This window comes from Pseudomonas frederiksbergensis (assembly GCF_003732275.1).
GTDB lineage: Bacteria > Pseudomonadota > Gammaproteobacteria > Pseudomonadales > Pseudomonadaceae > Aquipseudomonas > Aquipseudomonas frederiksbergensis_H.
In genome coordinates, this window is sequence record NZ_MOBM01000039.1 from 890,021 (window position 1) to 1,005,363 (window position 115,343).

Sequence of the window (115,343 nt, forward strand, 5' to 3'; positions counted from 1 at the left end):
TCCACAGAAGTTGTATCAAGAAGGGAGCGTAGTCTACCGGAAAGCCCCTTTCAGCTCAAACCTTGATCTTCAATCGGCGGCTGCCAATGCAAATACCAGCCACCTTGCTCACCGCCATTTAGCCCCCGCAGGTTCGCCACCGCCAGCAATTGCGGGCCTCTGTAGACCAGCGGCAATCTGCCACGGACAAAGCTCGGGATGCCGCTTTCGTTGAGCAAACGCTTCAGGTCACGGTGGCCGCGATCGGGCAGGTTCATCACCTCGCCCCCCTCACGATAGCGGATCTGCAGCGGGCCAACGGGGATCTGACCGGTGAACGTGAGTACGCCATTATCCGGCAACGCCAGCGATACCGAAGGATCAGCCCAAGATGCCGGCGATGGCGGAGTGTGCAGCCAGCCACCAGACAACCACCAGAGACGCCCGCCCGCACGATGCAATTCCCCCGCCGCCAGCCGCCAGACCGGACGCGCATCGCCGGTCGCATCGCGCAAACTTTCCCAACCCGACCAATGGTCACTGTCCGGCAAAGTCGTCAACGGTTTGAGCCAGTGACTTAGCGCGTTGCGCTGGCGCGCATCAGACAGTTTTTCCAGTGGCGCCAGCTCCAGCGACGGCAACCCCAGCCAATCGAAATCACTGACCGTCGTGGCGTGGGCCAGATCGATTTGCGCCAATTCGTCGAGCAGTCCCTGCGCTTCGCTCAGATGCGCTGCGCTGCGGGCCATGGTCGCCACCGCTTGCGGCCAGCGCGCGGTCAACACCGGGAACACCTGATGTCGCAGATAATTGCGCGAGAACTGGCGGTCCTGGTTCGACGGATCCTCGATCCAGCTCAACTGATATTCCGTCGCGTAGGCCTCAAGCTCGGCGCGAGTGACGTCGAGCAACGGTCGCAGCAGATGCCCCCGGCCCAATGGACGCTCACTCGGCATTCCCGACAAGCCCCTCACCCCTGCCCCACGCATCAGCCGAAACAACAGGGTTTCCGCCTGATCGTCGCGGTGCTGGCCAGTGAGCAGCGCGTCACCAGCATGCGTCGCCGCGTTGAAGGCGCCATAACGCGCATCCCGCGCCGCACGCTCAAGGCTGGCGCCCGATTCAACCTGGACGCGCACGACCTCTAGCGGCACTCCCAGCGCATTACAGACCGACTGACAATGTTCCGGCCACGCATCAGCCGCAGCCTGAAGGCCGTGGTGGACATGGATGGCGCTCAGCGCCGGCAGGGATTGGGTTTTTGCAAGATGGACGAGTAGGTGCAGCAGGACAGTGGAGTCGAGACCACCGGAGAAGGCGATGCGCCAGGTTGTAGCGGCGCGCCAAGGTGTGAGGTTGCGCAGGAGTCTGGTAGACAGATCAATCTTCGAAGGATTCATAGACGTCGGCACTTCACATAGACCCAATGTGGGAGCGAGCCTGCTCGCGAAGGCTGCTTAACATTCAACAAATTCGTTGTCTGTTATACCGCTATCGCGAGCAGGCTCGCTCCCACATTGGTTTTGCGTCGTTTGCCCAAGCAGCGTCAGATCAGAGACCGTAGCTCATCAGACGCTCGTAACGACGGGCCAACAGCGCCTCGTTATCGAACTTCTTCAGCATCGCCAGTTGCGAGCTCAGCTCTGCGCGGATCGAGGCAGCCGCAGCGGCCGGATCACGATGAGCGCCGCCCAATGGCTCGCCGATCACTTTATCGACAATGCCCAGGCCCTTCAGACGCTCGGCAGTAATGCCCATGGCTTCAGCAGCATCCGGGGCTTTCTCGGAAGTTTTCCACAGAATCGAAGCGCAACCTTCCGGCGAAATCACCGCGTAGGTCGAGTACTGCAGCATGTTCAGCTGATCGCAGACACCGATCGCCAATGCACCGCCGGAACCACCCTCACCGATCACGGTGGCGATAATTGGGGTTTTCAGACGAGCCATGACACGCAGGTTCCAGGCAATTGCTTCGCTCTGGTTGCGCTCTTCGGCGTCGATGCCTGGGTAAGCGCCCGGGGTGTCGATGAAGGTCAGGATCGGCATTTTGAAACGCTCGGCCATTTCCATCAGACGGCACGCCTTGCGATAGCCTTCCGGACGCGGCATACCGAAGTTGCGGCGAACCTTCTCGCGCACTTCGCGACCTTTCTGGTGACCGATGATCATCACCGGCTGGTCGTCCAGACGGGCAACACCGCCAACGATGGCTGCGTCGTCGGAGAAGTGACGGTCGCCGTGCAGTTCGTCGAACTCGGTGAAGATGTGTTCGATGTAGTCCAGGGTATACGGACGTTTCGGGTGACGCGCCAGACGTGCGATCTGCCAGCTGGTCAGCTTGCCGAAGATGTCTTCGGTCAGCGTGCTGCTCTTGTCCTGCAGGCGGGAGATCTCATCGCCGATATTCAGCGAATTGTCATTACCGACCAAGCGCAACTCTTCGATCTTGGCTTGCAGGTCGGCGATCGGCTGTTCGAAATCTAGAAAATTCGGGTTCATAGGCGTCCGTCTTGGGTCGACCTCCAAGAGAGCTTGGGCCGGCCGGTTGTCTATTCGCGCCCTACCATAAGGGACAGGCGCGTTCAGGTCGAGATTAAAAGTTCGGGTCGGGATCAGGCGCGTTCCAATGGTAAAGAATGCCACCTGACCGTCAACGGTATTGGAGGAAGACGTTGTCTCGCCCGAACTGGTCACGCAGGGCTTGAATCAAGGCATCCGCCGGATCGATCCGCCAGGTCTCGCCGAACTGCACCAAGGCCTTCGCATCGGGACTGGTGTACTCCATGGTGATCGGGCACGCGCCGCGGTGGCGCTTGAACAGCTCACCCAGCCAGCGTAGCTGATCGCCCTTCAAATCCCTGGTGTGCAGTTTCAGGCGCAGGCTTTCGGCCAGGTTGGTGCGCGCGTCTTCCATGCTCATCACCCGCTTGACCCGCAACCGCAGGCCACCAGAGAAGTCGTCGTTGCTGACTTCGCCTTCGACCACCACCATCGCGTCGGTCTGCAACAGCGACTGCGCGGAGTGGAAGGCGTCGGCGAACAACGAGGCTTCGATCCGCCCGGAGCGGTCGTCGAGGGTGATGAACCCCATTTTGTCGCCCTTTTTGTTCTTCATCACTCGCAGGGCGATGATCATGCCCGCGACCGTCTGGGTATCGCGAGCCGGCTTCAGGTCGATGATGCGCTGACGGGCGAAACGACGGATTTCGCCTTCGTATTCGTCGATCGGGTGACCGGTCAGGTACAGGCCCAGGGTGTCTTTCTCCCCTTTCAGGCGTTCCTTGAGGGTCAGTTCCTTGGCCTTGCGATGATTGGCGTAGACGTCGGCGTCTTCCTCGACGAACAGGCCGCCAAACAGATCGGCGTGGCCACTGTCGTGGGTGCGAGCGGTTTGTTCGGCAGCCTTGATCGCCCCTTCCATCGCGTTCAACAAGACCGCGCGGTTCTGGTCGATGCTGGCTTGATAGGCTTTGGGTTCGTCATGGAAATACGGGCCCAGACGATCCAGCGCGCCGCTGCGGATCAAACCGTCCAGGGTGCGCTTGTTGATCCGTTTGAGATCGACACGGGCGCAGAAATCGAACAGATCCTTGAACGGTCCGTCCTGACGCGCCTCAGTGATCGCTTCAACCGGCCCTTCGCCCACACCCTTGATTGCGCCGAGGCCATAAATAATGCGGCCTTCGTCATTCACCGTGAACTTGAACTCCGAAGTATTCACATCCGGCGCGTCGAGACGCAGCTTCATGGTGCGAATTTCTTCGATCAAGGTCACGACCTTGTCGGTGTTGTGCATATCCGCCGACAGTACCGCGGCCATGAACGGCGCCGGGTAGTGGGTTTTCAGCCACGCGGTCTGGTACGACACCAGGCCGTAAGCGGCGGAGTGGGATTTGTTGAAGCCGTAACCGGCGAACTTTTCTACCAGGTCAAAGATGTTACCGGCCAGGTCGGCGTCGATGTTGTTGGTGGCGCAACCTTCAATGAAACCGCCACGTTGCTTGGCCATTTCTTCGGGTTTTTTCTTACCCATGGCTCGACGCAGCATGTCTGCACCGCCAAGGGTGTAACCGGCCATGACCTGGGCAATCTGCATCACCTGTTCCTGATACAGGATGATGCCGTAAGTCGGCGCCAGGACTGGCTTGAGGCCTTCGTACTGGTAATCCGAGTGCGGGTACGCGAGTTCCGCGCGACCGTGCTTACGGTTGATAAAGTCGTCAACCATGCCTGATTGCAACGGGCCCGGACGGAACAGGGCCACCAGTGCGATCAAGTCTTCCAGGCAGTCGGGCTTGAGCTTTTTGATCAGCTCTTTCATGCCGCGCGACTCGAGCTGGAACACTGCAGTGGTTTCAGCTTTTTGCAGCAGCGTGTAAGTCGGTTTGTCGTCCAGCGGGATAAAGGCGATATCCAGCGGCGGCTCGTTGACCTTGGCGCGATCGCGGTTGATGGTTTTCAGCGCCCAGTCGATGACCGTCAGGGTTCGCAACCCCAGGAAGTCGAACTTCACCAGACCGGCAGCCTCGACGTCGTCCTTGTCGAACTGGGTAACCAGACCATCGCCCGCTTCGTCGCAATAGATCGGCGAGAAGTCGGTCAGCTTGGTCGGCGCGATTACCACACCACCGGCGTGCTTGCCGACGTTACGCACAACACCTTCAAGCTTGCGCGCCATCTCCCAGATTTCCGCAGCCTCTTCATCGACCTTGATGAAGTCGCGCAGAATTTCTTCCTGCTCGTAGGCCTTTTCCAGGGTCATGCCGACTTCGAACGGAATCATCTTCGACAGACGATCCGCCAGGCCGTAGGACTTGCCCTGCACCCGCGCCACGTCACGGACCACGGCTTTCGCCGCCATGGAACCAAAGGTGATGATCTGGCTAACCGCGTTACGGCCGTATTTCTCGGCCACGTAATCGATCACCCGGTCACGACCGTCCATGCAGAAGTCGACGTCGAAGTCGGGCATGGAAACCCGTTCCGGGTTAAGGAAACGTTCGAACAGCAGGTCATATTCCAGCGGGTCGAGGTCGGTGATCTTCTGCACATAGGCCACCAGCGACCCGGCACCCGACCCACGCCCCGGACCTACCGGCACGCCGTTGCTCTTGGCCCACTGGATAAAGTCCATCACGATCAGGAAGTAACCGGGAAAGCCCATCTGGATGATGATATCCAGCTCGAAATTCAACCGGTCGACGTAGACCTGGCGCTTGGCTTCGTAGTCTTCGGTGGTGTCCTTGGGCAGCAGAACAGAGAGGCGCTCTTCCAGACCGTCGAAGGAAACCTTGCGGAAGTACTCGTCGATGGTCATGCCATCGGGAATCGGGAAGTTGGGCAGGAAGTGCTTGCCCAGTTTCACGTCGATGTTGCAGCGCTTGGCGATCTCGACGGTGTTTTCCAGCGCCTCGGGCAAGTCGCTGAACAGCTCGGCCATTTCCTCGGCGCTTTTGAGGTATTGCTGATCGCTGTAATTCTTCGAACGCCGCGGATCGTCGAGGGCGCGGCCCTCACCGATGCACACGCGGGTTTCGTGGGCTTCGAAGTCTTCCTGCTTGATGAAGCGCACATCGTTGGTCGCCACCAGCGGCGCGCCGATTTTCGCCGCCAGCGCTACGGCGCCGTGCAGTTGCTCTTCGTCATTGGGGCGGCTGGTGCGCTGGACTTCCAGATAGAAACGATCCGGGAACACCGCCATCCACTCGCGTGCCAGGGTTTCGGCTTCGTCCGGGTTGCCGCTGAGCATGGCCAGACCGATCTCGCCCTCTTTCGCCGCCGACAGCATGATCAAGCCTTCGCTGGCTTCGGCCACCCACTCACGCTCGATGATGACCGAGCCATTGCGCTGGCCGTCGATGAAGCCGCGAGAGATCAGTTCGGTGAGGTTGCGATAGCCCACGGCGTTCATCGCCAGCAGGCTGATCCGGCTCAAGGAGTTGTCCGGATCCTTGTTCGACAGCCACAGGTCGGCGCCGCAGATCGGCTTGATCCCCGCACCCATGGCAGCTTTATAGAATTTGACCAGGGAACACATGTTGTTCTGGTCAGTGACCGCCACGGCAGGCATGTTCATGCCGACCAGAGTCTTGACCAGCGGTTTGATCCGCACCAGACCGTCGACCAGGGAATATTCAGTGTGCAGGCGTAGATGAACGAATGAAGCCGGCATAGTGATCCTGTCTAGAAACTAGAAACGTGAAGACAACAAGGCCCGGATTGTACCGGGCCTTGAGTAAAACATCAGCCTTGCGACTAACTACCGATCAGGTTTTCCCGCGCCTCATACGCCAAGCGTACCGGGGCGAACGAGCGGCGATGAATTGGTGTCGGCCCCAAGCGGGCCAGCGCTTCCAGATGAACGGGCGTCGGGTAACCTTTATGGCCTCCGATCCCGTAACCCGGATAAATCAATTCGAACGCCGCCATTTCTCGATCACGGCTGACCTTGGCCAGAATCGATGCCGCGGCAATGGCTGGCACCTTGCCGTCGCCCTGAATTACCGCTTCGGCGCGCATAGAGAGTTTCGGGCAACGGTTGCCGTCGATCATCGCCAGTTTCGGCTGAATGTGCAGCCCCTCGACGGCACGCTGCATGGCCAGCATGGTGGCGTGAAGAATGTTCAGTTCGTCGATTTCTTCTACTTCAGCGCGCGCGACATACCAGCTCAGGGCCTTTTCGCAGATTTCGTCGTAAAGCGCATCACGGCGAGCTTCGGTAAGCTTCTTCGAGTCGTTGAGGCCCAAGATGGGGCGGCTCGGATCGAGGATCACTGCCGCCGTCACCACCGCGCCACACAGCGGGCCGCGACCGACTTCATCGACACCCGCCACCAGATCTTCAAGTTCATCGACTAGCATAAAATCCAGGCCCAGCTGCTTACTTGCTTTGCTCATTATGCTCTGCCAATCAGGTTCAGTACCGCGTCCGCTGCCTGATTGGAGGCGTCCAAGCGCAGGGTTCGGTGGATTTCGTCAAAGCCTCGGGTCTGCTCCTGGCCACCTTCGATCAGTGGCGACAGGGTCTGGGCCAAGGCCTCTACCGTCGCATCGTCCTGCAACAACTCCGGCACCAGCAGGCGCTGGGCCAGCAGATTCGGCAAGGAGACGTAAGGACTCTTCACCATCCGTTTGAGAATCCAGAACGTCAGCGGCGCCAAACGATAAGCCACCACCATCGGCCGCTTGTACAACAAGGCTTCCAGCGTAGCCGTGCCCGAAGCGATCAACACCGCGTCGCAAGCAGCCAGGGCCAGATGGGATTTGCCGTCGAGCAAGGTCAGCGGCAGATCGCGACCGGCCAGCAGCTCTTCAAGCTGGGCCCGGCGCTGCGGGCTCGCGCATGGCATGACGAACCGTACGCCTGGGCGCATGGCGCGCAAGCGCTGTGCGGTGTCGAGGAACAACGCACCAAGGCGCCCGACCTCACCACCCCGGCTACCCGGCATCAGGGCGACCAGCGGTCCATCCGGCAAGCCAAGTTCGGCCCGCGCTGCGGCGCGATCAGCCTCAAGCGGAATCGCGTCGGCCAGGGAATGGCCGACAAACCGCACAGGCACGCCCTTCTCTTCATAAAATTTAGCTTCGAACGGGAACAGCGTCAGCATCAGGTCGCAACCTTCGCGAATCTTCAGCACCCGCTTCTGCCGCCAGGCCCAGACCGACGGGCTGACGTAATGCACGGTCTTGATCCCGGCCTGACGCAGCTTGAGTTCGATATTGAGGTTGAAGTCCGGGGCATCGATACCGATGAACACGTCCGGCTTCTCGGCGATCAGGTCCGCGACCAGTTTCTTGCGACGTGCCAACAGCTCGCGCAAACGGCCCAGCACTTCCACCAAGCCCATGACAGAAAGGCGTTCCATCGGGAAATACGACGTCAGGCCTTCAGCCTGCATCAGCGGACCGCCGACACCGATGAACTCGACTGCCGGATGACGAGCCTTGAGCGCGCGCATGAGGCCCGCACCCAGAATGTCACCGGAAGCCTCTCCCGCCACCAGCGCAATACGCAAATTGGTCATGGTTAACGGGTAATGCCGCGGGTCGAAGACTGGATGGAGTCACGGAATACCGCAACTTCCGGGAACTGAAGCGAGGGTTCGGCCAACTCGGCAAGCGCCTGTTCGACCGTCAGGCCCTGGCGGTAAACCACCTTGTAGGCACGACGTAGCGCGTGGATCGCATCTTCGCTGAAACCGCGACGGCGCAAGCCTTCGAAGTTCATGCTGCGGGCTTCGGCCGGGTTGCCGAATACCGTGACGTAGGCTGGAACGTCCTTGCCAATGGCAGTGCCCATGCCGGAAAAGCTGTGGGCACCAATGTGGCAATACTGGTGAACCAGGGTAAAACCGGACAGGATCGCCCAGTCTTCAACATGCACATGGCCCGCCAACGCGGTGTTGTTGACCAGAATGCAGTGGTTACCGATAACGCTGTCGTGACCGATGTGGGCATAGGCCATGATCAGGTTGTGATCACCCAGGGTCGTTTCCGAACGGTCCTGAATGGTCCCGCGGTGAATCGTCACGCCTTCGCGAATGACGTTATGGTCACCGATGACCAGACGGGTTTCTTCGCCCTTGTATTTCAAATCGGGCGTGTCCTCGCCTACCGAAGAAAACTGGTAGATGCGGTTGTGCTTACCGATTCGGGTCGGGCCCTTGAGAATCACATGCGGCCCGATCACTGTCCCCTCGCCGATTTCCACACCTGCGCCGATGATCGACCAAGGGCCGACTTCGACGTCGTCGGCCAGGATGGCCGTCGGATCGATGATTGCGCGAGGGTCAATCAAACTCATAGTTTGCGTTCCGCGCAGATGATTTCAGCGGAGCAGACTGGCTTGCCGTCGACCGAAGCCTGGCATTCGAACTTCCAGATCTGACGCTTGCAACTGATGAACTTGGCTTCCAGGATCAGTTGATCACCCGGCAGCACGGGCTGGCGGAAACGCAGTTTGTCGGAGCCGACGAAGTAGTAAAGCGTGCCGTCTGCAGGTTTCACATCCAGCATTTTGAAACCAAGGATCCCGGCAGCCTGAGCCATCGCTTCGATGATCAGTACGCCCGGCATGATTGGATGCGCAGGGAAGTGACCATTGAAGAACGGTTCGTTGATGCTGACATTCTTGTAGGCGCGAATGCGCTTGCCTTCCACATCCAGATCCACGACCCGGTCCACCAGCAGGAACGGGTAACGGTGAGGCAGGTATTCGCGAATCTCGTTGATGTCCATCATTTCGGGGGGAAGCCTATGTAAAGATTGGGAGCGCGCGACTGACGCGCACTCCTCTAGCAAATCAAGGAGGCAGTCTAGCGGCTGTGCACACTTGATATGGAAATGGTATCAGCCATCTGATGAAGCATTACCGTCAGGGGTCACGTCCCCTACACGCTTTTCCAGCTGTCGCAGACGTCGCGCGATGTCATCGAGCTGACGGATACGTGCCGCGCTTTTGCGCCATTCGGCTGCCGGTTGCATCGCCGTACCGGAAGAATAGGAACCTGGCTCGGTAATCGAGTGGGTCACCATGGTCATCCCGGTCAGGAAAACGTTGTCGCAAATCTCGATATGCCCCACCAGCCCTACGCCACCGGCGAGCATGCAATGCTTGCCGATTTTGGTGCTGCCGGAGATCCCCACACACGCGGCCATGGCGGTGTGGTCACCAACCTGAACGTTGTGAGCGATCTGAATCTGGTTGTCGAGCTTCACACCATTGCCGATAACGGTATCGGCCAGTGCGCCGCGATCGATAGCGGTATTTACGCCTATTTCCACGTCATCGCCGATCGAGACACCACCGATCTGCGCAATTTTCTGCCAGACACCTTTCTCGTTGGCAAAACCGAAGCCTTCACCGCCGAGCACGGCACCGGATTGAATCACCACCCGTTTGCCGATGCGCACGTCGTGATACAGCGTAACGCGCGGGGCCAGCCAACCGCCCTCGCCGATTTCGCTGCGCGCACCGATGAAGCAATGAGCCCCAACGGTCACACCGGCGCCAATACGCGCGGCACTTTCGATCACCGCAAAAGCACCGATGCTCGCCGCCGGGTCGACCACTGCATCCGCTGCCACCACCGCTGTCGGATGAATACCGGCAGGCGCTTTGGGCTTTGGATCGAACAGGTGGGAAACGCGCGCGTAGGCCAGATACGGATCCGGTACCACCAGTGCATCACCGGCAAAACCTTCAGCGTCAGCGGCCTTCAGCAAAACAGCTGCGGCCTGACTGTCAGCCAGGTATTTACGGTATTGAGGATTTGCCAGAAAGCTCAACTGAGCTGGGCCAGCCTCTTGCAAAGTGGCTAGCCCAGTAATTTCCTTCTTCGGGTCGCCACGTAAGGTGGCGCCGAGGAACTCGGCCAACTGGCCGAGCTTTATAGTCGCTGTCATGGGTTACTTCAGCTGATTCATGCGCTCGATAACCTGGCGAGTGATGTCGTACTGAGGCTTGACATCAATCACTGCGCCACGCTCGAAGACCAGGTCAAAAGCACCTTTCTTGATGACTTCTTCCACAGCGCTGTCCAGTTTCGGCTTGAGCTGTTTCAGCATTTCACGGTCGGCAACGGCCTTGGCTTCGTTCAGTTCCTTGGACTGGAACTGGAAATCACGGGCCTTTTGCTTGAACTCGAGCTCCAGACGTTCACGCTCGCCTTGCTGCATTTTGTCGCCGCCGGCCATCAGACGGTCCTGGATACCCTTGGCGCTGCTTTCCAGGCTCTTGAGCTTGGTCAGTTGCGGGCCGAACTTCTTCTCGGCATCCACGGCGTATTTTTTCGCCGCGTCGGATTCCAGCAGTGCCATCTGATAGTTCAGAACGGCGATTTTCATGTCGGCAAAAGCCGGACCTGCTACCAGTACGGTCGCCAGGAGAACCAATTGAGTCAACTTACGCACGATGCACTCCTACAAAATCCATTGTCGTTATCTTGGGTCAGACGCTTAGAACGTCTGGCCGAGGGAGAATTGGAACACTTGAGTCTCAGCGTCATCCGGTTTCTTGACCGGCATTGCCAGTGCGAAGCTCAAAGGACCGAGTGCGGTGACCCAGGTCACGCCTATACCCACGGAACTTGCCAGGTTGTTCAGGCTGATGTCATTGCACTCTGTTTGAGAGGTTGAACCGACGTTTGCGTTCGTCGTTTTTTCGCACTTGGAGTCGAATACGTTACCCACATCCCAGAATACCGAAGTACGCAGGGAACGCTGATCCTTGACAAATGGCAGCGGGAACAGCACCTCGACACCACCCTGGATAAGCACGTTACCACCGAATGGCAGCGGATCCTGGTCTGGGTCGCGGAGGGTACCGGCGTTACCCGTTGCATCCGCGCCGAGGCTAGGGGTACTGCGAGGACCAAGGGTGCTGTCCTTGAAACCACGCACCGAGTTGAAACCACCAGCATAGTAGTTTTCATAGAACGGCAAGCCATCGGTCGAACCGTAACCATCGCCATAGCCCAGCTCTGTGTGCAGGCGCATGGTGTAGTTTTCGGTCAATGGCTGGAACAACTGGCCACGGTAATCAAGTTTGAAGAACGACAGGTCACTACCCGGGGTGGTGGTTTCCAGAGTCAGGCTCTGGGAATGGCCACGGGTCGCCAAGACACCTTTGTTCAGCGTGGACTCGGACCAACCGGCCGAAGCCTTGAAGTTCAGGTAGTTGTCGCCCTCGCGTTCAACGAAGTCGAAAATCTCGTCAACGGTGTACCGACCTGTCTTGATCTTGTCCTGTTGCGCGGTCAGCCCGAAGGTCAGACGCGAAGTCTCGCTGATCGGGTAGCCGACGCTCACGCCCGCACCCAGGCTGTCTACGGCATAGCTGGCCACGTCGACGTCGAGCTCGTCATAGTCGGTGGTGCGGTAGAACGCGTTGTAGCCCAGGCTCACACCGTCAGCAGTCCAGTAGGGGTCGACATAACCGAAGTTATAGCGGCTCTGGTATTCACTGCGAGTCAAACCAATGCTGACCTTGTTACCAGTACCCAGAAAGTTGTTCTGGGTGATCGAACCACCGAGGATCAGACCGGCACTCTGGGCGAAACCGACGCTGGCGGTAATCGAACCGGAGGCCTGCTCTTCAACGCTGTAATTCACGTCAACCTGGTCATCGACACCGGGTACAGCCGGCGTCTCGACGTTGACTTCCTTGAAGAAGCCCAGACGTTCCAGGCGCGTCTTGGATTGATCGATCAGGTAAGTCGAAGCCCAGCCGCCTTCCATCTGACGCATTTCACGGCGCAGCACTTCGTCTTCGGACTTGGTGTTGCCACGGAAGTTGATGCGGTTCACGTAAGCACGCTTGCCCGGATCGACGGCGAAGGTGATGTCGACGGTGTGGTCGTCATCGTGAGGCTGAGGCACGCCGTTGACGTTGGCGAAGGTGTAACCCTCGTTACCCAGGCGACGGGTGATCAGTTCGGACGTGGTGGTCATCAGCTTGCGCGAGAACACCTGGCCTTTCTGAACCAGGAGCAGGGACTTGACCTGGTCTTCAGGCACTTTCAGGTCGCCGCTGAGCTTGACGTCACGAACGGTGTACTTCTCGCCTTCGTTGACATTGACGGTGATATAGACGTGTTTCTTGTCCGGGGTGATGGACACCTGGGTCGAAGCGATATCCATGTTGATATAGCCGCGATCCAGATAGTAGGAACGCAGACGCTCCAGGTCACCGGAGAGCTTTTCACGAGCGTACTTGTCATCGTTCTTGAAGAACGACAGCCAGTTGCTGGTCTTGAGTTCGAACAGGTCGATCAGGTCTTCATCAGGAAAAACCGTGTTACCCACCACGTTGATGTGCTGGATAGCTGCAACGGTGCCTTCGTTGATGTTGACCTTCAGGCCCACGCGGTTACGCGGCTGTGGCACCACTTCGGTATCGACGGTGGCCGAGTAACGGCCCTGAGCGACGTATTGACGCTGCAGCTCGTTACGCACACCTTCAAGGGTGGCGCGCTGGAAGATCTCGCCTTCGGCCAGACCGGATTGTTTGAGGCCCTTCATCAGGTCTTCAGTGGAGATCGCCTTGTTGCCTTCGATCTCGATACTGGCGACCGACGGACGCTCGACTACAGTGATGACGAGGACGTTGCCATCGCGACCCAGTTGGATATCTTGAAAGAACCCGGTTTTGAACAACGCACGAGTGGATTCCACCAGGCGACGATCATCCGCCTGTTCGCCGACGTTCAACGGCAAGGCACCAAAGACGCTACCCGCGGAGACCCGCTGGAGGCCATTGACGCGAATATCAGAGATAGTGAAGGACTCGGCGTGAACTTCGGCGATCATCAATACGGTGAGAACCGCAGTTAGCAGCAGACGTTTCATGAAGTCCTTTCTTATTCCAACTGGCAATAAAAACTGCCGCAAAATGCGGCAGATTCGCAATTCAGCGAAGCGTTACAGTCGACCCAGATCATTGACCAGAGCAAGTAACATCACCCCGACCACCAAACTGATACCGATCTGTATCCCCCAACCTTGCACCCGATCCGACAAGGGACGACCACGCGCCCACTCGATCAGATAAAACAACAAATGTCCCCCATCCAGTACAGGAATGGGCAACAAATTCAGAACCCCCAAGCTAATACTCAGATAAGCAAGGAAATTCAGGAAATCAGCGACGCCCGACTGGGCAGAAGCGCCCGCCACTTTAGCAATGGTTATCGGTCCACTCAAGTTTTTTACCGAGAGCTCACCGAACAACATTTTCTTGAGCGAATCGAGGGTCAGTACGCTCATGGTCCAGGTGCGTCGGGCACCCTCGCCAATCGCAGCCACCGGACCGTAACTGACTTCGCGAATCATCTCTGGTGGCCAATCGACCGCTTTCACCCCGGCCCCCAGGTAACCACTGGGTGACTTGCTCTCGCCGCGAGCGGCCAACGTCACAGGGACGTCGATTTGAGCACCATCGCGCTCGACGCGCAGCATGATTTTGGTATCCGGATGCATACGGACGATGTCGACTACCTGTTGCCAGTCGTCCAACGCCTTGCCATCAAGGGCCAACAAGCGGTCACCGGCCTTCAGGCCCGCAGCCTTCGCCGGCCCTTTCGGATCAAACTCGGCCAGCACTGGTGGCAACGCCGGACGCCAAGGGCGAATACCCAGCGAGCGAATCGGATCTGGCTCATCAGCCCCCTTGAGCCACTTGTCCAATACCAGCTCACGGGGCGAGTCCACCGTGGCGCCCTGTTCGCGGACCAGCAATTGAAGGGAACCGCTCTCACCCAGGCGACGGATCAGCTGCAGGTTCACCGCGGCCCAGCCGGAGGTTGGCTCACCATCGATGGCCATAATTTCCTGGCCCGGGCTCAAACCTGCCTTGGAGGCAATACTGCCGGACTCGACCGCGCCGATAACCGGTCGCACCTGCTCGCTGCCCAGCATTGCCAATGCCCAGAAAAACACCATTGCCAATAGAAAGTTGGCGATCGGGCCGGCCGCGACGATGGCGATACGCTGACGGACAGATTTGCGATTGAAGGATTGATCGACCTGATCGGCCGGAACCTCGCCTTCGCGCTCGTCGAGCATTTTCACGTAGCCACCCAACGGGATGGCGGCGATCACGAATTCAGTGCCTTTGCTGTCGTGCCAGCGCAGCAGCGGCATGCCGAAGCCCACGGAGAAACGCAGCACTTTGACCCCACAGCGACGCGCGACCCAGAAATGGCCGAATTCGTGGAAGGTAACCAGCACACCCAGCGCAACCAGGGTGCCGACAATCATATAGAGCGCGCTCATGTATTTTCTCCGCAACTATCAGTGCTGCATGGGGCAACGTATTGCAGCACTTATCGCCCGTGACGGCTCAACCATTGCCCGGCCAGTACCCGTGCTTTCGCATCAGCCGTAAACACTGCCTCGAGATCATCTACCGCAACCACAGGCTCGAGGTTCAACACTTCCTCGATAATACTCGCGATTTCCAGGTAGCGAACCCGTCCGTCGAGAAAGGCCGCCACAGCCACTTCATTCGCGGCATTGAGCATGGCCGGCGCGCTGTTGCCAGCCTCGGCGGCTTGTCGTGCAAGTCGCAGGCAAGGGAAACGCTCTTCATCGGGCGCCTGGAAATCCAGGCGAGCGATGGCAAACAGGTCCAGCGGCGCAACACCCGAATCGATTCGCTCTGGCCAGGCCAGGGCGTTGGCAATCGGCGTACGCATGTCCGGATTGCCCAACTGCGCCAATACCGAACCATCGATGTAGTCGACCAGCGAATGAATCACGCTCTGCGGGTGAATCACCACTTCGACCTGGGAAGGCGTGGCGTCGAACAGCCAGCAGGCCTCGATCAGCTCGAGCCCTTTGTTCATCATGCTGGCCGAATCCACCGAAATCTTGCGCCCCATGGACCAATTCGGGTGCGCACACGCTTGCTCGGGGGAAACATGCGCCAGTTCAGCCAGGGGTGTCTGCCGGAACGGGCCGCCAGAGGCTGTGAGCAAAATCCGACGTACACCGACCGCGCCAAGCCCACGTGCGAAATCCTGCGGCATGCACTGGAAAATCGCATTGTGTTCGCTGTCGATCGGCAGTAGCACTGAACCGCTTTTGCGCACAGCCTGCATAAACAGCGCACCGGACATCACCAGTGCTTCTTTATTGGCCAGAAGAATCTTCTTGCCGGCCTCGACCGCCGCCAGGGTCGGACGCAAGCCCGCCGCACCGACAATGGCCGCCATCACCGCATCGACTTCCGGATCGGAGGCGACCTGACACAGGCCCTCCTCCCCCACCAGAACGCGGGTCGACAGACCGGCCGCGCGCAACTCGTCCTGCAACCCCGGGGCAGCGCCAGCTTCCGGCACGACGGCGAAGCGCGGCGAATGACGCACACACAATGCCAGCAACTCACTCAAGCGAGTGAAACCGCTCAAGGCGAAAACCTGATAACGCTCGGGATGACGGGCAATGACGTCAAGGGTACTCAGACCAATCGAACCGGTCGCTCCCAGCACGGTAATCTGTTGTGGGCGGCTCACGGCGCAGCCATCCACAGCAGCACGGCGAATACCGGAATCGCCGCCGTCAGGCTATCGATGCGATCCAGCACGCCGCCGTGACCGGGCAGCAGATTACTGCTGTCCTTGATCCCCGACTGGCGCTTGAACATGCTTTCGGTGAGGTCGCCGACCACTGAAATGAATACGATTATTGCGGCACCGAACAGCCCCATCAGCATCTGAACGAAACTCCAGTCCCGCACAAAACCGACGATGGCTGTAATCACCAGACTCATCAGCAAGCCGCCGTACACGCCTTCCCAGCTCTTGCCAGGACTGACCTGTGGCGCCAGCTTGCGCTTGCCGAAGGCCCGACCGGAAAAGTACGCACCGATATCGGCCCCCCAGACCAGCACCATCACCGCCATGATCAGCCAATTGCCCAAGGGCTCCTGCTTGATCAACACCAGGCCTTGCCAGGCCGGTAACAGAATCAACAAACCGATCACCAGTTTGCAGGCTGCACTGGCCCAGTGTTCGCTGGACTGTGGAAAGGTCAATACCAGATAGGTAGCCACGCCCCACCAGATCACTGAGGCACCCAACACCCAAGGCGCGAGCCCCGGCACGATATGCATGACAAACAGCACCAACGCGACCACAGCCGCATAGGCAACGCGAATCGATTGAGCAGCGAAACCTGCCAGACGCGCCCACTCCCACGCTCCGAGCGTCACCACCAACCCGATGAACAGCGCAAAACCGGACCCTTCGAGCAGGAAAAACCCGCACAGGGCAATCGGCAGCAGAATCAGCGCCGTGATGATTCGTTGTTTAAGCATTAAACCCGGGCTCCAGCCTCGACCTGCTCGCTCGTTTTACCGAAGCGACGCTGGCGAGAAGCGAAATCGGCCAGCGCTTTGCGCATGGCGTCGTGTTTGAAGTCCGGCCAGAACAGGTCGGAGAAGTACAGCTCGGCGTAAGCCAGCTGCCACAGCAGGAAGTTGCTGATGCGATGCTCGCCACCGGTACGGATGCACAAGTCCGGCAACGGCAGATCACCGGTGGCCAGACACGTTTGCAACAGCTCGGGAGTAATGTCTTCCGGACGCAGATGCCCGGCCTGAACTTCCCGTGCCAGACGCTGCGCGGCTTGCGCAATGTCCCATTGACCGCCGTAGTTGGCGGCGATCTGCAGGACAAAGCGGTTGGCACCGACAGTCATCGCCTCGGCTTCGCGCATGGCGGCCTGAAGCTCCGGGTGAAAACGCGAACGATCGCCAATAATGCGCAAACTGATGTTGTTGTCGTTGAGGCGCTTGGCCTCGCGACGCAACGCCCTGAAGAACAAATCCATCAAGGCACTGACCTCATCGGCCGGGCGCTGCCAGTTCTCGCTGGAGAAGGCGAACAAGGTCAGTACTTCGACCTTGGCCTCGGCACACACCTCGATTACTGCACGAACCGCATCCACACCCGCTTTATGCCCGGCGACACCCGGCATAAAGCGTTTTTTCGCCCAGCGATTATTCCCATCCATGATGATCGCGACATGGCGCGGCACCGCGGGCGGTGCAGTCTGCTTTGTCTTATCCATTAAAACGTGACCCTTATACGGCCATCAGGTCTTTTTCTTTCTGCGCCAAATTCGCGTCGATTTCAGCCACGTACTTTTTGGTCAGATCATCAATTTCGCCAGTAGCGCGACGTTCTTCGTCTTCGCTGATTTCCTTTTCCTTGACCAGATCCTTGAGCTGGCTGTTCGCGTCACGACGGATGTTGCGCACCGCAACACGGGCATCTTCAGCGACATCACGAGCCTGCTTGGTGAAACCCTTGCGGGTTTCTTCGGTCAGGGCCGGCATGGAGATCAGCAGCAATTCACCGAGGTTGGTCGGGTTGAGGTTCAGACCCGCGCTACCGATGGCTTTGTCGACGGCACCCAGCATGTTGCGCTCAAAGGCAACCACTTGCAGGGTACGGGCGTCTTTAACGGTGATATTCGCCACTTGCTTGATCGGCGTGTCGGAACCGTAATACGGCACCATCACGCCTTCAAGAATGCTTGGGTGCGCCTGGCCCGTACGAATACGACCGAAGTTGTGCGCCAGCGACTCGACGGATTTTTTCATGCGCTCTTGAGCGTCTTTTTTGATTTCGTTGATCATTGTTGGCCTTCCTCGATCAGGGTCCCTTCAGCGCCGCCATGCACGATGTTCAGCAAGGCGCCGGGCTTGTTCATGTTAAATACGCGCAGCGGCATCTTGTGGTCGCGGCACAGGCAAATGGCCGTCAGATCCATCACGCCCAGCTTGCGATCCAGTACTTCATCGTAGGTCAGATGATCGAACTTCTCGGCATGCGGGTCTTTGAATGGATCAGCCGTGTAAACGCCATCGACCTTGGTTGCCTTGAGCACGACGTCAGCGTCGATTTCGATTGCACGCAAGCAGGCTGCCGAATCCGTGGTGAAGAACGGATTACCGGTACCGGCCGCAAAAATCACGACTTCCTTGGCATTCAGGTGGCGCATGGCTTTGCGGCGATCGTAGTGATCGGTCACGCCCACCATGGAAATGGCCGACATCACGATGGCCGAGATATTGGCACGTTCCAGCGCATCGCGCATCGCCAAGGCGTTCATCACAGTGGCCAGCATGCCCATATGGTCGCCAGTCACCCGATCCATGCCCGCCGCGCTGAGCGCCGCGCCGCGGAACAGGTTGCCGCCACCGATCACCAGACCGACCTGAACACCGATGCCGACCAGTTGGCCAACTTCCAGCGCCATGCGATCCAGAACTTTGGGGTCGATCCCGAACTCTTCCGAGCCCATCAGGGCCTCGCCGCTAAGCTTGAGTAGAATGCGTTTATAGCGAGCCTGATAACCACTGCCCTGCTGAGCCATTGCGAATCTCTCCTGCGGCGTATTTTAAAAATTCTTTGCGAGCTGTTTACAGCTGGCGTTCACTCTAGCTTGGCACTGCTTCAGCGCCATCGGAACATGGCTTTGTAAGCCAGTTCCAAAAGGAAACCAATTAAAATTGGCAACCCCATCTGAAAAGAGGCTGCGCGCGTGAGCGGGCAGCCTCTTCAGGGCGACAGTTAAAAAACCGTCTTATTGCTTGGCGGCAGCCAGCTGGGCAGCAACTTCTTCAGCGAAGTTGTCGACCGGCTTCTCGATGCCTTCGCCTACTTTGAAGTAGGTGAAAGAAACGATTTCAGCACCGGCTTTCTTGGCCAGTTCGCCGACCTTGATTTCAGGGTTCTTGACGAACGCCTGCTCAACCAGGCTCGCTTCAGCCAGGAACTTGCTGATACGGCCTTTGACCATGTTTTCAACGATGTTTTCTGGCTTGCCAGCGATCTTGTCAGCGTTGAGGGTCAGGAACACGCCTTTCTCGCGCTCGACCGCTTCAGCGGAAACTTCCGATGGCAGCAGGAATTCAGGGTTGGTGGCCGCTACGTGCATAGCGATGTCCTTGGCCAGCTCAACGTTGCCGCCTTTAAGAACAACCGCGACACCGATCTTGTTGCCGTGCAGGTAACCGCCAACAACATCACCTTCAACGCGAGCCAGGCGACGGATGTTGACGTTTTCGCCAACCTTGCCGACCAGAACCAGACGATCGGCTTCTTGAGCTTCGATCAGCGGAGCGACGTCAGTCAGCTTGTCAGCGAACGCTTTTTCTACGCTGCCAGCAACAAATGCCTTGAAGTCGTCTTGCAGGGCCAGGAAGTCAGTCTGCGAGTTCACTTCCAGCAGAACGGCGGATTTACCGTCTTCTTTAAGAGCGATCGCGCCTTCAGCGGCAACGTTGCCAGCTTTTTTGGCAGCCTTGATGGCGCCCGAAGCACGCATGTCATCAATGGCTTTTTCGATGTCGCCGCCGGCCTTGGTCAAGGCCTTTTTGCAATCCATCATGCCTTCGCCGGTACGCTCGCGCAGTTCTTTGACCAACGCTGCAGTAATCTCTGCCATTTTCAAATTCCTCTTGGATAGGTTTTCAACCATTCCACCCGATCGAACGGGCGTTCAATTCTTCCCGAACTACCCTTGTTAGCTGCTGCACGTTACAGATGCTGTAGCTGCGCTGCTCACAAATGGTTTTCGAGGTGGCAAAAAGGGGGCCAAGCCCCCTTTTTGCTTACTGAGTCAACGCCAGGGCGTCAATTACTCAGCTGCAGCTGCCGGAGCTTCTTCAACGAACTGCTCGGTGCCGCCAGCAACGTGGTTGCGACCGCGGATTACAGCGTCAGCCATCGAACCCATGTACAGCTGGATAGCGCGGATTGCGTCATCGTTGCCTGGGATGATGTAGTCAACGCCTTCCGGGCTGCTGTTGGTATCGACTACGCCGATAACCGGGATGCCCAGCTTGTTGGCTTCGGTGATCGCGATGCGCTCGTGATCAACGTCGATAACGAACAGAGCGTCTGGCAGACCGCCCATGTCCTTGATACCACCCAGGGAACGATCCAGCTTCTCAAGATCGCGAGTGCGCATCAGCGCTTCTTTCTTGGTCAGCTTGGCGAAAGTACCGTCTTCGGCTTGGACTTCAAGGTCACGCAGACGCTTGATGGAAGCACGGATGGTTTTGAAGTTGGTCAGCATGCCGCCCAACCAGCGGTGATCGACGTACGGCGAACCGCAACGTGCTGCTTCTTCAGCAACGATCTTGCCAGCGGAACGCTTGGTGCCTACGAACAGAATCTTGTTTTTGCCCTGGGCCAGACGCTCTACGAAAGTCAGAGCTTCGTTGAACATTGGCAGGGTTTTTTCAAGGTTGATAATGTGGATCTTGTTACGCGCGCCGAAAATGTATTTACCCATTTTCGGGTTCCAGTAACGGGTCTGGTGACCGAAGTGCACACCGGCCTTCAGCATATCGCGCATGTTGACTTGGGACATGATAGTTCCTTAATAAGTCGGGTTTGGCCTCCACGTATCCCAATGACCAACCAGCAGCATCAGCTGAAGGCACCCAGGTCATCGTGTCGACACGTGTGTGGATTTAAGCTTTCCAGGGTATCCCCGGAAAGCGGCGCATTTTATATCACAAGGCAGAAAAAAACGGAACCCGGATTCTGAAAACCTGGGGAATGCTTTTGGCCCCCGCCTTGGAATCCCCCCAGAATGCGCCATCCTATAGAGAGAAGCGATGCACAGAGGCTCAGATTTGCGCTGATCGTCTGATAGAATCGTGTTTTTCAGGGCCGCGACAATTATTCGCGCAATGCCCATTTCGTTTTAGAAGGCGCCATTGAGCGCAGAGAGAGCCTGTATGACCGTCACCCTCAAAACCCCAGAGGACATCGCAAAAATGCGGATCGCCGGCAAATTGGCCGCCGATGTGCTGGAAATGATTGCCGATTATGTCAAACCGGGTGTCACCACCGAAGAGCTGGACCGCATCTGCCACGACTATATCGTCAATGAGCAGAAAGCCATCCCTGCCCCGCTCAACTACAAGGGCTTCCCGAAGTCGATCTGCACCTCGATCAACCACGTGGTTTGCCACGGCATCCCGAACGAGAAACCGTTGAAGGATGGCGACACGCTGAACATCGACGTCACCGTGATCAAGGACGGTTACCACGGCGACACCAGCCGCATGTTCCACGTCGGTTCCGTGCCGGTCTGGGCCGAGCGCCTGTCCCAGGTGACTCAGGAATGCATGTACAAGGCCATCGAACTGGTCAAGCCCGGCTGCCGCCTGGGCGATATCGGTGAAGTGATCCAGAAGCACGCGGAAAAGAACGGCTTCTCGGTGGTTCGTGAGTTCTGCGGCCACGGCATCGGCAAAGTGTTCCACGAAGAACCGCAGATCCTGCACTACGGTCGCGCCGGCACCGGCATGGAACTGAAAGCCGGCATGACCTTCACCATCGAGCCGATGATCAACCAGGGCAAGGCCGACACCAAGGTGCTGGGCGACGGCTGGACCGCCATTACCAAGGACCGCAAGCTGTCGGCACAGTGGGAACACACCCTGCTGGTGACCGAAACCGGTTACGAGATCTTCACTTTGCGCAGCGACGATACCATCCCGCGCGTTTCGGCCTGATCTCGCCCGCTCCGTTCCCAGCCTTATAGAAAGGAAAGCCAATCGATGCCGCAGGTGGATCCCGAACTCTTCGACCGCGGCCAGTTCCAGGCTGAACTGGCCCTGAAGGCAAGCCCTATTGCTGCTTTCAAGAAGGCGATCCGCCAGGCCCGCGAGGTGCTCGACGAGCGGTTCCGCAGTGGCCGGGATATTCGCCGGCTGATCGAGGATCGCGCCTGGTTTATCGATAACATCCTGCAACAGGCCTGGGAACAGTTTAACTGGAGCGAAGACGCCGATATCGCCCTGGTGGCGGTCGGCGGCTACGGTCGCGGCGAGTTGCACCCCTACTCCGACATCGATCTGCTGATTTTACTGGACAGCGCCGATCACGAAATTTTTCGGGATTCCATCGAACGCTTTCTGACGTTGCTGTGGGACATCGGCCTGGAAGTCGGCCAGAGCGTTCGCTCGGTGGACGAATGCGCCGTCGAGGCCCGTGCCGACCTGACGGTCGTCACCAACCTGATGGAAAGCCGCACCATTTGCGGCCCCGAGCGGTTGCGCCAGCGCATGCTGGATGTCACCAGCACCGCGCACATGTGGCCGAGCAAGGACTTCTTCCTGGCCAAGCGCGCCGAGCAAAAGGCCCGTCACCACAAATACAACGACACTGAATACAACCTGGAACCCAACGTCAAAGGCTCGCCCGGCGGACTGCGGGATATTCAGACGATTCTGTGGGTGGCCCGTCGCGAATACGGCACCCTGAACCTGCGGGCCCTGGCGGGCGAAGGCTTCCTGGTGGAGAGCGAAAACGCCCTGCTGGCTTCCTCTCAGGAATTTCTGTGGAAGGTACGTTACGCATTGCATATGCTCGCCGGCCGCTCCGAAGACCGCTTGCTGTTCGATCACCAGCGCTCGATTGCGGGGCTGCTGGGTTTCGAAGGCAATGACGCCAAACAAGCCATCGAAAACTTCATGCAGCAGTACTACCGGGTGGTCATGAGCATTGCCCAGCTCAGCGACCTGATCATCCAGCACTTCGAAGAAGTGATCCTGGCCCCCGAAGACGAAGCACCACCACAACCGATCAACTCGCGGTTCCAGCTGCACGACGGCTACATCGAGGCGCGTAGCGATAACGTGTTCCGCCGTACGCCATTCGCCATGCTCGAGATCTTTGTGCTGATGGCCCAGCAACCGGAGATCAAAGGCGTACGCGCCGATACCATCCGCCTGCTGCGCGAGAACCGTCATTTGATCGATGACGACTTCCGCAACGATATTCGTAATACCAGCCTGTTCATCGAGCTGTTCAAGTGCAAGATCGGCATCCACCGTAATCTGCGGCGGATGAACCGTTACGGCATCCTCGGGCGTTATCTGCCGGAGTTCGGTTTCATTGTCGGGCAAATGCAACATGACCTGTTTCACATCTATACGGTCGACGCGCATACCCTGAACCTGATCAAGCACCTGCGTAAGTTGCAGTACACCCAGGTGTCGGAAAAATTCCCGCTGGCCAGCAAGCTCATGGCCAAACTGCCCAAACCCGAACTGATTTACCTGGCGGGCCTGTACCACGACATCGGCAAGGGCCGGCATGGCGATCACTCGGAAATCGGCGCCGTGGATGCCGAAGCCTTTTGCCAGCGCCACCAGCTGCCGATCTGGGACAGCCGCCTGATCGTGTGGCTGGTGCAGAACCATCTGGTGATGTCGACCACAGCCCAGCGCAAGGACCTGTCCGACCCGCACGTGATCCACGATTTCGCACAGACCGTCGGCGATGAAACCCGCCTCGATTATCTGTATGTGCTGACCGTTGCGGACATCAACGCAACCAACCCGACGCTGTGGAACTCCTGGCGCGCGAGCCTGTTGCGCCAGCTCTACACCGAGACCAAGCGCGCCTTGCGTCGTGGCCTGGAAAACCCGGTGGATCGCGAAGAGCAGATCCGCCAGACCCAGAGCGCGGCGCTGGACATCCTGGTACGCGGCGGCAACGATCCGGACGATGTCGAGCAACTCTGGGCGCAATTGGGCGATGACTATTTCCTGCGCCACACCGCCGGCGACGTGGCCTGGCACACTGATGCGATCCTGCAGCAGCCGGCCGATGGCGGCCCGCTGGTACTGATCAAGGAAACCACCCAGCGCGAGTTCGAGGGCGGTACGCAGATTTTCATCTATGCACCGGACCAGCACGACTTCTTCGCCGTGACCGTGGCGGCGATGGACCAGCTCAATCTGAACATTCACGACGCCCGGGTCATCACCTCCAGCAGCCAGTTCACCCTCGATACTTACATCGTGCTCGACACCGATGGCGACTCGATCGGCGACAACCCGGCACGGGTCAAGCAGATCCGCGAAGGCCTGACCGAAGCCCTGCGCAACCCGGACAACTACCCGACCATCATCCAGCGTCGGGTGCCGCGCCAGCTCAAGCATTTCGCGTTTGCGCCACAGGTGACGATCCACAACGACGCCCAGCGTCCGGTGACGGTACTGGAGCTAAGCGCCCCGGACCGCCCCGGCCTGTTGGCGCGGATCGGCACGATCTTCCTCGAGTTCGACCTGTCGCTGCAGAACGCCAAGATCGCCACCCTGGGCGAGCGCGTGGAAGACGTGTTCTTCATCACCGACGCCAACAATCAGCCGCTGTCCGACCCGTTGCTGTGCAGCCGTTTGCAGGATGCAATCGTCGAGCAGCTGAGCGTCAGCCAGGAACCCGATATCAAACTGTCACGCATCAGTTTCTGAACCAACAATTTTCCCCTGTGGGAGCGGGCTTGTGTGGCGAGGGAGCTTGCTCCCGTTCGACTGCGCAGCAGTCGCAAAGCTTTTGGGGCCGCTTCGCGACCCAGCGGGAGCAAGCTCCCTCGCCACACAAGCCCGCTCCCACATTTATAGAGGCCCCCATGAACAACGCTCTGAACCAGTTGCAGCCCTACCCGTTCGAAAAGCTCCGCGCCCTGCTCGGCAGCGTCACGCCAAACCCGGATAAACGCGCCATTGCGCTGTCCATCGGCGAGCCGAAACACCGTTCGCCGAGCTTCGTCGCCGAAGCACTGGCAAGCAATCTGGATCAGATGGCCGTGTACCCGACCACCCTCGGCATCCCGGCGCTGCGTGAAGCCATTGCCGCTTGGTGCGAACGCCGCTTCAGCGTCCCGAATGGCTGGCTCGACCCGGCGCGTAATGTGCTGCCGGTCAACGGCACCCGCGAAGCGCTGTTCGCCTTCACCCAGACCGTCGTCAACCGTGGCGATGATGCGCTGGTGGTCAGTCCGAACCCGTTCTATCAGATCTATGAAGGTGCAGCGTTCCTCGCCGGCGCCAAGCCGCATTACCTGCCGTGCCTGGACGAGAACGGCTTCAACCCGGATTTCGATGCCGTTTCGCCAGACATCTGGAAGCGCTGCCAGATCCTGTTCCTGTGCTCGCCGGGCAACCCGACCGGTGCGTTGATTCCGGTCGAAACCCTGAAGAAACTGATTGCCCTGGCTGACGAATACGACTTCGTGATCGCCGCTGACGAGTGCTACAGCGAACTGTACTTCGATGAACAAACCCCGCCGGCCGGCCTGCTCAGCGCCTGCGTGGAACTGGGGCGCAAGGACTTCAAACGCTGCGTGGTGTTCCACAGCCTGTCCAAGCGCTCCAACCTGCCAGGCCTGCGTTCGGGCTTTGTGGCCGGTGATGCGGATATCCTCAAGGGTTTCCTGCTGTATCGCACCTACCACGGCTGCGCGATGCCGGTTCAGACCCAACTGGCCAGCGTTGCCGCATGGAATGATGAAGTGCATGTGCGCGCCAACCGTGCGCTATATCGTGAGAAATACGATGCGGTGCTGGAGATTCTCAGCCCGGTGATGGATGTGCAGCGTCCAGACGGTGGTTTCTACCTGTGGCCGAATGTGAATGGCGATGATGCGGCGTTCTGCCGGGATCTGTTCGAGCAAGAACACGTGACCGTCGTGCCGGGCTCCTATTTGTCCCGCGAAGTCGATGGCGTCAACCCTGGCGCCGGCCGTGTGCGCATGGCGCTGGTCGCGCCGCTGGCGGAGTGCGTGGAAGCCGCCGAGCGAATTCGTCATTTCATTAAAACCCGCAACAATTAAGCCCCCCACGCCTGCACCGCGCAACGCGGTGCAAGGCAACTAAAAAAACCAGCCTAACTATTTTAACTTATTCCAGCGACCCGCCTATTACTTCAAGTATAACCAGTGCAACAACTCGAAAAAACAAGCAACTGGACGAACCCACCTTACTTTAAATATCTTCAGGACTCACCAATAACTTATATACTCAATCACATGAACCAAATTAAATATTGTAAAACCACTCCAATCACCGACCCAATCGCATCGTACAATTCAGCAATAAACGAGCGACCCAGTAACGACAATAATATCAGCGGCAATCGAAAAAAACGCAGCATTGGCGAACACACTAAGTATTGGCAGGTAGGAAAAACACTAAAAATTCTCGTTTTTAGCTATAACGAAGAGTCATTTGAAGCGATCAAAAAAGGCGCGAGCAAATGGCTTCCCTATGTCAATCTAAAATTCGATTTTATTGAAATGGATGAAGAAGATATCTATCAATCAGATCAATTTCTAGGCGACATCCGAGTCGACTTCCAGCCATACATGAACGGTAGCGGAGGTTCACGTATAGGTACCGACACAATCACGGGGAATCCTCAAGCCTCCTCAATGACTTTGGGGACAGACTTTTCTTCACCTCGTTACGAGTATGCCGTCACTCATGAGTTCGGACATGCTCTAGGCCTGCTACATGAACATCAACACCCTGAAACTGAGGTGCCTTGGGATCTAGATAAAACGTATACTTATTACGCATCGCTTGGCTTCTCTCGAACCGAAGTTGACCATAACGTGCTACCACTTGAACGTATTCCCGGTCGAACTTACGCACCCTACGACCGACATTCAATAATGCATTATGAGGTATCCAACGACATCACCACGGGTGACTGGCATCAAGCTGAGAACCACCAGATCAGCCAAGGTGACATCGCGTTCATGCGCAGGACTTATCCAGAAAGTTAAAATCAATCGTCACTTTCCTATCAAAGAAACAAGACCAAGACCTACGCTTATCCACACTTATTTTGCCTGACTCAAGTTAGCTTCATTCAAATCCAGCTTCGCCAACACCTCACGTAGTACGTCATCACCAATCTGGTGATGACGACTGAGCTTATACCGCTTCAGTCGTTGCGCCCGTAGCGCCTTCAAGCGTAACCGCCGCTCCAGCAAATCCAAGGCGGTACACGCGGCGATCAGTGAAAACAGAATCACCCCGACAATCGACAGCGTTGAAGTGCCATATTAGCCACTTAGACTGTCGGCTCGCCGTTACACCAATGTCGCAGGCAACGGCTACCCATCACGACAAACGGACAAACCCGACCACAGCCGACGCGAAACCGTCCGGTCATGGCATAATCCGTCACCTTTTTTTTTCAGCACCTGCAAAGGGGGCAATTCCTTGACCGTTTCAAGCAAAATGTTGCACCTTTTCGGCATCAAAGCCTGCGACACCATGAAAAAGGCGCGCACCTGGCTCGATGAACACGCTGTCAGCTATGACTTCCATGATTACAAAACGGTCGGCATCGACCGTGAACACCTGAACCAATGGTGCGACGAGCACGGCTGGCAAGTGGTGTTGAACCGTGCAGGCACGACCTTTCGCAAGCTCGACGACGAACGTAAAGCCGATCTCGACCAGCCGAAAGCCATCGAACTGATGCTCGCGCAACCTTCGATGATCAAGCGCCCGGTGCTCGATCTCGGTGACCGAACCCTGATTGGCTTCAAGCCAGATATCTACGCGGCCGCACTCAAGTAAGGCAGCCCGTTCCATTTTGTTAGAGGTATCAACATGTCCACTACCCTGTTCAGTCTGGCCTTTGGTGTCGGCACTCAAAACCGTCAAGGCGCATGGCTGGAAGTGTTTTACGCGCAGCCACTGCTCAACCCGTCGGCCGAACTGGTCGCTGCCATTGCGCCGGTTCTGGGTTACACCGACGGCAATCAGGCCATCGCTTTCAGCACCGCTCAAGCTTCGCAATTGGCCGAAGCGCTGAAAAGCGTCGACGCTGCACAAGCGGCACTGCTGACCCGTCTGGCCGAGAGCCACAAGCCACTGGTCGCGACTATTTTGGCCGAAGACGCTCAGCTGACCTCCACGCCTGAGGCTTACCTCAAGCTGCATTTGCTGTCCCATCGCCTGGTCAAGCCGCATGGCCTGAACCTGGCCGGCGTGTTCCCGCTGTTGCCGAACGTGGCCTGGACCAGCCAGGGCGCCATTGATCTGGCCGAACTGGCCGAGCATCAACTGGAAGCCCGCCTGCGCGGTGAGCTGCTGGAAGTGTTCTCGGTGGACAAATTCCCTAAAATGACCGACTACGTGGTACCGGCCGGCGTGCGTATCGCTGACGCGGCGCGTATTCGTCTGGGCGCTTACGTGGGCGAAGGCACCACCGTGATGCACGAAGGTTTCGTCAACTTCAACGCCGGTACCGAAGGCCCGGGCATGATCGAAGGCCGGGTGTCGGCGGGCGTGTTCGTTGGCAAGGGTTCGGACCTGGGCGGCGGTTGCTCGACCATGGGCACCCTGTCGGGCGGCGGCAACATCGTGATCAAGGTCGGCGAAGGCTGCCTGATCGGCGCCAACGCCGGTATCGGTATCCCGTTGGGCGACCGCAACACTGTAGAGTCGGGCCTGTACGTGACAGCCGGCACCAAGGTTGCGCTGCTGGACGAGCACAACAAACTGGTCAAGGTCGTTAAAGCCCGTGAGCTGGCCGGTCAACCTGACCTGCTGTTCCGCCGCAATTCGGAGACCGGTGCCGTGGAGTGCAAAACCCACAAATCGGCCATCGAACTGAACGAAGCGCTGCACGCTCACAACTAAGCAGAGCGTTACACGATCACCTGTGTAGGAGCGAGGCTTGCCCGCGAAGGCGTTGTACCTGATACAACGCTTTCGCGGGCAAGCCTCGCGCCTACAAATCAGGCGTTCCCCCCGCCCATGTTCACCAGGGCCCCATAGCATGATGATTCCCTCTCCCTGGCGTGCCGATTTTCCGGCCATCGCCGCATTGCAACGGCAAGACCAGACTTATCTGGACAACGCCGCCACCACGCAAAAACCTCAAGCCTTGCTGGATGCCCTGGCGCATTACTACGCCAACGGCGCGGCCAACGTGCATCGGGCGCAACACTTGCCCGGCGCCCATGCCACACAGGCGTTCGAGGACAGCCGCAGCAAAGTTGCGCAATGGCTCAATACCGGCGATTGCGGGCAGATCATCTTTACTCACGGCGCGACGTCCGCGCTGAACCTCCTGGCCTATGGCCTGGAACACGTATTCAATCCAGGCGATGAAATTGTCATCAGCGCTCTGGAACACCACGCCAACCTGTTGCCGTGGCAGCAACTGGCCCACCGTCGCGATGTGCAACTGGTGATCCTGCCGCTGAATGCCGACGGTTTGATTGACCTTGAAGCCGCTGCTCGCCTGATCGGCCCGCGTACCCGCCTGCTGGCGGTCAGTCAGCTGTCCAACGTGCTCGGCGCCTGGCAGCCGTTGCCCGCGCTACTGGCAATGGCCAAGGCGCACAACGCGCTGACCGTGGTCGACGGTGCTCAAGGCGTGGTCCATGGCCGGCATGACGTGCAGGCGCTGGGTTGCGACTTCTATGTGTTTTCCAGCCACAAGCTCTACGGCCCGGATGGCCTGGGTGCGCTGTTCGGTCGTCATGAAGCGCTCGAGCAGCTGCGTCCGTGGCAGTTCGGCGGCGAAATGGTGCTGGATGCCAACTACCACGACGCACGCTTTCGTCCTGCGCCACTGGGGTTCGAGGCGGGTACGCCGCCGATTTCCAGCGTGATTGGCCTGGGGGCGACCCTGGACTATTTGGCCGGGCTGGATCAGGACGCCGTGTCCGCCCACGAAGCGGCGCTGCATGACTATTTGCTTAAAGGCCTTGAAGCGCGCAACGGCATTCGTCTGCTGGGCAAGCCGCAACTGGCACTGGCCAGTTTTGTCGTCGAGGGTGTGCATAACTCTGATCTGGCGCATTTGCTGACCGAACAGGGAATCGCCGTGCGCGCTGGTCATCATTGCGCCATGCCGCTGCTCAAAAGCTTTGAACTGGCCGGGGCGATTCGGGTGTCGTTGGCGTTGTACAACGATTCAGAAGACCTTGAGCGCTTTTTTGAAGCGCTGGATCAGGCCCTGGAGTTGTTGCGATGACCTTGCCTGCCGATGCCGTCATGGCGCTGGACACTTTTCAGAAGACTGCGAGTTGGGAACAGCGGGCGCGGCTGCTGATGCAATGGGGCGACCGCCTGCCTGCGTTGAGCGATGTGGATAAAGTCGAGGCCAACCGCGTGCATGGCTGTGAAAGCCAGGTGTGGCTGGTCGGTGCGCTGCAGGATGGTCATTGGCAGTTCAGCGCCAGCAGCGATGCGCGGCTGATTCGCGGGTTGGTGGCGCTGCTGCTGGCACGGGTCAATGGGTTGTCCGCTGCCGAGTTGCAGCAGGTGGATTTGCCGGATTGGTTTAATCAGTTGGGCCTGTCGCGGCAGTTGTCGTCGTCGCGCAGTAATGGCCTTAATGCCGTGCTACAGCGGATGAATGAATTGGCTGGTTAATCGCCATCGCGAGCAGGCTCGCTCCCACACTGGAATGCGTTCCCCTGTGGGAGCGAGCCTGCTCGCGATGAGGCCATCAGCCACACCAATTAAACCTGAGGCTTGATTCGATCCGCCGGGCGCCGAACCCCAGCCACAATCTTATCCACAGCCTTGGTCGCCGCGACCATGCCGAAGGTCGCCGTCACCATCATCACCGCGCCAAAGCCCCCGGCGCAGTCGAGCTTCACACCATCACCGACAAAACTCTTCTGCAAGCAAATGCTGCCATCCGGTTTCGGGTAGCGCAGTTGCTCGGTGGAAAACACGCACGGCACGCTGTAGTGGCGGGTCACGGTGCGGGAGAAACCGTAGTCGCGGCGCAGCGTGGAACGCACTTTCGACGCCAGCGGATCATTGAACGTACGGTTCAGGTCGCAGACCTGGATCAGTGTCGGGTCGATCTGCCCGCCCGCGCCGCCGGTGGTGATGATCTGGATTTTGCGTCGCTTGCACCAGGCGATCAGCGCCGCTTTGGCGTTGACGCTGTCGATGCAGTCAATCACGCAGTCGATGTTCGGCGTGATGTACTCGGCCATGGTTTCGCGGGTGACGAAGTCCGCCACCGCATGCACCGTGCAGTCCGGGTTGATCCCGCGCAGGCGCTCGGCCATCACCTCGACCTTGGGCTTGCCGATGGTGCTGTCCAGCGCATGCAGCTGACGGTTGACGTTGCTGACACAGACGTCGTCCAGGTCGAACAGCGAAATTTCGCCCACGCCACACCGGGCAACAGCTTCCGCCGCCCAGGAACCGACGCCACCGACGCCGACGATCGCCACATGGGCCGCGCGCAAACGCTCCAGGCCTTCGATGCCATACAAGCGGGCGATGCCAGCAAACCGCGGATCTTCTGTACTCATGACCATTACCCCAAAAACCGGCGCGCATTATAGGGCCGTCGGCGGTCAAGAGCACCTTTGGGCTATGGACGGCAGTCTGGACGGCTTCAATTGACTACAAACTTATTGGAATTGGGTTATACCGCACCGGTCAAAGAACTTAAGTCGACCTGGATTGCCCAATGTCGGGCGTTTCCCTGTTCGCTGTACGGTCAGAGAACCTCCAGTGTAGGATGCGCGCCCCTGCCACCTGGCAGCCGGCCGCCAACCGTTCCTTCGTTCCACAGCCTTTGGAACCCGAAAAAGCTATGTCATCGCGTAAATTTGGACTCAACCTGGTCGTGGTGCTCGCCATCGCAGCCTTGTTTACCGGCTTCTGGGCGCTGGTCAATCGCCCGGTCACCGCCCCCAACTGGCCTGAACAGATCTCCGGCTTTTCGTACTCGCCGTTTCAACAAGGCCAGTACCCGCAAAAAGCTCAGTACCCGACCGACGATGAAATGCGTCGCGATCTGGAGATCATGAGCAAGCTGACGGACAACATCCGCACCTACTCGGTCGACGGCACGCTGGAGAATATTCCCAAACTGGCGGAAGAATTCGGCCTGCGGGTGACCCTCGGGATCTGGATCAGCCCGGACGAAGAGCGCAACGAGCGCGAGATCACCCGCGCCATCGAAATCGCCAATTCCTCGCGCAGCGTGGTTCGCGTGATTGTCGGTAACGAGGCGATCTTCCGTAAGGAAATTACCGCGGCAGAGCTGAGCCTGATCCTGGATCGCGTCCGCGCAGCCGTAAAGGTTCCGGTCACCACCTCCGAACAGTGGCACGTCTGGGAAGAAAACCCGAGCCTGGCCAAGCACGTCGACCTGATCGCGGCTCACGTTCTGCCCTACTGGGAGTTCATTCCGGTGGACAAGGCCGGTCAGTTCGTTCTCGACCGCGCCCGTGACCTGAAAAAGATGTTCCCGAAAAAACCGCTGCTGCTCTCCGAGGTCGGCTGGCCGAGCAACGGCCGCATGCGCGGTGGCGCCGATGCGTCGCCGGCGGACCAGGCGATCTACCTGCGCACATTGGTCAACAAGCTCAACCGCCAGGGCTTCAACTACTTCGTGATCGAAGCGTTTGATCAGCCGTGGAAGGCCACTGACGAAGGTTCGGTGGGCGCGTATTGGGGCGTGTTCAACGCCGCGCGCCAACAGAAATTCAATTTCGAAGGCCCGGTGGTCGCGATCCCGCAATGGCGTGTGCTGGCGATCGGCTCGGCCGTGCTGGCCCTGCTGTCCCTGACCTTGCTGATGATCGACGGCTCGGCCCTGCGTCAACGTGGCCGCACCTTCCTGACCTTTATCGCATTCCTCTGCGGTTCGGTGTTGGTATGGATCGGTTATGACTACAGCCAGCAATACAGCACCTGGTTCAGCCTGACGGTGGGTTTCCTGCTCGCCCTCGGTGCACTCGGGGTGTTTATCGTTCTGCTGACCGAGGCCCATGAGCTGGCCGAAGCGGTCTGGACCCACAAACGCCGGCGTGAATTCCTGCCGGTCGTGGGCGAATCGGACTACCGACCGAAGGTGTCGATTCACGTACCTTGCTACAACGAGCCGCCGGAGATGGTCAAACAGACCCTCAATGCCCTGGCCAATCTCGACTATCCGGACTTCGAAGTCCTGATCATCGACAACAACACCAAAGACCCGGCGGTCTGGGAACCGGTGCGCGATTATTGCGAAACCCTCGGCCCGCGCTTCAAGTTCTTCCACGTGGCACCGTTGGCCGGTTTCAAGGGCGGCGCGCTGAATTACCTGATTCCGCACACCGCCAAGGATGCCGAAGTGATTGCGGTGATCGACTCGGACTACTGTGTCGACCCGAACTGGCTCAAGCACATGGTGCCGCACTTCGCCGATCCGAAAATCGCTGTGGTGCAGTCGCCACAGGATTACCGCGACCAGAACGAAAGCACCTTCAAGAAGCTCTGCTACGCGGAATACAAAGGCTTCTTCCACATCGGCATGGTCACCCGTAACGACCGTGACGCGATCATCCAGCACGGCACCATGACCATGACCCGGCGCTCGGTGCTCGAGGAACTGGGCTGGGCCGACTGGTGCATCTGTGAAGACGCCGAGTTGGGTCTGCGCGTGTTCGAAAAAGGTCTGTCGGCGGCGTATTACCACACCAGCTACGGCAAAGGCCTGATGCCCGATACCTTTATCGACTTCAAGAAACAGCGTTTCCGCTGGGCCTACGGAGCGATTCAGATCATCAAGCGTCACACCGCCAGCCTGCTGCGCGGCAAGGACACCGAACTGACCCGTGGCCAGCGTTACCACTTCCTCGCGGGCTGGTTGCCGTGGGTGGCGGACGGCATGAACATCTTCTTCACCGTCGGCGCGTTGTTGTGGTCGGCAGCGATGATCATCGTGCCGCAACGGGTCGATCCACCGCTGCTGATTTTCGCGATCCCGCCGTTGGCGCTGTTCGTGTTCAAGGTCGGCAAGATCATCTTCCTGTACCGCCGTGCGGTCGGGGTCAACCTCAAGGATGCGTTCTGCGCGGCGTTGGCAGGGCTGGCGTTGTCGCACACCATCGCCAAAGCGGTGCTGTACGGCTTCTTCACCAGCAGCATTCCGTTCTTCCGTACCCCGAAAAACGCCGATAATCACGGCTTCTGGGTGGCCATTTCGGAAGCGCGCGAAGAGGTGTTCATCATGCTGCTGTTGTGGGGCGCGGCGCTGGGGATCTTCCTGGTGCAGGGCCTGCCGAGTAACGACATGCGCTTCTGGGTGACCATGTTGCTGGTGCAGTCGCTGCCATACCTGGCGGCGCTGATCATGGCGTTCCTGTCGTCGCTGCCAAAACCGGTGGCCGAAGCCGAGACCGCACCGGCTGTCTAAATCAGTACAGATGCACTAAACGGCGGCCAATGGCCGCCGTTTTGCTTTAAGATAACCGCCATTTTGCAGGCCTTGGCCTTTATGGCCTGACCCAATACCTGTGGGAGCGAGCCTGCTCGCGATAGCGGTCTGACAATCAACATCAATGTTGAATATACCGACCTCATCGCGAGCAGGCTCGCTCCCACATTTACAGTTTCCGGAGCTTTCCATGACGGCCCACGCCGACCTTTCGCCGACCCTTCAACTCGCCATCGACCTGATCCGCCGTCCGTCCGTGACACCGGTCGACGCCGATTGCCAGAAGCAGATGATGCAGCGCCTGGGCGATGCCGGTTTCAAACTGGAACCGATGCGCATCGAAGATGTGGATAACTTCTGGGCGACTCACGGTAAACACGAAGGCCCGGTGCTGTGTTTCGCCGGTCACACCGACGTAGTCCCGACCGGTCCGGTAACCGCCTGGCAGATCGATCCGTTCAACGCGGTGATCGACGAGCACGGCATGCTCTGCGGCCGTGGCGCGGCAGACATGAAAGGCAGCCTCGCGGCCATGACCGTAGCCGCTGAGCGCTTCGTCGCCGACTACCCGGACCACAAGGGCAAGGTCGCTTTCCTGATCACCAGCGACGAAGAAGGCCCGGCACATCACGGCACCAAGGCCGTGATCGAACGCCTCGCCGCCCGTAAGGAGCGTCTGGACTGGTGCATCGTCGGCGAACCGTCGAGCACTACCCTGGTGGGTGACGTGGTCAAAAACGGCCGTCGCGGCTCCCTCGGCGCCAAATTGACCGTGCACGGTGTGCAAGGTCACGTGGCGTATCCGCACCTGGCGAAGAACCCGATCCATCTCGCGGCCCCGGCGCTGGCCGAGCTGGCCGCCGAGCACTGGGACCACGGCAACGATTTCTTCCCGCCGACCAGTTTCCAGATCTCCAACGTCAATTCCGGTACCGGCGCGACCAACGTGATTCCGGGTGATCTGGTGGCGGTGTTCAACTTCCGCTTCTCCACCGAATCCACCGTCGAAGGCCTGCAAAAGCGCGTCGCCGATATTCTCGACAAGCATGGTCTGGACTGGCACATCGACTGGGCGCTGTCCGGCCTGCCGTTCCTCACCGAACCGGGCGCCCTGCTCGACGCGGTATCGGCGAGCATCAAGGACATCACCGGTCGCGAGACCAAGGCGTCCACCAGCGGCGGCACCTCCGACGGGCGCTTCATTGCGACCATGGGTACCCAAGTGGTCGAACTGGGCCCGGTCAACGCGACGATCCATCAGGTCAACGAGCGCGTACTGGCGGCCGATCTCGACGTGCTGACCGAAATCTACTACCAGACCCTGATCAAGTTGCTCGCCTGATGCTTGCGTGTCCGATCTGCAGCGAACCGCTGAACGCGGTGGATAACGGCGTGGCTTGTCCCGCCGGGCATCGTTTCGACCGTGCGCGGCAGGGTTACCTGAACCTGTTGCCGGTGCAGCACAAAAACAGCCGCGACCCTGGGGATAACTTGGCGATGGTCGAAGCCCGTCGCGACTTTTTGAACGCCGGCCATTACGCGCCGGTGGCCAAGCGTCTGGCGGAACTGGCGGCGCAGTACGCGCCCCAGCGCTGGCTGGACATCGGTTGTGGCGAGGGTTACTACACCGCGCAAATCGCCGAAGCCTTGCCCAACGCCGATGGCTACGCACTGGACATTTCCCGGGAAGCGGTCAAACGCGCCTGCAAACGCAACCCTGCACTGACCTGGTTGATCGCCAGCATGGCGCGGGTGCCATTGGCCTCCGGCAGCTGCCAGTTTCTCGCCAGCGTTTTCAGCCCGCTGGACTGGGAAGAAGCCAAGCGCCTGCTCAACCCTGGTGGCGGCTTGATGAAAGTCGGGCCGACCAGCGGCCATCTGATGGAATTGCGCGAGCGGCTGTACGACGAAGTCCGCGAGTACACCGACGACAAGCATTTGGCGTTGGTGCCGGAAGGCATGGCGCTGCAGCATAGCGAAACCCTGGAGTTCAAACTGACGCTGGTTAACGGTCAGGATCGCGCGAACCTGTTGGCCATGACACCCCACGGCTGGCGCGCGAGTGCCGAACGCCGGGCGGCAGTCATCGAACAGGCCGAGCCGTTCGAGGTCACCGTGTCGATGCGCTACGATTATTTTGTTCTTCAATAAACTCTTAAATTTTGGTCTTGAGCAAACTGCTTGAGGCCGGCTAAATCCGCGAATGGATTTTTCAGACCCGCAGTGAGGACATCCATGCGCCAACCCGATATCGAGATTTACCTGAAAGACGCCGACGTCGACTACAAGGCCATCGCAGCCTGGCTCGGCGCGGCTTTAGGCCCGTGCACCGATTGGGTTCAGAAAGGCCAGACCTACAAGTGCAAGGCCGGCAACGTGCCGGTTACCTGGCTGCCGAAAGCTGTCGGCAAATGGAACAGCCTGTACCTGGAAAGCGACCAGACCCCATGGGAGGACGACATCGCCTGCGCCCGCGCAGCCTTTGCCGCACTGAACGTAGAAGTGCGTTGCGCACCAGGTAGCTGGGTCGAGGAAGAAGGTGAAGAGACGGCGGATCGCTGGATGCGGATCAGCGTTGATGGTGAAGAAGAAATCACCTGGAAAACTGCTTAAAACCTGAACGCTGTATCTGTGGAGTGCCCAAAATGGCAGGCCACAGGGAGATCCATTGTGGGAGCGAGCCTGCTCGCGATAGCGTCCTTTCATTCAACATTGATGTTGAATGTCAGTCAGCTATCGCGAGCAGGCTCGCTCCCACAGTGGTTTTTGGTGATCCGAAGATCGAGTTTACAAGCCTACAACGTCTTCAGCCTGCAAGCCCTTCTCGCCGGTCACCACCGCATACTCAACCTGCTGACCTTCAGTCAGCGAGCGATGCCCTTCGCCGCGGATCGCGCGGTAATGCACGAACACGTCCACCCCGTCCTCGCGCTGAATGAAGCCATAGCCCTTGGCGTCGTTGAACCACTTCACATTGCCGGTTTCGCGCGTTGCCATATCTGGTTACCCCCTTGTTTTTATTTTGAACGGCCGAGTATATGACAGCCATCAAAACTCTCAACTCAAGTTTACTTAGGCGCTTTTTTGCCGATTTTCGGCGAATACGGCACACTATCTGCCGCCCGAGCAAACGCTCGGTTTTTTTCACTCACGCAGAAGCCGTATGACCCGTTCCCCGTTCCGCCGTCTTGTGTTTGGCACCCTGCGCCGACTGCTGTACCTCTGGGTTCGCTCGGAGACGATCAACCAGTCGTCGTTCACCCTTGACCTCGACCGCAGTCGGCCGGTGTTCTACGTCCTGCAAAATCCTTCACTGACCGACCTCGCCGTGGTCGATACCGAATGCAGCAAGGCCGGCCTGCCCCGCCCGGTATTGCCGGTATCGGTGGGTGCGTTGGTAGAGCCCGCCGCGTTCTTTTACCTGACGCCGGAGCCCGACTGGCTCGGCCGTCAGGACAAACGCGGCGCGCCACCGACCCTGACCCGTCTGGTCAGCGCCCTGAGCCAGAACGCCGCCGAAGACGCGCAGATCATTCCGGTCAGCGTGTTCTGGGGCCAGTCGCCGGACAGCGAATCGAGCCCGTGGAAACTGTTGTTCGCCGACAGTTGGGCCGTCACCGGGCGTTTGCGTCGGCTGCTGAGCATCATGATTCTGGGGCGCAAAACCCGGGTACAGTTCTCGGCGCCGATTCATCTGCGTGAGCTGATCGATCACAACAAAGGCCACGAGCGCACCGTGCGCATGGCCCAGCGGATTCTGCGGGTACACTTTCGCAACCTGAAAGCCGCAGTGATCGGCCCGGACATTTCCCACCGCCGCAACCTGGTCAAAGGCCTGCTCAATCAGCCTTCGGTCAAACAGGCGATCCTCGACGAAGCCGAGCGCGAGAACATCTCGCCGGAAAAAGCCAAGGCCCAGGCCTTGCGCTACGGCAACGAGATCGCCTCGGACTACACCTACACCGCGATCCGCTTTCTGGAAGTGGTGCTGAGCTGGTTCTGGAACAAGATCTACGACGGGATCAAGGTCAACCACATCGAAGGTGTGCAGAAAGTCGCCCAGGGTCACGAAGTGATCTACGTGCCGTGCCACCGCAGCCACATCGACTATTTGCTGCTCTCCTATCTGCTGTTCCGCAACGGCCTGACCCCGCCGCACATCGCCGCCGGGATCAACCTCAACATGCCGGTGATCGGTAGCTTGCTGCGCCGTGGCGGCGCGTTTTTCATGCGCCGCACCTTCAAGGGCAACCCGCTCTACACCTCGGTGTTCAACGAATACCTGCACACCCTGTTCACTAAAGGCTTCCCGGTCGAGTACTTCGTCGAGGGCGGCCGTTCGCGTACCGGGCGCATGCTGCAACCGAAAACCGGGATGCTCGCGATCACTCTGCGCAGCTTCCTGCGTTCGTCGCGCATGCCGATCGTGTTCATACCGGTGTACATCGGCTACGAGCGCGTGCTGGAAGGCCGTACCTACCTCGGCGAGCTGCGTGGGGCGAGCAAGAAGAAAGAATCGATCTTCGACATCTTCAAAGTCATCGGCGCGCTCAAACAGCGCTTCGGTCAGGTCGCGGTCAACTTCGGTGAGCCGATCAAACTGGCGGAGTTCCTCGACAGCGAACAGCCAGACTGGCGCCAACAGGAGCTCGGCCCACAGTTCAAACCGGCCTGGCTCAACGAAACCACCAACCGCCTCGGCGAGAAAGTCGCACAGCATTTGAATGAAGCGGCGGCGATCAACCCGGTAAATCTGGTGGCCCTGGCGTTGCTGTCCACCAGCCGCCTGGCCCTGGACGATCGCGCCATGGCGCGGGTGCTCGATCTGTATCTGGCGCTGTTGCGCAAGGTTCCCTACTCCTCGCACACCACCCTGCCGGACGGTGACGGTCGGGCGCTGATCGAGCACGTGAAGGACATGGACCTGCTGTCCGAGCAAAGCGATGCGCTGGGCAAGATTCTGTACCTGGACGAACAAAACGCCGTCCTGATGACCTACTACCGCAACAACGTGCTGCACATCTTCGCATTGCCGTCGTTGCTGGCGAGTTTCTTCCAGAGCACCTCGCGCATGAGCCGCGAGCAGATCCTGCGCTATACCCGCGCGCTATACCCGTACTTGCAATCGGAGCTGTTCATTCGCTGGTCGCTGGACGAACTCGATGGCGTGGTCGATCAATGGCTCGAAGCCTTCGTCGAGCAAGGCCTGCTGCGTTTCGAGAAAGACGTGTACCTGCGTCCGGCACCGAGTTCACGGCATTTCGTACTACTGACGCTGCTGTCGAAAAGCATCGCCCAGACCTTGCAACGCTTCTACATGACCGTTTCCCTGCTGCTCAACAGCGGCCAGAACAGCATCAGCGCCGAAGAACTGGAAGACCTGTGTACGGTCATGGCCCAGCGCCTGTCGATCCTCCACGGCCTGAACGCCCCGGAGTTCTTCGACAAGAGCCTGTTCCGTCACTTCATCCAGACGATGCTGGACCTCGACGTTCTGCGCCGCGACGAGGCCGGCAAGTTGAGCTATCACGAACTGCTCGGCGAACTGGCCGAAGGCGCGGCCAAACGGGTATTGCCGGCGGAGATTCGTTTGTCGATCCGTCAGGTGGCGTTGCATCGCAGTGAAGATGCGGCGGATCAAGTCGCGGCCCCAACGCAGACCGTCTAAATTCCTACAGGCGCCAGGCTTCTTCTGGCGCCTTCGATACGGAGATCTTCGATGAAAAAACTCTCTCTCGTCCTGCTGACTACCTTGCTCGGTGCCTGCCAGTCGACACAACCGACCGCCAACACCAGCCTCGACGGCGAAGTGTTCTACCTGCAACGCATTGCTCTGCCACCGAACGCGACCTTGAGCGTCAGCTTGCAAGATGTGTCCCTGGCCGACGCACCGGCGGTAGTGCTCGACGAGCAGAAAGGCCCGATCAAGGGCCAAGTGCCGTTGCCATTCCATTTGAGCTACGATCCGGCGCAGGTCAAACCCGGTCATCGTTATTCGGTCAGCGCCCGCATCGAAGTCAATGGCGAGTTGATGTTCATCACCACTGAAAATCACGCCGTGCAATTGGACGGCAAAGACCCGCAACCCCTGAAAATTCGCGTGGACGCCGCCCGATAACTCTCTTTTCTGAACCTTTTTGCTGAACCTTTTTTTCTGAGCCTTTTTTTCTGAATAAGGAAGCCGCCATGCTCCGCCCTACCCTTCGCTTCGCCGGCCTGTGCGCAGGCTTGATGATCTGCGCCAACGCCCTGGCAGTGTCTCTCAGTGACCTGTCGCAACAAGACGCCACCGGCGGTCTCAAGGACGCTCTGACCCAAGGCGCGCAACTGGCCGTTAAGCAACTCGGCACACCCGGCGGCTTCAGCAACAACCCGGACGTGAAGATCGAACTGCCGGGCAAGCTGGGTAAAGTCGCCAGCAAAATGAAACAGTTCGGTATGGGTGAGCAGGTTGACCAGCTGGAAACCAGCATGAACAAAGCGGCTGAAACCGCCGTGACACAAGCCCAGCCAATCCTGGTGGATGCTGTGAAGAAAATGAGCGTGGAGGATGCCAAGGGCATTCTCAGCGGCGGCAAAGACTCGGCTACTCAGTACCTGAGCAAAACCAGCCGCGAGCAGATCCGCACCAAGTTCCTGCTGATCGTCAAACAAGCCACCGACCAGGTCGGCCTGGCCAAGCAATACAACTCGTTCGCCGGGCAAGCCGCGACGATGGGTGTGGTGGATGCGAAGAGCGCCAACATCGAAAGCTACGTGACCGAGCAGGCGTTGAACGGTTTGTTCGAGATGATTGGCAAGCAGGAAGAAACCATTCGCCATAACCCTGCGGCGGCGGCGACCAGTTTGGCGAAGAAGGTGTTTGGTACGTTGTAATTGTCCAAGTGCAACAACAATGCCTGGAGCGATGAACTATCAGGTGCATCCGCAAGAAACTGGTTGGCTGTCAGGCCGCCTTCGCGGGCAAGCCTCGCTCCTACAAGTGGGGAGGCGTATGTCTGAGAGAGATTGGTCGGTTGTCAGGCCGTCTTCGCGGGCAAGCCCGCTCCCACAGTTGGACCGTGTGCATCTGCAAGGGATTGGTCGGCTGTCAGGCCGCCATCGCGAGCAGGCTCGCTCCCACAGTTGAATCGTGTACATCTGCGAGGGATTGGTCGGCTGTCAGGCCGCCTTCGCGAGCAAGCCCGCTCCCACAGTGGAGCGGCGTACACCCGCCCCTCACCACTCAACAGGCCGAGCGTTAGCTCGCCTGCCGCTTTTGATCTTGATCTGCCCGCCCCTTCGGGAGGCTGAGCGGAGGTGTTCATCTGGGGATTGGCGCGCAGCGCCGTTTGACGCAGTCGAACCCATCGCATATAGGTCGTAGCGAAGCAGACCGTAGGGCGATGCCCCCAGATGGATACCGGAGCGAAGGAACGCCGAGCCTCAGCGAGGGGCCGGACGCTTGGGGCGAGACCTTTTGGTTCCTTTTGGGGCGTTTGCCAAAAGGGACTCGCCGTAAGGGCGAAACCATTAGCCGCCATTACCACAGCAACGGATATGTACCCCACCAACCAAGAGCATGGTCGGCCCGAAGGCCGCCAAGAAACAAGGACTCACACGACCTCTTTCTTGACCCTGAACCAAGCCGCATACAACGCCGGCAAAAACAGCAACGTCAATGCTGTCGCCACAATCAGCCCGCCCATGATCGCCACCGCCATCGGCCCGAAAAACACACTGCGTGACAATGGAATCATCGCCAACACCGCCGCCAACGCCGTCAGCACAATCGGTCGGAACCGCCGCACCGTCGCCTCGATAATCGCCTGCCAAGGCTTGAGCCCGGCAGCGATATCCTGCTCAATCTGATCCACCAGAATCACCGAGTTACGCATGATCATCCCGGACAAGGCGATCGTCCCGAGCATCGCCACAAAACCGAACGGCTGGCGGAACACCATCAGAAACAGCGTCACACCAATCAGCCCCAGTGGCGCGGTCAGAAACACCATCACCGTGCGTGAGAAACTGCGCAATTGCAGCATCAGCAACGTCAGCACCACCACGATAAACAGTGGTACGCCGGCCTTCACCGAGTTCTGCCCGCGCGCCGAGTCTTCCACCGTACCGCCGACGTCCAGCAGGTAGCCGTCAGGCAATTCGGCACGTATCGGATCAAGGGTCGGCATGATCTGCTGCACCAGTGTCGCTGGTTGTTCCTTGCCATAGATGTCGGCGCGAACCGTCACGTTGGGCAGGCGGTTACGGTGCCAGATGATGCCTTCCTCAAAGCCGTACTCCAGCGTCGCAATCTGCGACAGCGCCACGCTGCGACCATTGTCAGTCGGCACAGCCAGGCTTGGCAGCAACGCCAATTCGGTGCGCTCATGCACCGTGCCGCGCAGCAGGATCTCGATCAACTCGTTATCTTCGCGGAACTGGCTGACGCTGGCACCGGTCAGCGAGCTTCGCAGGAACCCCGAAAGATTTGCCGTGCTCACACCCAGCGCCCGCGCGCGGTCCTGATCGACGTTCAGGTAAACGACTTTGCTCGGCTCTTCCCAGTCCAGATGCACGTTGGCCACGTGTGGGTTCTCGCGAACCTTGGCCGCTACTTTACGGGCCAATGCGCGGACTTCCTCGATGTGCTCACCGGTCACCCGGAACTGCACCGGATAGCCAACCGGGGGACCGTTCTCCAGCCGCGTGACCCGCGAGCGCAAGGCCGGGAATTGTTCGTTGAGGGTTTCGATCAGCCAGGTGCGCAGGGTTTCGCGATCCTCGATGGTTTTGGCCAGGACGACAAACTGCGCGAAGCTCGCTGCCGGAAGTTGCTGATCCAGCGGCAGGTAGAAACGCGGCGAACCGGTGCCGACGTAAGCCACGTAGTTGTCGATCCCGGCGTGATCCTTGAGCAGACCTTCGAGGCGTTTGACCTCCTCAGCGGTGTTGCTCAAAGACGCCCCTTCGGCCAGTTTCAGATCGACCATCAACTCCAGTCGCCCCGAAGCCGGGAAGAACTGCTGCGGCACGAAACGAAACAGCACCACTGACGCGACAAACATCACGATGGTCAGGACGATCACCGTTTTGCGTCGGCGCACGCACCATTCCACCAGCCGTCTGACACGCTGGTAGAACGGCGTGCCATAAGGGTCGGGGTGGCCGTCGCCGGTGCCGTGTTTGGCGGCGTGAATTTTCGCCAGATCCGGCAGGAGTTTTTCCCCCAGATAAGGCACAAAGACTACGGCGGCAATCCACGATGCCAGCAGCGCGATGGTCACCACCTGGAAGATCGAACGGGTGTATTCGCCGGTGCCCGATTGCGCGGTGGCAATCGGCAGGAAACCGGCAGCGGTGATCAACGTACCGGTGAGCATCGGGAACGCGGTGCTGGTCCAGGCATAGCTGGCGGCTTTGACCCGGTCGAAGCCCTGCTCCATTTTGATCGCCATCATTTCCACAGCGATGATCGCGTCGTCCACCAGCAACCCCAGAGCCAGTACCAGCGCGCCGAGGGAAATCTTGTGCAGGCCGATGCCAAGGTAGTACATGCAGGCGAAGGTCATCGCCAACACCAGCGGAATCGCCAGCGCCACGACCATGCCGGTGCGCACACCGAGGGAGAAGAAGCTCACCAGCAATACAATCGCCAGCGCCTCCACCAGCACCTGAACAAACTCGCCGACACCGGTTTTCACCGCGGCGGGCTGATCGGACACCTTACGCAGCTGCATGCCGGCCGGGAGGTTTTTCTGGATCCGGGCGAATTCGACTTCCAGCGCTTTGCCCAGAATCAGAATGTCGCCACCGCTTTTCATGGCCACCGCCAAGCCGATGGCGTCTTCAGCCATGAAGCGCATGCGCGGCGCCGGTGGATCGTTGAAGCCACGACGAACGTTCGCCACATCGGCGATGCGGAACGTGCGATCACCAACGCGGATCGGGAAATTCTTGATCTCGTCGACCGTCTGAAAATTCCCCGAAACCCGTAGCTGTAAACGCTCACTGGTGGTTTCGAAGAAACCTGCGGTGGACATCGCGTTCTGCTCTTCAAGCGCCTGCTGCACCACCGCCAACGGCAACCCGAGGGTGGCCAGTTTGACGTTGGAGAGCTCGATCCAGATCTTCTCGTCCTGCAGCCCGAGCAGATCGACCTTGCCCACATCCTTGACCCGTTGCAGTTGAATCTGGATGCGGTCGGCGTAGTCCTTGAGCACCGCGTAATCAAAACCTTCGCCGGTCAGGGCGTAGATGTTGCCGAAGGTGGTGCCGAATTCATCGTTGAAGAAAGGCCCCTGGATGCCCGGTGGCAGGGTGTGGCGAATGTCGCTGATCTTCTTGCGGACTTGATACCAGAGCTCCGGAATCTCTACCGAGTGCATCGAATCTCGAGCAACGAACGTGACCTGAGATTCGCCCGGACGGGAGAACGAAGCGATCCGTTCGTACTCGCCGGTTTCCATCAGTTTCTTTTCAATACGCTCGGTAACCTGGCGCGATACTTCCTCGGCCGTGGCACCCGGCCAGTTGGTGCGAATCACCATGGCCTTGAAGGTGAACGGGGGGTCTTCACTTTGGCCGAGCTTGGTGTAGGACAACGCGCCGACGACGGCCAGCAAGAGCATCAGGAACAGTACGATCTGGCGGTTGCGCAGCGCCCATTCGGAAAGATTGAAACCCATCGGGGATTACTCCTTGTGCGCCAGATTGACCACGCGGTTGGAGCGATCCACCGGGCGCACTTGCTGCCCGTCGTGAAGCACATGAACACCGGCGGCCACCACCCAATCGCTGGCGTTCAGGCCTTCGAGCACCGGCACGGTTTTCTCGCCGAATGCACCGACCCGCACCGGGGCTTTTTTCAAGGTGTTGTTGGCGCCGACCACCCACACATAAGTGGCACCGTTTTCCGCGGTGACCGCCGACAGCGGCACCGACAACGACACCACATCGGCGGTCTGGATGAACACCCGGGCGCTCTGGCCGAGTTCGGCGGGAACCTTGCCGGCGGTAAATGCAATGCGGGCGGCGAAGGTGCGGGATTTCGGATCGGCCGCAGGCGACAGTTCACGGATGCGCCCGGGGAAACGTTGATCGGGTTGGGTCCAGAGTTCTACCGAGACCGGTTGGCCGACCTTGAAACGACCGAAGCTCTGCTCCGGCAGGCTGATCAACACTTCGCGCTCGCCATCGGTGGCAAGGGTAAACACGGTTTGCCCGGCCGCCACCACTTGCCCGACTTCAACCGCACGTTTGGCCACCACGCCATCCTGGGGCGCACGCAGTACCGCGTAGCTGGCCTGATTGGTCGATACGTTGAATTCGGCTTTGATTTGCTTGAGACGTGCTTCACCGGAGCGGTAGAGGTTTTCCGCATTGTCGTACTGCGAACGGCTGACCATCTGCCGCTCCATCAGGGTCTTGTAGCGATCACGTTCGGCGCGCACCAGGCTCAGGTTGGCTTCGGCGGCCGCGACCTGGGCACGGGTGGCTTCCAGTTGCAGGCGCACGTCCTGAGGATCGAGTTCCGCCAGAGGCTGGTCAGCCTTGACCCGCTGGCCTTCCTCGACCAGTCGTCGGCTGACTTTACCGCCAATGCGAAAGGCCAGATCCGGCTCATAGCGCGCGCGGACTTCACCGGGATAACTTTCCATGGCCTGAGCCGAAGGCTCTGGCTGTACGACCATGGCCGGGCGGACGGTGACTTGAGGCGCCTCTTCATGGCCACACGCAGACAATAAAAAAGCCAGACTGACCGGCAATGCGAGGGGCAAGGCATAGCGGAACATGGAGAAGGACCTTTCGCTAATGGTGCTTGGAATAATTATACTGGCCAGTATGTTATTAATAGCAAACTCACCAGTCCAGTATTAAAGCGAAGAATGTCGAACAATCTTTCAACACCCAGTGGTCCGGGCCGTCCCAAGGATCTGGCCAAGCGCCAGGCCATCCTCGACGCGGCGAAAATCCTGTTTCTGAGTAAGGGATACGCGAACACCAGCATGGATGCCGTGGCGGCCGAGGCCGGCGTGTCCAAGCTGACGGTCTACAGCCATTTCAATGACAAAGAGACGCTGTTTGCCGCCGCGGTGATGGCCAAGTGCGAGGAGCAACTGCCAACGCTGTTTTTTGAATTGCCGGACGGCATTGCCGTGGAAACCGTGCTGCTGAACATCGCACGCGGTTTTCATCAGCTGATCAACAGCGACGAATCGGTGAACCTGCACCGGTTGATGGCGACGCTGGGCAGCCAGGACCCGAAACTCTCGCTGATCTTCTTCGAAGCCGGACCAGAGCGCATGTTGCACGGCATGGAGCGGTTGCTGACCAAGGTCGATCAGAGTGGCACGTTGAGCATCGATAAGCCGCGCAATGCCGCCGAACACTTTTTCTGCCTGCTCAAGGGAGCGGGGAATTTCCGGTTGCTGTATGGCTGCGGCGAGCCGGTGACCGGGGATGCCGCTGAAGCCCATGTACAGGAAGTGGTGGAGTTGTTTATGCGGGCTTATCGGCCGGAGTCGGTCTGATAAATTGAGGTGTCTGCGCTGACGCCTTCGCGAGCAAGCCCGCTCCCACATTGGACCTTTGTCGGTCACAGATTTTGTGTACACCGGAGATCCAATGTGGGAGCGAGCCTGCTCGCGATGGGGGCGACGCGGTCTTAAGGCTTGAGCGCTTTCTTCGGATAAATGTCATATCGGCTGGATTTGCCATCCAGCGCATGACTCGGCTTCGGCCCGTCGATGCACGGCGCCTTGCGTGGGCGTTTGACCACCACCCGGTGACTGGCCAGGGCCAACGCCGCTTCGAGCAATGCCGGCGCATCCGGGTCATCGCCTACCAGCGGCCGGAACAGGCGCATTTCCTTCTTCACCAACGCGGTTTTCTCGCGATGGGGGAACATCGGGTCGAGGTAGATCACCTGCGGTGGCTCGCCTTCCCAGTTGCGCATCACCTCGATCGAATTGCCCTTGAGCAAACGCATCCGCGCCACAATCGGCGCCACGTCGAAATCTTCTGCGCCGCGCGCCAGGCCATCTTCAAGCAACGCGCCGATCAGCGGCTGGCGCTCGATCAGGCTCATCTCGCAGCCCAGGCTGGCCAGCACGAACGCGTCCTTGCCCAACCCCGCCGTGGCGTCCAGCACGCGCGGGCGCACGCCTTGGGCGATGCCGACGGCCTTGGCGATCATCTGACCGCTGCCGCCGCCGTACAACCGACGATGGGCCGCGCCACCCTCGACAAAATCCACCCGCACCGGTCCCGGTGCGTCCGGCCCCAGTTGTTGCAGCTGCAACCCCTGCTCGCCCACCTGCAAGGCAAACTCGCCGTCATCCACCTGCAACGGCAACCCCAGGCGCTCGGCCCATTGCTCGGCCTGTGGCTGAAAGGTCGTGCCCAAGGCCTCGACATGGATGCGGCAAGCCGCAGGTTGCTCAATCATGGGAAAACACGCTCAAAAATTAATGATCGGCAAAAACGGCCGATAACCAAACTATCGAGCATTTTGCCAGAGCTGAGCGTCGACCGAGAGAAATGTCAGACATTCAACGCACATCGATAGGTTACATCTCGCCCCACGGCGATTTTGGCCTGCGAAACTCCCAAGCACTGAGCGGCGTCAGTCACCTGTGGCAGGATTTTTTTGCCCAGGCCCTGGCCGATCAGTCGGGCGATGTCGTACCGGAGTCTCTCAACTTTCCGCCGGTCGATCTCGACAGCCCGGTCGAACCGACTGTCGGCAGTGAGTTGCTGGCACACATCATTTCCCAGCGCGAATGTGATGTGATGGAAACACCAGTCCGCCCCCCAGAGCCGCTATTCCTGCCGATTGCCGAGCTCGAAATGGACCTGGCCGACAAACCGTTCCCGCCGTTCCCGCCGGAAGAAATCGTCGCGCAACAGAAACAACAAGACTTCGACAGCGGCTGGGTACGCCCGATCGTGCTCACCGCCGGTCAACCGCTGCCAGAGCCTGGCACCGCACCGCAACCGCGTCCGCTGCACTTGCCGATCGCCGAGTTCGAACTCGATCTGCTGGACAAACCATTCCCGCCGTTCTCGCCCGAAGAGCTGGTGGAACAACAGAAGCAATTCGATTTCGATAACGGCTGGGCACGCCCGATCGTTCTGCAGAACCTGCGCATCGCCGCGTAACCCTCAGCGACACCGCCACCACGGCCCGACATCCATATGAAAGTGATTGCGATGGGCGGCGTTGTAGTCCGGGCTCAATACCACACTGAACATGTCGCAGGCGCCGTCGCGAACCTGACGGAGAAATCTCGCGTCCTGGTTATCCTTCGGCCAATCCTTGAGCACGCTGATGAATCGACCGTCCGCCAGCCGGAATCCGCTGATATCCAGTGCATCGGCCGTGGCATGCTGGCTGCGTCTGCCGTTTTCGCGGCTGTAAACGTTGCGACAGGCGAAGCTGCCGAGATGGTCGACCCGTTTCACAGCCTGCCCGTAGACAGCCTGAGCCGCCGGTTGCAGGGCGTGGCGCTCGAACAAGGCGAACGCTACCGCCAGGCTGCAACTGGCGAGGAAACTGCTGCTCAGCGCCGCCTCGCCACCTTGCACACGCAAGGTGTTGGTCAACGGGCAAGCCGCGTCCGGGCTGTCGGCCTGACGGCTTACACGTAATCCGGAGCTGCTCAGGGCTTGGTCACACAACTGCGGATCATCGCGCAGACGCATCAGTTTGTAGCGGGTCAGCAGGTTCGGTTCGGCCTTCACGTCCAGCGGCGCCCATGGGTTCCATTGCGGGGGAATGGAAACCCAGCCGCGCCAGACGCTCAACCCGACAGCGCCGAAGATCAACAGCACCAGCAACAGCCCCCACCGAAACCGCATCGTCAGCTTTTGAACAGTTGATTGGCCTTCTGGAACGGCATCGACCGGGAGGTAAAGCCGAAGGTCCCGTGTTGCTGGATTTCCTCGGCGGCGCGGAAGAACTCGCCATACGCCGCCAAGGCCAGGGCCGAACCGACGCTGATGCGTTTGACGCCCATTTCACTCAACTGCTCGACCGTCAGCTTGAGCCCGCCGGACATCAACACATTGACCGGTTTCGGCGCCACGGCGCGGACCACCGCCAAGACCTCTTCAGCGCTGCGCAGGCCCGGTGCGTAAAGCACATCGGCCCCCGCCTCGGCGAATGCCTGCAAGCGGCGAATGGTATCGTCGAGGTCAGGATTGCCGTGCAGAAAGTTCTCGGCACGCGCCGTCAGCACGAAGGAAAAAGGCAAGCTGCGAGCCGCCGCGACGGCCGCTTCGATCCGCGCCACGGCATGCTCGAAGCAGTAGATCGGACCATCCTCACGCCCGGTGGCATCTTCGATCGAACCACCGACGGCACCAGCCTTGACCACCCGCACAATACTTTGGGCGCAGTCGGCGGGGGCGTCGGCAAAACCGTTTTCGAGATCCACCGCGACCGGCAGATCGGTGGCCGCGACAATCGCCTCAACGTTCGCCAGGGTCTCGTCGAGCATCAGCCCACCATCGGGACGGCCCCGGGAAAAAGCGTAACCGGCACTGGTGGTTGCCAACGCCTCAAAGCCAAGGCTGGCGAGCATTTTCGCCGAGCCGGCGTCCCAAGGGTTGGGAATGACAAAAGCGCCCTCGCGTTCGTGCAGTGCTTTGAACGCCTGGGCTCGAAGGGTTTGCGCATCCATTGGCAGGCTCCTGAAAGGGGGGGAAGAACCCGCTTCAGAGCAAGCCAAGTTGCTCGGCGGCGGGCTCTCTGTATAGCTCAGGCAGCGGCGGCAAGCCAGGCAAACGCAGCATCAGTTGTGCGTGAAACCGTTGTGCGAGTTTTGCCGCCAGCAGGTTATCGGCGGTGTGCAGGAAGATATAGGGTGTGCGGCCCTCTTCGATCCAGACAGCGATTTTCTCGACCCACGGCACCAGGAATGGATCGTTGGCTTCCAACTGCGGATGGCCGATGAAACGCACCTGTGGGAATTGAGTGAACGCAGCAGGACGAGGCGGCACCCTGGGCTTTTTCGATTGGGCGTGGAGCACCGAAGGATCGGTCGAAGTGCAGCTGAACAGCGCTCGCGGATCGAGGCAGATACGCTCGACACCGCGGTCCAGCAACAGACGATTGAGCATTCGCTCGGCATCGCCCTTGGCGAAAAACTCATCGTGCCGCACTTCGACCGCCAAAGGCCGGTCCACCGCATCGATAAAACCGGCCAGCTCGGACAAGCGTTGAGGGGTGAAGCTTTTGGACAATTGCAGCCAGAGGGGAGAAACCCGCTCACCCAAGGGGCTGAGCAATTGCAGGAAGGTTTCGGCAGCAGTCAGTTGTTCGCGCAGGTCGCCGCTATGGCTGATGTCGCCGGGGAACTTGGCGGTAAAGCGAAAGTGTTCGGGCATGGTTTCGGCCCAACGCTGCACAGTGGCGGCAGAGGGGCGCGCGTAGAAGGTCGTATTGCCTTCCACGGCGTTGAACACTTGAGAGTAAAGATTGAGAAACTCGGCGGGCCTGGCGTCTTGTGGATACAAGTAATCGCGCCAGGCGTTTTCACTCCAGGACGGGCAGCCGAGGTAATAAGGCAGCCACATCAGATGTACAGATCAAGACCCAGTACATCCGCATCCCAATCGACAAAAGTGGCGGTGCTCAGGTAACTGGCCAGTGCCATCGCCACGCTTTTGCTCATCGCGCGGTGATAAATCATGTCTTGTTGACGCGCGGGGAGATTGCTCAGGCGTTGCGCCGAAGCTTTGGCGGCGCGGGCGGCCAATTGCTCTTCGGTAGGGAATTCCAGTTCGCCGTCGATATCGACGGAGTCATCCTCCACCACATGGCCTTTGCGAGGCTTGCGCTTGATGGGGTAGGACTGAGAGGAAAGGCCGTCTATACGCATAAGTGCATGCTCGGTATCGATGATGGCAGCTTAGTGGCACATAGCCCACTTCGCAAACTGCCGAGTGATAACTAGAACACAGAAAAGCGAAAAGGTTTAAAAGCGCAGGAGAGAAAATGACGATTGGCTGCGGCTGGAACACTTTGTGGCGAGGGAGCTTGCTCCCGCTGGGCTGCGAAGCTGCCCCCAAGCGCAGTCAGGTACACCGCGCCGTCAGGTTCTACGACTGCTCCGCAGCCGAACGGGAGCAAGCTCCCTCGCCACAGGAATTAACGCGCTTTGGGCGTCGCAACTTTATCGCGCAGATACACCGGCTGCGCCTGATCGGCCACGATCGCTTCACCGCGTTCCCAGGCAAAACGCGCCAGGGTCAGCAGGTCTTCGGCGTGGGGCAGCATGCCCGCGTCCTGCCCGCTCAGGTTGACGGCAATGCGCTCGGCATACCCCCAACCGGTGCCCGCGCCGAACCACTCGCCGCTGGCATCGGCCGGCAATGCGGCGACTTCCGGTGGCAACACAGCTTCGTTGCCCACCAGGCGCATCTCCCCCGCCGTTTCGCGGTAGCAACCCCAATACACCTCATCCATGCGCGCATCAATGGCCGCCGCGACCTGGCTGACACCGTGTTCGCGATAGGCACGTTGAGCGAGTACGGCGAGGTTGGAGACCGGCAACACCGGGCGATCCAGCGCAAACGCCAAGCCCTGGACCACGCCGATGGCGATCCGCACACCGGTGAACGCACCCGGACCACGGCCGAACGCAATGGCATCGACCGCTTGCAGCGTGGTCCCGGCATCGGCCAGCAGTTGCTGGATCATCGGCAACAGCTTCTGCGCATGCAGGCGCGGGATCACCTCGTAATGACTCGTGACTTTGCCGTTATGCAGCAAAGCAACGGAGCAAGCTTCAGTCGCGGTGTCCAGGGCCAGCAAGGTGCTCATCGATGTTTCCGTAAGAGAGGTCTGAAAAAGTGCGCCAGTATAAACAACTACGGCCCGCAAGCGGGCCGTAGAAGATGAAGCCGATCAGACTTTTCAGCTCAGTGCTTCAAGCACCTTGCCGGTGATCACTTCAACCGAGCCCACACCCGGAATATGGCTGTATTTCGGCTTGCCCTGCGCAGAGGCCAGACCCTGGTAGAACTCCACCAATGGTTTGGTCTGGGAGTGGTAGACCGACAGGCGATGACGTACGGTTTCTTCCGTGTCGTCCTTGCGCTGCACCAGCTCTTCACCGGTGATGTCGTCTTTGCCGGCGATTTTCGGCGGGTTGTAGACGGTGTGGTACACGCGGCCGCTGGCCTCGTGAACGCGACGACCGGCGATACGCTGAACGATTTCTTCGTCATCGACGGCGATTTCGACCACGTTGTCCAGTTCCACACCCGCTTCTACCAGCGCTTCAGCTTGCGGAATGGTGCGCGGGAAACCGTCGAACAGGAAACCGTTGGCACAGTCAGGCTGCGCGATACGGTCCTTGACCAAGGCGATGATCAAATCGTCGGAGACCAGACCACCGGCATCCATGATGCCTTTGGCTTTAACACCCAGCTCGGTACCGGCTTTTACAGCGGCACGCAGCATGTCGCCGGTGGAGATTTGCGGAATGCCGAATTTTTCGGTGATGAACTTAGCCTGAGTACCTTTACCGGCCCCGGGAGCTCCCAGCAGAATGACGCGCATCGATGTGCTCCTCAATTTTTTATATAGATAACGTCAGATTCGCCTCATGGGGCCAATCTCAAAAATAGGATCGCGACCGCCCAAACGGCCAAAGGCTGATCAAGATACACAGCAGGCCCTGCCCACACAAGCCGCCGAAAGTCGGAGAAACCCGCGCCTGAGGAGCCCCTGCGAAAGGGTAACCCAAGTCGCAACCCCATCATTAACTGTCGCGTGACAGACCTTTTCGACCGCTCGCCAGCAGGCACTCGACGCTCGCGCCGGGTGCCTGTCCCCCACGATGAAAACCTTAGCCGGTATTTCGCAAACCGGCGGCAATCCCCGCCACAGACACCAGTAACGCCTGTTCTACCGGGCTGCCCTGGGCCACATCCTGTTGCCGCGAACGTGCCAACAGTTCGGCCTGCAATAGATGCAGCGGGTCTAGGTAGGTGTTGCGCAGGCGGATGAATTCAAGGGTGGCTGGGCTATGTGCCAGTAGCTGCGACTGACCGGTCAACCCCAAGACCACCGCACAGGCCTGCGACAATAGGTCGCGTAAATGCGCACCCAAAGGGAGCAGATCCGGCTCGACCAGGCGCTCATCGTAAGATTGGGCGATATCGGCGTCGGCCTTGGCCAGCACCATTTCCAGCATATCGATGCGGGTACGGAAGAACGGCCACTGCTCGCGCATCTGCCCCAGCAGCTCACCCTCGCCGCGCTCCAGCGCCTTGCTCAGCGCTGCTTCCCAGCCAAGCCAGGCCGGTAACATCAGGCGCGTCTGGGTCCAGCCGAAGATCCACGGAATGGCGCGCAGGCTTTCAATTCCGCCGGCGCGGCGCTTGGCCGGGCGGCTGCCCAAAGGCAAACGCCCCAACTCCTGCTCTGGGGTCGACTGGCGGAAATACTCGACGAACTGCGGATTTTCCCGCACCACGGCGCGGTAAGCCTTGACGCCATCGGCGGCCAATTCGTCCATCAAATGCCGCCAGGCAGGCTCAGGTGGTGGAGGTGGCAGCAAGGTTGCCTCCAGCACCGCCGCCAGGTACAGATTGAGGTTTTGCTCGGCGATGTCCGGCAGGCCGAATTTGAAACGAATCATTTCCCCCTGCTCGGTGGTGCGGAAACGCCCTGCCACCGACCCCGGCGGCTGCGACAGAATCGCCGCGTGCGCCGGACCGCCGCCACGGCCCACGGTGCCACCGCGACCGTGGAACAACAGCAGCTCCACTTGCTGTTCGCGACAGATGTCGACCAAACGCTCCTGCGCCCGATACTGCGCCCAGGCCGCTGCTGTAGTGCCGGCGTCCTTGGCAGAGTCGGAATAACCGATCATCACTTCCTGCGGCCCTTGCAGGCGCGAGCGATAGCCCGGCAGCAGCAAGAGTTTTTCGATCACCGGCCCGGCGTTATCGAGGTCGGCGAGGGTTTCGAACAGCGGCACCACGCGCATCGGCCGCAATACGCCGGACTCTTTAAGCAGCAATTGCACAGCCAGCACGTCAGAAGCGGCGCCGGCCATGGAAATCACATACGAACCGAGGGAAGCCCCCGGAGCCGCGGAGATTTCCCGGCACGTCGCCAGCACTTCGGCGGTGTCGGCAGACGGCTTGAAGTACGCCGGCAGCAACGGCCGGCGATTGTTCAGTTCGCGCATCAGGAAGGCGATGCGCTCTTCTTCGCTCCAGTCCTCATAACGGCCCAGGCCGAGGTAATCGGTGATTTCGGTCATGGCCGCCGTGTGGCGAGACGAGTCCTGGCGCACATCGAGGCGCACCAGAAACAACCCGAACGTCACCGCGCGGCGCAGGCAATCGAGCAACGGGCCGTCGGCGATGACGCCCATGCCGCATTCATGCAGCGAGTGGTAGCACAGCTCCAGCGGGTCCAGCAGGTCGCGATTGTTTTGCAGCACATCGGCTGACGCTGGCGTGGTTGCCGTCAAGGATGCGTGGGCCCAATTACGGGTCGCGCGCAGGCGTTCTCGCAGTTGTTTGAGTACTGCGCGGTAAGGCTCGGCGCTGTCGCCGGCCTTGGCTTTCAGCTCGTCACTGGCCTGCTGCATCGACAACTCGGCGGCGAGGTGATCAACATCGCGCAGATACAAATCGGCGGCCATCCAGCGCGCCAGCAGCAACACTTCGCGGGTCACGGCGGCGGTGACGTTGGGGTTGCCGTCGCGGTCGCCACCCATCCATGAGGCAAAGCGAATCGGTGCGGCTTCCAGTGGCAGGTGCAGGCCGGTGGCGGCATGCAGAGCCTGATCGGCCTTGCGCAAATAATTGGGAATCGCCTGCCACAGCGAATGCTCGATCACCGCAAAGCCCCACTTGGCTTCGTCCACGGGTGTCGGGCGGGTACGGCGGATTTCTTCGGTGTGCCAGGCTTCGGCGATCAGGCGCTGCAACTTCGTCTTGATCTGCTCGCGCTCGGCGGTGGTCAGGTCACGGTGGTCCTGGGCGGCCAGTTGCGCAGCGATCGCGTCGTACTTCTGGATCAGTGTGCGACGCGCCACTTCGGTGGGGTGCGCCGTCAATACCAGCTCGATTTCCAGCCGCCCCAACTGCCGGGCCAGGGACTCGGCATCATGGCCCGCAGTCAGCAGGCGAGCGAGCAGTTCCGGTAACACCCGGGCCTCGAACGGCTCGGGTTGCGACTCTTCGCGGCGGTGAATCAGTTGATATTGCTCGGCGATATTGGCCAGATTGAGGAACTGGTTGAACGCCCGCGCCACCGGCAGCAACTCGTCTTCGCTCAACTGGTTGAGGCTGGCGCTGAGTTCGGCGTCCATCGAACCGCGACGGTCGGCCTTGGCGCCTTTGCGGATCTGCTCGATCTTGTCGAGAAAGTCGTCCCCGTACTGTTCACGAATGGTGTTGCCCAACAGCTCACCCAACAGGTGAACGTCCTCGCGCAAGCGTGCATCAATATCGGTCATCAGCAGTTCTCCAGCGAAAATCCGGGCGGCTATGCTTGGTTATTAGAGGCTCTGATAGAGAGTGCCGTCGTAAAGCGCTTCTTACAAGCGGACGACTAAGGGACTTCAACTAACGCTAGTCTCAACAATAAGCCGTACAACGGCTTGCCGCCGGCCACCGCCGGACACTCACCCGGCCTGCCACGAGCAGGTGCGCAATGAGGTCATTATGAAAATCCGCGAGCTCGCCAAGCATTGGGAAGAAAACGCCAAGGGTCGCCTGACCGACTCGGGCTACACGATTCGTCTGGACGTGGAGGCCGCCGCACGGCTGGCGGCGATTATCGAGATGTACCCCAAGCGGCACCCCGAAGAACTGCTCGGCGAGCTGATCGGCGCCGCCCTGGAAGAGCTCGAAGCGAGCTTTCCGTACGTGCAAGGCTCAACGGTGGTGGCCACTGATGAAGAAGGCGATCCGCTGTACGAAGACGTCGGTGCGACCCCGCGTTTTCTCGCCTTGTCCCGTCGTCATCTGCATGATTTGTCGGACGATAACGACAAGCAAAAACACTAGACCCTGTGGGAGCGAGCCTGCTCGCGAAAGCGGTGGATCAGCCATCCTCAATGCTGGATTTACTGACGCTTTCGCGAGCAGGCTCGCTCCCACAGTTTGATTGCATCCATTCTTCAAAACGGCATATTCCCGGGCCATGAAACGGTCGTGAATACCACTGTACATGGCTAAAATCCCCAGTTTAGAGCCTTGTCCGCTCGATCAAGTTTTTTCGGGCGATAGGCCATCTTCTCTGAACTTTTGAAAAACACTTTGGGTCAACCCAGTAACCACGCCTGGGACGGCCGTTTAAAAATGCTCTGGAAATTGAAGGTTGCGGCTCCTTGCCCAGGATGGATTCAGATGTTTTTCAGGAGTTATCCAATGGAGTTGAAGACCATGAAGACCAGCACTGCCCCATCCTCGCTCACCCACCTGCGCGGTCTCAAACTGGCTGCCCTGGCCATCGGCAGCAGCTTCGTTCTGGCCGGTTGCGCCGGTAACCCGCCGACCGAGCAATACGCCGTGACCCAATCCGCCGTGAACAGCGCCGTCAGCGCCGGCGGTACCGAATTCGCCGCCGTGGAAATGAAGGCCGCCCAGGACAAACTCAAGCAAGCCGAAATCGCTATGCACGACAAGAAGTATGACCAAGCCAGAATGCTGGCCGAGCAAGCCGAGTGGGACGCCCGTGTCGCCGAGCGCAAGGCCCAGGCGATGAAAGCCGAACAAGCTGTGAAGGACTCCCAGAAAGGTGTTCAGGAACTGCGTCAGGAAAGTCAGCGCCCCGTGCAGTAAGCGCGCATCCCGATTTCCAGACCTGAAACTCTTATCGATAGAAAGGACGAACCATTATGCGCAAACAATTGATGATCCCTGCCCTCCTGGCCGCGAGTGTTGCACTGGCTGCCTGCTCCACACCGCCCAACGCGAACCTGGAACAAGCCCGTACCAACTACACCGGCCTGCAAGCCGACCCGCAAGCGAGCAAAGTTGCGGCGCTGGAAACCAAAGACGCCAGCGAATACCTGGACAAGGCCGACAAGGCTTACCTGGACCGGGAAGACCAGGCCAAGGTCGACCAACTGGCTTACCTGACCAATCAGCGTGTTGAAGTGGCCAAACAGACCATCGCCCTGCGCACCGCTGAAAACAACCTGAAAAATGCCGCGGCACAACGGGCCCAGGCTCGTCTGGATGCTCGCGACCAGCAGATCAAACAGCTGCAAGACAGCCTGAACGCCAAACAGACCGATCGCGGCACGCTGGTGACGTTTGGTGATGTGCTGTTCGCCACCAACAAGGCGGACCTGAAGTCCAACGGTTTGGTGAATATCAACAAACTGGCGCAGTTCCTTCAGGAAAACCCGGACCGTAAAGTGATCGTCGAAGGCTACACCGACAGCACCGGCTCGGCGTTGTACAACCAGTCGCTGTCCGAGCGTCGTGCGACCTCGGTGCAAGTGGCCCTGATCAAGATGGGTGTCGACCCGGCGCGCATCGTGGCCCAGGGTTATGGCAAGGAATACCCGGTTGCAGAGAACTCCAGTGTTTCGGGCCGCGCAATGAACCGTCGGGTGGAAGTGACCATTTCCAACGACAATCAGCCGGTCGTCCCGCGTTCGGCGATCAGCGCCAAGTAAGCAGACCACGCTGAAACTTAAAAGCCCCGCCTGAATTGATCAGGCGGGGCTTTCGTTTTTAAGATCAAAAGATCGCAGCCTTCGGCAGCTCCTACAGAGTTGTATATGCCGCGATGTCGCGGGTGTACTCGGTCAATGTAGGAGCTGCCGAAGGCTGCGATCTTTTCGGGCGGGTTACGGTTGCAGTTTTTGCGGGGTTTCCTCGCCCATGCAGCGCACGGCTTTTTTCTTGCTGTTGATCAGCACGCCGGTCAGGCCTTTCTGTTCGGTGTCGAACAGCACCAGCACGCCATCGATGCACTGGGCCACTTGCGGGGCCGGTTCCAGGGAGACCTTGTAGTCTTCGCCCGGCACGGTCTTGAGCATGGTGAAATCGCTGAGCAGTAGCGCATCTTCGGGTTTGGCGAAGTGCAGGTAGCCGTACCACCACAGGGCGCCAACGGTGCCGAGGATGCTGCAAATACCGGTGATGATCAGCGGGATAGCGTTACGTTCTTCACTCATTGCGGACTCTCTGGTAGTTCATCTTCAGAATTCGGGGGTGCCGGGTAATTCGGGACTTCACCCAGGCGGCGCAGGCCGTTGAAATGCTGCGGGTCTTCGAGGTAGCGCAGCATGACCTTTTGCCAGACCGGATCGGCAAAGGTTTGCACATGACCGCCCCGGGTCAGTTGCAGCACTCGCGGCGGCGGCGCAGCTTGATACAGTCGGATGCCATTGGAAAGGGGCACCAGTTGATCATCGATACTGTGATAGATCAGCTTCGGTACGCCGTTGAGCTGTGTCATGGAATGGATCGCGCTGTCGCCGTCCGGCACCAACCAGGACAACGGCACCTGGAACGGCCAGGTCATCCATGACGTGCTCAGGGCGAAACGCCCGACATCGCGGTAGCTGGCAGGCACGCCATCGAGCACAAAAGCCTTGAGTTGCCGCTGGCGCTCGGGATGCTGGGCCAGGAAATGCACGGCCATCGAACCGCCAAGGCTCTGACCGAGAAGGATCAGCGGCTTGCCCTTGACCTCCGGGGCCTGGTCGAGCCATTTGAACGCGGCGTCGATGTCCTGATAGATCGCCGGCAACGCCGGTTTACCTTCGGACCAACCGTACCCGCGATAGTCCACCAGCAACACTTGATAGCCCTGCTCCGGCAACCACCAGCTCCCACCCAAATGCCACGCCAGGTTGCCGCCGTTGCCGTGCAAATGCAGCACGGTGCCTTTGACCTCGACACCTTTTTTCGCCGGCAGCCACCAGCCATGCAGCTTGAGGCCGTCAGCGGTGATCAGGGTGACGTCGCGGAATTCGAGTTTGGCTTTTTCCGGGGTGAACGGCTGGCCGGGCTCGGGATAGAACAGCAGAGAGTCGCAACCGCCGAGGGCCAGGAGCAGGCAAAAGATGCCGAGGATTCTCATCCGGTGAAGCCTCGCGAAAATAGGGGGTTGGAATACACACCCCCTGTGGGAGCGAGCCTGCTCGCGATGGCGGTGTGTCAGACAACATCGATGTTGAATGTTCAGCCGCTATCGCGAGCAGGCTCGCTCCCACAGGAGATTTCATCATCGTTAGAGGATATTGGAATAATCCGCTTCGATACGGTCCAGGCTCAGGTGGTTGAGGAAGTTGGAGAAGCACATCCAGGCCGACAGCGCGTTCATGTCGCGGAATTGGTCGGGCAAGTACTTGGGCGGCACCACCAGGCCTTCGTCCACCAATTGGCGCAAGGTCCGCATGTCTTCCAGCGTGGTCTTGCCGCAAAACAATAGCGGTATCTGCTCCAATTTGCCTTTACGCACGGCCAACTGAATGTAGTTGTAAACCATGATAAAGCCCTTGAGGTAGGACAAGTCTTTGGTAAATGGCAGTCCGGTCGGCACCGAGCCGCGGAAAACCCGACTGGCATTGCCATAGCTTTCGGCCATTTCGAAGCCTTGCTCACAGAAGAAATCGTAGATCTGCAAGAAGTCCGCGCCCTCCTCCACCATATGAATGGCGCGGGTGCGGTTGGTCAGTTTGCGCAGGCGGCTCGGGTAGGAGGCGAAGGTGATGATTTCCATCAGGATCGCCAGGCCTTCCTGGGTCACGGTGGACGACGGCGGGCCTTTGGACAGGAAGGTACAGATCGGCTGATTCAGACCGTTGAGCGTGGTGCCCACATGCACCAGCCCTTCGTGGACTTCCAGCGCACGCACGTCGCGGTCGTTGAACATCGCGTCGGCACGGATCTTGATGTAGTCGGCGCCGGCCGCCGCATCGGCGACGATCCCGTCGGACTCGAATACCCGAATGGTTTCCTCGGCCTCGCCAAATACCTTGTTCAACCGATGCTGCAGCAGGTCGACGGCTTCCTTGGCGGTGAGAAGTTTCGGTTCGTCCTTGAGATCGCCACGGCCATCGATGTTGTTCAGGTAATCGGAGAGCATCAGGCCCAGGTCGGCCAGGGTCGGGTCGCCAGCGTGGAACGCATCGGACGCCGCGCCATACAATTCCTGGGAAATCAGCCCGAAATCCTCGGTGCCGCGCGCTTCGAGCATGCGCACCACCATCCGGTATTCCTTGCACATGCGGCGCATGATCTGGCCGACCGGGTTGAACTGGCCGAGCTGGCGGGTGATGTCGCGCTCGATGTTCTGGAATTCCAGCTTCACTTTGCTGGAATCAAATGCCAGCGGTCGATTGAGGTAATAGTCGCGGTCCACGGCCGGCATTTCCTTGCCCTTGCCTTTGAAGAACCCCTTGCGAATGCTGTCGTCCCACTTGACCGCATCCAGAACGCGAATCGGCGTCTGCGCCAGCACTATGCGATCGGACAAAATGCGTATCGTCTGCTGGTATTCGTCCACCCGAAACTCCTGTAGTAAAACCGTTACGTGCTGGGTTTATTTGGTTTTGGCCAGGCGCTGGTAACGCACCGCTTCGACGAAAACATCGGAATTGGCCGGGTCATCGAGGTAGGCGAACACCTGATCCAGGCTGTTGCTGATCAACACCCCGTCGCCGTCATCGGTCCGGAAGCCTTGGCCACTGAGGGCTTCTTGGCCCATGGCCTGTTTGATCTGTTCGAGGTCGAGGTTGTAGACCACCAGTTCGTGCTTATCGTTGAGCTCGAAACCGGTGATGGTGAAATTCCCGCCGAACTGCGCCGGCACCTTCGCCGACAGGTACCAGCGATTGCCATGGCGCGACACAGTGAAGGGATAGGCTTCACGCTCATGGGGCTTGGCCTTGAAGTAGCTGACCGCCTGATAGCGATTGTCGCCGATGCGTGTCAGTTCCAGGTTCATCGGCTCGCCCCAGGCATTGGTGCTGGTCCATTTGCCGAGCAGCCCTTTGGGCGCGGGCTCGCTGGCGGGCAGCGGCTCTTTGAAAGTCACCAGACAGCCACTGAGCAGCAGGATCGACAAGGCGATCACAACGACGCGCCAGGCTTTCATTCAACACTCCCTATGAATACAACACCAACCTCAAGTGAACGCCGGCCCCTGTGGGAGCGCGCCTGCTCGCGATGGGGGTGTGTCAGGCAACAGAGATGTTGAATGTCAGACCGTCATCGCGAGCAGGCTCGCTCCCACAGGGGTTAGCCTCCACTCAGGGGTTACACCGACGCCAGCACCAAATGCATGTAGCGGTTGAGGATGCCGAGCATTTCCTCTTCGGCAACAGGCTCGGCGTCGTTGAGCAGGCCCTGATATTCCATCCGTCCGATAATCGCAGTCAACACTTTGGCATCCTGTTGTGGCTCACGGGAACCCAATACTTCGAAAAGTTGGCAGGTGCCCTGCAGGAGAATTTGCTGATGGGAGCGCACCAACAACGCCAGACGCGGGTTGAGCAAGGCTTCCTGGCGGAAGGCTTGCTCGGCCATCAAGTGCTCGCGGCGATTGATCAATTGCCGATGCACATAGTCAGCCATCAGTCGTGCGATATCGTCCGCCAGCTGTGAGCGGGACTCCGTGGTGCCATCGCCGCTGACAACCATCTCGCGCAACAGGCCTTCGTTGCTGGCCCACAATCGGGCCATGAACGCCGCGCTGCGTTCCACGTATTGGGCGAAGGTATCGGTGAGCAGATCATCGATATCCTTGAAATAGTACGTAGTGGCCGACAGCGGCACACCCGCTTCAGCGGCCACTGCACGGTGCCTCACGGCCCGCACGCCATCGCGCACGACAATGCGCATCGCCGCGTCAAGAATGTCCTGTCGACGCTGTTCACTGCCCTGTCGGCTGGCTTTGCGGCCCTGGTACTGAACACTTTCAGCGACCGCAGTGGCGATACCCGCTGCACCTTCTTGAGCAATTGCACGATTCACGACAGGTATTCCTCTCTAAACGTCAAAAGTAACCAATTGATACGTTTGTACCAGACAGGCAATAAAAAGCCGCCTGTTATAGGCGGCTTTTTAATTGAAACACTTACGCTTGTGGCCGCATGTGCGGGAACAGGATGACGTCGCGGATCGACGGTGAGTTGGTCAGCAACATCACCAGACGGTCGATGCCGATCCCTTCACCGGCAGTCGGCGGCATGCCGTACTCCAGCGCGCGAACGAAGTCGGCGTCGTAGTGCATGGCTTCGTCGTCGCCAGCGTCCTTGTCGGCCACCTGCGCCATGAAACGCTCGGCCTGGTCTTCCGCGTCGTTCAACTCGGAGTAGGCGTTGGCGATTTCGCGGCCGCCGATAAACAGTTCGAAACGGTCGGTGACGTTCGGGTTCTCGTTGTTACGACGAGCCAGCGGCGACACTTCGAACGGGTACTGGGTGATGAAGTGCGGCTGCTCCAGCTTGTGCTCGACCAGCTCTTCGAAAATCATCACCTGCAGTTTGCCCAGACCTTCAAAGCCGAGCACCTTGGCGCCGGCTTTCTTGGCGATGGTGCGGGCCTTGTCGATGTCAGTCAGGTCGTCAGCGGTCAGCTCAGGGTTGTACTTGAGGATCGAGTCGAACACCGACAGACGTACGAACGGCTCGCCGAAGTGGAACACCTTGTCGCCGTAAGGCACGTCGGTGCTGCCCAGAACCAGCTGAGCCAGTTCGCGGAACAGTTCTTCGGTCAGGTCCATGTTGTCTTCGTAGTCGGCGTAAGCCTGGTAGAACTCCAACATGGTGAATTCAGGGTTGTGACGCGTCGAAACGCCTTCGTTACGGAAGTTGCGGTTGATCTCGAAGACTTTCTCGAAACCGCCGACTACCAAGCGCTTGAGGTACAGCTCAGGCGCGATACGCAGGAACATTTCCATGTCCAGCGCGTTGTGGTGAGTCTCGAACGGCTTGGCCGCCGCGCCGCCTGGAATGGTTTGCAGCATCGGCGTTTCCACTTCCAGGAAGTCACGCTTCATCAGGAAGCTGCGGATGTGCGCAATCACTTGCGAGCGAACGCGGAAGGTCTGGCGTACATCTTCGTTGACGATCAAGTCAACGTAACGCTGACGGTAGCGCTGTTCGGTGTCGGTCAGACCGTGGTGCTTGTCCGGCAGCGGGCGCAGGGATTTGGTTAGCAGGCGCACGCTGGTCATTTCGACGTACAGGTCGCCTTTGCCGGAACGCGCCAGGGTGCCTTCGGCGGCAATGATGTCGCCCATGTCCCAGGTTTTCACCGCGGCCAAGGTGTCTTCGGACAGGGTTTTACGGTTGACGTAAACCTGAATCCGCCCGGACATGTCCTGGATCACCATGAACGAGCCACGGTTGAGCATGATGCGACCCGCCACCTTGACCGGGATCGCAGCCTCTGCCAGCTCTTCCTTGGTCTTGTCCGCGTACTGTTTCTGCAAGTCTTCGCAGTAATTGTCGCGGCGGAAGTCGTTGGGGAAGGCATTGCCCTTGGCGCGCTCGGCAGCAAGCTTTTCCTTGCGCAGGGCGATCAGGGAATTTTCTTCCTGTTGCAGGGCTTGCGGGTCGAGTTGTAGGTCGCTCATGTCTTTAAATATTCCATCAGGTTCGTTGCCCCCGGCATTCGCCGGGGTTCGCGGGCAAGCCTCGCTCCCACAGGTCGTGACGACCCTGTAGCGCGTGCCTTTACAGCCCTTGTTTCAAGCTGGCTACCAGGTATTCGTCGATGTCGCCGTCGAGCACCTTGTCGCAGTCGCTACGTTCGATGTTGGTACGCAGATCCTTGATCCGCGAGGCATCGAGCACATACGAACGGATCTGGTGACCCCAGCCGATATCCGACTTGGTGTCTTCCAGCGCCTGGGAAGCGGCGTTGCGCTTCTGCACTTCCTGCTCATACAAACGCGCCCGCAACATTTTCATCGCGGTGTCTTTGTTCGCATGCTGGGAACGTTCGTTCTGGCAGCTGACCACGGTGTTGGTCGGTACGTGGGTAATCCGTACAGCCGAGTCGGTGGTGTTAACGTGCTGACCACCGGCACCGGAGGAGCGGTAGGTATCGATGCGCAGGTCCGACGGGTTGATGTCGATTTCGATGTTGTCATCGATTTCCGGCGACACGAACACGGCCGAGAACGAGGTGTGACGACGGTTGCCGGAGTCGAACGGGCTCTTGCGCACCAGACGGTGCACGCCGATTTCGGTACGTAGCCAGCCAAAGGCGTATTCGCCCTTGATGTGCACGGTAGCACCTTTGATACCGGCGACTTCACCGGCCGACAGCTCCATGATGGTCGCGTCGAAACCGCGTTTGTCCGCCCAGCGCAGGTACATGCGCAGCAGGATGTTGGCCCAGTCCTGAGCCTCGGTACCGCCCGAGCCGGCCTGGATGTCCAGGTAGGCGTTGTTGGCGTCCATCTCACCGCTGAACATGCGACGGAATTCGAGTTTTTCCAGGGACTCGCGCAGGCGCTCGACTTCGGCAGCGACGTCATCGACGGCGGCCTGGTCTTCTTCTTCGGCGGACATCAGCAGCAGGTCTTTGGCATCGGCCAGACCGCTGTGCATTTCGTCGAGGGTTTCGACGATCTGAGCCAGCAGCGACCGCTCGCGGCCCAGCTCCTGGGCGTACGACGGGTTGTTCCAGACACTCGGATCTTCAAGCTCGCGATTGACTTCAGTCAGACGCTCATGCTTTTGATCGTAGTCAAAGATACCCCCGAATAGTTTCGGAGCGCTCGGACAGGTCCTTGATACTGTTAAGGATCGGGTTGATTTCCATGGCGGGCAGCACTCGTTGGCGAACTTTTTAAAGCCGGCGAGTATAACGTAATCAAGCTGTCAAGGCAGCCCGCCTGGCGGCTTTAGGCCGAATGGTTTTTGGCTGAACACCATGTAGACGTTGCGTCTGCGAACTGTAGGAGCTGCCGAAGGCTGCGATCTTTTGATCTTCGCCTTTAAGCAACATCAAAAGATCGCAGACTGCGGCAGCTCCTACAGGGCATCGTGTTTCAACGATTTACTCGATTCCGACCTGATTGCGCCCATTGTTCTTCGCCAGGTACAACCCCTTGTCCGCCGCCGAGATCAATTGCCGGCAATCGCTGCCCGGCTGCGGGATCATGGTCGACAGGCCGATGCTGATGGTCAGGCACGAACCTTCGGTCGGGAAAATGTGCGGGATCTTCAACCCGGCCACGGTCTGGCGCAGTTTTTCCGCCACCATTCGCGCACCGCCCGGCGAGGTGTTGGGCAGGACCAGGACGAACTCTTCGCCGCCATAACGGGCCGGCAAGTCCGAAGGTCTGGAGCTGGCGTCGCGAATCGCCGTGGCGACTTTGCGCAGCGCCTCATCGCCTTCGAGGTGACCAAAGCTGTCGTTGTAGGACTTGAAGTAATCGACATCGATCATCAACAACGACAGTTGAGTCTGGTCACGCAGCGAGCGCCGCCACTCCAGCTCCAGGTATTCGTCGAAATGCCGGCGGTTCGACAGCCCGGTCAGGCCGTCGGAGTTCATCAAGCGTTGCAGCACCAGGTTGGTGTCGAGCAACTGCTGCTGGCTGACCCGCAGCGCGCGATACGCCGCGTCACGCTGCAGCAGGGTCATGTAGGAGCGCGAGTGATAGCGGATGCGCGCCACCAGTTCGATGTTGTCCGGCAGCTTGACCAGGTAATCATTGGCACCGGCGGCAAACGCCGCGCTCTTGATCAGCGGGTCTTCCTTGGTCGACAGGACAATGATCGGAATGTCCTTGGTCGCCGGGTGATTACGGTATTCGCGCACCAGGCTCAGGCCGTCGAGGCCGGGCATGACCAGATCCTGAAGGATTACCGTCGGCTTGATGCGGATCGCCTGGGCGATGGCCTGGTGCGGGTCGGCACAGAAATGGAAGTCGATGTTTTCTTCGTTCGACAAACCACGCCGCACCGCCTCGCCGATCATCGCCTGATCGTCCACCAACAACACCATGGCGGCGTTTTCGTCGGTTTTGAAGTCGTCGAGCTGTAAATCATTCATGTGCGGTCACCTGAGTACTGCCTTGGCCACGATTGCTGCTAATAATAGTCATTTTGAGAAGATCTCCAGCAATCGTGGCGCTATCTTGTCCAGTGGGCGAACTTCCACAGCCGCGTTAATGGCCGCGGCCGCCTTCGGCATGCCGTACACCGCACTGCTTTGTTGATCCTGCGCGATGGTCAGGTAGCCCTGCTGGCGCATGAGTTTAAGCCCCTGCGCGCCGTCGCGCCCCATACCGGTCAGCAGAACGCCCACGGCATCACCGCTCCAGTAACTGGCCACACTCTCGAAAAACACATCGATCGAAGGCCGATAGATCTCATTGACCGGTTCGGCGGTGTAGGCCAGCGTGCCGTTTTTCAGCAGGCGAATATGATGGTTGGTCCCGGCCAGCAGGACCGTGCCACTTTGCGGCGGTTCACCTTCCTGGGCCAGGCGCACGTTCAGGCCACTGGCGCTGGCAAGCCATTCGGCCATACCGGTGGCGAACACCTGATCCACATGCTGAACCAGCACAATGGCCGCCGAAAAATCTCGTGGCAGGCCCTTGAGCAGCACTTCCAGCGCCGCCGGCCCACCAGCGGATGAACCGATCGCCACCAAATGCTGACGCGAGGATGAGTGGCGGTGCGAGCTCGGTGCCGATCGCACCCGATTGCTATGGTCGCCGATCAGCCAGCCAATGTTCATGATCTTGCGCAGCAGCGGTGCGGCGGCTTCCTGAGGATTGCCGCCCCCGATAGCCGGGGTATCGACCACATCCAGCGCGCCGTAGCCCATGGCTTCGAACACCCGATGCACGTTCTGCTCGCGGTCGACAGTGACAATGACAATCGCGCACGGAGTCTCGGCCATGATTCGCCGGGTCGCTTCCACACCGTCCATCAACGGCATGATCAAATCCATCAGGATCAGATCCGGGGTGTATTCGGTGCAACGTTGCACCGCCTCGGCCCCATTGCCGGCGACCCAGACCACCTCGTGCGCCGGTTCGAACGCCAAAGCGCGGCGCAAAGCCTCTACCGCCATGGGCATGTCATTGACGATAGCGATTTTCATGCCCGCGCGCCTCCAATGAGCTCAACCACTGCATCCAGCAAAGCGTCATCATGAAAACTCGCTTTGGCTAGATAATAGTCGGCTCCGGCGTCCAGTCCACGGCGGCGGTCTTCTTCGCGGTCCTTGTAAGACACCACCATCACCGGCAGAGATTGCAGGCGGTTATCGCGGCGCAATAAAGACACCAGCTCGATGCCATCCATGCGCGGCATATCGATGTCGGTAATCAGCAGATCGAAATCCTCCGAACGCAGGGCGTTCCAGCCATCCATACCATCCACCGCCACGGCGACGTCGTAACCGCGATTGAGCAGTAATTTGCGTTGCAACTCACGAACGGTCAGCGAGTCGTCCACCACCAGAATCCGTTTGCGCGCCGCTTCGACGGCCTGGTTGGCGTGCCGGGCAATGCGCTCCAGGCGCCCGGTATTGAGCAGTTTGTCCACCGAACGCAGCATGTCTTCGACGTCGACGATCAGCACCACCGAGCCGTCGTCGAGCAAGGCGCCAGCGGAAATGTCCTGCACCTTGCCCAGGCGCTCGTCCAGCGGCAGTACCACCAGCGTCCGCTCGCCGATAAACCGTTCGACCGCTACCCCATAGATCGCCTCACGCTCGCGGATGACCACGACTTTGAGGGTCTGCGCGCTGTTCTGGCTCGCCGGTCGCTGCAACAGCTGACTGGCGGCGACCAGCCCGACATGCCGGCCTTCATGCCAGAAGTGCTGCCGGCCTTCGACCTGCACGATATCCTCCGGCGCCAGGTCGCACATGCGCTCGATGTGCGCCAGCGGGAAGGCATACGCCTCGTCACCGACTTCCACCACCAGGCTGCGCACCACCGACAGCGTCAGCGGCACTTGCAGATGGAAACGACTGCCCGCGCCCGCCGTCTGCTCCAGCACCACGGCACCGCGCAATTGGCGAACCATGTGCTGAACCGCATCCAGCCCGACGCCGCGCCCGGAGACTTCAGTGACGGAGTCGCGCAGGCTGAAACCCGGCAGAAACAGGAACGTCAGCAGCTCCTCTTCGCTCAACTGGGCAGCAGTCTCGGCTGGGGATAACTGCCGCTCGACAATGTTGCGACGGAGTTTTTCCAGGTCGACGCCATTGCCATCATCGCTGAGCTCCAACACCAGCAGACCGGCTTGATGGGACGCGCGCAGACGGATCAGGCCCTCCTCCGGTTTACCGGCCAATAGCCGTTGTTCCCGGGTTTCGATGCCGTGATCGACCGCATTACGCAGCAGGTGCGTCAGCGGCGCTTCGAGTTTCTCCAGAACGTCGCGGTCGACTTGAGTCTTGTCGCCCTCGATCTCCAGCCGCACCTGTTTGCCAAGGCTGCGGCCGAGGTCGCGGACCATGCGCACTTGTCCGCTCAGCACATCGGCGAATGGCCGCATGCGACAGGCCAACGCCGTGTCATACAACACCTGCGCGCGCTGGCTGGCGTGCCAGGCGAATTCATCGAGTTCGGCGTTCTTTTCCGCCAGCAATTGCTGGGACTCCGCCAGTAACCGACGGGCATCGCCCAAGGCTTCCTGGGCTTCGAGGCTCAAGGCATGGTCCTTGAGATGGACGTTAAGGTTTTCCAGCGCCCGCAGGCCGTTGCTCTGCATGCGTTTGAGGCGCTGCATGGTGGCCAGATGCGGCTTGAGCCGCTGGGTTTCCACCAGGGATTTACTCGACAGGTCGAGCAGGCTGTTCAAGCGCTCGGCCGTGACGCGCAACACGCGTTCGCCATTTTCGGTGGTGCGTTTAGTCGTGGGCGCTGGCTCGGCGGGCGCTGCCGGGGGGGCCTCAGTGGTGGCCGGCATGGGCGGCTCAACCTTGGGCGTCGGCGGTTCCAGCTGAAGTTCTGCCATCGGCGGCGTCCTGGGGGCAGTGGCCGCCATGTGATCAAGCAACCGTCCCATCAAGACGACGTAAGCGTCGATATCCGCAGGCGCCGGAGCGTTGCTCGGCGTCGCAATCCGCATCAGCAGATCGGTGCCTTGCAACAGTGCATCAATGTGTTCAGGCCGCAGGTACAGGCGCCCTTCCTGGGCGCTGACCAGGTAATCTTCCATCACATGGGCAACGCTGACCCCGGCATCGACACCGACAATTCGCGCCGCGCCCTTGAGCGAATGGGCCGCGCGCATGCACGACTCAAGGTAATCGGCCTGGGTCGGATCGCGCTCAAGCGCCAAAAGACCTGCGCTCAGCACCAGGGTCTGGGCCTCGGCTTCCAGGCTGAACAGTTCCAGCAAAGAGGCGTCACGCATTTGCTCGGGGGTCATGTGAGGCTCCGGGTCACGGCGGACAGCAGCTGTTCTTCATCCAGCCAACGCAGGCTGCGACCTTTGAATTGCAAAACGCCACGGGTGTATTTGGCGCTGGCCTGGGTGCCGGACTGAGACGCCGCATCGAGAACGCGCTCGTCGATGGCGTGAATCCCGTCGACCTCGTCCACCGGCACCACCACTGGCCCGCCGTGGGCGGCGATGATCAGCATCCGCGGCATCACCCGCGCGCCGGATGCCACGCCACTGGTGGCATCGAGCCCCAGCAGCTCCACCAGCGACAGGCACGCCACCAAGGCACCGCGCACATTCGCCACGCCGAGCAACGCCCGGGAGCGCTGATGCGGCAAGGAGTGAATCGCTTGCAGCGGCGCCACTTCGACCAGGCTGCGAGTGGCCAGGCCCAGCCATTCTTCGCCGAGGCGAAACATCAGCAGCGAGCGGGTTTTCACATCGCTCCCGGCCACTGTGGAAACTTGCTCGCGGTCGTCCTGCTGCAACGCATAGCGGTCGAGCAAGCGCGTGGCGGCGGCCGAATACACCGCGCAATTGCGGCAATGAATGTGCTCGCTCAGCAATGGGCAGGACTTGTCGCCGTGGATACCGATGCGGTTCCAGCAGTCGTCGATGGCCTGGGCATCTTCACGGGTGACGCTCAAGGTGTCGGCGGCGGTCATCGTTTACGCTCACTGTCAGCGGCGCGCTCGCTGCGGGCGGCGCGGGCCTGTAATCGTCTGGCACCGGCGGTGTCGCCCTGGGACTGCAGCAAGGCGGCCAGGTGCATCAACGCGTCGGGGAGTTGCGGCTCGAGGTACAACGCCTTGCGATAAAAACCCTGGGCCTCGAGGGCGCTGCCGGCGACATCGCTGAGCAGACCCAACCAATAGAACACCTGCGCCACCGGCTCGTGACTGCGCAAATAACTGTCGCACGCGGCGCGGGCCTCGGCACTTTTGCCTTCATTGGCCAGCGCGGCGATGTTCGCCAGCAGCGTGGCGGCGTCCGATGGGGTGGTTGTCGAAGGGGGGGCGGCGACCTGAGGCATCGGCACGACCGTCGCGAAAGGCCGACTGCGCGCTGGCGGCGGTGTCACGCTGCGCACCGGTTGTTGCACCGGCAGCGGCGTCGGCACGAAGGACACAAGCGGTTCGGGCGCACTTTGACGACTGAAGGCAAACGACTGCGGGATGCCGATCGAGCGCATGCCGAAACGCCCCAGCAGACTGCCCTCCGCCGGGCCGATAAACAGCACGCCGTCGACGTGGGTCAGGCGCTTGAGCACTTCGAACACTTGCTGCTGGGTCGGCTGATCGAAATAGATCAGCAAATTGCGGCAGAACACGAAGTCATAAGGTGGCTCACTGGCCAACAAGGCCGGATCCAGCAGATTGCCGACTTGCAAACGCACCTGTTCAAGCACGCGTCCGCTAAGGCGATAGTTGTCGTTTTCAGCCGTGAAATGCCGTTCGCGGAAGTCGATGTCCTGGCCACGAAACGAATTCTTGCCATACAGCGCGAGCCTGGCTTTTTCCACTGACAGCGGGCTGACATCCATGCCGTCGACCTTGAACTGGTGCGGCGCCAGCCCGGCATCAAGCAATGCCATGGCGATGGAATACGGTTCTTCGCCGGTGGAACACGGCAGGCTGAGAATCCGCAGGGCGCGCATGTTATTGATCGCCGCCAGCCGTTTGGCCGCCAGTTTCGCCAGCGTGGCGAAGGATTCCGGGTAACGGAAAAACCAGGTCTCGGGGACGATTACCGCTTCGATCAGCGCCTGTTGTTCGTCGCGCGAGCCCAGCAAGGTGTGCCAGTACTCATCGGTCGTTAGCACCCGAGCCGCCGTGCAGCGCTGGCGCACCGCGCGTTCGATGATCGCCGGGCCGACCGAGCCCACATCGAGGCCAATACGTTCTTTGAGGAAATCGAAAAACCTTTGATCGCTGCTCATCCCTGCTCCTCAAACTGCGCCAGGTCCAGCGGCGGCGAGGGAAACAACAAGGCGCGGACCTGTTCGTCCAGCAAATCGGCAACCCGCACCCATTGCAGTAAACCCTGGGCATCTTCGCGCACCGGCCCGAGGTATGGCGCCTGGCGATTGTCCAGGCCATAAGGCTGAAAGTCCGCCGGGTTGCAGCGCAACGTGTCGGTGGCCTGTTCCAGAATCAGCCCGAGCAATTGCGCAGGCGTCGCCTCATCCGGCCGATAGTGCACCAGCACCAGCCGCGTGCTGGTGCGAGCCTGGGCCGGTTGACCGAACGTCAGGGCGCTGAGGTCGATCACCGGCACCACCGCGCCGCGATAGGCGAATACCCCCGCCACCCAGTCCGGCGCCCGGGGAATCGGTTTCAACGGCAGTTGCGGCAGCACTTCGGCCACCTCGATGGCCTGCAAGGCGTAACGCTCGTTGCCGATGCGGAACACCAGAAACAACGATTGTTTCACCGGCATCACCGCGCCGCGTTTGACCGCGAGTTCACTCATCAGACTTTGAATCGCGAAACGCCGCCACGCAGCCCCACGGCCACCTGGCTCAATTCGTCGATGGCGAAACTGGCCTGACGCAGGGACTCGACGGTCTGGCTGCTGGCATCGCCCAACTGCACCAACGCATGGTTGATCTGCTCGGCGCCGGTGGCCTGGGCCTGCATGCCTTCGTTGACCATCAACACCCGTGGTGCCAGCGCCTGAACCTGATGAATGATCTGCGACAGCTGCTCGCCCACCGACTGCACCTCGGACATGCCACGACGTACTTCTTCGGAAAACTTGTCCATGCCCATGACCCCGGCCGACACCGCCGACTGAATCTCGCGCACCATCTGCTCGATGTCATAGGTGGCCACAGCGGTCTGGTCCGCCAGACGCCGCACTTCGGTGGCGACCACGGCAAACCCGCGACCATATTCACCGGCCTTCTCGGCTTCGATGGCGGCGTTCAGGGACAACAGGTTGGTCTGGTCGGCGACTTTGACGATGGTCACCACCACCTGATTGATGTTGCCGGCCTTCTCGTTGAGGATCGCCAGTTTAGCGTTCACCAGATCTGCCGCGCCCATCACCGAATGCATGGTGTCTTCCATGCGCGCCAGGCCTTGCTGACCGGAACCGGCCAGCACCGAAGCCTGATCGGCGGCGGTGGAGACTTCAGTCATGGTGCGCACCAGATCCCGCGAAGTGGCGGCAATTTCCCGCGATGTCGCACCGATTTCGGTGGTGGTGGCAGCGGTTTCGGTGGCGGTGGCCTGCTGCTGCTTGGACGTCGCGGCGATTTCCGTGACCGACGTGGTGACCTGCACCGAGGAGCGCTGGGCCTGGGACACCAGCGAGGTGAGCTCGGTCATCATGTCGTTGAAGCCGGTTTCCACCGCGCCGAACTCGTCCTTGCGATCAAGATCCAGGCGACTGCTGAGATCGCCCGTGCGCATGATTTCGAGGATCTCCACGATGCGATTCATCGGCGCCATGATCGCGCGCATCAGCAGCAGGCCACACAGACCGGCGACGATGATCGCCACCAGCAAAGAGACGCCCATGCTGATTTTGGCGGCCGTCACCGCGTCACTGATGGCCAGCGTGGATTGTTCAGCCAGGGCGTGATTATTTTCAAGAAGGCTGTTCAACTGCTTGCGCCCATTGGTCCAGGCCGGCGTGAGCTTTTGCTCCAGGGCAAGTCGCGCTGCCTCGTACTCTTTGCGCTGATAGAGGTCGAGGACATTGGCCATTTCTTGATTGTAGAGCCGATGACGCACTTCGAACTCCTCGAAGAGGACCTGATCGTCCTGCGTGAAAATGGTCTTGCGGTAGTGGGCCATCTGCTCGTCCAAGCGCTCTTCGAAGCTCTTGAACATGGCTTGGTCGGCGGCAGTTATTTCGCGACGTCCGGAAAGGCCGACAATCTGCTGGGTGAGGTTATAACTGTCGACCCAGGCACCGCGGATCATCGAACTGAAATACACCCCGGGAACCGCATCGATACGGACCCTTTCTGCGTCGGCGTCAATCTTCATCAACCGAGAGAAGGACACCACGACCATCAACAGCATGATCGCGATAATTACCGCAAAGCTCGCCAAGATGCGTTGGCGCAACGTCCAGTTCTTCACAGTCAGTCCTCGGTGCGGTTCAAATTGCGAGGGAGTATAGCCGAGGGTGGTGTTTCATTTATCAGACGCTGAGCTCCGCTGCTCATCCGGCCTGCATAAAGCCGGGATTCGGCAGAAACGGACCGTGAATCGGTCATTGGGGAAAGCTGTCGCGGCTGAGGACGGCATCGCGAGCAGGCTCGCTCCCACACGTTGATTACTGTCGCGCACAGACTGTATGCACTGCAGATCTATTGTGGGAGCGAGCCTGCTCGCAATGGCGTCCACCCAGTGAAAATATGTAGCCTGACGGTCTGAAGACCTACATAGCCACCTGACGCACCTGCTTCTCCAACTCTGCCTTCAACCCCGGCTCCAGCTTGAGCTGCCGCGCCAGTTCATCGAGGTAGGATTTCTCCATGAAGTTCTCCTCATCCACCAGCATCACACTGGCGATATACATTTCAGCCGCCATTTCCGGGGTGCTGGCGGCACGGGCGACGTCGGTCGGGTCCAGCGGTTTGTTGAGTTCGGCGTGCAGCCAGTGTTGCAGCTCCTGATCATTGTCGAGCTTGGTGAACTCGCCTTCGATCAATTGACGCTCACGCTCATCGACATGACCGTCAGCCTTGGCCGCGGCGACCAACGCCTTGAGAATCGCCTGGCTGTGTTGCTCGACTTGCGCCGCCGGCAAGCGGTCGAGAGTTTGCGGCTCGGTTGTGGCTGCGGTGCCCTGCTGGGCCTGCCAGTTGCCATAGGCCTTGTAGGCGATCACGCCCAATGCCGCGAGACCGCCGTAGGTCAGGGCCTTGCCGCCAACACTGCGAGCCTTTTTGCTGCCCAGCAACAGGCCCATGGCGCCAGCTGCCAACGCACCACCACCCGCGCCTGAAAGTAAACTGCCGAGGCCGCCGGAACTGCCGCTGCCGCCGAGCAAACCGCCCAAACCACCGCTGGACGCTTTGTTCTGGGCACCGCCGGCCTTGTTCTGCAACAGATCCTGACCGGATTTGAGTAGTTGATCGAGCAATCCACGAGTGTTCATTTTGCTGCCTCCACGAATTCGGGTTAACCGGATCTTTAAGGCCACCCGCCTGGATCGAAAGTGCCCGACGTCTCTCGATGAGAGTGCTTCCAGATGTTGCTCACGTTTAGGCAAACAGGCTGGAACGCCCTCCACGCAAACTATTTCATCGAATGCAGCCTTTGAGATTTGTCGACCGTGGGGCCGCGCACTAGGCTGGATAAATCCATAAGACAGCCCGGCCTCAATCTGCCTCTCACAAAGCGCACTAAGCTAATAACAAGCCACTCACGGCGCATCACCCCGTTCAACACTGCCCCGACCATAATTTAAAGAAGAGGGTTCACCATGCTTGTGCACAAGACCGCACTGCTCAGTGCAATCACCACGGCGCTACTGGCCGGCACCAGCCTGCAGGCCGCCGAGCCGCTGAAAGCTGTCGGCGCCGGCGAAGGTCAGCTGGATATCGTCGCTTGGCCTGGCTATATCGAACGGGGCGAAACCGACAAGGCCTACGACTGGGTCAGCGCTTTCGAGAAGGAAACCGGCTGCAAGGTCAACGTCAAGACCGCCGGCACGTCCGATGAAATGGTCAGCCTGATGACCAAGGGCGGTTACGACCTGGTGACGGCGTCCGGCGACGCTTCCCTGCGCCTGATCGCCGGCAAACGTGTGCAGCCGATCAACACCGCACTGATCCCCAACTGGAAGAATCTCGACCCGCGACTGAAGGATGCGCCGTGGTACGTGGTCAACAAGCAGACCTACGGCACCCCATATCAGTGGGGCCCGAACGTGCTGATGTACAACACCAACGTATTCAAGCAACCGCCAACCAGCTGGAGTGTGATATTCGACGCACAAAACCTGCCTGACGGAAAACCCAACAAGGGCCGGGTGCAAGCCTACGACGGTCCGATCTACATCGCCGACGCGGCGCTGTACCTCAAGACCACCAAGCCGGAACTGGGTATCCAGAACCCCTACGAACTGACCGAAGCCCAGTACAAGGCTGTGCTTGATCTACTGCGCGCCCAGCAAAAGTTGATCCATCGCTACTGGCACGACACCACCGTGCAGATGAGTGACTTCAAGAACGAAGGCGTGGTGGCCTCCAGCTCCTGGCCCTATCAGGTCAACGGCCTGATGAACGAGAAACAGCCGATCGCCTCGACCATTCCGAAAGAAGGCGCCACCGGGTGGGCCGACACCACCATGTTGCACGCCGAGGCCAAGCACCCGAACTGCGCTTACAAGTGGATGGACTGGTCGCTGCAACCGAAAGTCCAGGGTGATGTGTCTGCCTGGTTCGGCTCGCTGCCGGCGGTCCCGGCGGCGTGTAAGGCAAGCGAACTGCTAGGGGCCGAGGGTTGCAAGACCAACGGTTTCGACCAGTTCGAGAAGATCGCCTTCTGGAAAACCCCGCAGGCTGAGGGCGGCAAGTTCGTGCCTTATAGCCGCTGGACCCAGGATTACATTGCGATTATGGGCGGCAGGTAACACACCGGCCCCTGTGGCAGATGAGCTTTTGTGGCGAGGGAGCTTGCTCCCGCTGGGTGGCGAAGCCGCCCCAAAGCAGTCACTGCGGTCTTTCAGCTAAACCGCATTGACCCTTTTTGGGAGTGCTACGCACTCCAGCGGGAGCAAGCTCCCTCGCCACAAAAGCACACCGTTTCAGGTTTTTCAGAAGGCCAGACAAGGCCACTGTGACGATTCTCGCCTTTCGGAGCTCCGCACCATGACGCTTGCAGTCCAGTTCACCAACGTTTCCCGTCAGTTTGGCGAAGTGAAGGCCGTTGACCGGGTTTCTATCGATATCCAGGACGGCGAGTTCTTTTCCCTGCTGGGCCCTTCCGGCTCGGGCAAAACCACCTGTCTGCGCCTGATCGCCGGTTTCGAACAACCGAGCACTGGCTCCATCCGTATTCATGGCGCCGAAGCCGCCGGGCTGCCGCCGTATCAGCGCGACGTGAACACCGTGTTCCAGGATTACGCGCTGTTCCCGCACATGAACGTACTCGACAACGTCGCCTACGGTTTGAAAGTCAAAGGTGTCGGCAAGTCCGAACGCCAAAAACGCGCCGAAGAAGCCCTCGATATGGTCGCCCTTGGTGGCTACGGCGAGCGCAAACCGGTTCAACTCTCCGGCGGCCAGCGTCAGCGTGTGGCCCTGGCCCGCGCACTGGTTAACCGCCCTCGCGTGTTGTTGCTCGACGAACCCTTGGGCGCCCTCGATCTGAAGCTGCGCGAGCAAATGCAAGGCGAGCTGAAGAAGCTGCAACGCCAGCTCGGCATCACCTTTATCTTCGTCACTCACGATCAGACCGAGGCGCTGTCGATGTCCGACCGCGTGGCCGTGTTCAACAAGGGCCGCATCGAACAGGTCGACACGCCGCGCAACCTGTACATGAAACCGGCAACCACCTTCGTCGCTGAATTCGTCGGCACTTCCAATGTGATTCGCGGCGATCTGGCGCGGCAGTTGAGCGGCAATCCACAGCCGTTTTCGATCCGCCCGGAACACGTGCGTTTCGCCGAAGGCCCGCTGGCCAGCCATGAAATCGAAGTCAGCGGCCTGCTGCATGACATCCAGTACCAGGGCAGTGCGACCCGCTATGAACTGAAGCTGGAAAACGGCCAGACGTTGAATATCAGCCAGGCCAACGTCCAGTGGCTGGACGTCAGCGCGCAACATCAGACCGGGCAACGCATCAGCGCTCGTTGGGCGCGCGAAGCGATGATCCCGCTGCACGACAATGTTGTGGGCGGGGTATGAGATGAACAGCGTGGCCCCCTCTCAAACCCCGGCCAGCGACTCGCCGTTGCGCCGGCTCTCCAACCTGCTGTACCGCCGACCGAACCTGTATCTGTCGCTGTTGCTGGTGCCGCCGTTGCTCTGGTTCGGCGCGATCTACCTCGGATCGCTGTTGACGTTGTTGTGGCAAGGCTTCTACACCTTCGATGACTTCACCATGGCCGTCACCCCCGAGCTGACCCTGGCGAACTTCGCTGCGCTGTTCCAGCCGTCGAACTTTGACATCATCCTGCGCACCCTGAGCATGGCCGTCATCGTGTCCATCGCCAGTGCGGTGGTGGCATTTCCGATCGCCTACTACATGGCGCGTTACACCACTGGCAAGACCAAGGCGTTTTTCTACATCGCGGTGATGATGCCGATGTGGGCGAGTTACATCGTCAAGGCCTACGCCTGGACCTTGCTGCTGGCCAAGGGCGGCGTGGCCCAGTGGTTCGTTCAGCACCTGGGATTGGAGCCGGTGTTGCAGTTAGTGCTCGGGATTCCGGGCGTCGGCGGCAGCACCTTGTCGACCTCGCATCTGGGGCGGTTCATGGTGTTCGTCTACATCTGGCTGCCGTTCATGATCCTGCCGATCCAGGCGTCACTGGAACGCCTGCCGCCCTCCTTGCTGCAAGCCTCGGCGGACCTCGGCGCCAAGCCGCGTCAGACCTTCATGCAAGTGATTCTGCCGCTGTCGATTCCGGGCATCGCGGCCGGCTCGATCTTCACCTTTTCCCTGACCCTGGGCGACTTCATCGTGCCGCAACTGGTGGGCCCGCCGGGCTACTTCATCGGCAGCATGGTCTACGCCCAGCAAGGAGCGATCGGCAATATGCCGATGGCGGCGGCCTTCACGCTGGTGCCGATCGTGCTGATCGCCATTTACCTGTCCATCGTCAAACGTCTGGGGGCTTTCGATGCGCTCTGATGCTTCATCTCAAGATCGGGCATCCCTGGGCCTGCGCATCGCCGCCTGGGGTGGGTTGATGTTTTTGCACTTCCCGATCCTGATCATCTTCCTCTACGCCTTCAACACCGAAGACGCGGCGTTCAGCTTTCCGCCCAAGGGCTTCACCCTGAAGTGGATCGGCGTGGCGTTCTCCCGGCCGGACGTGCTGGAAGCGATCAAGCTGTCGTTGCAAATCGCGGCCGTCGCGACGCTGATTGCGCTGGTCCTCGGCACCCTCGCGTCGGCGGCGTTGTACCGGCGGGATTTCTTCGGCAAGCAAGGCATCTCGCTGATGCTGATCCTGCCGATTGCCCTGCCCGGGATCATCACCGGGATCGCGCTGCTGGCGACCTTCAAAACGCTGGGGATCGAACCGGGGATGTTCACCATCATCGTCGGTCACGCGACCTTCTGTGTGGTGATCGTCTACAACAATGTCATCGCCCGCTTGCGCCGCACGTCATATAGTTTGATCGAAGCGTCGATGGACCTCGGCGCCGACGGTTGGCAGACCTTCCGCTACATCGTCCTGCCAAACCTCGGCTCGGCGTTACTCGCCGGAGGCATGCTGGCGTTTGCCCTGTCGTTCGACGAAATCATCGTCACCACCTTCACCGCCGGCCATGAACGCACCTTGCCGCTGTGGCTGCTCAATCAGCTCAGCCGCCCACGGGACGTGCCGGTGACCAACGTTGTCGCAATGCTGGTGATGATGGTGACCATGCTGCCGATCCTCGGCGCCTATTACCTGACCCGGGGTGGCGAAAGCGTTGCGGGCAGTGGCGGGAAATAACTGACAACGACTACCCCTCTGTTGGAACGGAGATCTAATGTGGGAGCGGGCTTGCTCGCGAAGGCGGTGGGTCAGCCAACATCAACGTTGAATGTGATGACCTCTTCGCGAGCAAGCCCGCTCCCATATTAGATCCGGTTCCCATAGAGGAAATACAATCGCTTCGATGAGGACATAGCCATGCAAACCAAACTCTTGATCAACGGCCAACTCGTCAATGGCGACGGCCCCGCCCAAGCCGTGTTCAACCCGGCCCTCGGCCGTGTGCTGGTAGAAATCAACGAAGCCAGCGAAGCCCAGGTCGACGCCGCCGTGCGGGCCGCCGACAACGCCTTCGAAGCCTGGTCGCAAACCACGCCGAAAGAACGCTCGTTGCTGCTGCTCAAACTTGCCGACATCATCGAAGCCCATGGCGAAGAGCTGGCCAAGCTGGAGTCGGACAACTGCGGCAAACCCTACAGCGCCGCGCTGAACGATGAGATCCCGGCGATTGCCGACGTGTTCCGTTTCTTCGCCGGCGCCAACCGTTGCATGAGCGGCGCGCTGGGAGGGGAATACCTGCCCGGCCACACCTCAATGATCCGCCGCGACCCGGTGGGCGTGATTGCCTCCATCGCGCCGTGGAACTACCCGCTGATGATGGTCGCCTGGAAAATCGCCCCGGCCCTGGCCGCCGGTAATACCGTGGTGCTCAAACCGTCGGAACAAACCCCACTGACCGCCCTGCGCCTGGCAGAACTGGCGTCGGAAATCTTCCCGGCTGGCGTGCTTAACCTGGTGTTCGGTCGTGGTCCTACGGTCGGCAGCCCATTGGTCACTCACCCGAAAGTGCGCATGGTGTCGCTGACCGGCTCCATCGCCACCGGTTCGAACATCATTTCCAGCACCGCCGGCAACGTCAAACGCATGCACATGGAACTGGGCGGTAAGGCGCCGGTGATCATCTTCGACGATGCCGACATCGACGCCGCCGTGGAAGGCATTCGCACCTTCGGTTTCTACAACGCCGGTCAAGATTGCACCGCCGCCTGCCGCATTTACGCGCAAGCAGGCATCTACGACCAGTTCGTCGAGAAGCTCGGTGCGGCCGTCAGCAGTATCAAGTACGGCTTGCAGGACGATCCCTCGACGGAGCTGGGCCCGTTGATCAGCGCACAACATCGCGACCGCGTGACCGCGTTGGTCGAACGTGCCATGGCGCAACCGCACATTCGTTTGATCACTGGTGGCAAAGCGGTGGAAGGCAATGGTTTCTTCTTTGAACCGACGGTGCTGGCCGACGTGCAACAGGACGACGAGATCGTGCGCCGCGAGGTATTCGGGCCGGTAGTGTCGGTCACCCAATTCACCGATGAAGCCCAAGCACTCGCCTGGGCCAACGATTCAGACTATGGCCTTGCGTCGTCAGTCTGGACCGCGGACGTTGGTCGCGCGCATCGCCTGTCTGCACGCCTGCAGTACGGCTGCACATGGGTGAACACCCACTTCATGCTGGTCAGCGAAATGCCTCACGGCGGTCAGAAACTGTCCGGTTATGGGAAAGACATGTCCATGTATGGGCTGGAGGACTACACCGTTGTGCGGCATGTGATGTTCAAGCATTAAAAGCTTCGCTCCTACAGGAACTGCACTGAACCTGTGGGAGCGTGGCTTGCCCGCGATGGCGTCGCCGCACAATCAAGGAAGGCATCGATAACGCGCACCGCCAGATTCCACGCCAAAAACCAGAATAAATTGAACCGATCTAACACCATCAACCCTGCTCACATCTGTGGGCAGGGTTGATGGCGTTAGATCGGCTGAGGCTTGGAGAGGGATTCGAATTCATCCATCAGCAGATGGATTTCGGTACTGGGATTGGGTTCGCCGCTGATGGCGACGTCTTCGAGAATCTTGGGTGCCAAAGCTCTGGCTTTTTGAAAAGGCTCACCCAATAGCTGAGCAAAATAGTTGATGCCTTTGCCCTTCTGGTACTTATCCATGTTCGGCTTTTCTCTGAGACTCTTGGCCACCAAGTCACCCGGAGAGTTTTTCCCAACAGCTCTAAATGGCTTTCGATTGAAGCCGAAGTGCAAAAGAAGCCAAAACTCAAAACAGGGAAACGATGCTATGACTTTGATTTTCGGATGAGGTCTCGCCAGATCTATCGCTCTCTCAAAACATTGATGCGTATCGCGATCCAATGCACAAAACACTCTGTCGAAACGTTTCTGACGGGCAATGGCTCTTTCTACTATTCCGCTCGGGTGCGTGACACCGCAGTGGGCAATTTCTACCTGAGCTTTGGCGCGAAAATGAAAGGCGGCCTCCTCCAGATACCGTTTTCCTGACTTGCTATCTTCACAGAGAACCAGCACTTGGGGCTGAGGTTTGAATCTTGATTTCTTCCGATCAAATGATTTTGTCGAGTGCACCATTGGTCACCCCCGCCTGATCAGCGGCAAACCGCGGTAACGGCCTTCAAAGTAGCGTTTCTCAACATCCTCCCCCTCTCGCCCTTCAAAATCGTGAACGGAAAAAATACTGGTTGCACCATTGGCATCGCGCTCAGTGATCCAGAACTGATCACGCCGCAGAATTTTTGCATTCATTAGATGAGTATCGTGTGTCGTAAATATCAGCTGAGTATCCAATCCGCTATCGAGATGTTTCCCGATCAGATCAGCAACTATTTCAGGATGGAGGCTGCTGTCCAACTCATCGACAGATAGTATCCCGCTTCCATCTGCGCGATTGATCATGAACCAGGGCAGCCAAAAGCCAATCAGGTTTTTTGTGCCTCCGGACTCCTCTGAAAAATCAAACTCTGCTGTTCCCAAAAGACTTGTATGTGTCAGGGTCACTTTGTCCTTTTGCGCCGCCGCGAAGAATTCTTTAAACGTGAGCTTCTTCTTGGTCGGAACAGCATCTGCACCCTCAGTATTGAGTTGAATAGCAGACACCGGAATATCCACTGCCCTTAAGAACTCCTTCAAATCAACTGTGTAGTCCGAGGCAACCTGCAAAAACCTGATGGAGGCGGCAGACAGCCCCATCATATTGTTCTGTTCAATGACAAGAAGACCGGTTTGAAACCAGGTAAACGGCGCTCGCAACTGCGTCAATTCTTCGCTGCTGTTCGCAACAGCCTGCGAAATAAACAACACCTTCGGGCTCGTCAGGCGCCGCCAGGCATTGTGGACATCCTTCCCCCCTTCAAGACTTGAACCAAAAACATACTGCTCTCCCTCATCACCAAAATGACGTTCATACAGCAGTGTTTCTTTCCCTTTGGGATAGAAGACCAGCTGCTCCTTGATTATCCGTTGCGAAGTAATGCGCAGAACAAACCGGTATCGGAGCCCTTTTTGAATGAAGTTGTACTCAAAAAAACTGGGCTCGTTCTTGAGCTGCGGATCAAAACGAAACGGTGAAACCGGCAGCGGTTCATCATTTGAGGAGGGGGTCGTTGCGAGCAAGCGTCCCATGATCCCCATCGCCTGGATAAGGGAAGATTTACCGGACGCGTTTGGCCCGTAAATCGCCGCTACCTTCAACAAGTCCGGTAGTTTTTCGCCACTCACGGAAGGTTTGAATACATTGCGTTTTTTACTCAGACGTGGGGTCGCAACCATGGACAGGGTTTGCGCATCACGGAAGGAGCGATAATTGGAAACCGAAAATTCGATCAACATGTAGAAATCCTGCACTTAACTCCGGAAAGCAGAATGAATATAGGAAAAACCATTCATTTGGCGCTGTCTCCCTGCACCTAGTGCAAAAACAGGAAATTCCTACAGATGGAGCCTTCAAGTAAAGGCAACGATTCCTACAACAAGCGTCGCCAGAGTAGACTTGGCGCCGCGAGCGCCTGAACGATAGGCTTCACCTCGTCGCTGCCAAATCAGCGACCCGGGGTCGAAGCCGGTACATCATCAACATGGCGCATCCGCGCCACCATATGAGCTGAAGCTTTTTTGCCTTCCAGTCTCGCTTTATGGTGGGCTGTGTGGCGCGGGCCTCTTGGCTTCCATGTTGATCGAGAATGTCCCGACTTCGAACGCCGCACGGTCCGCCACCCAAATCTGTCGAAGGATTAGTGGCGGCTCCCTTTTCAACATGGAGTCGAACAAATGCTTAGGCACATCCCAAATTCACCTGAAGCCTTCGTAACAAAATGCCCTCTCGCTAACATTGGAGGCAGGCCATGACCCATCCTCATTTCATCCCTACCGTCTTCACCCGCCACAACCGATTCCTCCACTCCATCATGCAAGCTAACCAAGCTTGGTTCTGCGTTCAGGATCTAGGTCGCTTAATGGGCCGCCCACTAGACCAACGACTCACCCTGAAGCTCGACCCTGATCAGCGCCAATATGTCTGCCTGCTGAAGAACGGCAAAACGGTCGAATCACTGATGGTCAGCGAATCAGGGATGTATGCCCTGCTCGTTCATCATTTCGTCCCGGAAAACCGAAACCTGCGCCAGTGGCTGAGCAACGAGGTCATGCCAATGTTGCGTGATTCGAACGCGGCATCGATGGAAAACATCCCGAGCCTGAGTTCGTTGCAGTGGGCGGGGATCTCTGTGCCGCTGCTGCATTGGCAGCATCAGGCCTGGATCAAGTGGCGGGACATGCCTGATTTAATGCAGGCGCAACGGCCGTTCACGATATGTAGCCGTTGAGCTGATGCACAAAGGGACGGACTTTTACAGTCCGTCCCTTTGGTTTTCCAACACCACTCAATCCCCTACCGTTAAAACCGCGAAACACTGCGCATCGCATCCACCAGATACCGCATTGCAATCCGGTCACTCTCCGACAGCTCGCGATACCGCTCCACCAACTTCAACTCCTCCGAACTGAGCCGACGCCTTCGCCGACCGATGGCCAGGCAAGGGAAGATTCCTAATATTTCAGTGATGCCTTGTACTTTCGACATGGACGATGTCCTTCTATACGTCAGAGAAAACTTCAAAACCGCATCGCCCTATCACTTTCAGCGGTCACCTTGTGCCTGCCGAACCCACCGGCCTGAAGGGCCGAAACCGGTCATGCCCATAGAATAGAAATTAATTCGGCGCTGAAAAGCGGTTTTTAGAGTAATTAGTCGAAAAAAGCAGATATGCCCTATAAATCAGAAAGTGCTGTGAGAAACGTTACCTGAAATGTCTTGTTTCATTGCCGCGCTGTCGCGGTGCCATCAATCATTTTTGCTCTGCAACCGAACGGTTTAAAGTATTTGGCATCTCTTTAAGGTCCGTTGCGTTTGGCCAAGGCATGTCCGAACCGATATTTCTGATCCAGCACGTGCCAGGAACGGCGCGGGATTGTTCACGACAGGTTGTACTTATGCACCGCAGGAATTTGCTCAAAGCCTCCATGGCCATCGCGGCTTACACTGGTCTCTCGGCCACCGGCCTATTGGCGGCACGCGCCTGGGCTGGCAGCAGCACTGCTGATGGCGACGCTGTGGCGTTCGACTTCGAAGCGCTGAAGAGCCAGGCCAAACAGCTCGCTGGCAAGCCTTATCAGGACACCAAGCAGGTGCTGCCGCCGACGCTGGCGACCATGACGCCGCAGAACTTCAACGCGATCCGCTACGACGGCAATCACTCGCTGTGGAAGGACTTGAAGGGTCAGCTGGACGTGCAGTTTTTCCACGTCGGCATGGGTTTCAAGCAACCGGTGCGCATGTACAGCGTCGATCCCAAGACTCGACTGGCGCGCGAGGTGCATTTCCGCCCGTCTCTGTTCAACTACGAAAAAACCACCGTCGACACTAAACAGCTCAAGGCCGATCTGGGCTTTTCCGGGTTCAAGCTGTTCAAGGCCCCGGAGCTGAATCAGCACGACGTATTGTCGTTCCTCGGCGCCAGCTATTTCCGCGCGGTAGATGCCTCCGGCCAGTACGGTTTGTCGGCCCGCGGCCTGGCGATCGATACGTACGCCAAGAAGCGCGAAGAGTTCCCGGATTTCACCAAGTTCTGGTTCGAGACACCGGACAAGGACAGCACCCGCTTCGTGGTTTATGCCTTGCTCGATTCGCCGAGCGCCACTGGCGCCTACCGTTTTGATATCGATTGCCAGGCCGAGCGTGTGGTGATGGAAGTCGACGCCCACGTCAATGCCCGCACCTCCATCGAGCAACTGGGCATCGCACCGATGACCAGCATGTTCAGCTGCGGCACCCATGAGCGGCGCATGTGCGACACCATTCACCCGCAAATCCACGACTCCGATCGCCTGGCCATGTGGCGCGGCAATGGCGAGTGGATCTGCCGCCCGCTGAACAACCCGGGCACCCTGCAATTCAATGCCTTCGCCGACACCGATCCGAAAGGCTTTGGCTTGGTGCAGACCGATCACGAGTTCGCCAATTATCAGGACACCGTCGACTGGTACAGCAAGCGCCCGAGCTTGTGGGTAGAACCTACAACCACGTGGGGCGAAGGCTCTATCGATTTGCTGGAAATTCCTACAACCGGTGAAACCCTGGATAACATCGTCGCGTTCTGGACGCCGAAAAAACCGGTCGCGGCCGGGGACTCCCTCAACTACGGTTACAAGCTCTATTGGAGCTCCCTGCCACCGGTGAGCACGCCGCTGGCGCGGGTCCACGCGACCCGTTCGGGCATGGGCGGTTTCATTGAAGGCTGGGCGCCGGGCGAGCATTACCCGGAAGTCTGGGCGCGACGCTTTGCCGTGGACTTCACGGGCGGCGGTCTGGACCGCTTGCCCGAAGGCGCGGCAATCGAGCCAGTGGTGACCTGCTCGAACGGCGAAGTGAAGGAGTTCAACGTGTTGGTGCTCGATGACATCAAGGGCTACCGCATTACCTTCGACTGGTACCCGACCAATGACAGCGTGGCGCCGGTGGAGCTGCGATTGTTCATTCGCACCAATGACCGGACGTTGAGTGAAACCTGGTTGTACCAGTATTTCCCGCCGGCGCCGGATAAGCGTAAGTACACCTGAGAGTTAGTCGGGGTCTGAAATGGCCCCTTCGCGAGCAGGCTCGCTCCCACAGGGGGTCTGCGTTGTTTCACAATAATGTGATCGACATCGATCCAATGTGGGAGCGGGCTTGCTCGCGAAGACGGCCGGACAGCCGAGCAATATCCCGACCCAAAAATCAAAAAGCCCCGATCAACACGACCGGGGCTTTTTGGTTTTTACAGCGGCATTCAGTCACGCAAATCCGATTCATGAATCGGCTGGTCACGATGGGTGGCCCGCTGGTATTGCGCCGGCCAGATAGCCTTGTTCCCGCCCAGATCATCATCGGCATGCAGCGGCCAATACGGATCACGCAACAACTCTCGAGCGAGGAAGATGATGTCGGCCTGACAGGTACGCAGAATGTGCTCGGCCTGGGCCGGTTCGGTGATCATTCCTACGGTGCCGGTGGCAATGCCTGACTCCTTGCGTACCCTCTCGGCAAAACGGGTCTGGTAACCGGGGCCTGTAGGAATCTCGGCGTTTACCGCCGTACCACCCGATGAGACATCGATCAGGTCCACACCCAGATCTTTGAGGCGTCGCGCCAGCTCCACGGTTTCATCGGGATTCCAGCCGTCTTCCACCCAATCGGTGGCCGACACCCGCACAAACACTGGTAATTCTTCAGGCCACACGGCCCGCACCGCTTCGGTGACTTGCAGCACCAGCCGAATCCGATTCTCGAACGAACCGCCGTACTGATCGCGCCGCTGATTGCTCAAGGGCGAAAGAAATTGGTGCAACAGGTAACCGTGGGCGGCGTGTACTTCGACTACTTTGAAACCGGCGGTCAGCGCCCGTTTGGCCGAATCGACGAAGGCCTGGATAACCTCAGCGATCTCGCCCTCATCGAGTTGCTTGGGTGGTGTGTGCTGGGGGTCGAAAGCGATCGGCGAAGGGCCGACCGGGATCCAGCCGCCATCTTCCGGCTTGACGCTGCCATGCTTGCCGAGCCACGGCCGATGCGTGCTGGCCTTGCGCCCGGCATGAGCCAACTGGATGCCGGCAACGGCGCCTTGGGCGGAGATGAAGCGCGTAATACGCTGTAAGGATTCGATCTGTTGATCATTCCAGAGGCCGAGGTCCTGGGCGGTAATGCGCCCATCAGCGGTGACCGCTGTGGCTTCGGTGAATACCAGACCAGCGCCGCCGATAGCACGGCTGCCGAGGTGGACCAGATGCCAGTCATTGGCCAGCCCATCGACGCTGGAGTACTGGCACATCGGTGACACCGCAATGCGGTTAAGCAAGGTCAATTGACGAAGGGTATAGGGTTCAAGCAGCAGACTCATGGGGCACCTCTCGAATCAGTGGGCAGGCTCCAGGGTTCTGTTTGAATAGTCGACGAGTGACAGGAAAAAGGTGCAGCACCCGCCCCCGCGGGCAAAAAATTCGACAAAACGTCACAAGGATAATCAAGCAGTGCTTAGAGCCTAGTCGACATCGGAGATCAGCGGAGGGTTCAAGAAAAGATCGCAGCCTTCGGCAGCTCCTACAACGGCATGACGTACACCTGTAGGAGCTGCCGAAGGCTGCGATCTTTTGATCTTTAATGCACTATCGAGGTTCGATGTGGGCAATCATCAACTGAACGGTCTCGTTCCCACGGAACTCGTTAAGGTCGAGTTTGTAAGCCAATTCGACCCACTTGATGGTCGGATTCGGCCAGATATCACGGTCGATCCCGAAGGCAATGCCGTCCAGCTTCACCGAACCGCATTCACTCTTCAGCACCACTTTGAGGTGTCGTTCACCCACAACACGCTGCTCGACCAACTGAAACACCCCGTGAAACAGCGGCTCCGGGAAGTGTTGCCCCCAAGGCCCGGCGTGGCGCAGGGCGCGGGCCAGTTCCAGGTGGAATTCTTCGACCGCCAAAGTGCCGTCCGACAGCAGGCGCCCGGTCAGGTCTTCTTCACGCAATTGCCTACGCACTTCAGCGTCAAAGGCCTCGGCAAACAACGGAAAATTCGCTTCCGGCAACGTCAGGCCCGCCGCCATGGCGTGACCACCGTATTTACTGATCAGGTTCGGATGCTGCGCCGCGACCACGCTCAAGGCATCGCGAATGTGAAAGCCCTGGACCGAACGCCCCGAGCCCTTGAGCAGGCCATCACCTGCATCGGCAAAGGCAATGGTCGGACGGAAATAGCGCTCTTTCATACGCGACGCGAGGATTCCGATGACGCCCTGGTGCCACTCAGGATCGAACAGGCACAGGCCGAACGGCATCGATTCCACTGGCAAATCCTTGAGCTGGGCCAGCGCCTCACGCTGCATGCCCTGTTCGATGGATTTGCGGTCCTGGTTCATGCCATCCAGTTGAGCGGCCATTTCACGGGCAGCGCCCGCGTCTTCGGTGAGCAGGCATTCGATGCCCAGGCTCATGTCATCCAGACGCCCCGCCGCGTTCAGACGCGGGCCGAGGATGAAGCCCAGGTCGGTGGAAGTGATGCGCGAATGGTCACGTTTGGCCACTTCAAGGATCGCCTTGATTCCCGGCCGCGCGCGCCCCGCGCGAATCCGCTCCAGGCCCTGATGCACCAGAATCCGGTTGTTGGCATCCAGCGGCACCACGTCGGCGACGCTGCCCAGCGCCACCAGATCCAGCAGTTCGCCAATGTTCGGCTGCGGCTTGCTCTCGTACCAACCCAGGCTGCGCAAGCGCGCGCGCAGGGCCATCAGCACATAGAAGATCACCCCGACACCGGCCAGGGCTTTGCTCGGAAACTCACAACCCGGCTGGTTCGGATTGACGATGGCATCGGCCAACGGCAGCTCGTCGCCGGGCAAGTGGTGATCGGTGACCAGCACCTTGAGCCCGGCCTTTTTCGCCGCCGCCACGCCTTCGACGCTGGAGATGCCGTTGTCCACGGTGATCAGCAGTTGCGGCTCGCGGGTCAGCGCCACTTCGACGATCTCTGGCGTCAGGCCATAGCCGTACTCGAACCGGTTCGGCACCAGATAGTCGACATGCGCCGCGCCCAACAGGCGCAACCCCAGCATACCCACGGTACTGGCCGTCGCACCATCGGCGTCGAAGTCACCGACGATCAGAATCCGCTGACGTTGCTCCAGGGCCGTCACCAGCAAATCCACCGCCGCATCGATGCCTTTGAGTTGCTGGTACGGAATCAGCCGCGCCAGGCTCTTGTCCAGTTCAGCCTCGGATTGCACGCCCCGCGCTGCGTAAAGGCGGGTCAGCAGCGGCGGAATATCACCGAGGAATGGCAGGGTGTCGGGCAACAGGCGAGGTTCGATGCGCATGGGGTGACAGGTGCTTCTCTTGAATACGTAGGATAAAACCGGGTAACGCGGTTCAGCGGCGAATAATCAGCCGCGTTCGCCGCTCAGCCATTGCAACTGGACTTCGTGCTGACCACGGTCGTCGGTGACGAAAATCGTTCCTTCGCTGATCATCACATCCCACTTGATAACGCGCGGCATGTCCTTGGCCAGGGTTTCCAGCACTTCCTGAGGCACAGCGGCGATGTGAACGTTTTTCAGGTTTTTGATCGCCGGAATCACTTTGGTTTCCCAGACACGCAGGCTGCCGTAAGCCAGCAGGCTGGTGCGCTCGGTGCGGCGCGAGCACCAGGTCAGGCGATCGGCGTCTGGCTGGCCGACTTCGATCCAGTGCAGGACACGATCATCCAGGCTCTTTTCCCACAGCGCTGGCTCATCCACGTCTGACAGACCGCGACCGAAGGACAACTGCTCGTTGTACCAGAAGGCGTAGGCCAGCAGCCGCACGGTCATGCGCTCTTCGGTTTCCGAAGGGTGACGGGCGATGGTCTGCTTCACGCTCTCGTAGACGCTGCGGTCGAGGTCGGTGAGGTTCAGTTCAAACTTGTAGGTCGTGGACGGCTGGGCCATGAACGGGCTTCTTGATACGAGGAAAGGCGGCAAGTCTAACCGATGCAACAGGCAATCAACGAATTGAAGGCGATCAACTTTGGGCGACGGACGTCGGCCTATGTTAAAACTCTGCATCCGTTCAGCCTTTGTCCTACAGGATTCAGCATGCCGTTCTCCAACAAACCGCTCTCCGGTCTGAAAGTCATCGAATTGGGTACGTTGATTGCCGGACCGTTTGCCTCGCGTATTTGCGGCGAGTTCGGCGCCGAAGTGATCAAGATCGAGTCCCCGGACGGCGGTGATCCGTTGCGCAAATGGCGCAAGTTGTATGAAGGCACTTCGCTGTGGTGGTTCGTTCAGGCACGGAACAAAAAGTCTCTGACCCTGAACCTGAAACATCCGGACGGCTTGGCGATTCTGAAACAGCTGCTCAGCAAAGCGGACATTCTGATCGAGAATTTTCGCCCCGGCGTGCTGGAAAAGCTCGGTCTGGGCTGGGAAGTCTTGCACGCACTGAACCCGAAACTGGTAATGGTGCGGCTCTCGGGCTTTGGCCAGACCGGGCCGATGAAAGATCAGCCGGGCTTCGGTGCGGTCGGCGAGTCCATGGGCGGCCTGCGCTACATCACCGGGTTCGAGGATCGGCCGCCAGTGCGCACCGGGATTTCCATCGGTGATTCGATTGCCGCACTCTGGGGCGTGATCGGCGCGCTGATGGCCTTGCGTCATCGCGAGGTCAACGGCGGCTTGGGGCAAGTGGTGGACGTGGCGCTGTATGAAGCGATCTTCGCCATGATGGAAAGCATGGTCCCGGAGTTCGATGTGTTCGGCTTCATCCGCGAGCGCACCGGCAACATCATGCCGGGCATCACGCCCTCCTCCATTCACACCAGCGCCGACGGCAAACACGTGCAGATCGGCGCCAACGGTGATGCGATCTTCAAACGTTTCATGCTGATCATCGGTCGCGAAGACTTGGCCAACGACCCTGTGCTGGCCAGCAACGACGGACGCGACAGCCGTCGCGACGAGATTTACGGGGTGATCGATCGCTGGGTCAACTCACTGCCGCTCGAGGCGGTGATTGAGCAACTGAACCAGGCCGACGTTCCCGCCAGCCGAATCTTCAGTGCCGAAGACATGTTCAGCGATCCGCAGTACCTGGCCCGGGAAATGTTCCTGCAAGCCAAGCTGCCCGACGGCAAGGACTTCAAGATGCCCGGCATTGTGCCGAAACTCTCTGAGACACCCGGTAGCTCCGAATGGGTCGGGCCGCAGCTGGGTGAACACAATGCGCAGGTACTCCACGATCTTGGCTACGACTCGGCACAGATCACACAGTTGCGTGAAGACGGGGCCATCTAAGCTGAAGCGCCTGCTTTCATCAGTCATCGGTTACGCCGGCACAGGTCGCGCGCTGACGGCGCTCGGGCTGTTGGCGGGGCTGATATCCCCGGCCCTGGCGCAACCTAAAGAGCATTTGCTCTGGCTGCTGCGCGATCTGCCGCCACTGACGGTCTTCGAGGGCCCGAAAAAAGACCAGGGGGTTATTGATCAACTGATGCCGCTGTTGATCGCCGACATGCCGCAATACGAACATACCCTGATGCGGATCAATCGCGCCCGTGGCATGCAAATGCTCCATGAAGAATCCTTGACCTGCGACCCCTCGCTGATTTGGAGCAGGGAGCGCGAGCAATGGATCGCCTTTTCCATCCCGGCTTTCCGGATGGTCAGCAATGGGTTGGTAATCCGACGTGAAGATCGATCGGTGCTGGAACCCTTTCTCTTTGGCGATGAAGTCGACCTGGCAGCTCTGTTGGCCAGTGGTCAAGAGAAAGTCGGGGTGATCGCCGAGCGCCGTTACGGTCAGTTCCTCGACACGCTGCTACAACAGGCGCCGCCCGGCGTGCTGACGCCCCACTACGGCAATAACGCCCTTGGCAGTCTATTGCAGATGCAGCGGCTGGGTCGTTTGCAGGTGGTCTTGGGCTACTGGCCGGAAATCCGCTATCAGGCTCGTCAGGAACATATTGCCGATGATCAGTTGGAGTTTTATCCGGTCAAAGGCACGGGCAAGTACCTGTCCGGGTACATCGGTTGCTCGAATACGCCCCAGGGGCGAGAGGCAATCAGTGAAATCAATCAGCTATTGCGCGCCCTGCCCCGCGAGCGCCTGGACCCGCTGTACGCCGACTGGCTCGATCCGCAAAGACGCAAGGACTACCTGGAAGAAACCCGGGCCTTCTTCGAGCGTCAGGCCGCGCAGTGACAAATCACAGGCAAAAAGAAACCCCGAGAAGTGGGGAGACGACTCGGGGTTAAACGTGGCCTACATAAAGACCAGTAGCAACAAGCTACAAGCACCGGAGCACAATGCTTGATCCTGCTGTTACATGGTCTGACTGACCTTGGCGCAGGAAGGTTCCCACAAAAAACAATTCAATTTCGGCTGGCCAGGATCTTGTCCTGAGCAGCATTGCGCAACGCCGCGATGACACAGGGCTCCAGACGTCCTTCAGCGATCAGCACGTCGCGGTGCAGCCCGTCGACGACATCCGTCAGCAGACGTTTGTCGGTTAACTGGGCCTGATTGAACGCCCGTTCGACCACGATAGCGCCGCTCGTACTCTTCAGTGTCACCAGGCATTCGCCATGGGCACCCGATGGGGTCAACTTGACCAGATACGGGCTCAGAGCCTCACCGAGCAATAGACTGATACTTTCCATCTCGATCACCACTCAATAGTCCGAAAACAAAGTGCCTGGGGCGTGTCCACAGTAAATGACCACAGGCCCGAGAAGAAAGTTCTGGATTCCAACGGCAGGCGCACCGGCGCCTCTGGTAGTTAGAGCATGCACGGTAAAGATGACAGTAAAAAAACAGCTGATCCGTGCTTAATGCCAGTCAGTGAAGAAAGGATGTCAAGTGCAAAACCTGTGGCGAAGGGGGCTTGCCCCCGTTGGACTGCGAAGCAGTCCTAAAACCTGCAACCTCATTCTGCCAAGCACACCGCATGCACCGGATTTGCGACTGCTTCGCAGCCGAACGGGGGCAAGCCCCCTCGCCACAGGTTTTGGCCTTCACTTAACTGACTGGCATTACCCTTCATGCCTGCCTTGTACGCTTGCCGACATCGCTCCATCCGCCGAGCAGTCCTCGCAATTGACCGTCCGCACTGTAGAACGGCACCGTCCACTGGTAGATATCCCTGACGCCGTCCTTGAACGTCAACTGACGTTCGCTGAAGCGGGTCTTGCGAGTAGCGAGCTGGGCCATGAACTCGGCGTGCAACTGCTCGGCGGTCTCTTTGGGCAAGACATCGAGTTCGGTCAGTTGTCGCCCCTGAACCTGGTTGAAACGGGTCGACAAGCGCTCCTCATAACTTCTGTTGCACATGATCAAACGCCCTTCCAGATCACGCACGAACATCGGATCCGGCATGGCATCTATCAATGCATGCTGGAAGGCAAGCTGGTCATTGAGGTCTTTTTCGGCATCCAGACGTTGCTTGATCAGTGCAGCGAGCCGGCGGTTCCAAAGCAATGAGAGCACGCCGAACAGGCTAACGATGAATAGGCTCCAGCAGCCCCACTGGGTTATACGCTGCCAGGCCGAAGGGGCGTGTACCGGTGCAACTCCATTCAGCCATTTCAACCGCATGGCGCGTAACTTGGCGGGTGGAAATGCCTCCAGCGCCTTGTTGAGGATGCTCAATAACTGCGGCTGTCCTTTGCGGACGGCCAAATGATCAGCCTCCCATTTGCCCTCCACCGCCTGCCCTACCTTGAGCCGGCCCAAGGGGTAGAGCTGCGCTCCGATTTCGTTTTCAATGGTGGCGTAAGCCTCACCACTTTCGACCAGTGCCCGGGCTTCAGCGTAGGTTTTGACTGAGCGCAGCTCGATCGCCGGGTAGTCACGACGAATGACCCCCTCCAGGGCGTGCCGGGTCGGCAAGACCAGGACTTTTTTCGAAAGCTGTTCCAGGGACTGTAACGCAGGCGTGCCGGCCAGCCCCACGAGTACCCAGCCCGCCCCGCCGAACGCATGACTGAAATCGAGAAACATCTTGCGCTCGTCATTCATCGCCAGCGTCGTGCTCATGTCCGCCGCGCCGCTTTCCAGTCGCTCCAGCAGTTGGTCGGTGGAAAACGACTCTTCATGGACGAACCGCAACCCTGTCATGGCGCTGATGCGGTTGAGCACATCGTTGTTCAATCCGCTCCAGTGGCCATGCTCATCCTTGAACAGATACAGCGGGTACTGAGCCGACGCGACGATAACTATCGGATGTTCAGCGATCCATTGCCGCTCCTGAGCGTCCAGCTCAATGCGTTCGACGGTGGTTGGCTCCCGGGATTCATGTGTCGCCAATTGTGCGGCCTTCACCCATTGCCCAAAGCCCAGGGCGCCCAGCAAAAACATCCAGCATACGACTGGTTTAAACCCTCTAAAAAACAGCATTGCCACTTCCTTGGTGATCGTCTCGCCCGTCCTTCATGGGCGGCTCTTCTTTTACGAAACCCGACAAGTGTGGCATGCAGAAATGAGAAAGCCCGTCAGGAGACGGGCTTCAAAATGTGACAGCTTTTACCGGTTACAGCGGCTTGCCGCGGTTGCCATGCTGACTGACAAAGGCCTGCACGGCTTTCAGGTCGTTCGGCAACACGGTGCAACGCTCATCTCGCTCAAACAAATCAGAAAGATGTGCAGGTAGTTCAAGCGCTTTTCCTACACCGGCTTTTTCCACCGCATCCGGGAATTTGACCGGATGGGCCGTGCCCAGGATCACCATCGGGATATCCAGGCTGCGACGGCATTCGCGCGCGGCCTTCACGCCGATGGCCGTGTGCGGGTCCAGCAGCTCGCCGGTTTGCTCAAAGACTTCGGCAATGGTTTCGCAGGTTTGGGCGTCGTCCACGGCCAGCGAATCGAACAGTTTGCGTGCCTCGGTCCAGCGTTCCTCTTCGACGCTGAAACCGCCGCCCTGCTTGAAGGTGTCCATCAAACCGGCAATCGACGCGCCGTTACGACCGTGCAGGTCGAACAGCAGGCGTTCGAAGTTCGACGACACCATGATGTCCATGGACGGCGACAGCGTGGCGTGCAGGGTTTCCTTGACGTACTGATTGCCGCTCATGAAGCGGTGCAGGATGTCGTTGCGGTTGGTGGCGACGATCAACTGGTTGATCGGCAGGCCCATGTTGCGTGCCAGGTAACCGGCGAAGATATCGCCGAAGTTGCCGGTCGGTACCGAGAACGACACCGAACGCGCCGGGCCGCCCAATTGCAGGGCTGCGTGGAAGTAGTAAACGATCTGGGCCATGATCCGCGCCCAGTTGATCGAGTTCACCGCCACCAGGCGCGTGCCCTTGAGGAAGCTCTGGTCGGCGAAGCTGGCCTTGACCATTTCCTGGCAGTCATCGAAGTTGCCTTCGATGGCGATGTTATGGATGTTCTCGCCGAAGATAGTAGTCATCTGGCGACGCTGCACTTCGGACACACGGTTGTGCGGGTGCAGGATGAAGATGTCGACGTTTTCGCAGTGCTTGCAACCTTCGATCGCCGCCGAACCGGTGTCGCCGGAGGTAGCACCAACAATCACCACGCGCTCGCCGCGCTTTTCCAGCACGTAGTCGAGCAGACGACCCAGCAATTGCAGGGCGAAGTCCTTGAACGCCAGGGTCGGGCCGTGGAACAGCTCCAGTACCCATTCGTTGCCATTGAGCTGACGCAACGGTGCCACGGCGTTGTGGGAAAACACGCCGTACGTTTCTTCAAGAATCTTTTTGAAATCGGCATCAGGGATGCTGCCGGTCACGAATGGGCGCATCACCCGGAAGGCCAGCTCGTGATACGGCAGGCCGGCCCAGGAAGCGATCTCTTCCTGGGTGAAACGTGGCAGGTTTTCCGGGACGTACAGACCGCCGTCGGTGGCGAGACCGGCCAGCAGGACATCTTCGAAATTCAGGGCCGGTGCCTGGCCGCGGGTACTGATATAACGCATGACTGGCTCCAATAGACAGTGTTCGCAATGCCGGGCACGCGTGCGAGCCCGGTGAACGATAACGGCTTAGTTCAGGTGCTCGACGCGGATCCGTACGACCGGGCCGACCACGCCTTCCAAAGCCTCCAGGGCGGTGATCGCGTCGTTCATGTGCTGTTCCAGCACACGGTGCGTCAGCAGGATCATTGGCACCAGGCCGTCGTGTTCCTCGACTTCTTTCTGCATGATCGATTCGATGTTGATACCGCGCTCCGACAGGATGCTCGCCACCTGAGCCAACACGCCCGGATGATCCTTGGCCTGAATGCGCAGGTAGTAAGCGCTTTCGCAGGCTTCGATCGGCAGGATCGGATGGGCCGACAGCGAATCCGGCTGGAAAGCCAGGTGCGGTACGCGGTTTTCCGGATCGGAGGTCATGGCGCGAACCACGTCCACGAGGTCAGCGATCACCGACGAAGCCGTCGGCTCCATACCGGCGCCGGCGCCGTAGAACAGGGTCGAACCGGCGGCGTCACCGTTGACCATCACCGCGTTCATCACGCCGTTGACGTTGGCGATCAAGCGATCGGCCGGGATCAGCGTCGGATGCACACGCAACTCGATGCCGGCCGCGGTGCTGCGTGCCACGCCCAGGTGCTTGATGCGATAGCCCAGCGCTTCGGCGTAATTGACGTCAGCGGTGGTCAGCTTGGTGATGCCTTCGGTGTAAGCCTTATCGAATTGCAGCGGAATGCCGAACGCGATGGACGCCAGGATCGTCAGCTTGTGGGCCGCATCGATGCCTTCGACGTCGAAGGTTGGATCGGCTTCGGCGTAACCCAGGGCTTGCGCCTCGGCGAGTACGTCTTCGAAGGTGCGACCCTTCTCACGCATTTCGGTGAGGATGAAGTTGCCGGTGCCGTTGATGATCCCGGCCACCCAGTTGATGCGGTTGGCGGACAAACCTTCACGGATCGCTTTGATCACCGGGATGCCGCCGGCCACGGCCGCTTCGAACGCCACAATCACGCCCTTCTCGCGCGCCTTGGCGAAAATTTCATTACCGTGAACGGCGATCAGTGCCTTGTTCGCGGTGACCACATGCTTGCCATTCTCGATGGCCTTGAGTACCAGCTCGCGGGCAACGGTGTAGCCGCCCATCAGCTCTATAACGATGTCGATCTCAGGGTTCGTGGCCACTTCGAACACATCGTTGGTAATCGCAATACCGGTCGTCTGGAACTGAGGCTTTGGCGTGCGCATGGCAATTTGTGCCACTTCGATTCCACGCCCGGCACGACGAGCAATTTCCTCGGCGTTGCGCTGAAGTACGTTGAAGGTACCGCCACCGACGGTCCCTAACCCACAGATGCCTACTTTGACCGGTTTCACTGTGAACTCCCCATAAAACGGCCGACTCAAGGCCGGCCGTGAAAACAACCGCATGCTCGCGGCTCTCTATTAATGGCCCGACAATGTTGCCGCCAGACCATGATCGTCAAGGCTGACCGTGACGATGCGAAACTATTTCGCGCCCAGTGCCAGTTTGGCGACTTGTGGCGCAGGCTGGTAGCCCGGAATGACCTGTCCGTCGGCCAAAACGATGGCCGGTGTACCGTTCACGCCAATCGACTGACCGAGGGCGAACTGCTTGGAAACCGGGTTCTCGCACTTGGCGGCCTTGATTTCCTTGCCATCGACCATTTTGTCCATGGCCGCTTTCTTGTCCTTGGAGCACCACACGGCTTGCAGTTGCTCGTCACCCGGCGAGCCCAGGCCCTGGCGCGGGAACGCAACATAACGCACTTCGATACCCAGCTTGTTCAGTTCCGGCACTTCGGCGTGCAGCTTGTGGCAGTACGGGCAGGTGGTGTCGGTGAAGACCGTGATGTGCGACTTGGTTTCGCCGACAGCCGGGTAGACCACGGTTTCAGCCACTGGAATTCCGTTGATCAATTTGGAAATGCCCAGGCGTTCAGTCTTCTCGGTCAGGTTGACCGGTTTACCGTCCTTGAGCTGGAACATGTAGCCCTGAACGACGTACTGGCCGTCGGCACTGGCGTACAGCACGCGACTACCCTTGAGTTTGACTTCGTACAAGCCTGGTAGCGGGCTGGCGGTGATGGTTTCGACCGGGACATCAAGCTGGAGGTTTTCCAGGCTTTTACGAATGGCTTTGTCGGCCGCGTCATCGGCGACGGCAAAGGTGCTGACCAACGCAATGGCTGCGGCGGCGAAAATCTGGGTCAGACGCATGAGAACTCCTGAAGGCGGACAAATGGAACGTTCAGAACGCCCGTGCCGAAACACCGGGTCATAACCGCCCATCGTGCAAACCGGCAAAGCCTACCACATAAGGCCCCTGTGGCCGAATGCGGGTGACGCGAGACACCCTTGCCTGACTGACACCCATTATTGTGGCGAGGGAGCTTGCTCCCGCTCGGCTGCGTAGCAGTCGCAAATAGGCCAGTCGGGCTTTCCTGAGTAAATGCAACGCCTGGTTTTGGGGTTGCTGCGCAACCCAGCGGGAGCAAGCTCCCTCGTCACAGCAAGCTCCCTCGCCACAAGGTTTGCGCTAGCCTCTGGGGTGATGTTTGGCGTGCAGGTCCTGCAAGCGTGCGCGAGCGACGTGAGTATAGATCTGGGTGGTCGAAAGATCGCTATGGCCGAGCAGCATTTGCACCACCCGCAAGTCGGCACCGTGGTTGAGCAGGTGCGTAGCGAAGGCATGGCGCAGGGTATGCGGCGACAACGACTTGCCGATCCCGGCGACCTTGGCCTGATGCTTGATGCGATGCCAGAAGGTCTGGCGGGTCATCTGTTCGCCGCGAAGGCTGGGGAACAGCACATCGCTGGGACGCCCGCCCAGCAGCTCGCCACGGGCATCGCGCATGTAGCGCTCGACCCAGACAATCGCCTCCTCGCCCATCGGTACCAGCCGCTCCTTGCTGCCCTTGCCCATCACTCGCAGCACGCCCTGGCGCAGGTTGACCTGTTCCAGCGTCAGGCTGATCAGCTCCGTGACCCGCAAGCCACAGGCATAAAGCACCTCAAGCATGGCGCGGTCCCGCTGGCCGATGGCTTCGCTCAAGTCTGGCGCGGCCAGTAGCGCTTCCACATCGGCTTCCGACAAGGATTTAGGCAAGGGCCTGCCCAGTTGCGGCATATCGACGCGCAAGGTCGGATCGACAGCGATCAGCTTTTCCCGCAACAAATAGCGATAGAAGCCACGCACACCGGAGAGAAACCGCGCCGTAGAACGGGGCTTGTAGTTTTGCTCCAGGCGCCAGGCCAAGTGGTCTAGAATCAACTCGCGACCGGCGTTGATCAGTTCCAGGCCTTTCTCCTGCAACCAGCCGTTGAATAAGGCCAGGTCACTGCGATAGGCATCGCGGGTGTTATCGGAAAGGCCTTTTTCCAGCCACAGGGCGTCGAGGAACTGGTCTATCAGGGGATGATCGATGGCAGGCATGGAGTCTCAGAAAGGCAAGCATAAGGCCGCGAAAAATGAAGAGTCTTTCATAGCACGTTGGCGGTGAACATAAAATTCAGGCACAAAAAAAGCATCCCTTTCGGGATGCTTCTTTTTGCGTGAGGCGCTCAACTCATTACTGAGCCGGTTCGTTCTGCCCCAGGATCAACTTGCCTTCCTTGTCGACCGGAACCTGGTTGCCCGGATCGCGATCCATCCGCACTTTGCCTTCCTTGCCATCCAGCGAATAACGAACGTCGTAGCCTACAACCTTGTCGCTGATGTCATTCACCGTGTTACAGCGGGTTTGAGTGGTGGTGTAGGTATCACGCTCCTGCATGCCTTCCTGCACCTTGTTACCCGCATAACCGCCGCCGACCGCACCGGCCACTGTGGCGATTTTCTTGCCTGTACCGCCGCCGATCTGGTTGCCCAACAGGCCACCCGCCAGCGCGCCGACCACCGTACCGGCGATCTGGTGTTGATCTTTTACCGGCGCTTGCCGGGTTACTGCAACGTCCTTGCACACTTCACGTGGAGTCTTGATTTGTGTCTTGACCGGTTCAACGGCTAGAACTTGCGCATACTCAGGGCCGCTTTTTTTGACCAGGCTGTAGGTGGCAACAGCACCCCCGGCCGTCACACCAACAGCACCCAATACTGCACCAACCAGCATCGACTTGTTCACATGAACCTCCTGACCATCACATGCGGGACATGCCCGCGCTTCTCCCAGCCTTGGAGCATAAAAAAAGGCGCGAGTTCAATACTCGCGCCTTCTCGGCTTACAGCTGGAAAAGCGATAACCGTTATGGACGGTCGTCGACTTCCGTCTCTACCGCCGCAGCGGGAATCAGGTCCTCGCTGCTCAGGTTCAGCCAGATCAGCACCACGTTCGCGATGTAGATCGACGAGTAAGTACCCGCCAGAACACCGATGAACAGGGCAATGGAGAAGCCGAACAGGTTGTCGCCACCGAAGAACAACAGGGCCGCGATCGCCAGCAACGTGGAGATCGATGTCGCCATGGTCCGCAGCAGGGTTTGCGTGGTCGAGATGTTGATGTTCTCGATCAGGCTGGCCTTGCGCAGTACCCGGAAGTTCTCGCGAACCCGGTCGAATACCACGATGGTGTCGTTGAGCGAGTAACCGATGATTGCCAGCACCGCCGCCAGTACCGTCAGGTCGAAGGTGATCTGGAAGAATGACAGGATACCGATGGTCACGATCACGTCGTGGATCAGCGAAACGATCGCACCGACCGCAAACTTCCACTGAAAGCGGAAAGCCAGGTAGATCAAAATGCCGCCCAGCGCCATCAGCATGCCGAGGCCGCCCTGGTCGCGCAGCTCTTCACCGACCTGAGGGCCGACGAACTCGACACGCTTGACCGTCGCCGGGTTGTCGCCGCCGACTTTCAGCAGCGCTTCTGCCACTTGATGACCCAGCTGCGGGTCTTCACCTGGCATACGCACCAGCAAATCGGTAGTCGCACCGAAGCTCTGTACGATCGCTTCGTGATAACCCGATGTAACCAGCTGTTCACGCACCTTGGTGACATCAGCCGGACGCTCGTAGGTCAGCTCGATGAGCGTACCGCCGGTGAAGTCCAGGCCCCAGTTCATGCCCTTGGTGGCGACACTGAACAATGCCAGTGCGGTAAGGAACAATGTGACGCCGAACGCAATGTTGCGAACGCCCATGAAGTTGATTGTACGTAACATGGCAGCCCCTTAAATCCACAACTTCTTGAAGTCACGACCGCCGAAGATCAGGTTGACCATCGCGCGGGTCACCATGATGGCCGTGAACATCGAGGTAAAGATCCCGAGGGACATGGTCACTGCGAAACCCTTGACCGGGCCGGTGCCCATGGCAAAGAGAATCCCGCCGACCAACAAGGTTGTCAGGTTGGCGTCGAGAATCGCGGTGAATGCCCGGCCGAAGCCTTCGTTGATTGCCCGCTGCACGGTCATGCCGGCCGCGATCTCTTCACGTATCCGCGAGAAGATCAGTACGTTGGCGTCGACCGCCATACCCATGGTCAATACGATACCGGCGATACCCGGCAGGGTCAGCGTTGCACCCAGCAGCGACATCAGGGCCAGCAACATCACCATGTTCACCGTCAGCGCGACGGTGGCGATGAGGCCGAAGAAGCGGTAGATGGCCATGATGAACAGCGAGACAAACAGCATGCCCCACAGCGATGCATCGATACCTTTGGTGATGTTGTCAGCACCCAGGCTTGGGCCGATGGTGCGCTCTTCAGCGAAGTACATCGGTGCGGCCAGACCACCGGCACGCAGCAGCAGCGCCAGTTCGGACGATTCGCCCTGGCCGTTCAGGCCAGTGATGCGGAACTGGGCACCCAGCGGCGACTGGATGGTCGCCAGGCTGATGATCTTCTTCTCTTCTTTAAACGTCTGAACCGGCACGTCTTTCTCGACGCCGTTGACCACTTGCTTGGTGTAAGTGGTGACCGGACGTTGTTCGATGAAGATCACCGCCATGCTGCGACCGACGTTGCTGCGAGTCGCACGACTCATCAGCTCGCCACCGTGGCCATCCAGACGGATGTTCACTTCTGGCGTACCGTGCTCGCCGAAGCCAGCCTTGGCGTCAGTCACCTGGTCACCGGTAATGATCAGGCCACGTTCGATCAGCGCCGCAGGACGCTTGCCTTCACGGAACTCGAATTCCTCGGAAGTGGCTTTTGAAGCGCCAGGCTCAGCCGCCAGACGGAACTCAAGGTTGGCCGTCTTGCCGAGGATACGCTTGGCTTCTGCAGTGTCTTGCACGCCCGGCAGCTCAACCACGATGCGGTTGGCGCCCTGGCGCTGAACGATAGGTTCGGCAACACCCAGCTCGTTGACGCGGTTACGTACCGTGGTCAAGTTCTGCTTGATGGAGTATTCGCGGATTTCCGCCAGCTTGGCCGGGGTCATCGCCAGACGCAGTACCGGTTGGCCATTGAGGTCGGCCGGAACAATGTCGAAATCGTTGAAATTCTTGCGAATCAGCGCACGCGCCTCTTCACGGGCTGCTTCATCAGTGAAGCCCAGCTGAATGGCACCACCCAGTTGCGGCAGGCTGCGATAGCGCAGACGCTCTTTGCGCAACAGGCTCTTGACGTCGCCTTCGTAGACTTTCAGGCGTGCGTCGAGGGCTTTGTCCATGTCCACTTCCAGCAGGAAGTGCACACCACCGGACAAGTCCAGACCCAGCTTCATCGGGTGCGCGCCAAAACTGCGCAGCCATTGCGGGGTGGTTTGTGCCAGGTTCAGTGCAACGACGTAGTCATCACCCAATGCCTTGCGCACGACGTCTTTGGCTGGCAGCTGATCTTCAGCCTTGATCAGACGGATCAGACCGCCCTTGCCGCCCGCAGCCAGGGTGGCCGCCTTGACGTTGATCCCGGATTCCTTGAGCGCGGTGCTCACACGATCCAGATCAGCCTGAGTAACCTGCAGTGCAGTGCTTGCACCGCTGACCTGAATGGCCGGGTCATCAGGGTATAGATTGGGAGCGGAATAAATCAGACCGACCGCCAGCACCGCCAGGATCAGAATGTATTTCCACAGAGGGTATTTGTTCAGCATCACGCCGCCCGCTTATGACGCGGGGCGCCTTGCGCGCCCCGTCGATTGAGTAGAAGTTGAAACTTAGATCGCTTTGAGCGTGCCTTTTGGCAGCGTGGCGGCGATGGCGCCTTTCTGGAATTTCATTTCGACGGTGTCGGAGACTTCCAGAACAACGAAGTCGTCGGACACTTTGGTGATCTTGCCGGCGATACCGCCGGTGGTCACAACTTCGTCACCTTTTTGCAGGCTGCCCAGCAGGTTTTTCTGCTCTTTGGCGCGCTTGGCCTGTGGACGCCAGATCATCAGGTAGAAGATGACCAGGAAACCGACCAGGAAAATCCACTCAAAGCCGCCGCCCATTGGGCCTGCCGCAGGTGCAGCAGCGTCAGCCATGGCATTAGAGATAAAAAAGCTCATTTAGCACTCCAGTTGCAAATGTTGAATCTTGGGGTCAGAAAACTCAGTCCAAAGGCGGAACAGGTAACCCGCGTTTGGCGTAGAAGGCATCGACAAAGGCGGCCAATGTACCCTGTTGAATAGCCTCACGCAAACCAGCCATAAGCACCTGGTAATGGCGCAAATTGTGGATGGTATTCAACATGCTACCCAGCATTTCGCCGCACTTGTCCAGATGGTGCAGATAAGCACGGGAGAAGTTCTGGCAGGTATAGCAATCACAGGTCGGATCCAGCGGCGAATCATCATGGCGATGGAACGCGTTACGGATCTTCAGCACGCCTGTATCAATGAACAGATGCCCATTGCGGGCATTACGGGTTGGCATCACGCAATCGAACATGTCCACACCGCGGCGCACACCCTCAACCAGATCTTCCGGTTTGCCAACGCCCATAAGGTAACGAGGTTTGTCAGCCGGCATCTGGCCCGGCAGGTAATCCAGCACCTTGATCATCTCGTGCTTGGGCTCGCCCACCGACAGACCGCCGATGGCCAGGCCGTCGAAGCCGATCTTGTCGAGGCCTTCCAGGGAGCGCATGCGCAAATCCTGGTGCATGCCGCCCTGAACGATGCCGAACAGCGCCGCCGTGTTGTCGCCATGGGCGTTTTTCGAACGCTGGGCCCAGCGCAACGACAGTTCCATCGAGACGCGAGCGACGTCTTCGTCAGCCGGGTACGGAGTGCATTCGTCGAAGATCATCACGATGTCCGAGCCCAGATCGCGCTGGACCTGCATCGACTCTTCCGGGCCCATGAACACTTTGGCGCCGTCGACCGGAGAAGCGAAGGTCACGCCCTCCTCCTTGATCTTGCGCATCGCGCCCAGGCTGAACACCTGAAAACCGCCGGAATCTGTAAGAATCGGGCCTTTCCACTGCATGAAATCGTGCAGGTCGCCGTGCTTCTTGATCACTTCGGTGCCAGGACGCAGCCACAAGTGGAAGGTGTTGCCCAGAATGATTTCCGCGCCAGTGGCGGTGATATCCCGCGGCAGCATGCCCTTGACCGTGCCGTACGTGCCCACCGGCATGAAGGCCGGGGTCTCGACGGTACCGCGCGGGAAGGTCAAACGACCGCGACGAGCCTTGCCGTCTGTGGCAAGGAGCTCAAAAGACATGCGACTGGTGCGACTCATTCTGTTTCCTCAGGGCCTGTTTCTTTAGGGGCGGTAGGCGCGGGATTACGGGTGATAAACATCGCATCACCGTAGCTGAAAAAGCGGTATTCGTTGTCGACGGCGGCTTTATAGGCGGCCATGGTCTCGGGATAACCGGCGAACGCCGAAACCAGCATCAACAACGTGGATTCAGGCAAATGAAAGTTGGTGACCAGGGCATCGACCACATGAAACGGCCGACCCGGGTAGATAAAGATGTCGGTATCGCCACTGAACGGCTTGAGCACGCCATCGCGCGCGGCGCTTTCCAGGGAACGCACGCTGGTGGTCCCCACCGCCACCACGCGACCACCGCGAGCGCGGCAGGCTTCGACTGCATCGACCACGTCCTGACCGACTTCCAGCCATTCGCTGTGCATGTGGTGATCTTCAATCTTCTCGACGCGCACTGGCTGGAACGTGCCCGCACCCACGTGCAAGGTCACGAACGCAGTCTCGATGCCCTTGGCGGCAATCGCCTCCATCAGCGGCTGATCGAAATGCAGCCCCGCCGTCGGCGCCGCCACCGCCCCCAGGCGCTCGGCGTACACCGTCTGATAACGCTCGCGGTCCGAGCCTTCATCCGGGCGGTCTATATAAGGAGGCAACGGCATATGCCCGACGCGGTCGAGCAGCGGCAACACCTCTTCGGCAAACCCCAGTTCGAACAACGCATCGTGACGCGCCAGCATCTCGGCTTCGCCACCGCCGTCGATCAGGATCTTCGAACCCGGTTTCGGCGACTTGCTGGAACGCACATGGGCCAGCACGCGATGACTGTCGAGCACCCGCTCCACCAGAATTTCCAGCTTGCCGCCGGAAGCTTTCTGGCCAAACAGCCGCGCCGGAATCACCCGGGTATTGTTGAACACCATCAAATCGCCCGGGCGCAAATGCTCGAGCAAATCAGTGAATTGACGGTGTGCCAGGGCGCCGCTGACCCCATCAAGGGTCAACAGGCGACTGTTGCGACGCTCGGCCAAAGGGTGGCGAGCGATCAGCGAATCAGGGAGTTCGAAAGTAAAGTCAGCAACGCGCATGATGGGGTTCGTCTAGCAGGGGCCGGAAGTCTAGCCGAAATAATGAAAATTCTCTATGTACCTGATTGACCGACGGTAATCTCATCTCTATACTTCGCCGCCATTGAGCCCTGATGGCGGAATTGGTAGACGCGGCGGATTCAAAATCCGTTTTCGAAAGGAGTGGGAGTTCGAGTCTCCCTCGGGGCACCATGTACATATATCCAGCGGTCCCTACCAGACCCTGGAAAGCAGATAAACCGGCACTTACGCCGGTTTTTTTGTGCCTGCGATTCCCGAGCACTCCCTTGCAAGCCCCAGGTTATGTGAGTAGATTCGTGAGTAGATGAGTTTGGTCTAGAAATCTACTCACACATCGACGGGTACTCACTCCCGCCAGCGCTAGCGCTGAGGGGATGCCGTGGCACTCACCGATACAGCCGCTCGAACAGCGAAACCGCGCGAAAAGCTTTACCGCATGGCAGATGCGGCGGGCCTATGCCTCGAAGTAACACCTAGCGGTTCAAAGCTATGGCGATTCCGATATCGCTTCGGTGGCAAAGCTAAAATGATGGGGTTGGGCGCTTATCCCACCGTCACCCTCGCCAAGGCCAGGGAGCGCCGCGAAGATGCCCGTCGTTTACTGGCCAACGGCATAGATCCCACCGCCCACAAGCAAGCTGAAAAAACCGCCCAATCCGCCCTCGCTCATACTTTCGAGGAGTTGGCACGCGAGTGGTACGCCTACAACTCACCCCGCTGGGCCACCTCCACAGCAGCCAAGGCGCTGCAATATCTGGAGGCTGACATTCTCCCCGTTATCGGCCAACGCCCGGTGCAAGAAGTCACACGACCAGAACTGGTCGCTCTTGTACGCAAGGTCGAGAAGCGCGGTGCGCTCAACGTCGCCGGGAAAATACGCCAGTGGTTAAGTCAGATTTTTCGCTACGGTCTCGCCAAGGGGTCAGTGGAGTCGAACCCTGCCACCGACTTGGACGTGGTCGCCGCAATCGCACCGCGAACCAAAAACCACCCACATGTTCCCCTCTCGGAAATTCCCATTCTTCTGGGCAAACTCGATGCGGCCAAATGCGACGTCATGACCCGCATCGCCGTGCGCTTGCTTCTATTGACGGGCGTACGCCCCGGAGAACTGCGTCACGCACCTTGGGACGAGATCGATTTGGAGTCAGCCACCTGGACGATACCGGCTGCCCGAATGAAGGCACGTCGACCGCATGTCGTCCCACTCCCCCGTCAGGCGGTCGCCAGTCTGATCGAGCTCAAGGAGATCACCGGGAGTTACCCCATCGCATTCCCGGGCCGGAACAACCGGGAACGCCCTCAATCCGAAAACACCGTTAACAAGGCACTGCACCAGATTGGCTATGAAGGTCGACAGACCGGCCATGGATTTCGTCACCTCCTCAGTACCGAGTTAAACAGCCGCGGCTACAACCGGGACTGGATCGAGCGCCAGCTCGCCCACGGCGACCATGATGAGATTCGCGATACCTACAACCACGCCCACTACCTCGAGCCACGCCGGCAAATGATGCAAGCCTGGGCAGATTCGATAGACGCTCTTTGTGCTGGTGTGAATGTGGTGAGCATCAAGCGCAAGGCATGACAGCCCCAGCTCACCTCGCCCTGGAAATGGACGACGGACATCCCATCCGCCTAGCTGGCTGGCCGAACCATTCAAAATGGGAATTATCAGGTACGCATAGTAATGGCCAAATTTATCAGCATTGAAGAAATTCCGAAGTGGTACAACATCGATCACTACTTGTGTGTTGCTAAACTTCGAATGATCGACTTGTACAAACAACTCAGGCATAGACAATCTTTATTATACCTATTGGAAAAGAGCAACAATAAGGCTGACCCCCTTGCCGAAGAATACTTCTCTGCGTTTTCACGGGGTATCAAATACACGAGGGGAATCGCCGTGGAAGATGCGGAAATTCCAGACTTGCCCAGCATTGATGGAATGGACCTATCCCTTACAAATGAAAAATGCGGTGCTACCCCCCTGACGTTCAGGCACTTGTATGACCACGCGAGCAGCGTGCCGGGTTATGAATTTGACCCAGTACAATATTTTATTGATATGTGTAGCCTTATGTCAGAAAACCCACCCCCTACCAAGACACAAGATCCCCCACTCTTGCTCACTAACGAGATGTCAGTCAACGGAGTAAAATACGCCCTCCTCCGAGTAGATCAGGAGCTGCCTATTGAGCTTTTAAGAGAAAACGTTATCGAGCAGATTTTAAAGATGCGAGCCGCAATGCCCCCTTCCCCAAAGAAAAAGAGGTACCGCACTCCCTCTTTTGAGAGCTGGGCACGAAACGGCCTTTTGCCTTTCCTAGATTTGTTGATCTGGAAAATGGAGACAGGCGCCAACATTCCTGACCGAGTTATGGCAGCCGCAATCCGCCCGGGTCATGACATAGGTGAAAGCAACCTCCGAAAGACCGTAATCCCGCTAGCTAAAAGGCTGATGGCTGACGGTGGTTTAGCCGAGCTTCTGGAATTGGCTGCTACAGAGGCCTCACTGCATACGCCCATCAATGTGGAAAGTTAAGTGCACAATAGTTTTCCGGAATATTTCAACCGTTGAAATTTGGGACGTAAGTCGCAGCATAAATGTATCTAATCCGTAGCCATACCCAGCAGCCCCTTACGAGGTATACGGAATGGCTACTCAAGAACCCTGCCGCTTTATCCGCATCAAGGAAGTCCTGTCGATCACCTCGTTGAGTCAGTCGGAACTCTATCGCCGAATCAAGACCGGCACCTTTCCGGCCCAAGTAAAGTTGGCGCCAGGCCATTCGGCTTGGGTGCAGTCCGAGGTTGACACGTGGGTGACCGAGCGCATCGCCGCATCACGCACCGAGGCGGCGTGATGATTACCCAATCGATCACTCGTGACCTTTTGGTCCAGTTATGCCCATGCCCCGGACTGGGCACGACTGAAAGCGCAGCGGCACGACTGACGGAAATGGACGGAGTGATACCACTGACGTTCATCACTCGACGTCGGGCGGTGCTGGAGAAAGTTTCGGCCCCGCCGATTTCCCTAATAACCAGTATTCCAAGCCCACACCACGCCGTCGTCCAATCCCGTAGGAAGGCCGCTAGCGCTTCCTTTAACCGAGGAGCGTCAGTGATGCAGATCTTCCACGTCCACAATCCATCGGCAAACGTGGGTGAAGTACCATGCACCGCGCACTGGCCATCGTCGCCCTTCGCGCCAACGCATCAGTATCTGTCCGCCTCGCCCGCTATAACAACCATATGGCAATTGCCCGTAGTCTGGCGCTGACAGCGGCACCGAATAAAGACCTTGAAACACCTGAGCACCGTCCGCCATCAACTGGCCAGGACACTGGAGGGCGCGCCTGATGAGCGCCATCTCCAGATCAACGAACCATCAGGCTAATGGCCCGCCCCACGGCATGCCTGGGTGAACCATACCCCCTGATCGACGCGGGATCAGCATTCTCCTTTTGGCGCAACGCCATTAAGAAAAGGGCTTAATCATGACGATTTTTCAACGCTGCCATATGGCGGCCACGCCGAAGGCATGCCCGAAAAAAATTACTTGGGCATCACGTGGACTGTGGGTTCACGACGGCCAACCCTCCGGTATTGACGACTTCCTGCTCATGCAGCGGGTCGGCATTTTCGACGGGCTGACGGCGCTGCGCGGTAGAGAGCACCAGCGCTTGCCCGCGGACCAGCCATCTATAAGCACCACCAAACTGTGCGCGGTTCGAGCGAGGCTGGAACCACTTCAGGAGGCCGTATGACCGACGCCTCGATCCTTTTTCGTAACGCCCTGCAAACGGTCTATGGGCAGCTCGACTGGTTACCGGTGGCGGACGGCGCAATCCATCGATTCCATGTTCCGAACGACAAACCCGGCACAGTGAACGGTTGGTATGTGCTGTATTTGGATGGCATCGCCTCGGCCGCATTCGGTAGTTGGAAAGCGGGAGGGAAAAGCACTTGGAATAGCCGTGATTCTGCCGAGCCTCGCAGCGTTGAGCGGCTGCGTCAGCACATTGAGCAGTCCCGTCAACAGCGAACAACCGCGCAGTTCAGCCGCCAGCAGGCTACCTCTGAAGTCGCACAGCGGTGGTGGGTGAATGCCCCTCACGCCGATCCAGACCACCGTTATCTAGTCGTCAAAGCTGTACGGCCATACGGTCTGCGCCAGCGCGGCGACCATTTGTTGGTGCCTCTGTATGTCAGTGGGCAGCTGGTCAACTTGCAACGCATCTCCCTTGACGGCTCCAAGCGGTTCCTCTCCGGTGGACGGATCAGTGCCAGCTACTCGCCGCTGGGCCGCGTCGCACCGGGTCGGCCGCTGTATATCTGCGAGGGGTGGGCAACCGGAGCGACTCTCCATCGGGGAGGGTGCACCGTCGCCGTGGCCATGAACGCCGGCAACCTCAAATCGGTGGCGCTGTTACTGCGGGCCAAGTACCCCGATATCGAAATCATCATCGCAGGCGATGACGATCGACAGACGCGGGGTAACCCTGGCCGCGCGGCGGCAATTGATGCCGCTAATGCATCTGGGGCACGGGTGAGTTTCCCCGACTGGCCCGCTGGCTCACCGGATGACCTTACTGACTTCAACGACCTTCACACCTGGAGGGCCGCCCAATGAAGCCAGCAGACAACAGTATGACGGTTCCACTGCGACCTGATGCCAAACCGCAACTTTGGAGGGTCAATGCCGTCAGCGCCGCCAGTATCAAACCGGTGGCCATCCGCTGGCTTTGGCCGGGTTGGTTGGCCAAAGGCAAGTTGCACATCCTTGCAGGTGCCGGCGGCACCGGGAAAACCACGTTACTGCTGAGCCTGATCTCGACCATCACCACCGGTGGACGTTGGCCGGACGGCGAGCAGTGCGAAGAAGCCGGTAATGTGCTGATCTGGTCGAGCGAAGATGACCCAGCGGATACGCTGGTGCCACGCCTGGTTGCCGCTGGCGCCGATCGGTCACGTATTTACATTATCCAAGGTCGAATCAACATCAGGGGCGAGGCCGACCCTTTTGATCCATCCAACGACATTGGCTTGTTGCGAGAGACAGCCCGTGAGATCGGTGGGGTGTCCCTGCTGATGCTCGACCCGGTGGTCAGCGCCGTTAAAGGCGATATGCACAAGGCCAACGACGTTCGCCGCGGCCTGCAAGGCGTGGTGGACTTTGCCGAACAGCACCTGTGTGCGGTGATTGGTATCAGTCACTTCGCCAAAGGTGGAGCTGGCTCAACACCCGCCGATCGGGTGATCGGTTCACAGGCCTTTTCCGCATTGGCTCGGACGGTGCTGGTTGCCGCCAAACAGCAGGACTCCGATGCTCGAGTGCTGGCGCGCGCCAAGTCCAATATTGGCACCGACGAGGGCGGCGTCTCCTACACGATCGAACCTTGCACCATTGCCGGAGGTATTGAGACCACCCACGTTCTTTGGGGTGACCTCATACAAGGATCTGCTCGGGACATTCTTCGTGATGTTGAGTCGGTGGACGATGAGTCACTCAACGACAGCGACGACCCCGCCGAAGCGCTGCGCCGTATTCTCAGCTCCGGATCACTGTCCGGAAAGGAAGCCAAGAGGCTGATGCTGGGCAACGGCTATACCCAAAAACAAATTAGGACTGCCCGCGAGCGACTCTCTGTCGTCACAGTTCGATCCGGCTTCGGAAGCGAGACGGTGACCCACTGGTCATTGCCCCAAGCGGAAGAGGAGACTCGCCCCTACCCTGCCCTCGCGCCCTCAAAACAACAATCATGCCCACGGCAGGACATGGGCACGACTGATGAAAAAGGGCATGACTGGGATAAACCGAGTTGTTCCCCGAAGGCGCTCAGTCATAACAGTGAGCCCCTTCAAGAGTTGATGAGCCCCGTTAACGCAGATCGCTCAGAGCCGGGTTGTGCCCGCAATCACCTTGATAACGATTGGGAGGACCTTTGATGGCCGCTCTCGATTACCTCAAGGATCGGGGCTTAACCGCCCGCCGAACCGGCATGCGTATCCGTGTATCCCCCCTCTCGAAACTGACCGATGAGGTTCGGCGATATGTGAAACGCAACCGCTTGGCCTTGATCGCCGAACTGGTTGCTAACGATGGCGTGGAACGGCGATGTCACTGGCAGGTGATCCGAGCAGGCAAGCCCCTGTGCATCATGCTTGGTGAGCCCCTGTCCAGGGATGAGGCACTGAGCGAGGTTCGGTGGCGATGGCCAGATGCCGACCTCCCGTAGCGGTTCAGGCCTACAACTTGAATGCGCACAAATGCCTGGGCCGCCAGGATCCATCGACTGTTGTTGGACCACGGGAGCACCTCCTTATGACCGCCTCCAAGACGCTGCACGTGATCGTTACCGACACGGAAATTCGTCGCCAGGCTGACTCAACTGTCCGCCAATTACGTGACCCGCGCTTCCCTGCTTTACGTTTTCGCTACTCCTCCATCAACCGCGCCAAAGGCTCGTGGTTTGTCGTGGTCGGTGACCAATGGGGCAAGGCCGGTAACTATCCCGATATCAACGCCAAAGCCATGCAGGCCACACTGCCGGCGATTCTGCTGCGACGGGCTGCCGAGCCGGGTGCACGCTCCACGGTCAACCGCTGGCAAACGGTCGGTGATCTGCTGGCGTGGTACCTGGAGCGCATGTCCCGTGATCGCGGTTTATCGGCCAAACGCAAAGCCAGCGCCAAGTCGGCCGTGCGCTGCCAATTACAACCCCGACTGCACACCTTGCCGTTGACTGGCCTGGACCGCGCGTCCCTGGACGAACTGTTGCTGTGGCCGATGCAGGAACACTACGCCCTGTCGTTTGTTCGCTCGGTGTACGGCGTGTTGACCGTGGCCTTCCGTCAAGCTGCGCGACTGGGTCTGATCGTGGTCAATCCCATGGCCAGCTTGAAATTCAACGATTTTGTGCAGACACGGATCAAGCCCAAGCCGGCGCATTTGCGCGCGGAAGACCTGGAAGAGGTCTTGGCGAACCTCAGCACAGAGTTCGCGACATCCCCCGTCGGAGGCATGCTGGTGCTGATGATGCTGTGCCACGGCACCCGTTTGGGTGAAACCCGGGTGGCGCGCTGGAAGCACATCGACCTGACCCGCCGCCACTGGTTCATCCCTGCGGACGACACCAAAACCAAGCGCGAACTCACCCTGCCCCTGACCGATCAAGTATGTGCGTTGCTGCGGCGCTACCGACAGCACCAAGCAGACCGCGGTTATGTTGGCGCCTACCTGTTTCCCGGCCAGACGCGACAACCTTTGAGTGCGAGCAAGGCCAGCCAGGTGTTTGTTCGTTTGAGTCAGGGTAACTGGACCAGCCACGACCTGCGCAAAGTCGCCCGCACCGCCTGGATGGACCTGGGCGTGGACTACCTGGTGGGCGAGATGCTGGTCAACCATGCGATGAACACCCTGACCGCCACCTACATCCACACCAGCGCCGACACGCTGAAACGCAAGGCGTTGGAGGACTGGCATGCATGGCTGGATCAGCGAGGGTTTGCGGCGCTGCATCACGGGACAGGACCGGGACAGGTGACTTCGACAACCGTGCTGCACGCCCCTGTGCACGAGGCTCTCGGTCAATCCCAGGATCCATTGCCGAGGAGGATATTTTGACGCTGGACGAAGGCCTCATCTCCCATGCGGATCACACCTTTCGCCGCCAACAACTGACGGTGAACTGCCGATGGTCTGACCGGCGAACCTCACGGTGCATCCCGAGCAGAGATCGCAATAGCGCAGAGGTTAATCGAACGTCTGAAGAGGCCGCGAAGGCCAACCCGGCTGGAGTCGAACCACCCAATCTGAAAAGGTACTCCTGGCCCCCACCCCCCATTGCGGGTAATTCGAGCCCCGACTTCGAACGATGTATGAGTTTTTTTGACGACTTCCGCTTCCGCTTTCACTTATGTGTATTTGAGGTAGTTATGGCGAATCAAAAAGAGCTTGCCCAACACTTGGACTTGACCGATCGGCAAGTTCGCTACTTGCTCGCAGACGGTATCCTGCCCACCTCGCGGGGCAATGGCGGTTTAAATCTTCAGCACTGTCGCCTGGCTTACTTTCGTTACTTAAGAGGACTCAGCAGGGGCCAGGTAAAAGCGGAAGCGGGCCATCTGGTTGGGGACGGTATCGATCCCTTGGTCGAATACCATCTGATGAAAGAGAAAGTGAGGCTTACGAAGGCGCAGGCCGACGCCCAAGAGAAAAAGAACGAGGTCATGGAGCAGCAATTGATACCCGTGGAGATTGCCACTTTCGTCTTGAGCAAAGTCGCTTCGCATATCGCTTCGGTGCTTGAAACCGTGCCGCTCAAACTTCGACGTAAACATCCCGAGATGGACCCCAGGCACCTTGAGTCTCTACAGCGTGAAATTGCAGTGGCACGCAACCTGGCGGCAGAGGTAGATGAGAAACTACCGGAGTATTTGGACGAGTACTTCGAGAAATATGTCTGACCTCAGATGTTTGTTGCGAGCGAGTCGCTAGACGCATCTAGACGCCAGGTTTAAGTCGATGGCTACCTTTCACGAGCGGTGGTTTCAGCCGAAAGCAGACGGTCTGCCCTATAAGCAGATCGCCCCCTTTCCACTTCCCCCTTTTCCATGCACCGCCACTCGCGACGAAGCCGTACTCAACCAATGCGTGGGTCGTGGCATTCCAGAAGTCGGACTGATCGGCGGCGGCTACGACAAGAACTGCATGGCCTTGATCACGGCCATGAGTTTCTGCATTACAGCGCAGCGCGAGTCTGGACGGAGCGGGCTCAGGCTAAACGTGCTCGCAGGATGGTGGTGGGCGCACGATACCCATTGGTAGCTATCGGCAACTGCAAAAGAAATGACGGGTATCGCATAGCTCAACTGAAGGCCCTTTCCAGTTGGCACGTGGAGATTCACAATAGCCATGTTTTACTACGGGCCATTATGAAGAGCGCAGAGCACCATCAATGAGCGAGCAAAAAACCGAACGAAGCTTCATAGACAAGCTAGTTGAGCTCAAATACACCTACCGCCCAGATATCACAGACCGCGCCTCACTGGAGCGCAATTTTCGCGAAAAATTCGAGGCCCTCAACCGCGTTCGCCTCAGCGATGGCGAATTTGCGCGCCTGCTCGACGAGATCGTCACCCCCGATGTTTTCGCCGCAGCCCGCACCGTTCGCGAGCGCAATGCCTTCACCCGTGAAGATGGCACCCCACTGAACTACACCCTGGTCAACATCAAGGACTGGTGCAAAAACACTTTCGAGGTCGTCAACCAGC

At 59.1% G+C, this 115,343-nt stretch carries 102 protein-coding genes and 1 tRNA gene (1 of these 103 cut by a window edge); 40 read left to right on the forward strand and 63 right to left on the reverse strand.

Going from position 1 to position 115,343, the window contains the following annotated elements; translation table 11 throughout:
• Window positions 1-50: 50 nt before the first annotated feature.
• The 18 genes from tilS to rpsB form a co-directional block, all read right to left on the reverse strand.
• Window positions 51-1,379 carry a tRNA lysidine(34) synthetase TilS gene (gene tilS, locus BK662_RS30345; RefSeq protein WP_123360617.1) on the reverse strand — a complete coding sequence of 443 codons (1,329 nt, stop codon included), beginning with the start codon at window positions 1,377-1,379 and terminating at the stop codon, window positions 51-53.
• Window positions 1,380-1,530: 151 nt separating this feature from the next.
• Window positions 1,531-2,478 (reverse strand): acetyl-CoA carboxylase carboxyltransferase subunit alpha, encoded by a 948-nt coding sequence (locus BK662_RS30350; protein ID WP_052966371.1) that lies wholly within the window; start codon window positions 2,476-2,478, stop codon window positions 1,531-1,533.
• Window positions 2,479-2,629: 151 nt separating this feature from the next.
• On the reverse strand, window positions 2,630-6,151 hold the full coding sequence (gene dnaE, locus BK662_RS30355; RefSeq protein ID WP_123360618.1) for a DNA polymerase III subunit alpha: 3,522 nt from the start codon (window positions 6,149-6,151) through the stop codon (window positions 2,630-2,632).
• 83 nt (window positions 6,152-6,234) lie between these two features.
• Entirely contained in the window at window positions 6,235-6,876 is a 642-nt protein-coding gene (rnhB, locus tag BK662_RS30360; protein ID WP_008072671.1) for a ribonuclease HII, read from the reverse strand.
• Window positions 6,876-8,003: a lipid-A-disaccharide synthase gene (gene lpxB / locus BK662_RS30365; RefSeq protein ID WP_123360619.1), complete on the reverse strand. Its 1,128-nt coding sequence runs from the start codon at window positions 8,001-8,003 to the stop codon at window positions 6,876-6,878. Before lpxB ends, rnhB begins: the two co-directional genes overlap by 1 nt.
• Window positions 8,004-8,005: 2 nt before the next feature.
• Complete coding sequence (gene lpxA / locus BK662_RS30370; RefSeq protein WP_008010226.1) at window positions 8,006-8,782, reverse strand: acyl-ACP--UDP-N-acetylglucosamine O-acyltransferase; 777 nt, start codon at window positions 8,780-8,782, stop codon at window positions 8,006-8,008.
• Window positions 8,779-9,219, reverse strand: a complete 441-nt coding sequence (gene fabZ, locus BK662_RS30375; protein WP_007940511.1) for a 3-hydroxyacyl-ACP dehydratase FabZ — start codon at window positions 9,217-9,219, stop codon at window positions 8,779-8,781. The genes lpxA and fabZ overlap by 4 nt, the downstream gene beginning before the upstream one ends.
• A gap of 108 nt (window positions 9,220-9,327) precedes the next feature.
• Window positions 9,328-10,383, reverse strand: a complete 1,056-nt coding sequence (gene lpxD / locus BK662_RS30380) for a UDP-3-O-(3-hydroxymyristoyl)glucosamine N-acyltransferase (protein ID WP_123360620.1) — start codon at window positions 10,381-10,383, stop codon at window positions 9,328-9,330.
• A 3-nt stretch (window positions 10,384-10,386) separates the two neighbouring features.
• A complete protein-coding gene (locus BK662_RS30385; protein ID WP_007907155.1) occupies window positions 10,387-10,890 on the reverse strand; it encodes an OmpH/Skp family outer membrane protein in 504 nt (167 codons plus the stop codon).
• A 45-nt stretch (window positions 10,891-10,935) separates the two neighbouring features.
• Entirely contained in the window at window positions 10,936-13,326 is a 2,391-nt protein-coding gene (gene bamA / locus BK662_RS30390; RefSeq protein ID WP_123360621.1) for an outer membrane protein assembly factor BamA, read from the reverse strand.
• A 72-nt stretch (window positions 13,327-13,398) separates the two neighbouring features.
• Window positions 13,399-14,751 carry a sigma E protease regulator RseP gene (gene rseP / locus BK662_RS30395; protein ID WP_123360622.1) on the reverse strand — a complete coding sequence of 451 codons (1,353 nt, stop codon included), beginning with the start codon at window positions 14,749-14,751 and terminating at the stop codon, window positions 13,399-13,401.
• 50 nt (window positions 14,752-14,801) lie between these two features.
• Entirely contained in the window at window positions 14,802-15,992 is a 1,191-nt protein-coding gene (ispC, locus tag BK662_RS30400; RefSeq protein ID WP_123360623.1) for a 1-deoxy-D-xylulose-5-phosphate reductoisomerase, read from the reverse strand.
• Window positions 15,989-16,795, reverse strand: coding sequence for a phosphatidate cytidylyltransferase (locus BK662_RS30405; RefSeq protein WP_123360624.1), 807 nt, complete (start codon window positions 16,793-16,795; stop codon window positions 15,989-15,991). The genes ispC and BK662_RS30405 overlap by 4 nt, the downstream gene beginning before the upstream one ends.
• On the reverse strand, window positions 16,795-17,550 hold the full coding sequence (gene uppS, locus BK662_RS30410; protein WP_123360625.1) for a polyprenyl diphosphate synthase: 756 nt from the start codon (window positions 17,548-17,550) through the stop codon (window positions 16,795-16,797). Before uppS ends, BK662_RS30405 begins: the two co-directional genes overlap by 1 nt.
• Before the next feature lie 13 nt (window positions 17,551-17,563).
• The gene (frr, locus tag BK662_RS30415; RefSeq protein ID WP_007907979.1) at window positions 17,564-18,121 is read right to left on the reverse strand and encodes a ribosome recycling factor; all 558 of its coding nucleotides are present in this window, start codon (window positions 18,119-18,121) and stop codon (window positions 17,564-17,566) included.
• Window positions 18,118-18,861 (reverse strand): UMP kinase, encoded by a 744-nt coding sequence (gene pyrH, locus BK662_RS30420; RefSeq protein ID WP_003172271.1) that lies wholly within the window; start codon window positions 18,859-18,861, stop codon window positions 18,118-18,120. The genes frr and pyrH overlap by 4 nt, the downstream gene beginning before the upstream one ends.
• Window positions 18,862-19,071: 210 nt before the next feature.
• Entirely contained in the window at window positions 19,072-19,935 is an 864-nt protein-coding gene (gene tsf, locus BK662_RS30425) for a translation elongation factor Ts (RefSeq protein ID WP_123360626.1), read from the reverse strand.
• A 192-nt stretch (window positions 19,936-20,127) separates the two neighbouring features.
• Window positions 20,128-20,865 (reverse strand): 30S ribosomal protein S2, encoded by a 738-nt coding sequence (gene rpsB, locus BK662_RS30430; RefSeq protein ID WP_007907989.1) that lies wholly within the window; start codon window positions 20,863-20,865, stop codon window positions 20,128-20,130.
• A 373-nt stretch (window positions 20,866-21,238) separates the two neighbouring features.
• On the opposite strand from rpsB, the gene map reads away from it, so the two are divergent.
• The 8 genes from map to BK662_RS30475 all read left to right on the forward strand — a co-directional run bounded on the left by map (window position 21,239) and on the right by BK662_RS30475 (window position 30,703).
• Window positions 21,239-22,021, forward strand: a complete 783-nt coding sequence (map, locus tag BK662_RS30435) for a type I methionyl aminopeptidase (protein ID WP_052966361.1) — start codon at window positions 21,239-21,241, stop codon at window positions 22,019-22,021.
• A gap of 45 nt (window positions 22,022-22,066) precedes the next feature.
• Window positions 22,067-24,769, forward strand: a complete 2,703-nt coding sequence (locus BK662_RS30440; RefSeq protein WP_123360627.1) for a [protein-PII] uridylyltransferase — start codon at window positions 22,067-22,069, stop codon at window positions 24,767-24,769.
• 158 nt (window positions 24,770-24,927) lie between these two features.
• A complete protein-coding gene (dapC, locus tag BK662_RS30445) occupies window positions 24,928-26,130 on the forward strand; it encodes a succinyldiaminopimelate transaminase (protein ID WP_123360628.1) in 1,203 nt (400 codons plus the stop codon).
• Window positions 26,131-26,235: 105 nt separating this feature from the next.
• Entirely contained in the window at window positions 26,236-27,084 is an 849-nt protein-coding gene (locus BK662_RS30450; RefSeq protein ID WP_259695968.1) for a zinc metalloprotease, read from the forward strand.
• Window positions 27,085-27,544: 460 nt separating this feature from the next.
• Window positions 27,545-27,889, forward strand: a complete 345-nt coding sequence (locus BK662_RS30460; RefSeq protein ID WP_221179119.1) for an ArsC family reductase — start codon at window positions 27,545-27,547, stop codon at window positions 27,887-27,889.
• 33 nt (window positions 27,890-27,922) lie between these two features.
• Entirely contained in the window at window positions 27,923-28,957 is a 1,035-nt protein-coding gene (gene dapD / locus BK662_RS30465; protein ID WP_123360632.1) for a 2,3,4,5-tetrahydropyridine-2,6-dicarboxylate N-succinyltransferase, read from the forward strand.
• A 139-nt stretch (window positions 28,958-29,096) separates the two neighbouring features.
• Window positions 29,097-30,302, forward strand: a complete 1,206-nt coding sequence (locus BK662_RS30470; RefSeq protein ID WP_123360633.1) for an aminotransferase class V-fold PLP-dependent enzyme — start codon at window positions 29,097-29,099, stop codon at window positions 30,300-30,302.
• Complete coding sequence (locus BK662_RS30475) at window positions 30,299-30,703, forward strand: SufE family protein (RefSeq protein ID WP_123360634.1); 405 nt, start codon at window positions 30,299-30,301, stop codon at window positions 30,701-30,703. The genes BK662_RS30470 and BK662_RS30475 overlap by 4 nt, the downstream gene beginning before the upstream one ends.
• Before the next feature lie 89 nt (window positions 30,704-30,792).
• Here the strand turns inward: BK662_RS30475 and tcdA are convergent, their stop codons facing one another.
• Window positions 30,793-31,605 (reverse strand): tRNA cyclic N6-threonylcarbamoyladenosine(37) synthase TcdA, encoded by an 813-nt coding sequence (tcdA, locus tag BK662_RS30480; RefSeq protein WP_375539016.1) that lies wholly within the window; start codon window positions 31,603-31,605, stop codon window positions 30,793-30,795.
• A gap of 287 nt (window positions 31,606-31,892) precedes the next feature.
• Here tcdA and BK662_RS30485 point away from each other — a divergent pair, with 287 nt between their 5' ends.
• The 4 genes from BK662_RS30485 to BK662_RS30505 all read left to right on the forward strand — a co-directional run bounded on the left by BK662_RS30485 (window position 31,893) and on the right by BK662_RS30505 (window position 37,118).
• On the forward strand, window positions 31,893-34,484 hold the full coding sequence (locus BK662_RS30485) for a glycosyltransferase (protein WP_123360739.1): 2,592 nt from the start codon (window positions 31,893-31,895) through the stop codon (window positions 34,482-34,484).
• A gap of 211 nt (window positions 34,485-34,695) precedes the next feature.
• Entirely contained in the window at window positions 34,696-35,847 is a 1,152-nt protein-coding gene (gene dapE, locus BK662_RS30495; RefSeq protein WP_123360637.1) for a succinyl-diaminopimelate desuccinylase, read from the forward strand.
• Complete coding sequence (locus BK662_RS30500) at window positions 35,847-36,656, forward strand: putative RNA methyltransferase (RefSeq protein ID WP_123360638.1); 810 nt, start codon at window positions 35,847-35,849, stop codon at window positions 36,654-36,656. Before dapE ends, BK662_RS30500 begins: the two co-directional genes overlap by 1 nt.
• Before the next feature lie 84 nt (window positions 36,657-36,740).
• Window positions 36,741-37,118: a hypothetical protein gene (locus BK662_RS30505; protein ID WP_038979139.1), complete on the forward strand. Its 378-nt coding sequence runs from the start codon at window positions 36,741-36,743 to the stop codon at window positions 37,116-37,118.
• Window positions 37,119-37,292: 174 nt separating this feature from the next.
• Here the strand turns inward: BK662_RS30505 and BK662_RS30510 are convergent, their stop codons facing one another.
• Window positions 37,293-37,502 (reverse strand): cold-shock protein, encoded by a 210-nt coding sequence (locus tag BK662_RS30510; protein ID WP_007964248.1) that lies wholly within the window; start codon window positions 37,500-37,502, stop codon window positions 37,293-37,295.
• Window positions 37,503-37,668: 166 nt separating this feature from the next.
• On the opposite strand from BK662_RS30510, the gene plsB reads away from it, so the two are divergent.
• The 3 genes from plsB (at window position 37,669) to BK662_RS30525 (ending at window position 41,381) form a co-directional block, all read left to right on the forward strand.
• Window positions 37,669-40,173: a glycerol-3-phosphate 1-O-acyltransferase PlsB gene (plsB, locus tag BK662_RS30515; RefSeq protein WP_123360639.1), complete on the forward strand. Its 2,505-nt coding sequence runs from the start codon at window positions 37,669-37,671 to the stop codon at window positions 40,171-40,173.
• A gap of 51 nt (window positions 40,174-40,224) precedes the next feature.
• On the forward strand, window positions 40,225-40,623 hold the full coding sequence (locus BK662_RS30520; RefSeq protein WP_123360640.1) for a YbaY family lipoprotein: 399 nt from the start codon (window positions 40,225-40,227) through the stop codon (window positions 40,621-40,623).
• Between the two features lie 68 nt (window positions 40,624-40,691).
• Complete coding sequence (locus BK662_RS30525) at window positions 40,692-41,381, forward strand: DUF4197 domain-containing protein (protein ID WP_123360641.1); 690 nt, start codon at window positions 40,692-40,694, stop codon at window positions 41,379-41,381.
• 719 nt (window positions 41,382-42,100) lie between these two features.
• Here the strand turns inward: BK662_RS30525 and BK662_RS30530 are convergent.
• Together BK662_RS30530 and BK662_RS30535 are read right to left on the reverse strand one after the other, a co-directional pair.
• Window positions 42,101-45,172, reverse strand: a complete 3,072-nt coding sequence (locus tag BK662_RS30530; RefSeq protein WP_123360642.1) for an efflux RND transporter permease subunit — start codon at window positions 45,170-45,172, stop codon at window positions 42,101-42,103.
• A 6-nt stretch (window positions 45,173-45,178) separates the two neighbouring features.
• Window positions 45,179-46,279, reverse strand: coding sequence for an efflux RND transporter periplasmic adaptor subunit (locus BK662_RS30535; protein ID WP_052967484.1), 1,101 nt, complete (start codon window positions 46,277-46,279; stop codon window positions 45,179-45,181).
• Between the two features lie 93 nt (window positions 46,280-46,372).
• Here BK662_RS30535 and BK662_RS30540 point away from each other — a divergent pair, with 93 nt between their 5' ends.
• Window positions 46,373-47,017 carry a TetR/AcrR family transcriptional regulator gene (locus BK662_RS30540; RefSeq protein WP_123360643.1) on the forward strand — a complete coding sequence of 215 codons (645 nt, stop codon included), beginning with the start codon at window positions 46,373-46,375 and terminating at the stop codon, window positions 47,015-47,017.
• A gap of 134 nt (window positions 47,018-47,151) precedes the next feature.
• Here BK662_RS30540 and BK662_RS30545 read toward each other — a convergent pair whose 3' ends face one another.
• Window positions 47,152-47,934, reverse strand: a complete 783-nt coding sequence (locus BK662_RS30545; RefSeq protein WP_007906283.1) for a class I SAM-dependent methyltransferase — start codon at window positions 47,932-47,934, stop codon at window positions 47,152-47,154.
• Between the two features lie 92 nt (window positions 47,935-48,026).
• Between BK662_RS30545 and BK662_RS30550 the strand changes: the two genes are divergently transcribed.
• On the forward strand, window positions 48,027-48,647 hold the full coding sequence (locus tag BK662_RS30550) for an energy transducer TonB (protein ID WP_123360644.1): 621 nt from the start codon (window positions 48,027-48,029) through the stop codon (window positions 48,645-48,647).
• Between the two features lie 3 nt (window positions 48,648-48,650).
• Here the strand turns inward: BK662_RS30550 and BK662_RS30555 are convergent, their stop codons facing one another.
• The 7 genes from BK662_RS30555 to ppc form a co-directional block, all read right to left on the reverse strand.
• Window positions 48,651-49,346, reverse strand: coding sequence for an extensin-like domain-containing protein (locus BK662_RS30555; protein ID WP_123360645.1), 696 nt, complete (start codon window positions 49,344-49,346; stop codon window positions 48,651-48,653).
• Between the two features lie 2 nt (window positions 49,347-49,348).
• Complete coding sequence (locus tag BK662_RS30560; protein ID WP_123360646.1) at window positions 49,349-50,170, reverse strand: isocitrate lyase/PEP mutase family protein; 822 nt, start codon at window positions 50,168-50,170, stop codon at window positions 49,349-49,351.
• Between the two features lie 34 nt (window positions 50,171-50,204).
• A complete protein-coding gene (locus BK662_RS30565) occupies window positions 50,205-51,065 on the reverse strand; it encodes a DUF72 domain-containing protein (protein ID WP_123360647.1) in 861 nt (286 codons plus the stop codon).
• Window positions 51,065-51,370: a hypothetical protein gene (locus BK662_RS30570; RefSeq protein ID WP_123360648.1), complete on the reverse strand. Its 306-nt coding sequence runs from the start codon at window positions 51,368-51,370 to the stop codon at window positions 51,065-51,067. The genes BK662_RS30565 and BK662_RS30570 overlap by 1 nt, the downstream gene beginning before the upstream one ends.
• Window positions 51,371-51,639: 269 nt before the next feature.
• Window positions 51,640-52,314 carry a tRNA (adenosine(37)-N6)-threonylcarbamoyltransferase complex dimerization subunit type 1 TsaB gene (gene tsaB / locus BK662_RS30575; protein ID WP_123360649.1) on the reverse strand — a complete coding sequence of 225 codons (675 nt, stop codon included), beginning with the start codon at window positions 52,312-52,314 and terminating at the stop codon, window positions 51,640-51,642.
• 93 nt (window positions 52,315-52,407) lie between these two features.
• Window positions 52,408-53,055, reverse strand: a complete 648-nt coding sequence (gene adk, locus BK662_RS30580; RefSeq protein WP_007906266.1) for an adenylate kinase — start codon at window positions 53,053-53,055, stop codon at window positions 52,408-52,410.
• 289 nt (window positions 53,056-53,344) lie between these two features.
• Window positions 53,345-55,975 (reverse strand): phosphoenolpyruvate carboxylase, encoded by a 2,631-nt coding sequence (gene ppc, locus BK662_RS30585; protein WP_123360650.1) that lies wholly within the window; start codon window positions 55,973-55,975, stop codon window positions 53,345-53,347.
• Between the two features lie 208 nt (window positions 55,976-56,183).
• Between ppc and BK662_RS30590 the strand changes: the two genes are divergently transcribed.
• From BK662_RS30590 to lptF, 3 genes are all read left to right on the forward strand, one after another.
• Window positions 56,184-56,528 (forward strand): pilin assembly protein, encoded by a 345-nt coding sequence (locus tag BK662_RS30590; RefSeq protein ID WP_123360651.1) that lies wholly within the window; start codon window positions 56,184-56,186, stop codon window positions 56,526-56,528.
• 363 nt (window positions 56,529-56,891) lie between these two features.
• Window positions 56,892-57,305, forward strand: a complete 414-nt coding sequence (locus tag BK662_RS30595) for a DUF4398 domain-containing protein (protein WP_123360652.1) — start codon at window positions 56,892-56,894, stop codon at window positions 57,303-57,305.
• Window positions 57,306-57,361: 56 nt separating this feature from the next.
• Window positions 57,362-58,150, forward strand: coding sequence for a lipotoxin F family OmpA-related lipoprotein LptF (lptF, locus tag BK662_RS30600; RefSeq protein WP_123360653.1), 789 nt, complete (start codon window positions 57,362-57,364; stop codon window positions 58,148-58,150).
• A 174-nt stretch (window positions 58,151-58,324) separates the two neighbouring features.
• Here the strand turns inward: lptF and BK662_RS30605 are convergent, their stop codons facing one another.
• The 15 genes from BK662_RS30605 to BK662_RS30680 all read right to left on the reverse strand — a co-directional run bounded on the left by BK662_RS30605 (window position 58,325) and on the right by BK662_RS30680 (window position 74,980).
• Entirely contained in the window at window positions 58,325-58,654 is a 330-nt protein-coding gene (locus tag BK662_RS30605) for a PA3694 family proteiin (RefSeq protein WP_123360654.1), read from the reverse strand.
• Window positions 58,651-59,565, reverse strand: a complete 915-nt coding sequence (locus BK662_RS30610; RefSeq protein WP_123360655.1) for an alpha/beta hydrolase — start codon at window positions 59,563-59,565, stop codon at window positions 58,651-58,653. Before BK662_RS30610 ends, BK662_RS30605 begins: the two co-directional genes overlap by 4 nt.
• A gap of 150 nt (window positions 59,566-59,715) precedes the next feature.
• Window positions 59,716-60,993: a flavohemoglobin expression-modulating QEGLA motif protein gene (locus tag BK662_RS30620; protein ID WP_123360656.1), complete on the reverse strand. Its 1,278-nt coding sequence runs from the start codon at window positions 60,991-60,993 to the stop codon at window positions 59,716-59,718.
• A 36-nt stretch (window positions 60,994-61,029) separates the two neighbouring features.
• Window positions 61,030-61,584, reverse strand: a complete 555-nt coding sequence (locus BK662_RS30625; protein WP_123360657.1) for a hypothetical protein — start codon at window positions 61,582-61,584, stop codon at window positions 61,030-61,032.
• A gap of 161 nt (window positions 61,585-61,745) precedes the next feature.
• On the reverse strand, window positions 61,746-62,462 hold the full coding sequence (locus BK662_RS30630; protein ID WP_123360658.1) for a TetR/AcrR family transcriptional regulator: 717 nt from the start codon (window positions 62,460-62,462) through the stop codon (window positions 61,746-61,748).
• 103 nt (window positions 62,463-62,565) lie between these two features.
• Window positions 62,566-64,068 carry a lysine--tRNA ligase gene (gene lysS, locus BK662_RS30635; RefSeq protein WP_123360659.1) on the reverse strand — a complete coding sequence of 501 codons (1,503 nt, stop codon included), beginning with the start codon at window positions 64,066-64,068 and terminating at the stop codon, window positions 62,566-62,568.
• 100 nt (window positions 64,069-64,168) lie between these two features.
• Window positions 64,169-65,264 (reverse strand): peptide chain release factor 2 gene (gene prfB, locus BK662_RS30640; protein ID WP_095920368.1). Its coding sequence is split into 2 segments (ribosomal slippage): window positions 64,169-65,191 and window positions 65,193-65,264, totalling 1,095 coding nucleotides; the frame shifts between segments, so codons are not numbered across the junction.
• Between the two features lie 237 nt (window positions 65,265-65,501).
• On the reverse strand, window positions 65,502-66,503 hold the full coding sequence (locus tag BK662_RS30645; protein WP_123360660.1) for a response regulator: 1,002 nt from the start codon (window positions 66,501-66,503) through the stop codon (window positions 65,502-65,504).
• A 48-nt stretch (window positions 66,504-66,551) separates the two neighbouring features.
• Complete coding sequence (locus BK662_RS30650; protein WP_123360661.1) at window positions 66,552-67,562, reverse strand: chemotaxis response regulator protein-glutamate methylesterase; 1,011 nt, start codon at window positions 67,560-67,562, stop codon at window positions 66,552-66,554.
• Window positions 67,559-69,847 carry a hybrid sensor histidine kinase/response regulator gene (locus tag BK662_RS30655; RefSeq protein ID WP_123360662.1) on the reverse strand — a complete coding sequence of 763 codons (2,289 nt, stop codon included), beginning with the start codon at window positions 69,845-69,847 and terminating at the stop codon, window positions 67,559-67,561. The genes BK662_RS30650 and BK662_RS30655 overlap by 4 nt, the downstream gene beginning before the upstream one ends.
• The gene (locus BK662_RS30660; protein ID WP_123360663.1) at window positions 69,844-70,527 is read right to left on the reverse strand and encodes a chemotaxis protein CheW; all 684 of its coding nucleotides are present in this window, start codon (window positions 70,525-70,527) and stop codon (window positions 69,844-69,846) included. The genes BK662_RS30655 and BK662_RS30660 overlap by 4 nt, the downstream gene beginning before the upstream one ends.
• Entirely contained in the window at window positions 70,524-71,801 is a 1,278-nt protein-coding gene (locus BK662_RS30665; RefSeq protein ID WP_123360664.1) for a CheR family methyltransferase, read from the reverse strand. Before BK662_RS30665 ends, BK662_RS30660 begins: the two co-directional genes overlap by 4 nt.
• Window positions 71,798-72,334 carry a chemotaxis protein CheW gene (locus BK662_RS30670; RefSeq protein ID WP_123360665.1) on the reverse strand — a complete coding sequence of 179 codons (537 nt, stop codon included), beginning with the start codon at window positions 72,332-72,334 and terminating at the stop codon, window positions 71,798-71,800. The genes BK662_RS30665 and BK662_RS30670 overlap by 4 nt, the downstream gene beginning before the upstream one ends.
• The gene (locus BK662_RS30675; RefSeq protein WP_123360666.1) at window positions 72,334-73,956 is read right to left on the reverse strand and encodes a methyl-accepting chemotaxis protein; all 1,623 of its coding nucleotides are present in this window, start codon (window positions 73,954-73,956) and stop codon (window positions 72,334-72,336) included. Before BK662_RS30675 ends, BK662_RS30670 begins: the two co-directional genes overlap by 1 nt.
• A gap of 301 nt (window positions 73,957-74,257) precedes the next feature.
• On the reverse strand, window positions 74,258-74,980 hold the full coding sequence (locus BK662_RS30680) for a tellurite resistance TerB family protein (RefSeq protein WP_123360667.1): 723 nt from the start codon (window positions 74,978-74,980) through the stop codon (window positions 74,258-74,260).
• 327 nt (window positions 74,981-75,307) lie between these two features.
• Between BK662_RS30680 and ydcS the strand changes: the two genes are divergently transcribed.
• The 5 genes from ydcS to BK662_RS30710 all read left to right on the forward strand — a co-directional run bounded on the left by ydcS (window position 75,308) and on the right by BK662_RS30710 (window position 81,103).
• Window positions 75,308-76,459, forward strand: a complete 1,152-nt coding sequence (gene ydcS / locus BK662_RS30685; protein ID WP_123360668.1) for a putative ABC transporter substrate-binding protein YdcS — start codon at window positions 75,308-75,310, stop codon at window positions 76,457-76,459.
• A gap of 238 nt (window positions 76,460-76,697) precedes the next feature.
• Complete coding sequence (locus BK662_RS30690; RefSeq protein WP_123360669.1) at window positions 76,698-77,735, forward strand: ABC transporter ATP-binding protein; 1,038 nt, start codon at window positions 76,698-76,700, stop codon at window positions 77,733-77,735.
• Between the two features lies 1 nt (window position 77,736).
• The gene (locus BK662_RS30695; RefSeq protein ID WP_123360670.1) at window positions 77,737-78,684 is read left to right on the forward strand and encodes an ABC transporter permease; all 948 of its coding nucleotides are present in this window, start codon (window positions 77,737-77,739) and stop codon (window positions 78,682-78,684) included.
• Window positions 78,674-79,498, forward strand: coding sequence for an ABC transporter permease (locus BK662_RS30700; RefSeq protein WP_123360671.1), 825 nt, complete (start codon window positions 78,674-78,676; stop codon window positions 79,496-79,498). The genes BK662_RS30695 and BK662_RS30700 overlap by 11 nt, the downstream gene beginning before the upstream one ends.
• 180 nt (window positions 79,499-79,678) lie before the next feature.
• Entirely contained in the window at window positions 79,679-81,103 is a 1,425-nt protein-coding gene (locus tag BK662_RS30710) for a gamma-aminobutyraldehyde dehydrogenase (protein WP_123360672.1), read from the forward strand.
• Between the two features lie 185 nt (window positions 81,104-81,288).
• On the opposite strand, the gene BK662_RS30715 is transcribed toward BK662_RS30710, so the two are convergent.
• Window positions 81,289-81,915: an RloB family protein gene (locus BK662_RS30715; RefSeq protein WP_123360673.1), complete on the reverse strand. Its 627-nt coding sequence runs from the start codon at window positions 81,913-81,915 to the stop codon at window positions 81,289-81,291.
• Window positions 81,916-81,918: 3 nt separating this feature from the next.
• Entirely contained in the window at window positions 81,919-83,172 is a 1,254-nt protein-coding gene (locus BK662_RS30720) for an AAA family ATPase (protein WP_123360674.1), read from the reverse strand.
• Window positions 83,173-83,684: 512 nt separating this feature from the next.
• Here BK662_RS30720 and BK662_RS30725 point away from each other — a divergent pair.
• Window positions 83,685-84,164 (forward strand): BRO-N domain-containing protein, encoded by a 480-nt coding sequence (locus BK662_RS30725; RefSeq protein ID WP_123360675.1) that lies wholly within the window; start codon window positions 83,685-83,687, stop codon window positions 84,162-84,164.
• Window positions 84,165-84,235: 71 nt separating this feature from the next.
• On the opposite strand, the gene BK662_RS30730 is transcribed toward BK662_RS30725, so the two are convergent.
• Complete coding sequence (locus tag BK662_RS30730; protein WP_123360676.1) at window positions 84,236-84,421, reverse strand: hypothetical protein; 186 nt, start codon at window positions 84,419-84,421, stop codon at window positions 84,236-84,238.
• A gap of 410 nt (window positions 84,422-84,831) precedes the next feature.
• On the opposite strand from BK662_RS30730, the gene BK662_RS30735 reads away from it, so the two are divergent.
• Window positions 84,832-86,457, forward strand: a complete 1,626-nt coding sequence (locus BK662_RS30735) for a glucan biosynthesis protein D (protein ID WP_123360677.1) — start codon at window positions 84,832-84,834, stop codon at window positions 86,455-86,457.
• A gap of 209 nt (window positions 86,458-86,666) precedes the next feature.
• Here the strand turns inward: BK662_RS30735 and BK662_RS30740 are convergent, their stop codons facing one another.
• The 3 genes from BK662_RS30740 to BK662_RS30750 all read right to left on the reverse strand — a co-directional run bounded on the left by BK662_RS30740 (window position 86,667) and on the right by BK662_RS30750 (window position 90,357).
• A complete protein-coding gene (locus BK662_RS30740; RefSeq protein WP_123360678.1) occupies window positions 86,667-87,773 on the reverse strand; it encodes an NADH:flavin oxidoreductase/NADH oxidase in 1,107 nt (368 codons plus the stop codon).
• Window positions 87,774-88,038: 265 nt separating this feature from the next.
• A complete protein-coding gene (gene recJ / locus BK662_RS30745) occupies window positions 88,039-89,748 on the reverse strand; it encodes a single-stranded-DNA-specific exonuclease RecJ (protein ID WP_123360679.1) in 1,710 nt (569 codons plus the stop codon).
• Window positions 89,749-89,814: 66 nt separating this feature from the next.
• A complete protein-coding gene (locus BK662_RS30750) occupies window positions 89,815-90,357 on the reverse strand; it encodes a YaeQ family protein (RefSeq protein WP_007897614.1) in 543 nt (180 codons plus the stop codon).
• 147 nt (window positions 90,358-90,504) lie between these two features.
• Here BK662_RS30750 and BK662_RS30755 point away from each other — a divergent pair, with 147 nt between their 5' ends.
• Both BK662_RS30755 and BK662_RS30760 read left to right on the forward strand, forming a co-directional pair.
• Window positions 90,505-91,704 carry a CaiB/BaiF CoA transferase family protein gene (locus tag BK662_RS30755; RefSeq protein ID WP_123360680.1) on the forward strand — a complete coding sequence of 400 codons (1,200 nt, stop codon included), beginning with the start codon at window positions 90,505-90,507 and terminating at the stop codon, window positions 91,702-91,704.
• Window positions 91,685-92,611, forward strand: coding sequence for a TIGR02285 family protein (locus BK662_RS30760; protein WP_123360681.1), 927 nt, complete (start codon window positions 91,685-91,687; stop codon window positions 92,609-92,611). Before BK662_RS30755 ends, BK662_RS30760 begins: the two co-directional genes overlap by 20 nt.
• 170 nt (window positions 92,612-92,781) lie before the next feature.
• Here the strand turns inward: BK662_RS30760 and BK662_RS30765 are convergent, their stop codons facing one another.
• From BK662_RS30765 to queA, 12 genes are all read right to left on the reverse strand, one after another.
• The gene (locus tag BK662_RS30765) at window positions 92,782-93,069 is read right to left on the reverse strand and encodes a DUF3509 domain-containing protein (protein ID WP_008014014.1); all 288 of its coding nucleotides are present in this window, start codon (window positions 93,067-93,069) and stop codon (window positions 92,782-92,784) included.
• A 379-nt stretch (window positions 93,070-93,448) separates the two neighbouring features.
• On the reverse strand, window positions 93,449-94,804 hold the full coding sequence (locus tag BK662_RS30775) for a transporter substrate-binding domain-containing protein (RefSeq protein WP_123360682.1): 1,356 nt from the start codon (window positions 94,802-94,804) through the stop codon (window positions 93,449-93,451).
• Window positions 94,805-94,937: 133 nt separating this feature from the next.
• On the reverse strand, window positions 94,938-96,347 hold the full coding sequence (gene thrC, locus BK662_RS30780; protein ID WP_123360683.1) for a threonine synthase: 1,410 nt from the start codon (window positions 96,345-96,347) through the stop codon (window positions 94,938-94,940).
• Between the two features lie 66 nt (window positions 96,348-96,413).
• A complete protein-coding gene (locus BK662_RS30785) occupies window positions 96,414-97,718 on the reverse strand; it encodes a homoserine dehydrogenase (protein WP_052964768.1) in 1,305 nt (434 codons plus the stop codon).
• 132 nt (window positions 97,719-97,850) lie between these two features.
• A complete protein-coding gene (dsbC, locus tag BK662_RS30790) occupies window positions 97,851-98,582 on the reverse strand; it encodes a bifunctional protein-disulfide isomerase/oxidoreductase DsbC (RefSeq protein WP_123360684.1) in 732 nt (243 codons plus the stop codon).
• A gap of 319 nt (window positions 98,583-98,901) precedes the next feature.
• Window positions 98,902-99,798 (reverse strand): site-specific tyrosine recombinase XerD, encoded by an 897-nt coding sequence (xerD, locus tag BK662_RS30795; RefSeq protein ID WP_019651849.1) that lies wholly within the window; start codon window positions 99,796-99,798, stop codon window positions 98,902-98,904.
• 136 nt (window positions 99,799-99,934) lie between these two features.
• Window positions 99,935-100,486, reverse strand: a complete 552-nt coding sequence (locus tag BK662_RS30800) for a glycine zipper 2TM domain-containing protein (RefSeq protein WP_123360685.1) — start codon at window positions 100,484-100,486, stop codon at window positions 99,935-99,937.
• 121 nt (window positions 100,487-100,607) lie between these two features.
• The gene (secF, locus tag BK662_RS30805) at window positions 100,608-101,522 is read right to left on the reverse strand and encodes a protein translocase subunit SecF (RefSeq protein WP_123360686.1); all 915 of its coding nucleotides are present in this window, start codon (window positions 101,520-101,522) and stop codon (window positions 100,608-100,610) included.
• A gap of 9 nt (window positions 101,523-101,531) precedes the next feature.
• Window positions 101,532-103,400 (reverse strand): protein translocase subunit SecD, encoded by a 1,869-nt coding sequence (secD, locus tag BK662_RS30810; protein WP_123360687.1) that lies wholly within the window; start codon window positions 103,398-103,400, stop codon window positions 101,532-101,534.
• A gap of 63 nt (window positions 103,401-103,463) precedes the next feature.
• Entirely contained in the window at window positions 103,464-103,799 is a 336-nt protein-coding gene (yajC, locus tag BK662_RS30815) for a preprotein translocase subunit YajC (protein WP_008014002.1), read from the reverse strand.
• Window positions 103,800-103,842: 43 nt separating this feature from the next.
• Window positions 103,843-104,958 carry a tRNA guanosine(34) transglycosylase Tgt gene (gene tgt, locus BK662_RS30820; RefSeq protein ID WP_162130630.1) on the reverse strand — a complete coding sequence of 372 codons (1,116 nt, stop codon included), beginning with the start codon at window positions 104,956-104,958 and terminating at the stop codon, window positions 103,843-103,845.
• A gap of 14 nt (window positions 104,959-104,972) precedes the next feature.
• On the reverse strand, window positions 104,973-106,037 hold the full coding sequence (gene queA, locus BK662_RS30825) for a tRNA preQ1(34) S-adenosylmethionine ribosyltransferase-isomerase QueA (protein WP_123360688.1): 1,065 nt from the start codon (window positions 106,035-106,037) through the stop codon (window positions 104,973-104,975).
• 107 nt (window positions 106,038-106,144) lie between these two features.
• Between queA and BK662_RS30830 the strand changes: the two genes are divergently transcribed.
• The 11 genes from BK662_RS30830 to BK662_RS30890 all read left to right on the forward strand — a co-directional run.
• Window positions 106,145-106,229: transfer RNA gene (locus tag BK662_RS30830), tRNA-Leu, on the forward strand.
• A gap of 208 nt (window positions 106,230-106,437) precedes the next feature.
• On the forward strand, window positions 106,438-107,646 hold the full coding sequence (locus BK662_RS30835) for a tyrosine-type recombinase/integrase (RefSeq protein WP_123360689.1): 1,209 nt from the start codon (window positions 106,438-106,440) through the stop codon (window positions 107,644-107,646).
• A gap of 102 nt (window positions 107,647-107,748) precedes the next feature.
• Window positions 107,749-108,606 (forward strand): DUF6387 family protein, encoded by an 858-nt coding sequence (locus BK662_RS30840; RefSeq protein WP_123360690.1) that lies wholly within the window; start codon window positions 107,749-107,751, stop codon window positions 108,604-108,606.
• Window positions 108,607-108,718: 112 nt separating this feature from the next.
• Window positions 108,719-108,928, forward strand: coding sequence for a helix-turn-helix transcriptional regulator (locus tag BK662_RS30845; protein ID WP_123360691.1), 210 nt, complete (start codon window positions 108,719-108,721; stop codon window positions 108,926-108,928).
• 636 nt (window positions 108,929-109,564) lie between these two features.
• Window positions 109,565-109,834 (forward strand): hypothetical protein, encoded by a 270-nt coding sequence (locus BK662_RS30855; RefSeq protein WP_123360693.1) that lies wholly within the window; start codon window positions 109,565-109,567, stop codon window positions 109,832-109,834.
• Window positions 109,831-110,700 carry a toprim domain-containing protein gene (locus BK662_RS30860; protein ID WP_123360694.1) on the forward strand — a complete coding sequence of 290 codons (870 nt, stop codon included), beginning with the start codon at window positions 109,831-109,833 and terminating at the stop codon, window positions 110,698-110,700. The genes BK662_RS30855 and BK662_RS30860 overlap by 4 nt, the downstream gene beginning before the upstream one ends.
• Entirely contained in the window at window positions 110,697-112,016 is a 1,320-nt protein-coding gene (locus tag BK662_RS30865; protein ID WP_123360695.1) for an AAA family ATPase, read from the forward strand. The genes BK662_RS30860 and BK662_RS30865 overlap by 4 nt, the downstream gene beginning before the upstream one ends.
• Window positions 112,017-112,392: 376 nt before the next feature.
• Window positions 112,393-113,694: a tyrosine-type recombinase/integrase gene (locus BK662_RS30875; protein WP_123360697.1), complete on the forward strand. Its 1,302-nt coding sequence runs from the start codon at window positions 112,393-112,395 to the stop codon at window positions 113,692-113,694.
• 254 nt (window positions 113,695-113,948) lie between these two features.
• Window positions 113,949-114,536 (forward strand): terminase small subunit, encoded by a 588-nt coding sequence (locus BK662_RS30880; protein WP_259695969.1) that lies wholly within the window; start codon window positions 113,949-113,951, stop codon window positions 114,534-114,536.
• A gap of 58 nt (window positions 114,537-114,594) precedes the next feature.
• A complete protein-coding gene (locus BK662_RS35950) occupies window positions 114,595-114,897 on the forward strand; it encodes a hypothetical protein (RefSeq protein WP_123360698.1) in 303 nt (100 codons plus the stop codon).
• A 130-nt stretch (window positions 114,898-115,027) separates the two neighbouring features.
• On the forward strand, window positions 115,028-115,343 hold the 5' end (the start) of the coding sequence (locus BK662_RS30890) for a type I restriction endonuclease subunit R (protein ID WP_123360699.1). Its footprint extends 2,693 nt past the window's final position; the window shows 316 of its 3,009 coding nt (coding positions 1-316); its start codon is at window positions 115,028-115,030; its stop codon lies beyond the right edge, outside the window.

Coding starts and splice junctions, on each gene's coding strand:
- tilS (WP_123360617.1), bottom strand. CDS start 1,379: ATGAATCCTTCGAAGATTGATCTGTCTACCAGACTCCTGCGCAACCTC.
- BK662_RS30350 (WP_052966371.1), bottom strand. CDS start 2,478: ATGAACCCGAATTTTCTAGATTTCGAACAGCCGATCGCCGACCTGCAA.
- dnaE (WP_123360618.1), bottom strand. CDS start 6,151: ATGCCGGCTTCATTCGTTCATCTACGCCTGCACACTGAATATTCCCTG.
- rnhB (WP_008072671.1), bottom strand. CDS start 6,876: ATGAGCAAAGCAAGTAAGCAGCTGGGCCTGGATTTTATGCTAGTCGAT.
- lpxB (WP_123360619.1), bottom strand. CDS start 8,003: ATGACCAATTTGCGTATTGCGCTGGTGGCGGGAGAGGCTTCCGGTGAC.
- lpxA (WP_008010226.1), bottom strand. CDS start 8,782: ATGAGTTTGATTGACCCTCGCGCAATCATCGATCCGACGGCCATCCTG.
- fabZ (WP_007940511.1), bottom strand. CDS start 9,219: ATGATGGACATCAACGAGATTCGCGAATACCTGCCTCACCGTTACCCG.
- lpxD (WP_123360620.1), bottom strand. CDS start 10,383: ATGACAGCGACTATAAAGCTCGGCCAGTTGGCCGAGTTCCTCGGCGCC.
- bamA (WP_123360621.1), bottom strand. CDS start 13,326: ATGAAACGTCTGCTGCTAACTGCGGTTCTCACCGTATTGATGATCGCC.
- rseP (WP_123360622.1), bottom strand. CDS start 14,751: ATGAGCGCGCTCTATATGATTGTCGGCACCCTGGTTGCGCTGGGTGTG.
- BK662_RS30405 (WP_123360624.1), bottom strand. CDS start 16,795: ATGCTTAAACAACGAATCATCACGGCGCTGATTCTGCTGCCGATTGCC.
- uppS (WP_123360625.1), bottom strand. CDS start 17,550: ATGGATAAGACAAAGCAGACTGCACCGCCCGCGGTGCCGCGCCATGTC.
- frr (WP_007907979.1), bottom strand. CDS start 18,121: ATGATCAACGAAATCAAAAAAGACGCTCAAGAGCGCATGAAAAAATCC.
- pyrH (WP_003172271.1), bottom strand. CDS start 18,861: ATGGCTCAGCAGGGCAGTGGTTATCAGGCTCGCTATAAACGCATTCTA.
- tsf (WP_123360626.1), bottom strand. CDS start 19,935: ATGGCAGAGATTACTGCAGCGTTGGTCAAAGAACTGCGCGAGCGTACC.
- rpsB (WP_007907989.1), bottom strand. CDS start 20,865: ATGTCCCAAGTCAACATGCGCGATATGCTGAAGGCCGGTGTGCACTTC.
- map (WP_052966361.1), top strand. CDS start 21,239: ATGACCGTCACCCTCAAAACCCCAGAGGACATCGCAAAAATGCGGATC.
- BK662_RS30440 (WP_123360627.1), top strand. CDS start 22,067: ATGCCGCAGGTGGATCCCGAACTCTTCGACCGCGGCCAGTTCCAGGCT.
- dapC (WP_123360628.1), top strand. CDS start 24,928: ATGAACAACGCTCTGAACCAGTTGCAGCCCTACCCGTTCGAAAAGCTC.
- BK662_RS30460 (WP_221179119.1), top strand. CDS start 27,545: ATGTTGCACCTTTTCGGCATCAAAGCCTGCGACACCATGAAAAAGGCG.
- dapD (WP_123360632.1), top strand. CDS start 27,923: ATGTCCACTACCCTGTTCAGTCTGGCCTTTGGTGTCGGCACTCAAAAC.
- BK662_RS30470 (WP_123360633.1), top strand. CDS start 29,097: ATGATGATTCCCTCTCCCTGGCGTGCCGATTTTCCGGCCATCGCCGCA.
- BK662_RS30475 (WP_123360634.1), top strand. CDS start 30,299: ATGACCTTGCCTGCCGATGCCGTCATGGCGCTGGACACTTTTCAGAAG.
- tcdA (WP_375539016.1), bottom strand. CDS start 31,605: ATGAGTACAGAAGATCCGCGGTTTGCTGGCATCGCCCGCTTGTATGGC.
- BK662_RS30485 (WP_123360739.1), top strand. CDS start 31,893: ATGTCATCGCGTAAATTTGGACTCAACCTGGTCGTGGTGCTCGCCATC.
- dapE (WP_123360637.1), top strand. CDS start 34,696: ATGACGGCCCACGCCGACCTTTCGCCGACCCTTCAACTCGCCATCGAC.
- BK662_RS30500 (WP_123360638.1), top strand. CDS start 35,847: ATGCTTGCGTGTCCGATCTGCAGCGAACCGCTGAACGCGGTGGATAAC.
- BK662_RS30505 (WP_038979139.1), top strand. CDS start 36,741: ATGCGCCAACCCGATATCGAGATTTACCTGAAAGACGCCGACGTCGAC.
- BK662_RS30510 (WP_007964248.1), bottom strand. CDS start 37,502: ATGGCAACGCGCGAAACCGGCAATGTGAAGTGGTTCAACGACGCCAAG.
- plsB (WP_123360639.1), top strand. CDS start 37,669: ATGACCCGTTCCCCGTTCCGCCGTCTTGTGTTTGGCACCCTGCGCCGA.
- BK662_RS30520 (WP_123360640.1), top strand. CDS start 40,225: ATGAAAAAACTCTCTCTCGTCCTGCTGACTACCTTGCTCGGTGCCTGC.
- BK662_RS30525 (WP_123360641.1), top strand. CDS start 40,692: ATGCTCCGCCCTACCCTTCGCTTCGCCGGCCTGTGCGCAGGCTTGATG.
- BK662_RS30530 (WP_123360642.1), bottom strand. CDS start 45,172: ATGGGTTTCAATCTTTCCGAATGGGCGCTGCGCAACCGCCAGATCGTA.
- BK662_RS30535 (WP_052967484.1), bottom strand. CDS start 46,279: ATGTTCCGCTATGCCTTGCCCCTCGCATTGCCGGTCAGTCTGGCTTTT.
- BK662_RS30540 (WP_123360643.1), top strand. CDS start 46,373: ATGTCGAACAATCTTTCAACACCCAGTGGTCCGGGCCGTCCCAAGGAT.
- BK662_RS30545 (WP_007906283.1), bottom strand. CDS start 47,934: ATGATTGAGCAACCTGCGGCTTGCCGCATCCATGTCGAGGCCTTGGGC.
- BK662_RS30550 (WP_123360644.1), top strand. CDS start 48,027: ATGTCAGACATTCAACGCACATCGATAGGTTACATCTCGCCCCACGGC.
- BK662_RS30555 (WP_123360645.1), bottom strand. CDS start 49,346: ATGCGGTTTCGGTGGGGGCTGTTGCTGGTGCTGTTGATCTTCGGCGCT.
- BK662_RS30560 (WP_123360646.1), bottom strand. CDS start 50,170: ATGGATGCGCAAACCCTTCGAGCCCAGGCGTTCAAAGCACTGCACGAA.
- BK662_RS30565 (WP_123360647.1), bottom strand. CDS start 51,065: ATGTGGCTGCCTTATTACCTCGGCTGCCCGTCCTGGAGTGAAAACGCC.
- BK662_RS30570 (WP_123360648.1), bottom strand. CDS start 51,370: ATGCGTATAGACGGCCTTTCCTCTCAGTCCTACCCCATCAAGCGCAAG.
- tsaB (WP_123360649.1), bottom strand. CDS start 52,314: ATGAGCACCTTGCTGGCCCTGGACACCGCGACTGAAGCTTGCTCCGTT.
- adk (WP_007906266.1), bottom strand. CDS start 53,055: ATGCGCGTCATTCTGCTGGGAGCTCCCGGGGCCGGTAAAGGTACTCAG.
- ppc (WP_123360650.1), bottom strand. CDS start 55,975: ATGACCGATATTGATGCACGCTTGCGCGAGGACGTTCACCTGTTGGGT.
- BK662_RS30590 (WP_123360651.1), top strand. CDS start 56,184: ATGAAAATCCGCGAGCTCGCCAAGCATTGGGAAGAAAACGCCAAGGGT.
- BK662_RS30595 (WP_123360652.1), top strand. CDS start 56,892: ATGGAGTTGAAGACCATGAAGACCAGCACTGCCCCATCCTCGCTCACC.
- lptF (WP_123360653.1), top strand. CDS start 57,362: ATGCGCAAACAATTGATGATCCCTGCCCTCCTGGCCGCGAGTGTTGCA.
- BK662_RS30605 (WP_123360654.1), bottom strand. CDS start 58,654: ATGAGTGAAGAACGTAACGCTATCCCGCTGATCATCACCGGTATTTGC.
- BK662_RS30610 (WP_123360655.1), bottom strand. CDS start 59,565: ATGAGAATCCTCGGCATCTTTTGCCTGCTCCTGGCCCTCGGCGGTTGC.
- BK662_RS30625 (WP_123360657.1), bottom strand. CDS start 61,584: ATGAAAGCCTGGCGCGTCGTTGTGATCGCCTTGTCGATCCTGCTGCTC.
- lysS (WP_123360659.1), bottom strand. CDS start 64,068: ATGAGCGACCTACAACTCGACCCGCAAGCCCTGCAACAGGAAGAAAAT.
- BK662_RS30645 (WP_123360660.1), bottom strand. CDS start 66,503: ATGAATGATTTACAGCTCGACGACTTCAAAACCGACGAAAACGCCGCC.
- BK662_RS30650 (WP_123360661.1), bottom strand. CDS start 67,562: ATGAAAATCGCTATCGTCAATGACATGCCCATGGCGGTAGAGGCTTTG.
- BK662_RS30655 (WP_123360662.1), bottom strand. CDS start 69,847: ATGACCCCCGAGCAAATGCGTGACGCCTCTTTGCTGGAACTGTTCAGC.
- BK662_RS30660 (WP_123360663.1), bottom strand. CDS start 70,527: ATGACCGCCGCCGACACCTTGAGCGTCACCCGTGAAGATGCCCAGGCC.
- BK662_RS30665 (WP_123360664.1), bottom strand. CDS start 71,801: ATGAGCAGCGATCAAAGGTTTTTCGATTTCCTCAAAGAACGTATTGGC.
- BK662_RS30670 (WP_123360665.1), bottom strand. CDS start 72,334: ATGAGTGAACTCGCGGTCAAACGCGGCGCGGTGATGCCGGTGAAACAA.
- BK662_RS30680 (WP_123360667.1), bottom strand. CDS start 74,980: ATGAACACTCGTGGATTGCTCGATCAACTACTCAAATCCGGTCAGGAT.
- ydcS (WP_123360668.1), top strand. CDS start 75,308: ATGCTTGTGCACAAGACCGCACTGCTCAGTGCAATCACCACGGCGCTA.
- BK662_RS30690 (WP_123360669.1), top strand. CDS start 76,698: ATGACGCTTGCAGTCCAGTTCACCAACGTTTCCCGTCAGTTTGGCGAA.
- BK662_RS30695 (WP_123360670.1), top strand. CDS start 77,737: ATGAACAGCGTGGCCCCCTCTCAAACCCCGGCCAGCGACTCGCCGTTG.
- BK662_RS30700 (WP_123360671.1), top strand. CDS start 78,674: ATGCGCTCTGATGCTTCATCTCAAGATCGGGCATCCCTGGGCCTGCGC.
- BK662_RS30710 (WP_123360672.1), top strand. CDS start 79,679: ATGCAAACCAAACTCTTGATCAACGGCCAACTCGTCAATGGCGACGGC.
- BK662_RS30715 (WP_123360673.1), bottom strand. CDS start 81,915: ATGGTGCACTCGACAAAATCATTTGATCGGAAGAAATCAAGATTCAAA.
- BK662_RS30720 (WP_123360674.1), bottom strand. CDS start 83,172: ATGTTGATCGAATTTTCGGTTTCCAATTATCGCTCCTTCCGTGATGCG.
- BK662_RS30725 (WP_123360675.1), top strand. CDS start 83,685: ATGACCCATCCTCATTTCATCCCTACCGTCTTCACCCGCCACAACCGA.
- BK662_RS30730 (WP_123360676.1), bottom strand. CDS start 84,421: ATGTCGAAAGTACAAGGCATCACTGAAATATTAGGAATCTTCCCTTGC.
- BK662_RS30735 (WP_123360677.1), top strand. CDS start 84,832: ATGCACCGCAGGAATTTGCTCAAAGCCTCCATGGCCATCGCGGCTTAC.
- BK662_RS30740 (WP_123360678.1), bottom strand. CDS start 87,773: ATGAGTCTGCTGCTTGAACCCTATACCCTTCGTCAATTGACCTTGCTT.
- recJ (WP_123360679.1), bottom strand. CDS start 89,748: ATGCGCATCGAACCTCGCCTGTTGCCCGACACCCTGCCATTCCTCGGT.
- BK662_RS30750 (WP_007897614.1), bottom strand. CDS start 90,357: ATGGCCCAGCCGTCCACGACCTACAAGTTTGAACTGAACCTCACCGAC.
- BK662_RS30755 (WP_123360680.1), top strand. CDS start 90,505: ATGCCGTTCTCCAACAAACCGCTCTCCGGTCTGAAAGTCATCGAATTG.
- BK662_RS30765 (WP_008014014.1), bottom strand. CDS start 93,069: ATGGAAAGTATCAGTCTATTGCTCGGTGAGGCTCTGAGCCCGTATCTG.
- BK662_RS30775 (WP_123360682.1), bottom strand. CDS start 94,804: ATGCTGTTTTTTAGAGGGTTTAAACCAGTCGTATGCTGGATGTTTTTG.
- thrC (WP_123360683.1), bottom strand. CDS start 96,347: ATGCGTTATATCAGTACCCGCGGCCAGGCACCGGCCCTGAATTTCGAA.
- dsbC (WP_123360684.1), bottom strand. CDS start 98,582: ATGCGTCTGACCCAGATTTTCGCCGCCGCAGCCATTGCGTTGGTCAGC.
- xerD (WP_019651849.1), bottom strand. CDS start 99,798: ATGCCTGCCATCGATCATCCCCTGATAGACCAGTTCCTCGACGCCCTG.
- secF (WP_123360686.1), bottom strand. CDS start 101,522: ATGTTACGTACAATCAACTTCATGGGCGTTCGCAACATTGCGTTCGGC.
- secD (WP_123360687.1), bottom strand. CDS start 103,400: ATGCTGAACAAATACCCTCTGTGGAAATACATTCTGATCCTGGCGGTG.
- yajC (WP_008014002.1), bottom strand. CDS start 103,799: ATGAGCTTTTTTATCTCTAATGCCATGGCTGACGCTGCTGCACCTGCG.
- tgt (WP_162130630.1), bottom strand. CDS start 104,958: ATGTCTTTTGAGCTCCTTGCCACAGACGGCAAGGCTCGTCGCGGTCGT.
- queA (WP_123360688.1), bottom strand. CDS start 106,037: ATGCGCGTTGCTGACTTTACTTTCGAACTCCCTGATTCGCTGATCGCT.
- BK662_RS30840 (WP_123360690.1), top strand. CDS start 107,749: ATGGCCAAATTTATCAGCATTGAAGAAATTCCGAAGTGGTACAACATC.
- BK662_RS30845 (WP_123360691.1), top strand. CDS start 108,719: ATGGCTACTCAAGAACCCTGCCGCTTTATCCGCATCAAGGAAGTCCTG.
- BK662_RS30855 (WP_123360693.1), top strand. CDS start 109,565: ATGACGATTTTTCAACGCTGCCATATGGCGGCCACGCCGAAGGCATGC.
- BK662_RS30860 (WP_123360694.1), top strand. CDS start 109,831: ATGACCGACGCCTCGATCCTTTTTCGTAACGCCCTGCAAACGGTCTAT.
- BK662_RS30865 (WP_123360695.1), top strand. CDS start 110,697: ATGAAGCCAGCAGACAACAGTATGACGGTTCCACTGCGACCTGATGCC.
- BK662_RS30875 (WP_123360697.1), top strand. CDS start 112,393: ATGACCGCCTCCAAGACGCTGCACGTGATCGTTACCGACACGGAAATT.
- BK662_RS30880 (WP_259695969.1), top strand. CDS start 113,949: ATGAGTTTTTTTGACGACTTCCGCTTCCGCTTTCACTTATGTGTATTT.
- BK662_RS35950 (WP_123360698.1), top strand. CDS start 114,595: ATGGCTACCTTTCACGAGCGGTGGTTTCAGCCGAAAGCAGACGGTCTG.